100 protein-coding genes and 1 tRNA gene (2 of these 101 only partly in view) are annotated in these 115,027 nt (G+C 71.5%); 44 read left to right on the forward strand and 57 right to left on the reverse strand.

Annotated features, from left to right (window positions below; genetic code table 11):
• The 7 genes from RM812_RS02830 to RM812_RS02860 form a co-directional block, all read right to left on the reverse strand.
• Positions 1-4,622, reverse strand: the 5' portion of a protein-coding gene (locus RM812_RS02830) for a non-ribosomal peptide synthetase (protein ID WP_311570759.1). It extends 6,376 nt beyond the left edge of the window; the window shows 4,622 of its 10,998 coding nt (coding positions 1-4,622); its start codon is at positions 4,620-4,622; the stop codon falls past the left edge of the window.
• A gap of 57 nt (positions 4,623-4,679) precedes the next feature.
• Positions 4,680-6,467, reverse strand: coding sequence for an ABC transporter ATP-binding protein (locus RM812_RS02835; protein WP_311570760.1), 1,788 nt, complete (start codon positions 6,465-6,467; stop codon positions 4,680-4,682).
• Positions 6,468-6,469: 2 nt separating this feature from the next.
• Positions 6,470-7,528, reverse strand: coding sequence for an iron-siderophore ABC transporter substrate-binding protein (locus RM812_RS02840; RefSeq protein WP_311570761.1), 1,059 nt, complete (start codon positions 7,526-7,528; stop codon positions 6,470-6,472).
• Between the two features lie 94 nt (positions 7,529-7,622).
• Positions 7,623-8,480, reverse strand: a complete 858-nt coding sequence (locus RM812_RS02845) for an ABC transporter ATP-binding protein (protein ID WP_311570762.1) — start codon at positions 8,478-8,480, stop codon at positions 7,623-7,625.
• Positions 8,481-8,519: 39 nt separating this feature from the next.
• Complete coding sequence (locus RM812_RS02850; protein WP_311570763.1) at positions 8,520-9,602, reverse strand: FecCD family ABC transporter permease; 1,083 nt, start codon at positions 9,600-9,602, stop codon at positions 8,520-8,522.
• Entirely contained in the window at positions 9,599-10,657 is a 1,059-nt protein-coding gene (locus tag RM812_RS02855) for a FecCD family ABC transporter permease (protein ID WP_311570764.1), read from the reverse strand. Before RM812_RS02855 ends, RM812_RS02850 begins: the two co-directional genes overlap by 4 nt.
• Before the next feature lie 11 nt (positions 10,658-10,668).
• Complete coding sequence (locus RM812_RS02860; protein WP_311570765.1) at positions 10,669-12,027, reverse strand: lysine N(6)-hydroxylase/L-ornithine N(5)-oxygenase family protein; 1,359 nt, start codon at positions 12,025-12,027, stop codon at positions 10,669-10,671.
• A gap of 247 nt (positions 12,028-12,274) precedes the next feature.
• Between RM812_RS02860 and RM812_RS02865 the strand changes: the two genes are divergently transcribed.
• Positions 12,275-13,222, forward strand: a complete 948-nt coding sequence (locus RM812_RS02865; RefSeq protein WP_311570766.1) for a methionyl-tRNA formyltransferase — start codon at positions 12,275-12,277, stop codon at positions 13,220-13,222.
• 193 nt (positions 13,223-13,415) lie between these two features.
• Here the strand turns inward: RM812_RS02865 and RM812_RS02870 are convergent, their stop codons facing one another.
• The 8 genes from RM812_RS02870 to RM812_RS02905 form a co-directional block, all read right to left on the reverse strand.
• Positions 13,416-16,415 carry a carbohydrate binding domain-containing protein gene (locus tag RM812_RS02870; RefSeq protein ID WP_311570767.1) on the reverse strand — a complete coding sequence of 1,000 codons (3,000 nt, stop codon included), beginning with the start codon at positions 16,413-16,415 and terminating at the stop codon, positions 13,416-13,418.
• Between the two features lie 316 nt (positions 16,416-16,731).
• Positions 16,732-17,349, reverse strand: coding sequence for a GNAT family N-acetyltransferase (locus tag RM812_RS02875; protein ID WP_311570768.1), 618 nt, complete (start codon positions 17,347-17,349; stop codon positions 16,732-16,734).
• 91 nt (positions 17,350-17,440) lie between these two features.
• Entirely contained in the window at positions 17,441-18,406 is a 966-nt protein-coding gene (locus RM812_RS02880) for a formylglycine-generating enzyme family protein (RefSeq protein WP_311570769.1), read from the reverse strand.
• A 16-nt stretch (positions 18,407-18,422) separates the two neighbouring features.
• Positions 18,423-19,916 (reverse strand): sulfatase-like hydrolase/transferase, encoded by a 1,494-nt coding sequence (locus tag RM812_RS02885; RefSeq protein ID WP_311570938.1) that lies wholly within the window; start codon positions 19,914-19,916, stop codon positions 18,423-18,425.
• A 26-nt stretch (positions 19,917-19,942) separates the two neighbouring features.
• Positions 19,943-20,944, reverse strand: coding sequence for an aliphatic sulfonate ABC transporter substrate-binding protein (locus tag RM812_RS02890; RefSeq protein WP_311570770.1), 1,002 nt, complete (start codon positions 20,942-20,944; stop codon positions 19,943-19,945).
• Positions 20,945-20,964: 20 nt separating this feature from the next.
• The gene (locus tag RM812_RS02895; RefSeq protein WP_311570771.1) at positions 20,965-21,777 is read right to left on the reverse strand and encodes an ABC transporter ATP-binding protein; all 813 of its coding nucleotides are present in this window, start codon (positions 21,775-21,777) and stop codon (positions 20,965-20,967) included.
• A complete protein-coding gene (locus RM812_RS02900) occupies positions 21,774-22,640 on the reverse strand; it encodes an ABC transporter permease (protein WP_311570772.1) in 867 nt (288 codons plus the stop codon). The genes RM812_RS02895 and RM812_RS02900 overlap by 4 nt, the downstream gene beginning before the upstream one ends.
• Positions 22,627-23,892, reverse strand: coding sequence for an ROK family transcriptional regulator (locus tag RM812_RS02905; RefSeq protein ID WP_311570773.1), 1,266 nt, complete (start codon positions 23,890-23,892; stop codon positions 22,627-22,629). Before RM812_RS02905 ends, RM812_RS02900 begins: the two co-directional genes overlap by 14 nt.
• Positions 23,893-24,127: 235 nt before the next feature.
• On the opposite strand from RM812_RS02905, the gene RM812_RS02910 reads away from it, so the two are divergent.
• The 3 genes from RM812_RS02910 (at position 24,128) to RM812_RS02920 (ending at position 28,506) form a co-directional block, all read left to right on the forward strand.
• The gene (locus RM812_RS02910; RefSeq protein ID WP_311570774.1) at positions 24,128-25,462 is read left to right on the forward strand and encodes a family 43 glycosylhydrolase; all 1,335 of its coding nucleotides are present in this window, start codon (positions 24,128-24,130) and stop codon (positions 25,460-25,462) included.
• Between the two features lie 201 nt (positions 25,463-25,663).
• Positions 25,664-27,727 carry a SpoIIE family protein phosphatase gene (locus RM812_RS02915; RefSeq protein ID WP_311570775.1) on the forward strand — a complete coding sequence of 688 codons (2,064 nt, stop codon included), beginning with the start codon at positions 25,664-25,666 and terminating at the stop codon, positions 27,725-27,727.
• Between the two features lie 110 nt (positions 27,728-27,837).
• A complete protein-coding gene (locus RM812_RS02920; RefSeq protein ID WP_311570776.1) occupies positions 27,838-28,506 on the forward strand; it encodes a CBS domain-containing protein in 669 nt (222 codons plus the stop codon).
• Between the two features lie 96 nt (positions 28,507-28,602).
• Here RM812_RS02920 and RM812_RS02925 read toward each other — a convergent pair whose 3' ends face one another.
• The 3 genes from RM812_RS02925 to RM812_RS02935 form a co-directional block, all read right to left on the reverse strand.
• The gene (locus RM812_RS02925; RefSeq protein ID WP_311570777.1) at positions 28,603-30,822 is read right to left on the reverse strand and encodes an MMPL family transporter; all 2,220 of its coding nucleotides are present in this window, start codon (positions 30,820-30,822) and stop codon (positions 28,603-28,605) included.
• Positions 30,823-31,068: 246 nt separating this feature from the next.
• Positions 31,069-32,169, reverse strand: a complete 1,101-nt coding sequence (locus RM812_RS02930; RefSeq protein ID WP_311570778.1) for a winged helix DNA-binding domain-containing protein — start codon at positions 32,167-32,169, stop codon at positions 31,069-31,071.
• Positions 32,170-32,336: 167 nt separating this feature from the next.
• Positions 32,337-32,762, reverse strand: coding sequence for a VOC family protein (locus RM812_RS02935; RefSeq protein ID WP_311570779.1), 426 nt, complete (start codon positions 32,760-32,762; stop codon positions 32,337-32,339).
• Positions 32,763-32,899: 137 nt separating this feature from the next.
• On the opposite strand from RM812_RS02935, the gene RM812_RS02940 reads away from it, so the two are divergent.
• Positions 32,900-33,922 carry a helix-turn-helix transcriptional regulator gene (locus RM812_RS02940; RefSeq protein WP_311570780.1) on the forward strand — a complete coding sequence of 341 codons (1,023 nt, stop codon included), beginning with the start codon at positions 32,900-32,902 and terminating at the stop codon, positions 33,920-33,922.
• Between the two features lie 35 nt (positions 33,923-33,957).
• On the opposite strand, the gene RM812_RS02945 is transcribed toward RM812_RS02940, so the two are convergent.
• Positions 33,958-34,032: transfer RNA gene (locus RM812_RS02945), tRNA-Leu, on the reverse strand.
• Between the two features lie 43 nt (positions 34,033-34,075).
• Positions 34,076-35,284, reverse strand: a complete 1,209-nt coding sequence (locus RM812_RS02950; protein ID WP_311570939.1) for a Cmx/CmrA family chloramphenicol efflux MFS transporter — start codon at positions 35,282-35,284, stop codon at positions 34,076-34,078.
• A gap of 286 nt (positions 35,285-35,570) precedes the next feature.
• Between RM812_RS02950 and RM812_RS02955 the strand changes: the two genes are divergently transcribed.
• The 3 genes from RM812_RS02955 to RM812_RS02965 all read left to right on the forward strand — a co-directional run bounded on the left by RM812_RS02955 (position 35,571) and on the right by RM812_RS02965 (position 38,135).
• Positions 35,571-36,671 carry a serine hydrolase domain-containing protein gene (locus tag RM812_RS02955; protein ID WP_311570781.1) on the forward strand — a complete coding sequence of 367 codons (1,101 nt, stop codon included), beginning with the start codon at positions 35,571-35,573 and terminating at the stop codon, positions 36,669-36,671.
• Positions 36,672-36,985: 314 nt separating this feature from the next.
• Positions 36,986-37,567 (forward strand): sugar O-acetyltransferase, encoded by a 582-nt coding sequence (locus RM812_RS02960; RefSeq protein ID WP_311570782.1) that lies wholly within the window; start codon positions 36,986-36,988, stop codon positions 37,565-37,567.
• Between the two features lie 10 nt (positions 37,568-37,577).
• Positions 37,578-38,135 (forward strand): TetR/AcrR family transcriptional regulator, encoded by a 558-nt coding sequence (locus RM812_RS02965; protein ID WP_311570783.1) that lies wholly within the window; start codon positions 37,578-37,580, stop codon positions 38,133-38,135.
• A 109-nt stretch (positions 38,136-38,244) separates the two neighbouring features.
• On the opposite strand, the gene htpG is transcribed toward RM812_RS02965, so the two are convergent.
• Both htpG and RM812_RS02975 read right to left on the reverse strand, forming a co-directional pair.
• Positions 38,245-40,167, reverse strand: coding sequence for a molecular chaperone HtpG (gene htpG / locus RM812_RS02970; RefSeq protein WP_311570784.1), 1,923 nt, complete (start codon positions 40,165-40,167; stop codon positions 38,245-38,247).
• A 165-nt stretch (positions 40,168-40,332) separates the two neighbouring features.
• Positions 40,333-40,830 (reverse strand): DUF2975 domain-containing protein, encoded by a 498-nt coding sequence (locus RM812_RS02975; protein WP_311570785.1) that lies wholly within the window; start codon positions 40,828-40,830, stop codon positions 40,333-40,335.
• Between the two features lie 212 nt (positions 40,831-41,042).
• On the opposite strand from RM812_RS02975, the gene RM812_RS02980 reads away from it, so the two are divergent.
• From RM812_RS02980 to RM812_RS03005, 6 genes are all read left to right on the forward strand, one after another.
• Positions 41,043-41,918: an SGNH/GDSL hydrolase family protein gene (locus RM812_RS02980; RefSeq protein ID WP_311570786.1), complete on the forward strand. Its 876-nt coding sequence runs from the start codon at positions 41,043-41,045 to the stop codon at positions 41,916-41,918.
• A gap of 27 nt (positions 41,919-41,945) precedes the next feature.
• Positions 41,946-42,902 (forward strand): GlxA family transcriptional regulator, encoded by a 957-nt coding sequence (locus tag RM812_RS02985; RefSeq protein ID WP_311570787.1) that lies wholly within the window; start codon positions 41,946-41,948, stop codon positions 42,900-42,902.
• A 210-nt stretch (positions 42,903-43,112) separates the two neighbouring features.
• Positions 43,113-44,111: a type I glyceraldehyde-3-phosphate dehydrogenase gene (gene gap, locus RM812_RS02990; RefSeq protein WP_311570788.1), complete on the forward strand. Its 999-nt coding sequence runs from the start codon at positions 43,113-43,115 to the stop codon at positions 44,109-44,111.
• Between the two features lie 49 nt (positions 44,112-44,160).
• A complete protein-coding gene (locus tag RM812_RS02995; protein WP_311570789.1) occupies positions 44,161-44,658 on the forward strand; it encodes a peptidylprolyl isomerase in 498 nt (165 codons plus the stop codon).
• Positions 44,659-44,804: 146 nt separating this feature from the next.
• Positions 44,805-46,283, forward strand: a complete 1,479-nt coding sequence (locus RM812_RS03000) for a glutamate-cysteine ligase family protein (protein ID WP_311570790.1) — start codon at positions 44,805-44,807, stop codon at positions 46,281-46,283.
• Between the two features lie 50 nt (positions 46,284-46,333).
• Complete coding sequence (locus RM812_RS03005; protein ID WP_311570791.1) at positions 46,334-47,167, forward strand: class II glutamine amidotransferase; 834 nt, start codon at positions 46,334-46,336, stop codon at positions 47,165-47,167.
• Here the strand turns inward: RM812_RS03005 and RM812_RS03010 are convergent.
• The gene (locus tag RM812_RS03010) at positions 47,148-47,792 is read right to left on the reverse strand and encodes a type III effector protein (protein WP_311570792.1); all 645 of its coding nucleotides are present in this window, start codon (positions 47,790-47,792) and stop codon (positions 47,148-47,150) included. The genes RM812_RS03005 and RM812_RS03010 overlap by 20 nt on opposite strands.
• Positions 47,793-47,930: 138 nt before the next feature.
• Here RM812_RS03010 and RM812_RS03015 point away from each other — a divergent pair, with 138 nt between their 5' ends.
• The 4 genes from RM812_RS03015 to RM812_RS03030 all read left to right on the forward strand — a co-directional run bounded on the left by RM812_RS03015 (position 47,931) and on the right by RM812_RS03030 (position 50,695).
• A complete protein-coding gene (locus RM812_RS03015) occupies positions 47,931-48,368 on the forward strand; it encodes an Hsp20/alpha crystallin family protein (RefSeq protein ID WP_311570793.1) in 438 nt (145 codons plus the stop codon).
• Between the two features lie 106 nt (positions 48,369-48,474).
• On the forward strand, positions 48,475-48,894 hold the full coding sequence (locus tag RM812_RS03020) for a DUF2267 domain-containing protein (RefSeq protein WP_311570794.1): 420 nt from the start codon (positions 48,475-48,477) through the stop codon (positions 48,892-48,894).
• A gap of 76 nt (positions 48,895-48,970) precedes the next feature.
• Positions 48,971-49,411 carry a DUF2267 domain-containing protein gene (locus RM812_RS03025; protein ID WP_311570795.1) on the forward strand — a complete coding sequence of 147 codons (441 nt, stop codon included), beginning with the start codon at positions 48,971-48,973 and terminating at the stop codon, positions 49,409-49,411.
• Positions 49,412-49,756: 345 nt separating this feature from the next.
• A complete protein-coding gene (locus RM812_RS03030; RefSeq protein ID WP_311570796.1) occupies positions 49,757-50,695 on the forward strand; it encodes a TauD/TfdA dioxygenase family protein in 939 nt (312 codons plus the stop codon).
• Positions 50,696-50,744: 49 nt separating this feature from the next.
• On the opposite strand, the gene RM812_RS03035 is transcribed toward RM812_RS03030, so the two are convergent.
• The gene (locus tag RM812_RS03035; RefSeq protein ID WP_311570797.1) at positions 50,745-52,568 is read right to left on the reverse strand and encodes a glycoside hydrolase family 2 protein; all 1,824 of its coding nucleotides are present in this window, start codon (positions 52,566-52,568) and stop codon (positions 50,745-50,747) included.
• 240 nt (positions 52,569-52,808) lie between these two features.
• On the opposite strand from RM812_RS03035, the gene RM812_RS03040 reads away from it, so the two are divergent.
• Complete coding sequence (locus tag RM812_RS03040) at positions 52,809-53,864, forward strand: LacI family DNA-binding transcriptional regulator (RefSeq protein WP_311570798.1); 1,056 nt, start codon at positions 52,809-52,811, stop codon at positions 53,862-53,864.
• 149 nt (positions 53,865-54,013) lie between these two features.
• On the opposite strand, the gene RM812_RS03045 is transcribed toward RM812_RS03040, so the two are convergent.
• Positions 54,014-54,796, reverse strand: coding sequence for an AraC family transcriptional regulator (locus tag RM812_RS03045; RefSeq protein ID WP_311570799.1), 783 nt, complete (start codon positions 54,794-54,796; stop codon positions 54,014-54,016).
• Between the two features lie 84 nt (positions 54,797-54,880).
• On the opposite strand from RM812_RS03045, the gene RM812_RS03050 reads away from it, so the two are divergent.
• The gene (locus RM812_RS03050) at positions 54,881-55,681 is read left to right on the forward strand and encodes a sulfite exporter TauE/SafE family protein (protein ID WP_311570800.1); all 801 of its coding nucleotides are present in this window, start codon (positions 54,881-54,883) and stop codon (positions 55,679-55,681) included.
• 80 nt (positions 55,682-55,761) lie between these two features.
• On the opposite strand, the gene RM812_RS03055 is transcribed toward RM812_RS03050, so the two are convergent.
• Both RM812_RS03055 and RM812_RS03060 read right to left on the reverse strand, forming a co-directional pair.
• Entirely contained in the window at positions 55,762-57,588 is a 1,827-nt protein-coding gene (locus tag RM812_RS03055) for an RICIN domain-containing protein (protein WP_311570801.1), read from the reverse strand.
• Between the two features lie 77 nt (positions 57,589-57,665).
• The gene (locus RM812_RS03060; protein ID WP_311570802.1) at positions 57,666-59,495 is read right to left on the reverse strand and encodes a glycoside hydrolase family 35 protein; all 1,830 of its coding nucleotides are present in this window, start codon (positions 59,493-59,495) and stop codon (positions 57,666-57,668) included.
• 204 nt (positions 59,496-59,699) lie between these two features.
• On the opposite strand from RM812_RS03060, the gene RM812_RS03065 reads away from it, so the two are divergent.
• Positions 59,700-60,755, forward strand: a complete 1,056-nt coding sequence (locus RM812_RS03065; RefSeq protein WP_311570803.1) for a LacI family DNA-binding transcriptional regulator — start codon at positions 59,700-59,702, stop codon at positions 60,753-60,755.
• 315 nt (positions 60,756-61,070) lie between these two features.
• Entirely contained in the window at positions 61,071-64,277 is a 3,207-nt protein-coding gene (locus tag RM812_RS03070) for a M64 family metallopeptidase (RefSeq protein WP_311570804.1), read from the forward strand.
• A 52-nt stretch (positions 64,278-64,329) separates the two neighbouring features.
• Here the strand turns inward: RM812_RS03070 and RM812_RS03075 are convergent, their stop codons facing one another.
• Together RM812_RS03075 and RM812_RS03080 are read right to left on the reverse strand one after the other, a co-directional pair.
• The gene (locus RM812_RS03075; RefSeq protein ID WP_311570805.1) at positions 64,330-64,737 is read right to left on the reverse strand and encodes a RidA family protein; all 408 of its coding nucleotides are present in this window, start codon (positions 64,735-64,737) and stop codon (positions 64,330-64,332) included.
• Between the two features lie 116 nt (positions 64,738-64,853).
• A complete protein-coding gene (locus RM812_RS03080) occupies positions 64,854-65,345 on the reverse strand; it encodes a GtrA family protein (RefSeq protein WP_311570806.1) in 492 nt (163 codons plus the stop codon).
• A 198-nt stretch (positions 65,346-65,543) separates the two neighbouring features.
• Between RM812_RS03080 and RM812_RS03085 the strand changes: the two genes are divergently transcribed.
• Complete coding sequence (locus RM812_RS03085; protein ID WP_311570940.1) at positions 65,544-66,128, forward strand: tellurite resistance TerB family protein; 585 nt, start codon at positions 65,544-65,546, stop codon at positions 66,126-66,128.
• A gap of 40 nt (positions 66,129-66,168) precedes the next feature.
• Here RM812_RS03085 and paaE read toward each other — a convergent pair whose 3' ends face one another.
• From paaE to paaA, 5 genes are read right to left on the reverse strand one after another with little or no spacing between them, the layout of a single operon-like run.
• Entirely contained in the window at positions 66,169-67,275 is a 1,107-nt protein-coding gene (paaE, locus tag RM812_RS03090) for a 1,2-phenylacetyl-CoA epoxidase subunit PaaE (protein ID WP_311570807.1), read from the reverse strand.
• Positions 67,275-67,781 carry a 1,2-phenylacetyl-CoA epoxidase subunit PaaD gene (gene paaD, locus RM812_RS03095; protein ID WP_311570808.1) on the reverse strand — a complete coding sequence of 169 codons (507 nt, stop codon included), beginning with the start codon at positions 67,779-67,781 and terminating at the stop codon, positions 67,275-67,277. Before paaD ends, paaE begins: the two co-directional genes overlap by 1 nt.
• Positions 67,775-68,602 carry a 1,2-phenylacetyl-CoA epoxidase subunit PaaC gene (gene paaC / locus RM812_RS03100; protein ID WP_311570809.1) on the reverse strand — a complete coding sequence of 276 codons (828 nt, stop codon included), beginning with the start codon at positions 68,600-68,602 and terminating at the stop codon, positions 67,775-67,777. The genes paaD and paaC overlap by 7 nt, the downstream gene beginning before the upstream one ends.
• Positions 68,603-68,611: 9 nt before the next feature.
• Positions 68,612-68,905 carry a 1,2-phenylacetyl-CoA epoxidase subunit PaaB gene (paaB, locus tag RM812_RS03105; RefSeq protein WP_217139819.1) on the reverse strand — a complete coding sequence of 98 codons (294 nt, stop codon included), beginning with the start codon at positions 68,903-68,905 and terminating at the stop codon, positions 68,612-68,614.
• Complete coding sequence (gene paaA / locus RM812_RS03110) at positions 68,902-69,879, reverse strand: 1,2-phenylacetyl-CoA epoxidase subunit PaaA (RefSeq protein ID WP_311570810.1); 978 nt, start codon at positions 69,877-69,879, stop codon at positions 68,902-68,904. The genes paaB and paaA overlap by 4 nt, the downstream gene beginning before the upstream one ends.
• A 175-nt stretch (positions 69,880-70,054) precedes the next feature.
• Between paaA and paaI the strand changes: the two genes are divergently transcribed.
• The 3 genes from paaI to RM812_RS03125 all read left to right on the forward strand — a co-directional run bounded on the left by paaI (position 70,055) and on the right by RM812_RS03125 (position 73,257).
• On the forward strand, positions 70,055-70,504 hold the full coding sequence (gene paaI / locus RM812_RS03115; RefSeq protein WP_311570811.1) for a hydroxyphenylacetyl-CoA thioesterase PaaI: 450 nt from the start codon (positions 70,055-70,057) through the stop codon (positions 70,502-70,504).
• A complete protein-coding gene (gene paaK / locus RM812_RS03120) occupies positions 70,501-71,847 on the forward strand; it encodes a phenylacetate--CoA ligase PaaK (protein ID WP_311570812.1) in 1,347 nt (448 codons plus the stop codon). The genes paaI and paaK overlap by 4 nt, the downstream gene beginning before the upstream one ends.
• 111 nt (positions 71,848-71,958) lie before the next feature.
• On the forward strand, positions 71,959-73,257 hold the full coding sequence (locus RM812_RS03125; RefSeq protein WP_311570813.1) for a flavin-containing monooxygenase: 1,299 nt from the start codon (positions 71,959-71,961) through the stop codon (positions 73,255-73,257).
• Between the two features lie 91 nt (positions 73,258-73,348).
• On the opposite strand, the gene RM812_RS03130 is transcribed toward RM812_RS03125, so the two are convergent.
• From RM812_RS03130 to RM812_RS03155, 6 genes are all read right to left on the reverse strand, one after another.
• Positions 73,349-74,476: a tryptophan dimethylallyltransferase family protein gene (locus tag RM812_RS03130; RefSeq protein WP_311570814.1), complete on the reverse strand. Its 1,128-nt coding sequence runs from the start codon at positions 74,474-74,476 to the stop codon at positions 73,349-73,351.
• A 203-nt stretch (positions 74,477-74,679) separates the two neighbouring features.
• Positions 74,680-76,029: a cytochrome P450 gene (locus RM812_RS03135; RefSeq protein WP_311570815.1), complete on the reverse strand. Its 1,350-nt coding sequence runs from the start codon at positions 76,027-76,029 to the stop codon at positions 74,680-74,682.
• 16 nt (positions 76,030-76,045) lie between these two features.
• On the reverse strand, positions 76,046-76,639 hold the full coding sequence (locus tag RM812_RS03140; protein ID WP_311570816.1) for a GTP-binding protein: 594 nt from the start codon (positions 76,637-76,639) through the stop codon (positions 76,046-76,048).
• On the reverse strand, positions 76,614-76,991 hold the full coding sequence (locus RM812_RS03145; protein WP_311570817.1) for a DUF742 domain-containing protein: 378 nt from the start codon (positions 76,989-76,991) through the stop codon (positions 76,614-76,616). Before RM812_RS03145 ends, RM812_RS03140 begins: the two co-directional genes overlap by 26 nt.
• The gene (locus tag RM812_RS03150) at positions 76,988-77,389 is read right to left on the reverse strand and encodes a roadblock/LC7 domain-containing protein (protein WP_217139810.1); all 402 of its coding nucleotides are present in this window, start codon (positions 77,387-77,389) and stop codon (positions 76,988-76,990) included. Before RM812_RS03150 ends, RM812_RS03145 begins: the two co-directional genes overlap by 4 nt.
• Positions 77,386-78,558 carry an ATP-binding protein gene (locus RM812_RS03155; RefSeq protein WP_311570818.1) on the reverse strand — a complete coding sequence of 391 codons (1,173 nt, stop codon included), beginning with the start codon at positions 78,556-78,558 and terminating at the stop codon, positions 77,386-77,388. The genes RM812_RS03150 and RM812_RS03155 overlap by 4 nt, the downstream gene beginning before the upstream one ends.
• Positions 78,559-78,906: 348 nt before the next feature.
• Between RM812_RS03155 and RM812_RS03160 the strand changes: the two genes are divergently transcribed.
• From RM812_RS03160 to RM812_RS03190, 7 genes are all read left to right on the forward strand, one after another.
• Positions 78,907-79,659 carry a sulfite exporter TauE/SafE family protein gene (locus tag RM812_RS03160; RefSeq protein WP_311570941.1) on the forward strand — a complete coding sequence of 251 codons (753 nt, stop codon included), beginning with the start codon at positions 78,907-78,909 and terminating at the stop codon, positions 79,657-79,659.
• Positions 79,660-80,090: 431 nt separating this feature from the next.
• Positions 80,091-80,807 carry a S1 family peptidase gene (locus RM812_RS03165; protein ID WP_311570819.1) on the forward strand — a complete coding sequence of 239 codons (717 nt, stop codon included), beginning with the start codon at positions 80,091-80,093 and terminating at the stop codon, positions 80,805-80,807.
• Positions 80,808-81,025: 218 nt separating this feature from the next.
• A complete protein-coding gene (locus RM812_RS03170; RefSeq protein ID WP_311570820.1) occupies positions 81,026-81,862 on the forward strand; it encodes an ABC transporter ATP-binding protein in 837 nt (278 codons plus the stop codon).
• A 270-nt stretch (positions 81,863-82,132) separates the two neighbouring features.
• Positions 82,133-83,209, forward strand: coding sequence for an ABC transporter substrate-binding protein (locus RM812_RS03175; protein ID WP_311570821.1), 1,077 nt, complete (start codon positions 82,133-82,135; stop codon positions 83,207-83,209).
• Positions 83,206-84,063 carry an ABC transporter permease gene (locus tag RM812_RS03180; protein WP_311570822.1) on the forward strand — a complete coding sequence of 286 codons (858 nt, stop codon included), beginning with the start codon at positions 83,206-83,208 and terminating at the stop codon, positions 84,061-84,063. The genes RM812_RS03175 and RM812_RS03180 overlap by 4 nt, the downstream gene beginning before the upstream one ends.
• Positions 84,039-84,878: an ABC transporter ATP-binding protein gene (locus RM812_RS03185; protein ID WP_311570823.1), complete on the forward strand. Its 840-nt coding sequence runs from the start codon at positions 84,039-84,041 to the stop codon at positions 84,876-84,878. Before RM812_RS03180 ends, RM812_RS03185 begins: the two co-directional genes overlap by 25 nt.
• A complete protein-coding gene (locus tag RM812_RS03190; RefSeq protein WP_311570824.1) occupies positions 84,875-86,212 on the forward strand; it encodes an LLM class flavin-dependent oxidoreductase in 1,338 nt (445 codons plus the stop codon). The genes RM812_RS03185 and RM812_RS03190 overlap by 4 nt, the downstream gene beginning before the upstream one ends.
• 238 nt (positions 86,213-86,450) lie before the next feature.
• Here the strand turns inward: RM812_RS03190 and RM812_RS03195 are convergent, their stop codons facing one another.
• Together RM812_RS03195 and RM812_RS03200 are read right to left on the reverse strand one after the other, a co-directional pair.
• Positions 86,451-86,813, reverse strand: a complete 363-nt coding sequence (locus tag RM812_RS03195; protein WP_394816414.1) for a transglycosylase family protein — start codon at positions 86,811-86,813, stop codon at positions 86,451-86,453.
• 109 nt (positions 86,814-86,922) lie between these two features.
• Positions 86,923-87,459, reverse strand: coding sequence for an isochorismatase family cysteine hydrolase (locus tag RM812_RS03200; protein ID WP_311570826.1), 537 nt, complete (start codon positions 87,457-87,459; stop codon positions 86,923-86,925).
• Between the two features lie 151 nt (positions 87,460-87,610).
• On the opposite strand from RM812_RS03200, the gene RM812_RS03205 reads away from it, so the two are divergent.
• Positions 87,611-88,672, forward strand: a complete 1,062-nt coding sequence (locus tag RM812_RS03205) for a right-handed parallel beta-helix repeat-containing protein (protein WP_311570827.1) — start codon at positions 87,611-87,613, stop codon at positions 88,670-88,672.
• 49 nt (positions 88,673-88,721) lie between these two features.
• Complete coding sequence (locus RM812_RS03210; protein ID WP_311570828.1) at positions 88,722-89,750, forward strand: methyltransferase; 1,029 nt, start codon at positions 88,722-88,724, stop codon at positions 89,748-89,750.
• Positions 89,751-89,840: 90 nt separating this feature from the next.
• On the opposite strand, the gene RM812_RS03215 is transcribed toward RM812_RS03210, so the two are convergent.
• From RM812_RS03215 to RM812_RS03230, 4 genes are all read right to left on the reverse strand, one after another.
• Positions 89,841-90,992, reverse strand: a complete 1,152-nt coding sequence (locus RM812_RS03215; protein ID WP_311570829.1) for a SchA/CurD-like domain-containing protein — start codon at positions 90,990-90,992, stop codon at positions 89,841-89,843.
• A 147-nt stretch (positions 90,993-91,139) separates the two neighbouring features.
• Entirely contained in the window at positions 91,140-91,850 is a 711-nt protein-coding gene (locus tag RM812_RS03220) for a class F sortase (protein WP_394816415.1), read from the reverse strand.
• 106 nt (positions 91,851-91,956) lie between these two features.
• On the reverse strand, positions 91,957-92,610 hold the full coding sequence (locus tag RM812_RS03225) for a hypothetical protein (RefSeq protein WP_311570830.1): 654 nt from the start codon (positions 92,608-92,610) through the stop codon (positions 91,957-91,959).
• 433 nt (positions 92,611-93,043) lie between these two features.
• Positions 93,044-94,939, reverse strand: coding sequence for a SpoIIE family protein phosphatase (locus tag RM812_RS03230; protein ID WP_311570831.1), 1,896 nt, complete (start codon positions 94,937-94,939; stop codon positions 93,044-93,046).
• Between the two features lie 295 nt (positions 94,940-95,234).
• Between RM812_RS03230 and RM812_RS03235 the strand changes: the two genes are divergently transcribed.
• Positions 95,235-95,786, forward strand: coding sequence for a GNAT family N-acetyltransferase (locus RM812_RS03235; RefSeq protein WP_311570832.1), 552 nt, complete (start codon positions 95,235-95,237; stop codon positions 95,784-95,786).
• Between the two features lie 58 nt (positions 95,787-95,844).
• Here the strand turns inward: RM812_RS03235 and RM812_RS03240 are convergent, their stop codons facing one another.
• Positions 95,845-96,315: an ATP-binding protein gene (locus RM812_RS03240; protein ID WP_311570833.1), complete on the reverse strand. Its 471-nt coding sequence runs from the start codon at positions 96,313-96,315 to the stop codon at positions 95,845-95,847.
• 105 nt (positions 96,316-96,420) lie between these two features.
• Positions 96,421-97,158: an SAM-dependent methyltransferase gene (locus RM812_RS03245; RefSeq protein WP_311570834.1), complete on the reverse strand. Its 738-nt coding sequence runs from the start codon at positions 97,156-97,158 to the stop codon at positions 96,421-96,423.
• Between the two features lie 213 nt (positions 97,159-97,371).
• Here RM812_RS03245 and RM812_RS03250 point away from each other — a divergent pair, with 213 nt between their 5' ends.
• Positions 97,372-98,568, forward strand: coding sequence for a cytochrome P450 (locus tag RM812_RS03250; RefSeq protein ID WP_311570835.1), 1,197 nt, complete (start codon positions 97,372-97,374; stop codon positions 98,566-98,568).
• Positions 98,569-98,600: 32 nt separating this feature from the next.
• Here RM812_RS03250 and pgm read toward each other — a convergent pair whose 3' ends face one another.
• From pgm to RM812_RS03270, 4 genes are all read right to left on the reverse strand, one after another.
• Complete coding sequence (pgm, locus tag RM812_RS03255) at positions 98,601-100,241, reverse strand: phosphoglucomutase (alpha-D-glucose-1,6-bisphosphate-dependent) (RefSeq protein WP_311570836.1); 1,641 nt, start codon at positions 100,239-100,241, stop codon at positions 98,601-98,603.
• Between the two features lie 160 nt (positions 100,242-100,401).
• Positions 100,402-100,875, reverse strand: a complete 474-nt coding sequence (locus RM812_RS03260; RefSeq protein ID WP_311570837.1) for a hypothetical protein — start codon at positions 100,873-100,875, stop codon at positions 100,402-100,404.
• 75 nt (positions 100,876-100,950) lie between these two features.
• Complete coding sequence (locus RM812_RS03265) at positions 100,951-101,688, reverse strand: Type 1 glutamine amidotransferase-like domain-containing protein (RefSeq protein WP_311570838.1); 738 nt, start codon at positions 101,686-101,688, stop codon at positions 100,951-100,953.
• A gap of 49 nt (positions 101,689-101,737) precedes the next feature.
• Positions 101,738-102,679, reverse strand: coding sequence for a LysR family transcriptional regulator (locus RM812_RS03270; protein ID WP_311570839.1), 942 nt, complete (start codon positions 102,677-102,679; stop codon positions 101,738-101,740).
• Positions 102,680-102,773: 94 nt separating this feature from the next.
• On the opposite strand from RM812_RS03270, the gene mdlC reads away from it, so the two are divergent.
• The 3 genes from mdlC to RM812_RS03285 all read left to right on the forward strand — a co-directional run bounded on the left by mdlC (position 102,774) and on the right by RM812_RS03285 (position 107,211).
• Positions 102,774-104,354: a benzoylformate decarboxylase gene (mdlC, locus tag RM812_RS03275; protein WP_311570840.1), complete on the forward strand. Its 1,581-nt coding sequence runs from the start codon at positions 102,774-102,776 to the stop codon at positions 104,352-104,354.
• 74 nt (positions 104,355-104,428) lie between these two features.
• Positions 104,429-105,883: a benzaldehyde dehydrogenase gene (locus RM812_RS03280; RefSeq protein ID WP_311570841.1), complete on the forward strand. Its 1,455-nt coding sequence runs from the start codon at positions 104,429-104,431 to the stop codon at positions 105,881-105,883.
• A gap of 74 nt (positions 105,884-105,957) precedes the next feature.
• Positions 105,958-107,211, forward strand: coding sequence for an MFS transporter (locus RM812_RS03285; protein WP_311570842.1), 1,254 nt, complete (start codon positions 105,958-105,960; stop codon positions 107,209-107,211).
• Positions 107,212-107,394: 183 nt separating this feature from the next.
• Here RM812_RS03285 and RM812_RS03290 read toward each other — a convergent pair whose 3' ends face one another.
• Both RM812_RS03290 and RM812_RS03295 read right to left on the reverse strand, forming a co-directional pair.
• Positions 107,395-108,138 carry a PepSY domain-containing protein gene (locus RM812_RS03290; protein WP_311570843.1) on the reverse strand — a complete coding sequence of 248 codons (744 nt, stop codon included), beginning with the start codon at positions 108,136-108,138 and terminating at the stop codon, positions 107,395-107,397.
• Positions 108,139-108,211: 73 nt separating this feature from the next.
• The gene (locus tag RM812_RS03295; protein ID WP_311570844.1) at positions 108,212-109,201 is read right to left on the reverse strand and encodes a LysR family transcriptional regulator; all 990 of its coding nucleotides are present in this window, start codon (positions 109,199-109,201) and stop codon (positions 108,212-108,214) included.
• Positions 109,202-109,419: 218 nt separating this feature from the next.
• Between RM812_RS03295 and snpA the strand changes: the two genes are divergently transcribed.
• Entirely contained in the window at positions 109,420-110,103 is a 684-nt protein-coding gene (gene snpA, locus RM812_RS03300; RefSeq protein WP_311570845.1) for a snapalysin, read from the forward strand.
• A 28-nt stretch (positions 110,104-110,131) separates the two neighbouring features.
• Here the strand turns inward: snpA and RM812_RS03305 are convergent, their stop codons facing one another.
• Positions 110,132-110,845 carry an adenosylcobinamide amidohydrolase gene (locus RM812_RS03305; RefSeq protein WP_311570846.1) on the reverse strand — a complete coding sequence of 238 codons (714 nt, stop codon included), beginning with the start codon at positions 110,843-110,845 and terminating at the stop codon, positions 110,132-110,134.
• A gap of 181 nt (positions 110,846-111,026) precedes the next feature.
• On the opposite strand from RM812_RS03305, the gene RM812_RS03310 reads away from it, so the two are divergent.
• On the forward strand, positions 111,027-111,377 hold the full coding sequence (locus RM812_RS03310; protein WP_311570847.1) for a hypothetical protein: 351 nt from the start codon (positions 111,027-111,029) through the stop codon (positions 111,375-111,377).
• Positions 111,378-111,437: 60 nt separating this feature from the next.
• On the opposite strand, the gene RM812_RS03315 is transcribed toward RM812_RS03310, so the two are convergent.
• Positions 111,438-112,634: a globin domain-containing protein gene (locus tag RM812_RS03315; protein ID WP_311570848.1), complete on the reverse strand. Its 1,197-nt coding sequence runs from the start codon at positions 112,632-112,634 to the stop codon at positions 111,438-111,440.
• 71 nt (positions 112,635-112,705) lie between these two features.
• Positions 112,706-113,152 carry a nitric oxide-sensing transcriptional repressor NsrR gene (gene nsrR / locus RM812_RS03320; RefSeq protein WP_311570849.1) on the reverse strand — a complete coding sequence of 149 codons (447 nt, stop codon included), beginning with the start codon at positions 113,150-113,152 and terminating at the stop codon, positions 112,706-112,708.
• Positions 113,153-113,299: 147 nt separating this feature from the next.
• Here nsrR and RM812_RS03325 point away from each other — a divergent pair, with 147 nt between their 5' ends.
• Positions 113,300-113,731 carry a hypothetical protein gene (locus tag RM812_RS03325; RefSeq protein WP_311570850.1) on the forward strand — a complete coding sequence of 144 codons (432 nt, stop codon included), beginning with the start codon at positions 113,300-113,302 and terminating at the stop codon, positions 113,729-113,731.
• Positions 113,732-113,968: 237 nt separating this feature from the next.
• Positions 113,969-115,027: the 5' portion of a sensor histidine kinase gene (locus RM812_RS03330; RefSeq protein ID WP_311570851.1), read on the forward strand. Its footprint extends 564 nt past the window's final position; the window shows 1,059 of its 1,623 coding nt (coding positions 1-1,059); it begins with the start codon at positions 113,969-113,971; its stop codon lies off the right edge, out of view.

Raw genomic sequence — 115,027 nt, forward strand, 5'->3', positions numbered from 1 at the left:
GTGATGGCCAGCGTGTCGTCGGGCCCGTGCAGACCGTCCACGTCGGTCGCCACGTCGAACACCACCAGGGTGTCGAACAGGGAGCCGACGCCGGACTGGCGGCCGATCCTCGCCAGCGAGACGTGCTGGTGCGCCAGCACCGCGCTCTGGTGTTCCCGTACCGAGGCGAGCAGGTCGGCCCCGGTGGTGGTGGGGGACCAGCGGGCGCGCACGGGGACGGTGTTGATGAACAGACCGACCATGTCCTCGATGCCGGGCACATCGGCGTCGCGGCCGGACACCGTCGATCCGAACACCACGTCCTTCCCGTGCAGGATGCCGCCCAGCGTCACCGCCCAGGCGCTGTGCACGGCCACGCTCAGCGGCACGCCGGCCGATCGGGCAGCCGCGTCGATGTCGTCCCCCGGCTCCGCGGCGGTGTCGGCGAACCGGTCGGACGGCGTGTGCCCCTCGGCGACCAGTGAGGGGCCGGGAAGCTCGGCGAGCTGGTCGCGCCACACCCGGTCGCTCAGCTCGTCGTCGCGTCCGGCGAGCCAGTGTACGTAGTCGCGGAAGCGACCGAGTGGGTGGACCGTCCCCGGTGCGTGGTACTCCGCCAGCAGGGCGCGGAGCATCGACGGCACCGACCAGCCGTCGGCGACGATGTGGTGGACGGTCTGCACCAGGACGTGGCGGCCGGAGCCCGCGCGGACGAGCGTGTAGCGCATCAGCGGGCCGGTGGCCAGGTCGAAGCCGGCGCGGCGGTCCCGTTCGGCGTGGTCGCGGATCTCGTCGTCGGTGATGCCGGGGCGGTCCAGCGTGGTGAAGGGCGCCCGCGCACCGCTGTCGAGGACGGAGACCACACGGCCGTCGTAGAGGGCCACGAACCGCGCGGCCAGGTTGGGGTACAGCGTGAGCAGGCGGGTGGCCGCGGCGGCGAGCCGGTCGGCGTCCACCTCTCCCGCCAGTGTCAGAAGTTGCTGCTCGACGTAGCGGCCCGTGGAGTCGTCGTCGTAGACCGAGTGGAAGTACAGGCCCTCCTGCAGCGGGGTCAGCGGCAGGACGTCCCGCAGTCCGGGGCCGTCGAGAAAGTCGACGTCGGCCTGGGTGAGCGGCACCAGGGGGAAGTCGCTGGGCGAGTGGCCGCCCCCGTCGAGCGCGGCCAGCCCGGTCAGGGCCTGGCGGTAGTAGGCGCCGAGGGTGGTGATGTCCTCGTCGGTGAACATCCCGTCGGGCCACGAGATGGTGGTGACCAGCTCGTACTCACCGGTCGGGGTGGGCTCGGCGATGGCGTTGAACTCCAGGGCGCGCGGCAGGCGCATGCGCGGGTCACGCCGCTCGCCCAACTGGCCCGTGGGGCCGGCCAGTCGCCAGTCCCCGGGGGCGCCCGCCTCGAATCGGCCGAGGTAGTTGAAGAGCACCTGGGGCGTGGGCGCGTCGAACGCGGTGTGGGTCAGGTAGCGCAGGGCGCCGTAGGAGACGCCGTTGTCCGGTACCCGGGAGAGGTCCTCCTTGACGGCCTTGAGCGCGGCGGCCAGGTAGTCGGGTGCGGTCGGGTCGGCGGCCGTGCCGGGATCGACGGTCACCGGGAACAGGGTGGTGAACCAGCCCACGGTCCGCGACAGTTCCGGTTCGAAGCCGGCCGACCCCGCGACGAACTGTGCCTCACGGCCGTGGCCTTCGAGTTCGATGTGGGCGAACGTCTGGTCCTGGCCGAGGTCGCGGCGCCACCGGGTGAGCGTGACGGCGAGCGCGGTCAGCAGCACGTCGTTGACACCCGCGTGGAACCTGGCGGGTATGTCGCCCAGCAGTGCGGCCGTGGCCTCGGGACCGACCGAGACGGTCCGTACCCGCTCCCGTGCGACGGTGTCGGCCTCGGACAGCGCGCGCCTGCCCACCGGCAGGTCCGCTCCCGGCAGGGGACGCCGGAAGTAGGCGCTGTCCGCGTCGAACGCCGCGCGTTCCAGCAGTTGTGTCCAGCGCCGGAACGACGTGCCCGACCGGGGCAGTTCGGCCGGTTCGCCCGAGGTGAGCTGCCGCCACGCCGTGGCCAGGTCCTCCATCAGGACCCGCCAGGACACGCCGTCGATCACCACGTGGTGGACGACCACGACCAGCTGCCGTGCCGCACGGCGCCAGACGGCGCGCAGCATCACGCCGCGCACCGGGTCGAGCCCGTCGGTGGCGTGCGCGACGCATTCGTCGAGCGGACCGTCGCGGTGCTCCCACAGCGCGACGGCGTGGTCCGCCTCGGGGATGTCGAAGCCCCAGCGGTCGCCGCGCACCAGCCTGGCACGCAGCATGTCGTGCCGGCGGACCACGGCGCTCAGTATCTCGTCCAGGGCGTCGGCGGTCAGGTCCGCCGGGGTGTTCAGCACCACCGACTGCACGAAGCCGTCGATGGCGTCGGTGGTCTCGCCGAGCCACTGCACGATGGGCGCCCCCGCCACGGGGCCCGTCGCGACATCGCGGTGGTCCACCGTGGAGACGTCCTCCCGGCTCGCCACCGCCGCCAGCGCTCCCACGGTGCTGTGGGTGAAGATCTGCCGTGCGGTGACGTGGAGCCCCGCGTCCCGCAGCGCGCTCAGTAGCGAGATCGCCAGGATGCTGTCGCCGCCGAGCCGGAAGAAGTCCTGGTCGACACCGACCTCGTCCAGGTGCAGCAGCGTCGCGACCGCCGAGCACACGGTGCGCTCGTTGTCGGTGGCCGGCGGTACGAACGAGCCCGTCCCGACCACGGGCTCCGGAAGCGCGCGCCGGTCGAGCTTGCCGTTGGCGGTGAGCGGGAACCGGGTCAGCACGACGACGTGGGCGGGCACCATGTACTCCACCATGTGCTCGTCGGCCCAGGCCTTGACCTCCTCCGCCCGCAGGTCCTCGTGCCCGGCGGCCGGGATCACGTACCCGACCAGGTAGGTGCCGCCCGCGGCGTTCTTCTTGGCGACGACGCAGGTGTGCCGTACCGCGGGGTGCTCGGCGAGACCGACCTCGACGTCCTCGGTCTCCAGCCGCATGCCGCGGATCTTGATCTGGTTGTCGGCGCGGCCGAGGAAGTCGAGCGAGCCGTCCGGGGTGTACCGCGCGAGGTCACCGGTCCGGTACAGCCGGGACCCGTCCCCGGCGAACGGGTTGGCCACGAACCGGGACGCCGTCAGGCCGGGCGCGCCCACGTACCCGCGTCCCAGGAGGAAGCCCCCCACGTACAGCTCGCCGCCGACGCCGACCGGGACCGGGCGCAGCTCGTCGTCCAGCACGTACAGCTGGGTGTTGGGGTTGGCCTTGCCGATCGACGTCGACAGGCGTTCCGCCGCGCCCCGGTAGATGACGTGCGAGACCCCGATCGTCGTCTCGGCGGGGCCGTAGCCGTGGTACATCGGGATGTCGAGCCGGGTGCGGAACCGCTCGTACAGCTCCGGGGTCAGTACCTCGCCGCCGCACCACACGTGCCGCAGGCTGTCCAGCCGACCCGAGTCGCCCGCGATCTCCAGCAGCACGTCCAGCATGGACGACACCAGGTAGGTGAAGGTGACGCGCTGCTCGGCGATCACGCTCAGCAGGTGGTGCGGGTCGCGTTCGCCGCCGGGCCGCAGGACCACGAGCCGCGCACCGGACACCAGTGGCAGGAAGATCTCGTTGACGGAGATGTCGAAGGACAGCGGCGCCTTGAACAGGGACGCGTCGTCGTGGCCGAAGCCCAGGATCTCGTGGACCTGCCACAGCAGGCGTTCGCTGATCGCCTCGTGCCGGATCATCGCGCCCTTGGGCCGTCCGGTGGAGCCGGAGGTGAAGATCACGTATGCCAGGGCGTCGCCGGGGACGGTGACGCCCGTGTCCTCGGTGGGGTGGGTACCGAGCCGCCAGTCACCGAGGTCGACGGCCACGGATTCCGGTTCGCCCGCGGGGTGTTCGCCCGACGCGTTGAGCTGGACCACGACCCGGGCGTCCTCGATGACGACGGCCCTGCGCTCGGCGGGCCAGTGCGGATCGAGCGGCACGAACGCGCATCCGGCCTGGAGGACGCCGAGCAGCCCGATCACCATGTCGGCGGAGCGCTCCAGGGAGATGCCGACGACGCGTTCGGCGGTGAGCCCGCGGTCGAGCAGATGGTGAGCCAACTGGCTGGAGTAGGACGCGACTTGGCGGTAGGTCAGTGTGCGGAGCTCGTCGACGACGGCGATGGCGTCCGGCCTGGTCCGCGCCTGCTCGCGGAACATCTCCACCAGGGTCGGGCGGACCCGTTCGGCCCCGGTGTCGTTCCACCCGGCCAGCTCTTCCCGCCGCGCCGCCGCACTGGACGGTTCGATGGTGCCGACGGGCCGGTCCGGGAAGTCGGCGAGGTCGTCCAAGGCGAGCTGCGCGTCGTCCAGCGGGACGCCTTCCGGTACGGAGATGCTCCGGCCGTCCGCGCCGACCTGCCAACCTCCGCTGTCGCTGCCTCCGTTGTCGACCCACCCGAGGAGGTCGGCGAACAGGGTGCCGGGGGCGAGGTCGATGCCGTCGGGACTCCGGCCCGTCGCCCAGTACGACAGCCCGAGGGCGCATGCTTCGGCGATGGCCCGGTCGGGGAAGTCGCCGATGCGCCGGCGTATGTCGGTCAGGTGCCTGGGAGAAAGCAGTACGTGACGAGCGCTCGGTTGCATCATCGAAGACTCAACGCCCCTTCCAAGGAATGAAGGCAGGCTAACCTGACTTAGGCTTACCTAACTACCCTCTCGCCAGGCCTGCCACAGCCGCGCGTACCGCCCGCCCAGAGCCACCAACTCCTCGTGGGTTCCCTGCTCGACGACGCGACCCGCCTCCAGCACCGCGATCCGGTCCGCCGCCATCGCCTGGGTCAGCCGGTGCGCCACGAACAAGGTGGTCCGGCCCGAGCACGCGGCCAGCACGGCCCGCTCCAGCTCGGCGGCGCCCTCGCTGCCGGCCTCGGCGGTCGACTCGTCGAGCACCACCACCGGGGAGCGGGCCAACACCAGCCGGGCCAGGGCGATCTGGGTGACCTTGGTGGCGTCGAGGCGCTCGCCCCCTTCGCCCACCATGGTGTTCAGCCCCTCGGGCAGCCCGTCGACCCATCCGTCGGCGCCGACCGCGCGCAAAGCGTCCAGGAGTTCGGCGTCGGTCGCCTCCGGCGCGGCCAGCCGCAGGTCGTCGGCGAGGGCACCGGAGAACACGTGCGTCTCCTGCGTCAGGATGCTCACCAGGGCCCGCGCCCCGGCCTCGTCCACCGTGGCGAGATCGGTCGACCCGACGCGTACCGACCCGGACTGCGGGGTCCCGATGCCCGCGATCAGCGCGGCCAGGGTCGACTTGCCCGCCCCCGTCGCCCCCACCAGCGCGAGCGAACCACCGGCCGGGATGGCCAGGTCGACGTCCCGCAGGACCGGCTCCCCGGCGCCCGGGTAACGGAACGTCAGCCCCTCCACCGCCACCGGGTACGGCGCGGCACGGGCCGGGCTGACGGACGCGTCGCCCACCAGCCGGTCCTCCGCGTCCTCACCCAGCACCCCGACCAGCCGGGTCAGGCTCGCACCCGACTTCTGGGCCTCGTCGAAGGTGAACATGATGGCGCCCAGCGGGGTGAACAGCCGGTGGAACAGCAGCGGGGCCGCCGACACCTCGCCCAGGCCGGCGGCGCCGGTCTCCAGGAGGGCGTACCCCACCACGATGATCAGGGTCAGCCCGATGAACTCGGCGCGGTTCTCCCGGCCGACGAACCGGCCGAAGAACCGGAACACCTCGATGCCGAGGTCGCGCACCCGCCTCGACTCATGGGTGACCTTCTCGCGGAAGGCGTCCTCGAGTCGGTACGCCCGGACCGTGTCGATCCCGTTCAGACCGCTGATCAGGGCCTGCGCGCGGTCGGCCTGGGCCACCCGCTGCCGCTGGTAGAGCGGGGCGGACCGGGGGAGGTACCAGCGCAGGGCCAGCTCGTACGCCGGCAGCGCGCCGGCGCCCGCCAGACCGAGCCGCCAGTCCAGTCCGAACATGCCGATCGTGGCGATGGCGACCAGTACTCCCGCCGAGAACACGGTGGGGACGGCGGTCCGGATGCCCTTGGACAGCACGGCCACGTCGTCACCGACCCGGGACAGCACGTCCCCCCGGCCGACCTGCTCGACGCGCGCGCTCGGCATCCCGAGCACCGCCCGGACGGCGCTTTCCCTCAGCCGCGCCAGCAGATCCGCGCCGAGCCGTCCGATCAGGTAGGCCGACGCCGCGGTGGCCGCCGCGCCGAGCAGCGCGGCGGCCACCATCAGGGCACCGATCGTGACCAGGACCGACGGCGACTCGCCCACGAGCACCGCGTCGACCACCCGGCCCAGCAGGAGCACCGGGAGTACCTGGAGCGCCGCGCCGGCCACCGTGGTGAGCGCGGTGGCCGCCGTCAGCCACGGCACCTCACGGCAGTGCGCCGCGACCCATCGCACGGCCTCGCGTCCGGTCGCCGTGCGCAGGGTCGCGGGCGCGACGCGCGTGTCGGTGCCGCTCACCCCTACTCGACCGACTTGACGAGCTCGTCGATCGCGTACGGCATGGACAGCAGGGTGCCCTGGGAGATGGCCGCGCCGACCGCCGGTCCCTCGCTGTCCAACAGGTAGGACACCGCGCCGTTCTTGACGGCATCCAGGTTGGTGAACAGCTTGAACTTCTTCAGGGCGTCCTGGTCCGCCTTGTCGTTGATGACGAAGATGCGGTCGACGTCGACCAGGTCGAGGCGCTCGGGAGAGAGCGTGGTGTAGAAGTTGCCGTCCGCGACCTTGTCGATCTCGGTCTGGTAGGTGAAGCCGATGCCCGTCACCAGCCGTCCGCGCACGTCGGTGGAGGTGAACGGTGCCACCGAGTCCTTGTACCAGGACAGCACGACGGCGGTCCGCCCCCCGAGCTCGGGGTGTCCCTTCTTGGCGGCGTCGAGCTTGCCCTGGATGTCCGCCACCATCTTCTCGCCCTCCTCGGCCTTGCCGAGTGCCTTGGCGATGTGGAGCGCGTTGTCCTGCCACGGAGCGCTGAACGGCTCCTTCTCCGCCTTGGTGCGACCCACCGTCGGGGCGATCCTGGAGAGCTTGTCGTAGGCGGCCCGGTCGATCTCGGAGTAGACCGCGATGATCAGGTCGGGCCGCAGAGCGGCGATCTTCTCGTAGTTGGGGCCGGAGTCACCGTTCTTCATGATGACCTCGGGCCGGGTGTCGCCCCACTTCTCCTTCACCCAGGGCCACTGGGTGTTGACGTCGGGGGTCTTTCCCGCCGGATTCGGGTACTGGTCGACCATGCCGACCGGCTTGATGCCGAACGCCAGGATGGTCTGGTCGTCGGTGTAGCCGACGGAGACGACCCGCTGGGGAGCCTCGGCGACCTTCGTCGTCCCGAACGCGTGCTCCACGGTGACCGGGAAGGCGCCGGAGCCGGCGGTCGAGGTGCCGTCGCTCGACTTGTCCGCCGAGTCGGACGAGTCGGAACCGCATCCTGCGAGGAGGCCGAGGCCGAGTGCCGCGGCGGACAGTGCGGCCGCCAGCCGCCGCCAGGGCTTCGTACGCGTCGTTCTTGGGAGGAGCATCCGGCAATCCCTTGCTGTCGCGCTGTCGACTGCGCCCCCGTATCAAGGGCGGCAAACCTTAACTCGATCGAATGAGGTAAGCCTAGCCTAACTCTCACAACTCGGCGTGGTTCCAGTCGAGTTGGGCGTGTGTGCGTCCGATCGGCACGATGAGCGGGCGCCGGCCCACCGGGTCTTCGATCACCCGTGCGCGCAGTCCGAACGCCTCGTCCAGCAACTCGGCGGTGATCACGTCACGCGGGTGCCCCTGCGCCAGGACCGCCCCCTGCCGCATCACGACGAGGTGGTCGCTGTAGCGCGTGGCCAGGTTGAGGTCGTGCAGCACCATGACCACGGTGCACCCCGACTCGTGCAGGTCGTCGACCAGGTCGAGCACGTCGATCGCGTGCGCCAGGTCCAGGTAGGTGGTCGGTTCGTCCAGCAGCAGCAGGTCGGTGCCCTGGGCGAGGGTCATCGAGATCCAGACGCGCTGACGCTGGCCGCCGGACAGCGCGTCGACCGGGCGGTCGGCCAGGTCGGACACGCCGGTCATGGCCAGGGCGCGTTCCACGACGGCGGCGTCGTCCGACGACCACTGCCGCAGCCAGCTCTGGTGCGGATGGCGGCCCCTGGCGACCAGGTCGGACACCGTCAGGCCTTCCGGCGCCACCGGCGCCTGGGGCAGCAGACCGAGCTTCTTCGCCACGTCCCTGGTCCTGAGCCCGGCGATGTCCTCGCCGTCCAGGACCACCGTCCCCTTGTTCGGCTTCAGCAGCCGCGACAGCGTGCGCAGCAGGGTCGACTTCCCGCAGCCGTTGGGGCCGATGATCGTCGTGATCAACCCGGGTGGGATCGCCACGTCGAGATCGTCGATGACGGTCCGGGCGCCGTACCCGACCGTGACGCCCTCGGCTGCCAGCCGTGAGGGGACGTCAACTCCCCGCTCCGCGGCGGTGACGGACTGAACGCTCACAAGGCCCCCTTGGTTAGGCATGCGTTGCTTTTGTACCAGTTATCTACGGTTCGCCCGCACCAGCAGATGGATGAGGAACGGGCCGCCGATCGCGGCGGTGACCACACCGACCGGGAGAGAGACCGGCAGAGCCGTGCGCGCGATCAGGTCCGCGCCGATCAGCAGCAGCGCTCCCACCAGGCCCGAGGCCGGCAACGGCGGCGTCGGGCACCTGGCCAGTCGCATCGCCACCTGCGGCGCCACCAGCGCGACGAAGGGGACCGGACCCGCCGCGCTCACCGCCACGCCGGCCAGCAGGACCGCGCACAGCAGCAGGACCGCCCGCACCATCGCGTACCGCACGCCCAGGCCCGCGGCGATCTCGTCGCCGAAGTGCAACGGCCGGAACTGGAACGCGAGGCACGACACGACGACCAGGAGGACGAGCGTGCCCCAGAACGCCACCCAGACCTCGTCCCACGAGCGGTTGTCCAGGGAGCCCACCAACCACGCCTGGGCCCGGGCCACGTCCCTGATGTCGGCCCTGACCAGCAGCCAGGTCGTGATCGCCTCCATCACGGCGCTCACCGAGATGCCGATGAGGATGAGCCGGAATCCGTCGATCCCGCGCCGCCACGCCAGGAAGTACACCAGCAGCCCGGTGCCGAGACCGCCCGCGAGCGCGGCCGCGGACAGGCCCACGGTGTCCATGACGGCCGCGGCGGTGCCGCCCGTCACCGTCACCAGGAACACCGCGACCGTACCGGCGCCGCTGGTGATCCCCAGAATGTCCGGGCTGGCCAGCGGATTGCGCGCGACGGACTGCGTGATCGCCCCGGACACCCCGAGCGCGAGGCCCACGACGAGCCCGGCGAGAGCACGCGGCATCCGCAGATCCATGATCACGAACTCGTCGACCCGCTCGCCCCGGCCGAGGATCGTGGCGACCACCCGGGGCAGGCCGATGGGGAAGTCCCCGACGCCGATGGAGAGGCAGAACACCAGGAAGGTCGCCGCCGCCAGCAGCAGCGTGACGGACACGAGCCAGGGCCGCCAGACGAACGACACGCGCCCCATCCGCACGCCCGGCGCCACCGATGGCTTCGTCGCCGCCCCGTCCGACGTCACGCGCACCCCGTTCATGCGTTCCTGAACTTTCCGCGCCACACCAGCGCCGCGAAGAACGGGGCGCCGAGGAGCGCGACGACGACACCCGCGTCCAACTCGCCCGGCCGCACCACCAGACGCCCCACGATGTCGCAGACCAGCAGCACGACAGCGCCGAGCAGACCCGCGTACGGCACCAGCCAGCGGTAGTCCGGCCCGGTGAGATACCGGGCCACGTGGGCCACCATGAGCCCGAGGAAGGCGATGGGACCGCACGCCGCCGTCGCCGCGCCCGCCAGCAACGTGATGGCCAGGACGCCGACGGTCCGGCTCAGCGCGATGTTCACGCCCAGCCCCCGCGCCACATCGTCGCCCAGGTTGAGCAGGTTGACGGCGGGCAGCGTGGTCAGTGCCAGCACCAACCCGACGGCGACGAACACGGCCACCGGCCGGATGACGTCGAAGCCGACGCCGGCCACGGAGCCCGCGTTCCAGAACCGCAGCGCGTCCATGGACGCCTGGTCCGACAGCGCGACCGCCGTGGTCATCGCCGCGAGGAACACGGTGACCCCCTGCCCGGCCAGTGCGAGCGTCAAGGGGTTGCCGGCCCCCCGGCCGATGCTCGCCAGTCCGAAGACCACGACACCCGCGACCGCCGCACCCAGGAAGGCGAACCAGACGTACTGGAAGGGGTCCGCGAAGCCGAACAGGGCGATCGCCGACACCATGGCGAAGGAGGCGCCGGAGTTCACCCCCAGCAGGCCCGTGTCGGCGATCGGGTTGCGCGTGTGCCCCTGGATCAGTGCCCCGCCGACCCCGAGGGCGACACCCGCCACGATCGCGAGCACCGTCCGGGGCACCCGCACGGTCCGCACGATGAGCCTGATCTCGGTGAGCCGCTGGTCGGTGTCCGGCGCCGCGAACAACCCGTGCCACACCTCGGCGGGACTCAGGGCGCGCGCACCGACGGCCAGCGACGCCGCCGCCGCGGTCACGAGAATCGCCACCAGCACGCCCAGCCCCACAACCCGCCGACGGCGGGCCTGAGTTGTGCTCCTGAGCGCGGGGTGCTCCACCGCAGTCGTGGCCATGGCGACCTACACTAACGGGTGGTGCTGCCGGTTCCGTCGGCAACCGTCCGGACCTCGTCGGAAGCGGACTTGAGGCCCCGGTCGACCAGCGACTCCAGGATCTCGCCGACCCTGACGGCGGTGTTGGACAGCAGCGACGACGTGATGCCGTGCGTGTGCTCCGTGCCGCCCTGCAGATAGATGCCGCAGCGCAGGTCCGGGTCCGTCACGATGCGGTAGTCACGCTCGACGCGGACCCGGCCCTCGTCGTCACGCGGGCAGCGGTCCGCGACCTCGCCGAGCAGGCCGAGGGGGTCGGCCGGGCTGTAACCGGTGGCGAAGACCACGACGTCCGCGTCCAGGAGAGTCTCCTCGCCGGTGACGAGGGACGTGACGGTGGTGCGGACCTTGTCCGGCATCACCTCGACACCGGTGAGCCGGGACACGTTGAGGAAGCGCAGCCGCTCGGTGCCGAGGACCTTCTCCCGGTACGTCTGCCGGTACAGGTCGTCGATCAGGTCGATGTCCACCACGGAGTAGTTGGTGTTGCCGTGGTAGTCCATCAGCCGGCGTTTGACGTTGCCGGGCGCGGCGAAGTACTCGTCGACCGCCGCGGGGTCGAAGATCCGGTTGGCGAAGCCGCTGTCGTCGGCGGGGCTGTACCCGTAGCGGGCGAAGACCGCGCAGACCTCGGCCTCGGGGAAGCGTCGGTGCAGGTAGGCGACGTTCTCGGCAGCGCTCTGACCGGCGCCGACGACGACGAACCGAGAGGGCGATGCGCCTTCCAACCCGTCGACCTTCGCGAGGAGTTCGGAGTTGTGCCAGACGCGGTCGCCGCGCTCGACACCCTGCGGCACGAGGGGGCGCAGTCCGGTGCCGATGACGAGGTTGCGGGCCCGGTGGACCTCCAGTCCCTCCCCCGAACGGACCGTCACTTCCAGGTACTCGACGACTCCGCCCTCGTCGAGGACGGGCGCGACGCCGACGACCTCGTGACCGTAGGAGACCATGTCGTCGACCTGGGCCGCGGCCCACTCGAAGTAGTCGTGGAACTCCACCCGCAGCGGGAAGAGGTTCTTGTGGTTGATGAAGTCGATCAGCCGCCCCTTGCTCTTCAGGTAGCAGAGAAAGCTGAACTCGCTGGCCGGGTTCCGGAGCGTCACCAGGTCCTTGAGGAAGGAGACCTGCATGGTCGCGTCGTCGATCAGCATGCCGCGGTGCCAGCCGAAGCGGGGCTGCTGCTCGAAGAAGTGAGCGGTGACCGCTTCCTGCCTGCCGGCGCGTGCGTTGTGCTCACTGAGCGCGATCGCCATGGCCACGTTGGACGGTCCGAAGCCGATGCCAATGAGATCGTGGACCAGCGTTGCGTCACCAGGAAGAACCTGTGACATGTCACTCCCATCGTGCGGAACAGTTGCCTGTCGGCGTGGGGGAACGCGTGATCGGGCATGCCGACGAAGCGGCCTACCGAAACTTAGGTGAGCCTAAGCTAAGGCCCCCGGGCTGTCGATAGGGCGAACCGGACGGGCGAGTATCGGACGTTCCCCAACTGATCTGTCCTGCAAGGGCGTTGCGAACTAAGGTAAGGCTTGCTTTACTTCCCGGGTCGGTCGGTCCCCTGCCCCGAGGAGGAACCCCATGCGGGTCGTCATGTTCGGTTACCAGACCTGGGGGCACCGCACCCTGCAAGCCCTCCTGGACTCCGAACACGACGTGGTCCTGGTCGTGACGCACCCCAGGAGCGAGCACGCGTACGAGAAGATCTGGAGCGAGTCCGTCGCCGACCTCGCCGAAGAGCACGGCGTCCCGGTGCTGATCCGCAACCGCCCGGACGACGACGAGCTGTTCCAGCGCCTGGTGGACGCCGACCCGGACATCATCGTGGCCAACAACTGGCGGACGTGGATCCCCCCGCGGATCTTCGGCCTCCCCCGTCGCGGCACGCTCAACGTGCACGACTCGCTGCTGCCGAAGTACGCCGGCTTCTCCCCGCTGATCTGGGCCCTGATCAACGGGGAGTCCGAAGTGGGCGTCACCGCGCACATGATGAACGACGAGCTCGACGCCGGCGACATCGTGCGTCAGGAGGCGGTGCCGGTCGGACCGACGGACACCGCCACCGACCTCTTCCACAAGACCGTCGACCTCATCGCCCCGGTCACCATCGGCGCGCTGGCCCTCATCGCCGCCGGGCAGACGGAGTTCACCAAGCAGGACCGGTCCCGGGCGAGCTTCTTCCACAAACGGTCCGTCGAGGACATCCGCATCGACTGGAGCTGGCCGGCCGAGGATCTGGAGCGTCTGGTCCGGGCCCAGTCCGAGCCGTACCCCAGCGCCTTCACCTTCCACAAGGGCAGGCGCCTCGAGGTCCTCGCCGCCGTGGTGTCCCGCGGCCGCTACGGTGGTACGCCCGGCCGTGTCTTCTACCGCGAGGGCGAGGGCGTGGTGATCGTCGCCGGGGCCGACGCGCGCACCGGCCGCAACCACGGGCTGGCCCTCACACGCGTACGGACCGAGGACGGGCGTGAGCTGTCCGCCACGGAGTACTTCACCTCCATGGGCGGCTATCTGACCAGCCACCCCTGACGGACTGCGGATCAGCCCGCGTCGGGCAGCGCCCCCGGGTAGCCGTCCTGGTCCGCCTTGCTCCGCGCCCGGCTCACCGGGAAGAGGCTCCGGCTCGTGTGTATCCCCCGTGGTTGCGAGCGTGCGGAGTCCCGGCGGGCAGTTGGTCCTGCCCGCCGGGGTTCTCACGTCGCGGTAGCGATGGCCGCGGGCGTCACTTCAGGTAGGCGCCCGCGGTACCGATCCTGCCGGGTCCGTCGAGGACGTAGACGCGCATGTTGCCCTTGCCGGGTGCGGCGACGGTGAGCCTGCCGTCGGTGACGGTCCGGATGTCGCCCGTCACGGCATCCTTGTAGGTGCCGTTCGGGATGCCGGTGTAGGTGGCACCGTCGGTGACCGTGACCAGGGCGAAGCTGTCCGTGCCGGCACTGGTGTAGCGGCGCTTGAACGCCATGCCGCCGCTGATGCCCTCGGTGGAGTACTGGCCCATCTGGAGAGCCGGGACCGCGCGGCGGATCTCGTTGAGTCGCTGGACGTGCTTGACCAGCGGCTGGGAGAGGGTGTTGGCGACCTCGCCCGTGGCGGAGTCGACCTTGCCGAACTCCGATGCCCTGACATCGCCCTGGAGGTGGTCGCCGTAGTAGGCGCGACCGGTGGTCGCCAGCGGGCAGGTGGGGCCGCAGTCGATCTTCTTGCCCTTCTGGAACTCGATCTCGGAGCCGTAGTAGAGCGTGGGGATGCCGCGGAAGGTCCACATCAGCGACATGTTCTCCGCCCAGGCGTCGGTTCCGCCCGAGTAGCGTTCACTGGACTTGTTGGGGCCGTAGTCGTGACTGTCGACGTAGACGACGTTGTACGTGGCGTCGTTGTAGCTGTCGTCGGAGTCCTTGCCGTTGGAGAACGCGTTGTGCGCGTCACCGAAGTTCATGTGCATGCGCATGTCGATGACGTTCATGCCGGAGAACCTGCTGTGATCCGGGGCGTGGTAGCTGTTCCCGTTCAGGAAGGCGTTGGTCGAGGTGGGCTGGTTGCCGGTGCCCTGCTGCTGCTCGTAGTCGTACATCTCCAGGGCGGCCTTGGCGTCGTCGGCGGCGTACTCCTTGCGTTCCTTCCAGGTGAAGAACTGCGCGGAGTGGTTGACCGAGCCGCGGTTCCACTTGTCGTTGACGAAGGCGGCGACCTCGCCGAAGACGAAGAAGTTCTTCGCGGCCTCGGCACCGTGCTGCTGCGTGACGCGCTCCTGGACGGCGGGGAGGAAACGCCGGTTCCACGTGGTCCGCGGGACGTGCACGGCCGTGTCGACGCGGAAGCCGTCGACGCCCATGTCGATGTACTTGTTGTACGCGCCGATCAGGTAGTTCTGGACGGGCGCGCTCTCGGTGTCGAAGTCGGCGAGGTCGTCGTGCAGCCAGCAGGAGCGGGAGTCCTCGCCCTCCCAGTTCCCGATCCAGCACTGGTGGTAGAACGCCTTGGGGAACATGCCGGAGGTGGGGGACGGCCACTGGCAGTTGTAGATCCTGTAGCCCTCGGGCGAGGTGTACTGGGTGGGTTTGCCCCAGTCGACGCAGGTGTTGCCGGTCGGTTCGGCCGTCGACCACAGGTCGCCGTTGTAGTACGACTTCCCGGACTTGGGCTCCACGGTCAGTCCGTCGTACTCGAAGGAGGAGTTCGGCTCGTCGTAGAACCAGCTCCACTGGCTGTCGCGGACGCCGTACGTCTTCGGGGTGAACAGGCCCTTGGCGCCCCAGCGGGAGGAATGGTTGTAGACGACGTCCTGGTAGATCTTCATGCCCTTGGCGTGGGCCGCGTTGATCAGGTCCTGGTACGAGGCGCCGGCCGACTCGAGGCGGGCGTCGACCTTGTAGAAGTCGTACCCGTGGTAGCCGTGGTAGTCGTAGTCCGAGCGGTTCAGCACCACCGGGGTGACCCAGACGGCGGAGAAGCCGAGGCCCTTGATGTAGTCCAGTTTCTGGATCAGTCCCTTGAAGTCGCCGCGGAACATCGGATCGTTGTTGGCGGCGTTGCCGGACTTCACGTGCTGGCTGCCGCCGCGGTTGTTGGAACTGTCGCCGTCGTGGAAGCGGGCGGTCAGGACGAAGTAGATCGGGTCCTTGCGCGGGTCGGTGCCCAGCGGCTTCCCGGGCGCGGGAGCCGGGGGCTTCTCGCCCGTGGTGGCGGTCGCGGCTGCGGAGGCGGCGGAGACGTTCCCGGCCGCGTCCACGGCCTTCACCGTGTAGGTGTACGTGGTCCTCTCCTCCAGGTTCGCGTCGGAGAGGACGGTGGAGCCGACGTCGGTCACGAGCGTGCCCCTGGTGCCGCCGGTACGGGTCACCTGGTACTTGGCCACCCCCTTGTCGTCGGTGGACGGCTCCCAGGTCAGCACGACGGACACGCCATCGACCTTCGCGGTGACCTGTGACGGGACGCTCGGCGCCTGTGTGTCGGGCACCTCGCCGGCACACGGATCGCCGGCGTTGCCGGTGACGGTGTTGTTCTTGACGGTGGACAGACCGGTGCCGATCGTGTAATCGGCTCCCCGGTTGTTGTCCCAGACGCCGTTGCCGTTGTTGAAGGCCGCCTTCAGCGTGGTGGCCGCCCCGAGGTCGACCTCACGCTTCCACCAGCCCGCGCACGCCGGCCGCATGCCGACGCCCGGCACGGCCGTCCAGGAACCGCCCGCGGGCTGGTAGTGGATGTTGGCCGTCGTCCAGCCCAGGGCTTCGGTGGAGTAGTAGACCGTTGCCTTGCCGCCGTCCCCCGGCGTGGGGCTGGGAGTCGGGTCCGGATCGCCGCCACCCGCGCAGGGGTCGGAGTGGGCGACGACGCCGTCCTTGACGGTGATGTCGCCCGTGCCGAGGTCGTAGTTCTTGCCGGCGTTGTTGTCCCACGTGCCGGATCCGTTGTTGAACGTCGCCTGCAGGCCCTCGGCCGTGCCCAGATCGACGGTCTTCCTGACCCAGTCGGTACAGGCGGCCTCCATCTGCACGCCGGGCACGCTGGTCCAGGAACCACCGTCCGGCGCGTAGTGCAGGTTGTACGCCGCCCAGTTCTTCGTCTTCGTGTAGTAGAAGACGGTCGCGGTGGTTGCGGAGGCAGCCGCGGGCTCCGGCGTGATGCCGGTACTGCCGGGAAGTGCCGTGAGCAGGCCGAGTACGCCTGTCGCGGCCGTGAAGGCCGCCAGTGGTCTCAGCAGCCGGCGTGGGGTGGGTTTCATTCGGGTCTCCAGAGAGGGCCACGGCCGCGAAGCCATGGCGTTCAGCGGCGATGACGGTCAAGGGAGCAGGTGCGAGGCACCGGTGGCGTCCCGCCGACAACGTGACGCGCCTCGAGGTCCAGCGCACGGGGAGCTGTCCGACCGAAAGAACAGCCGGTATCTTTCTGCAAGTCCTTGCGGTGGGGAAGTTACCGGGACATGACAGGTCCGTAAAGGGGGTGGGCCGGAAACCGCACGGATCGGTGACCGCGCAGGTTCGGAAGGGTGTGCCGGGCCTGGCGTCGACACCGCGAGGCCCGGCGAGTGCGTCGGGGCGTCAGACGCCGGCCGCGGAGCGGGGCTCGCGCCGCATGGCCCACAGCGCGGGTCCGCCGCCCGGCAGTCGGAACTCCTCGCGCACGGTGAAGCCGAAGTGCTCGTACAGGGGGACGTTGGACGGTTTGGACGACTCCAGACAGACGGGCAGTCCCGCCGCGTCGGCCTTGGCCAGCCCCGAGCGCAGTAGGGCGGCACCGTGTCCCCCGCCCTGTGCGGCCGGGTCGGCGCCGATCACGGCGAGGTACCAGTGGGGTTCCCGCGGTGTGTGCTCTGCCGCCGCCTCGACGGCGTCGCGGAACAGCGGAGCCCGGTCGCCGAGGATGTCCTGAAGCTCCCGGATGGTCTCCGCGTCGGGAACCGCCTGGGCCTGCCCCTCCGGCGCCACCCAGAAGGCCGCCGCCGCGTCGGTGCGTTCGCACACCCCGTGGTGGGCGTACTGCCGGGTGAAGAGCGTGGTGAAGTACCGGCCCAACGCGGCCTGGCGAGAGGAGTCGTGGGGGAAGAACCAGCGCATCATCGGGTCATCGCCGAAGGCCCGGGCGAGGGCGCGGCTGACCGGCGCCGCGTCGTCGACCGTTGCCGCCTTCGGGGTGTTGTTCATCGACATACGGGCCATTGTGGATCATTGATGATCTTCGATTCCCGGACGGTCGGCCCCCCGCCTCCTCCCCCACCCGCATGACCTCCTTCCAGGCCCTCGTCCAGCGCTAAGGCGTCGGCCCGGCCGCGTCGTTGGCGCAGCGGAAGCCGAGGTTGCCGGAGGAGGACTCCGGCGTGTTGGAGGAGCGGGCGGCGACCCGGTAGCGGTTGCAGTAGGAGTCGTGGCACAGGTAGGAACCGCCGCGCACGACCCGCGCGGTCCCGGTGTCCGGGCCCTGCGGGTCCGCCGGCGGGGCCTCGGCGTAGTACGAGGGCGAGAACCAGTCGGAACACCACTCCCACACGTTGCCGGCGGTGTTCCACAGGCCGAAGCCGTTGGGGCGGTAGGACTTGACCGGGGCGGTGGTCAGGTGGCCGTCCTCGGCCGTGTTGTCGTGCGGAAAGCGTCCCTGCCAGATGTTGCAGCGCCACCGGCCGCCGGGGGTGAGGTCGTCGCCCCAGGCGTAGCGGCGGCCGGCCAGGCCACCGCGTGCGGCGTACTCCCACTCGGCCTCGGTGGGCAGCCGCTTGCCGGCCCACCGGCCGTAGGCGGTGGCGTCGTTCCAGGAGACGTGGACGACGGGATGGTTCTGCCGACCGGTGATGTCGGACAGGGCGCCCTCGGGGCGGCGCCAGTGGGCCCCCCGGACGTTGATCCACCAGGGAGCTCCGGCGGCGGCGCCGAGGAGGTCGGCGGACGGGGCGGCGACCGCGAGGTGGAAGACCGCCGACGAACCGTGGCGTTCGGCGTCGGTCACATGGCCGGTGGCCTTGACGAAGGCGGCGAACTGGGCGTTGGTGACGGCGGTCTCGTCGATGTGGAAGGGCGCCAGGCGTACCGTGTGGACGGGTGTCTCGCCGTCGGCGCGGTACCCCTCGTCGAAGGCGTCCCCCATCGCGAACTCACCGCCCGGCAGGCGCACCTGTCCCCGCAGCGAACGGGTGCGCCCGGAGCGACCGGGCACGGGTGGTGCCGCGGGAGGGGACACCGCGACGTGGGCCGGGATGCAGCAGGGGCGGTGAGCGCGGGTCATGGGTCCTCGGAATCGGTCACTGGGCCTGGTAGGTGGACTCGTCGAGCCCGCTCAGGGTCGGGTCGTGTCCCACCTCGCCGACGTCGTACATCGACGTCATCCAGTGGTAGAAGTTGTCGCCGCGCTCGCGCAGCACGTCGTACAGGCGGCGCATCATCCGGGTGCGGACCTCCGCCCGCTCCGGATGGGCGTAGACGTTCTGCAGTTCGTCCGGGTCGGTGTGCAGGTCGTAGAGCTCGTTGACGGAGTCGGGGTTGACGACGAGTTTGTACCGGTCCTCGCGCAGCATGCGTTGCGGGTACGGGAAGTGGTGGCCGTGGAACTCGCAGACGATGTCGTCGTCCCAGTCCACCGTCTCGCCGCGCACCAGGGGCAGGAGGCTGCGCGAGTCGACCGCGGGCTTCGGGTCGATGCCCGCCAGTTCCAGGATGGTCGCGGTGCAGTCGAGCAGGCTGACGAACTCGCGGCGCACGACGCCGGGAGGCGCGTTCGGGACGCGGAGCAGGCCGGGCGTGCGGTAGATGTCCTCGTACATCGCCGGGCCCTTGTCGTGCAGCCGGTGGGAACCGGTGAACTCCCCGTGGTCGCAGGTGAAGAACACCGCGGTGTCGTCCACCAGTCCGAGCCGCTGCATGGCCTCCATGACCCGGCCGATCTGCAGGTCGATCAGGGCCACATAGCCCCAGTAGACGGCGATGAGCTTGCGGGTCGTCTCGATCGGCATGGTGTCGAAGGTCCAGTGCGCGCTGTAGTTGCGCTGGACCGGGGGCTTGCCCTCGAAGGTCTCGGCCACGGACCGCGGCAGCTCCACGTCCGCAGGGTCGACCAGGTCGAAGTACTCGTCGGGCAGGATGTACGGCAGGTGCGGCCCGAAGAAGTGCAGCGCGAGGAAGAAGGGTTGCCCTCGCTCGCGGGAGTCCGCCGCGTACCGTTCGAGCTGCTCTATGGCGCGGGTGGCCAGATAGTGCTCGAAGGTGGCCTCGACCGGTTGGTGCAGCCGGGCGGCGAGCAGGTTGCCGGGGCCGCCGTTGGGCAGGATACCCCGGACGCGGTCGCTGATCGCGTACGGCGGCAGATCGCGCTCGGCGAGGTAGGCGAGGTAGTCCGGGTGGTCCACGGGGTTGTGCCAGCCGGGCAGTTCGGGTCCGTCGAAGCCGTAGTCGGCCGCCGTGCGGCGGTTGCCGGCGTGCCACTTGCCGATGAGGCCGCAGTTGTAGCCGTTGTCCCGCAGCGCCCGGGAGAAGGTGAACCGGTCCTCGGACAGGTCCTCGAGGTAGCCGACGTTGCGTTCGTGGTTGGCGAGCAGCTTGTGCCGGAAGGGCGCCTGGCCGGTGAGCAGGCTGGCGCGGGCCGGGGTGCAGATCGCGGTGGGTGTGTACCAGCGGTCGAAGCGGGTGCCCGTGGCGGCCAGTTCGTCGAGGACGGGGGTGTGCGCCAGCCGGTTGCCGTAGGCGCCGAGCGTGTCCGTCCGGTGCTGGTCGGTCATGAGGAAGAGGATGTTCTTCCTCATGTCGGTCGTGGAGGTGCCGGACGAGGTCACTTGCCCGCTCCCATGAAGAGGTCGCCGGTGTAGTAGGACTTCGGGTCGACGGGCTTCTTCAGCTTCCCCGTCTTGACGAAGTAGTCGTTCATGCCCGTCAGCCACTTGGCGACGGTGCCGTCCCGGGTCAGCGCGTCGAGCTCGTCGACGCCGAGCAGCTTGTTGTTGGCGGCGTCGGCCTCGACCTGGTCGACGGGGACGCGCAGCTTGTCGGCGGTGAGTTCGACGGCCTCGTCGGTGTGTGCGGACCGGAACGCGATGGCCTCGCGCAGAACGGCGAGGACCTTCTTCACCTTCTCCGGCCGGTCGGCCACCAGCTTGTTGCCGGCCACGAAGGCGGTGGGGAAGGAGATGTCGTCCTCGAAGTCGGTGTTCCTGGCGAGTTCGACCAGGTCGGGCACCTGCTTCTTGATGGTGGCCGTGGCGGGGTACCAGAAGCCCGCCGCGTCGACCTGCTGGGAGGAGAAGGCGGAGACGATGGTCGACGGGTCCATGGGGACGACCTTCAGGTCGTCCTTGGTCATCCCCGCCTTCTCCAGGGCGAGGGAGAGGATCATGTCGCCGGAGGTTCCTTCCGGAACGGCCACGGTCTTGCCCTCGAGCTGCCGCATCGAGTCGATGCCCGGCTGGGCGATGACCCGGTCGGAGTTGCCGAGCGTGTTGATGGCGACGACCTTGGCCTGGCCCGAGGCGGGGAGCCACATCGCGCCCGGGCCTATGTAGCCGAAGTCGAGGTTGTCCGTGCCGAGGGCCTGGATCTGGAGCGGGCCGTTGGTGAAGACCGTGCTCTCGGCTGTCAGGCCGTGCTTCTTCCACAGGCCCTTGGCGTCGGCGATGGCGATCAGGCTGGCACCGTTGAAGTCACCGATGTAGCCGAAACGGACCTTGTCGCCCGAGTCGCCCGAGTCGCTTCCGCTGCCGCAGGCGGCCAGCAGGGCCATCGCGGACAATGCGGCGAGCGATGTGGTGAGGTGTCTGCGGGTGAGGGTGGGTGGCATGACTGCGAGTCCCTTCCGGGTCATGTCGTCGGGGCGCCGGCGACGGAGGGCGCGACGGTGCGGCCTTCCTGGTGGTAGACGGAGTGCCACACACGGTTGCGCAGTGCGGCGAACTCGGGGCTGAGGCGGAATTCCTCGTTGCGCTCGACGGCGGGGGCGACCTCGATGACGTCGTAGACGCGCCCGGGACGGGCTGCCATGACGATCACCCGGTTGGCCAGGAACACGGCCTCGTCGACGTCATGGGTGATGAACAGCACCGTGCGCTTGTCCTGGCTCCAGGTCTTCAGCAGCTGTTCCTGCAGTTTGACCCGGGTCAGCGCGTCGAGGGCGCCGAACGGTTCGTCCATCAGGAGGATCGAGGGGTCGACGGCGTAGGCACGGGCGATGGCGCACCGCTGGCGCATGCCTCCGGAGAGTGTCTTGGGAAGCGCGTCGGCGAAGCGTTCCAGGCCGACCAGCTCGATGAAGTGCTCGGCGCGGCGGCGGCGTTCGCGCTTCGGGACGCCCGTGGTCCGCAGGCCGAACTCGACGTTCTGACGCACGGTCAGCCACGGGAAGAGGGCGTACTGCTGGAAGATCACCCCTCGCTCGGGTCCCGGACCGGACACGGGCGTGCCGTCCACCAGGGCTCGGCCCGCCGTGGGTGTCTCCAGCCCGGCGAGGATGTTCATGAGGGTGCTCTTGCCGCAGCCCGAGGGGCCGACGACGGTGACGAACTCGTGGTCCGCGATGTCGATCGAGACGTCGTCGAGGGCGGTGAAGGTCTCACGGCCCAGGGCGAAGGTCTTGGTGACGCCCTGGACGGATATCTTGGGCGGCTTGCTGGTCATCGGCGTTCCTGCCATCCGGTGAGCTTGCGTTCCGCGAGAAGGAGGACCCGGTCCATGAGGAGGCCGAGGATCCCGATCGAGATGAGTCCGACGAAGATGGTCGGAAGGTCGTAGTAGAGCTGGGCGTTCTGCATCCGGTAGCCGAGCCCCTGCTGGGCGGCGATGAGCTCCGCGGCGACCAGGGTGGCCCAGGCCGAACCGAGACCGACCCGCATGCCGACGAGGATGAACGGGGTCGAGGCCGGCACCACCACCCGGGCGAAGATCGTCGCGTCCTTGGCGCCCAGGACACGGGCGGCGTCGATCAGCGTGCGATCGACGTTCACCACGCCCTGGAAGGTCGAGATCACACACGCCAGGAACGCGGCGAGGAAGATGACGAAGATCTTCGGGGTCTCGTCGATCCCCATGACGACCACGGCCAGCGGGATGATCGCCAGGGGCGGGACGGTGCGGAAGAACTGGATCCAGGGCTCGATCAGGCCGCGCAGGATGCCGTACCAGCCCATGAGGAAACCGACCGGGACGGCCACGGCCGTGCCGAGTGCGAAGCCGATGAGCACACGCGTCAGGCTGGCCAGGGCGTCCTCGGCGAGCGTGCCGTCGCCGATCAGTGTCCCGGCCCGCGAGACGACGTCCGGCGGTGGCGGCAGCTTGAAGCCCGCGGACGCCAGGGCCCACCAGAGCGCGATGCCCAGGGCGACGGACACGGCGTTGAGGACCAGGGGCAGTCCGCGCCGGCCCGGCCGCGCACGCTCCGGCGCGCTCTTCGTGGTGCCCGGGGCGGCGTCGGGCGGGCCTTCGGGCCGCTTCCCCGGCAAGGGCTTTCGCGGGTCGGCACCCCGCTGGTCAAGGACGGACATGGGCGGCTCCTTCGGTGGCGGAGTCGGGTGCATCGCAACGGCCCTTCACGTCGGCGGTTTCGGGATACCTCGCCAGGAGGGGGGAGCTGTGGAAGACCGCGGCGAGCGCGCCGATGGCACCGTCGTCGTCCGAGAGCCGCGCGGCGGCGACGACGGGACCGGCCGAGGCGGTCGGGAAGATCTCGGCGGCGAGCGTGGCGGCGACCTGCTCGACGATGACGGGCGCCAGCCGGGTGATCTCGCCGCCGATGACCACCTTCGCCGGGTTCAGGGTCATCGTCGCCGCCCCCACGACCCGTCCCACGGCCGCCGCGGCCTCCCTCAGCACCCGGTCCACGACGGGGTGCCCACGGCTCACGGCGGCCGCCAGGTCCTCGAGGTTCTCCAGGCGCAGTCCGAACTCCCAGCAGGCGGCGAGGATGCCGGGGACCGACGCCACGGTCTCCAGACAGCCGCACTTGCCGCACCGGCACGGCCGGCCCGCCGGCTCGACGGTCACGTGACCCAGCTCGCCGGCCAGCCCCCTCGAGCCGGTCACCAGCTGGCCGCCGACGACGAGTCCGCCGCCGACGCCGTCCGACAGGCGCACGTACACCAGGTCGGCGACGCTGTCGGCACCGCTGATCGCCTCGGCGAGGGCGGCCAGGCGGGTGTTGTTGTCGACGATCACGGGCGCGTCGAAGCGTTCGGCGAAGGCGACGTCGACGCCTTCCGGGGCCGGGCGGAGCACCGTGGTCCCCGAGCCTGCACGGGGCCAGGCCGCTCCCTCCGGGGCCGGGTAGGGCCCCGGCACGCCGATGCCGACGCCCTGCAGCGCACCGTAGTGGACACCGGCCTCGGTACTCAGCCGCTCCACCAGCCCGAGGGCCAGCTCGGTGCGCGTCCGCCAGGACGTGGTGTCCTCGTACCGCACGGAGCCGGAGACCATGATCTCGTGCGAGGCGTCGGCGACGACGACATGGACGCGCCGGTGACCGAAGTCCACCCCCATGAACTGGGCCGACGCCGGGTCGAGCGCCAGTCGCTCGGCCGGCCGCCCGCTGCCCTCGCGCCGGGACGCGTCGGTGTCCACGACGACGATGGCGCCTCGTTGCAGGAGGCTTCCGGTGATTTCGGACAAGGTGGTGCGGGACAGGCCCACGACCCGGGCGATCTCACCGCGGCTCATGGCGCCGTTCTCCTGCAGCGCACGCAACACGCGTTCTTCATGGGTCCGCCTGACCAGTGCGTGCACTCCGCTGGGCATCTGCATGCCGGTCAAGGTAGGGAGGTCCGAATATTCCGTCAACACTCCGACAGAAAGACGAAACGAAGCGTTCACAGTGCCTGGTGGGTGGGCCTGCGCGCCGGTCGGTTTCCCGGGATTATTCGTCCGCCGTGTTGACGTAAATGTGTGGGCGTTCGCATGCTGTGCGGCATGCCCCCGTCCCCGGCTTGTGAGCCGCCCCTCGGTTCCCGGGCGGGGAGGACGAAGGAGAACGCGACTGATGACCGATGCCGTGAACCGACTGCCCCGACGCTCCCTGCTGGCCGGTGCCGCCGGCCTGGGAGCGGCGGCCGCCCTGCCCGCGTCCACCGCCCAGGCGGCCGGCTCCGTGCCGGCACAGGCCTCGTCGCAGCGGCGTCACCCCTCGAACTGGCCCGATCCCGCGGAGTACGGCCTCGCGGACACCCGACCGGACCTGTGGCCGCGGGAGGACAACTCCTTCGTCCTCCCGCTCGAACTGCGCCCGCGTGACGAGGAGCGCGGCACGGTCTGGATGCGGGACACCTACGTCAACTGCTTCGTCGTCGACGGCCGCCCGCTCTACGTCGCCACCGGCACCACCCGGGTGCCCGGGCTCGAAGCGGCCGGCCCGTGGAACGACGGCATCTTCGTGTGGCTGGCCCCCTCTCTCGACGGGCCGTGGAGACTTGCCGACACGACCGGCATCCGGCCGGACGCCGAGAAGGGCAAGGTGTGGTCGCCCGAGTTCGTCGGGGAGAACCGGCCCGGGCGCACGGTCGTCGCCGACTGGCAGGAGTACTGGTACGACGACCGGTTCGGCAAGCGCGGCCAGGCCTGGGCCCCTGAGCTGCACTACTTCCGCGACACCTGGTACATCGTCGCGTGCATGGGCGACCACTCCCGCAAGGTCGGCTCCTTCATGCTGGTGAGCGAGGGCGGGGTCGAGGGCCCGTACCGGCTGATCGAGGGGAACCTGGACAAGCCCTTCGGCGAGTCGTTCGTCGGAGGGCCGGCCTTCATCGAGCCCGGCGCCTACCACCACATCGACGGCGGCCTCTACAGCGAGGGCGACGACGCGTGGCTCGTGCTGCACAACGACCTGTACGCCAAGTTCCGGGACGACATGGAGGACATCGTCACCACGACGAACCTCCCGAAGTTCCGTCAGACGCCCTACTCCCCCGAGCCGTATCTCGAAGGCGCGTACGTGTTCAAGTACAAGGGCAAGTACTACCTGGTCCACGCCGCGTGGGACCGCACGTCGGTCGACGCGTACGGAAGCACGCGCAACGCCTACGACCCGCCCGCGACAGGCCGTGTGCAGTACCAGTACGACGCGGTCGTCGCCGTCTCCGACAACTTCGAGGGGCCGTACTCCGAGCGGTGGACCGCGGGTGTCGGCGCCGGACACAACAACTTCTTCGAGGATCACGCCGGTCGGTTGTGGGCGACGTTCTTCCGCAATCCGGCCGCCGGCCACTGGAAGGATCCGTCGCGCATAGCCGACGCCGCCGTGCCCGGTGTCGTCCGGCTGGAGTGGACCGGCCCGAGGGGCGACCGCCTGTACGTCGAGCGACGCGACGGCCGGGGGTGAGCGAGGGGGGTGGTCGAGGAGGAGGCGCGCCACGGCTTCGCATGCTGTCGCGACAAGACGGGCGTAGTGTCCTCGTATGGGTGACGTTCGGTATGGCTGGTGTCGTGCGGCCCTGCCGGAACCTGCGGAACACGGCGGCCGGCACGGCCCTGTGGTGCACCGACCGATGGGCTCGGCGGGGCCGCCCGCGACGGGCGTCTGATGGACACCGCGATGGCCGACGTGGTGCGGGAGACCGGTGCGTTCGGTGGGCTGCTGTACGTGCGGCCGCCGGGCGAGGACGGCCTGTGGCTGGCGACGATGACCGGGGTGCCTTACGAGATCGCCGCTCCGTGGCGACGTGTCGCGCCGACCGATCCGATGCCGGTGGCGGACGCCGTCCGCGAGCGACGCCTGGTGTGGGTCGGCGGCCAGGAGGCGATGGCGCGCCGGTACCCTCGGGTGGCACTCGTGCTGCCGTACGACTTCGCGTTGTCGGCCGCGCCGGTCGTTTCGCGCACCGCCGTCCTGGGTGGGCTGGTGCTGCTGTGGTCCGGGCCCCGTTCGGCGTACCTCGGCCCCGATGAACGCGACGTCATCGAAGCGGGCTGCCGTCGCTTGGGACGCCTGGTGCAGCAGGCGGCGGACCGCGGGGATCCCTTGCTGCGCGACCGGCCCCGCACCCTGCGGCCACCGGCCGGGCGCACCCCCTCCCCCGCCGAGGCGGCGGCGCTCTCGGCCTTCGTCGACCGCCTCCCCGGCGGCTCCTGCGCGCTGGACCTGAGTGGCCGCATCACCTTCATCACCCCGGCGGCGGCCGAACTCGTCGGTGCCGACGCGTCCGACCTGGTGGGCGCCCTGCCCTGGGAGGCGCTGCCGTGGATGGACGTCCCCCAGGTCGAGGACCGCTACCGGGCCGCGCTGGTCAGCCGTCGGCCGGAGTCCTTCACGGTCCTGCGTCCGCCGGAGAGCTGGCTGGCCTTCGAGCTGTATCCGGACCCTTCCGGCATCAGCGTCCGCATCACCCGGGCCGACTCATCCGGGGGTGCTCCCGCCGGGCGGTCCGCACCGCCCGCAGGTCCCAGCCGCGCCAGCGTGCTGTACCACCTGATGCACCTGGCCGCCACCCTGACGGAGGCCGTCGGTGTGCAGGACGTGGTCGAGCAGACCGCCGACCAGTTGCTTCCGGCGCTGGGCGCGCAGGCCATGGTGCTGATGGCCGCCGCGGACGGTCGTCTGAAGATCCTCGGGTACCGCGGCTACCGCACCGAGGTGATCAGCCGCTTCGACGACGTCCCCCTGAGCTCGGACATCCCCGGCGTCGACGTCCTGACCACCGGTGTCCCGGGATTCTTCGCGAACTTCGCCGAACTCGAGCGCGACTACCCGGCCACCGCGTACAAGGACGGGATGGCCGCGTGGACGATCCTGCCGCTGATCGCGTCCGGTCGCCCCATCGGTTCCCTCCTCCTCGCCTACGAACAGCCGCACGCCTTCCCGCCCGGTGAACGCGCCGTTCTCACCTCACTGGCCGGCCTGGTCGGGCAGGCCCTGGACCGGGCCCGGCTCTACGACGCCAAGCACCACCTCGCCCACCGCCTGCAGTCCGCCCTGCTGCCCCACACCCTCCCCGAAGTCGCGGGCCTGAAGGTCGCCGCCCGCTACCTTCCGGCTGCCCGCGGCATGGACGGCGTCGGCGGCGACTTCTACGACCTCATCCGCCTGGACGAGCACACGGTCGGCGCCACCATCGGAGACGTGCAGGGCCACAACGTGGACGCCGCGGCCCTGATGGGGCAGGTCCGCACCGCCGTCCACGCCCACGCCACCGGGGGCGCTTCCCCCGACGACGTCCTGGCCCGCACCAACCGCCTGCTCACCGACCTCGACCCCGGCCTGTTCACCAGCTGTGTCTACGTCCACCTGAACCTCGCCACGCACCGCGCCCGCGTGGCGACCGCCGGCCACCCGCCGCCCTTGCTACGCCATGCCGACGGGCGCACGGAACTCCTCCGGGTGCCGCCCGGCCTGCTGCTCGGCATCGAGCCGGACACGTTCTACCCGGCGCTGGACTTCCGTCTGCCTCCCGGCAGCGTGCTCGCCCTCTACACCGACGGACTCGTGGAGGCCCCGGGAGTCGACCTGGACGACGCCATCGCGGCCCTCGCCGGGCTCCTGGAGCACGGCGATCCCACCGACCTCGACGCCTTGGCCGACAGCCTCGTGCGGCACGCGCCCACTCCCGGCGACGACATCGCCCTGCTCCTCATCAGCCCCGGTGGGTGATGCGACGGGTCCGGGTCGGCATGCGGCACTCCTGCGGCCGACGGATCGTTTTCACATCGCCAGAAGGACGGATGTCCGGCACAGGCCGGCAGCGGAGGAGAAGAACGTCGATGAAGCACCAGAAGGTGTGCGATCTGATGAGCGACGCCGTGGTCCGCGTCCAGCGCGGAACACCGTTCAAGGAGATCGCCCACCTGCTGCAGGAGTACGACATCACCGCGGTGCCCGTCGTGGACGAGGAGAACCGGCCCGTGGGAGTGGTGTCGGAGGCGGACCTCCTGCAGAAGATGTGGGGCGGAGACGGCGACGAGTCCCCGGGGCCCGGTGAGGCGTCCCGGCCGGGGGCCAAGGCGTCGGCGACGGACGCGGCGGGACTGATGACCTCCCCCGCCGTCTGCGCGCGCGAGAGCTGGAGCGTGGTCGACGCCGCCCGTGTGATGGCCCGGCACGGCATCAAACGGCTCCTGGTCGTCGACGAAGCGGGGCGGTTGATCGGGGTGGTCAGCAGAAGTGACCTGCTGCGGGTCTTCCTCCGCACGGACCGGGCGATCCGGACCGAGATCATCGAAGAGGCCCTGGTCAAGTCCCTCGGGCTGGCTCCCTCGTCGGTACAGGTGGACGTGACCCACGGACACGTCGTCCTCAGCGGGCACCTCCCGAGCCACGTGTCCGTCGCGGTGCTGGAAGAACTCTGCCGACGTGTCGACGGTGTCGTCGCCGTGGAGTTCAGACGGGCGGGAGAGACGGACGCCGAGGACTCGGCACCCGTCGGCCGCTGACCGGACACGGTTCCTCGCCGTCGGAAGACCCCGGCGTGCGAAGGCCCCGGTGGCCTGGAAGGTCCAGGTCACCGGGGCACGGGGCGCGGGCGGGGGTCAGACTCCGGCCGGCTCCGGCTCGCGCACGGGCTCGGTGGGCCCGGGGGTGTCACCGAGCTGCTTGTGGAGCTTCTCGCCCTCGACGTCGACGTTCGGCAGGATCCGGTCGAGCCACTTGGGCAGCCACCACGCCTTGGTGCCGAGCAGGGCGAGCACCGCGGGCACGATGGCCATGCGGACCACGAAGGCGTCGAAGAGGACGGCGATCGCGAGGCCGAAGCCCATCATCTTGATCATGTCGTCGTTCTCCATGATGAAGCCGGAGAAGACACTGATCATGATGATCGCGGCCGCCGCGACGACCCGGCCGCCGTGGGTGAAGCCCGTGGTGACGGACTCGGCGGCGGACGATCCGTGGACGTAGGCCTCACGCATGCGCGTCACGAGGAAGACCTCGTAGTCCATGGCCAGTCCGAAGACCACGCCGATCATGAAGATGGGCATCATCGACATGATCGGGCCCGGCTGCTCCACACCGACGACGTCCGCGAGCCATCCCCACTGGAACACCGCGACCACCGCGCCGAGCGCCGCGGCCACCGAGAGCAGGAAGCCGAGGGCCGCCTTCAGCGGGACGAGGATCGAGCGGAACACCAGCATCAGGAGCAGGAAGGCCAGGCCGACGACCAGGCCCAGGTACGGGATGAGCGCGTCGTCCAGGGTCTGCGAGAAGTCGATGGTCATCGCGGTCGCGCCGGTGACCAGCATGGTCGCGCCCGTGTCGGACTCGATGTCGCCGGACAGCGAGCGGATGTCCCGCACCAGCGACTCGGTGGCGGCGTCGCTCGGACCGGTCTTGGGCATCACCGTGAGGACGGCGGTGTCGCCCTCCTCGTTGAAGTTCGCCGGGGTGACGGCCGCGGCCTCGCCCAGACCGGTGATCTCCTTGCCGACGGTCTCGGCGGCGGCCTTCGCGTCGTCCGCGCCCCGGGCGTCGACGGTGACCATCAGCGGGCCGTTGAACCCTGCGCCGAAGGACTCGGACAGCATGTCGTAGGCCTTGCGCTGCGTGGAGTCGGGCGCCGCGCTGCCCTCGTCAGGCAGACCCAGCTCCAGGCTCATGGCCGGCACGGCGACGACACCGAGGCCGAGCACCGCGGTGAGCAGCACGGTCACCGGGCGACGCAGCACGAAGCGGGCCCAACGGGTGCCGAGCTTGGGCTTGTCAAACGCCTTGCGTTCTCCGGCCGCCGCCTTGCGGTCCTTGCGGCTGAGCGCCTTCCTGCCCGCGAAGGCCAGCAGCGCCGGGGTCAGGGTGAGCGCGATCAGCACGGCGATGCCGACGGTGGCCGCGGCGGCCAGACCCATCTTGGTGAGGATCGGGATGTTGACCACCGCGAGGCCCGCCAGGGCCACGATGACGGTGAGTCCGGCGAAGACGACCGCGGAACCGGCGGTGCCGACCGCGCGTCCCGCGGCCTCCTCGGGGGTGCGGCCCTCGGCGATCTCCGCCCGGTAGCGGGAGACGATGAACAGGGCGTAGTCGATGGCGACCGCGAGGCCGATCATCATGGCGAGGGTGGAGGTCGTCGCGGAGAGTTCGAGCGTGCTGCCGAGCGCCCCGATGGCGGAGATGCCGATGCCGACACCGATGATCGCCGAGAGCAGCGGCATGCCCGCCGCGACGAGTGAGCCGAAGGTCAGCAGGAGGACGACCGCGGCGACACCGATGCCGATCAGCTCGGCGGTGCCGCCCATCTCCTGCTCGGCCACGACCGCGTCGCCGCCGGTCTCGACGGTGAATCCCTCGCCGCGCGCGTCGTCGGTGGCCGCGGTGAGGGACTCGCGGGCCTGGTCGGTCAGCTCCATGGCGTTGACCTTGTACGTCACGGAGGCGTACGCGGTCGTGCCGTCCCTGCTGACGGCGTTCGCCTCGAAGGGGTCGTCCACCGAGGCGACCTGCGGACCGTCGCCGAGCGCGGTGACCAGCTTGTCGACCCTGGCCTTGCCGGCCGGGCCGGAGATCTTCTCGCCCTCGGGGGCGCGGATCACCACACGGGCCGTGGCGCCCTCGGCACTGGCGGCCGGGAAACGCTCGTCGAGCAGGTCGAACGCCTTCTGCGACTCGGTGCCGGGCATGGAGAAGGAGTCTTCGGGCGGGGCGGGCGCCGCGGACGCGGCAACGCCGGCGCCCACGAGTATGGCCACCCACAGCAGGGCGACGAGGCCGCGACGCCGGAACGCGCGTCGGCCGAGTCGATAGAGGAACGTAGCCACCTGGGACCAATCCGTCGGGTTGGGACAGGACGAAGACCCGGCACATGGGGGGAGGCAAAAGGCGCTGACCGGGAGTACTCATCCATGCTCACCCGGGCACTTCGGCATTTGATCCGTCCCTGGGTCTGGACTGGCGTACTGCATGGGGTGTAGTGCGCCCTCGCGGCCCTCACCCCCTGGTGTACAACGCGGCGATGGATGTACGCCGCATCCGCTCCGGCGGGCTGCCGGAGCGGATGCGTCCACTCAGCAGGGCGGCGGGGCGACCCGCACGCGGTCGCTGTCGTGGTCGGAGAGGAAGGACGCCAGTGCCCGACCCTCCTCGGTGACGGCGTCGCGGTCGGCGCGGGAGAGGCGGCGCAGCGGGGTGACGGTCACGGTGCCGGCCTCGACGCTCCAGGTGGCGGCCACCCGCCCGTCGACCAGGACGACTCGGGCCCCGGCGACCGACAGGCCCCGGTGGGCGTCGTCGATGATCCGGCCGCGGTCGTGGTAGCCGAGGATCGCGTTGTCGAACGCCGGCAGGAACCGTACCGGGGCGGGGGTCTCCGGGTCGGGGCGCGGTGCGTCGGGGAGGTCCAGTAGTTCCCGGCCCCGCTCGTCGCGGAAGGCCACCAGCTCCTCGCGCACCGCCGCGACGGCGGCGGGGAGGCCGGCGAGGCCGCACCAGGCGCGCAGGTCCGCCGACGCGGCGGGGCCGTACGCGGCCAGGTAGCGCCGGACCAGCGTCTCGCCGACCGGATCGGAGCCGTGGGGGGCCGGCGGGTCGATCTCGCGGCCCAGCCAGGTGGAGAGCGGTGCGTTGCGCACGCCCGCCCTGGTGCGCCACAGGCCGCGTGGTGGCAGCTGCGCCATCGGGATCAGCGCGGCGACCAGCATCTCGCCCAGTGCCCGCGGTCCCGGCGCCGGCCAGCGGTCGGCGACGGCCCGTGCCAGCTCGCTCATCGAGCGGGGCTCGCCGTCGGCCATCACCGCCCGGCCCGCCGCGGCGAGTTCGTCCAGGTCCACGCCGTCGAGCTCACGGCGATACGTGCCGAGGACCCGCCCGCGCAGCATGGCGTCGTGGCGGGCCCGCCAGGCCAGGACGTCGTCGGCGGTGACGAGGTGGACGGTACGGCGCATGAGGTGGGTTCGCACCACACGCCTGCCGGTCAGGAGTTCGGAGAGCGCCGTCGGCTCGAAGGCGCGCAGCCGCGACCAGAGTCCGACGAACGGCTCCTGCGGCTCCTGCGCCTGCATGCCGCCCAGGTGTGCGACGGCGTCGTGGACGGGGATGTCGGCGCGGTCGAGCAGCAGTTGCCGGGCCAGCGTCGCGCGGCCGAGCGCCCGGGTGTCGAGAACGGTCATCGGACCACGGCCTCGGGACGGGTCCGCGGGGCGGGACGGTGGGTCCGGTACAGGTGGGTGTGGCCGCTCACGGTCGTGTCCTGCCTTCGTTCACATGATGGTCTCGGTGGGCCCGCACCGCCGTCGGCCGGGTGGCGGGCGCCCGGCACCCGGCCTTCGGCGCGCGGTCAGGACGCGCCGTACTCGCTCACGACGTCCAGGACCCAGGTGACGCCGAACCGGTCCCTCAGCATCCCGTAGAGCGGCGCCCACTGCGCGGCCGCCAGCGACCGCAGGACGGTCGCCCCCTCGGACAGCTTCTCCCAGTACTCGGTGATCTCGTCGGTCGTGTCACCGCGCAGGGACACGAAGAAGGCGTTCTCGCCCTGGTTCCACGGCATGTTCGAGGGCACGTCGTAGGCCATCACGCACAGACCGCTGTCGGTGGACACCTGACCCCACATCACCTGGTCCGCCTCGGCGGGGTCCTGGACGTTTCCGGCGTCCTCGTACGTCACCACGGCGACGTCCCCACCGAACACGGACCGGTAGAACGCGAGGGCCTCGCCGGCGTCACCGCGGAAGTTCAGATGGGTCACAGCTTTGACGGACACGATGGGCTCCTCGCCTCTGGATACGTCGGACGGCCCGCCTGAGAGGGGCCGCCGCGAGGCCCGCTCGGCCCCGCGGTTCCCACGCTGCCCCAGGTAGCGGTCAGGTTGTGGCCGCTACTCGAGGGAACATGGGAGGCATGCAGAAGACCTCCGCACGGCTGCTGTCGCTGCTCTCCCTGCTCCAGGCGCGCCGGGACTGGCCCGGAGCGCTGCTGGCCGAGCGGCTGGCCATCAGCCCGCGCACCCTGCGCCGTGACATCGACCGGCTGCGTGAACTCGGCTACCCGGTCGTGGCCTTCAAGGGTCCCGACGGCGGATACCGGCTCGACGCCGGCACACAGCTGCCCCCGCTGCTGTTCGACGACGAACAGGCCGTCGCCCTGGCCGTGGCGCTGCGGACCGCCACCACCACCGGCGCCGGTATCGAGGACGGCGCGGCACGCGCGCTGACCACCCTCCGGCAGGTCATGCCCACCCGGCTGCGCCACCGGATCGACGCCCTCCAGGTCACCGCCGTCGAACGGTCCGCGCCCCGTCCGCAGTCCCAGGCCGACAGCGGCGTCCTCATGGCTCTCAGCGCCGCCGTCCACGCCCGCGAGGTCCTGCGCTTCGACTACGCCTCCCCGCGTGCGGCGCAGGCCGGCGACGACGCCGAGGTGCCACCGCGCCGGGTGCAGCCCCACCACCTCGTCACCCACGGTGGGCGCTGGTATCTCGTCGCCTGGGACCTCGACCGCGACGACTGGCGCGTCTTCCGTGCCGACCGGATCACCCCGCGCACACCCACGGGGCCCCGCTTCACGCCCCGGGAACTGCCCGGCGAAGACGTGGCCGCTTTCGTGACCGGCAGGTTCCGCGGCTCCGGGCACTCCCCCGACTGGCCCTGCCTCGGCGAGGTCGTCCTGCGCCTGCCCGCCTCGGCCGTCCTGCCCCACGCCCCCGCGGGGACCGTCGAGGAACTCGGCCCGGACCGCTGCCGGCTGACCCTCGGCTCCTGGTCGTGGCCCGCTCTCGCCGCCGCCGTCGGTGTCTTCGACAGCGACATCGAGGTCATCGGCCCGCCCGCGCTCAAGGATGCCTTCGCCCGCCTCGCCCACCGCTATGCCAGAGCCGCGGGGCAGAAGGCGGTGGCGGACGCCGAGCGCGACGGTGTGGCGTGAGCATGAAAAAGCGGCCAGGGAAGGGCTGGAGAAGGGGCGGGGCGGCCGGATTCGAACCGGCGTCCTCCGAGATGCTGTCGCGGCGCACTACCTCTGTGCTACGACCCCGCCTTGCGGATGATCATATGTAATGCTTCCGCGTCCCGGTAGGGGTCACACCCGCTGGGTGCGCTCCGCGCTCGCGGGCCTCGCGGCCATGCTCCCCGTCACGATGCGTGACCGGCTGTGCAACCGCAGCGAGACGGCGACGAGGGCGATCGCGACCAGGGTCATCGCGGCGCCCGCCCAGGCCGTGGCGGCGTAGCCGAAGCCCGCGTCGATCACGGTGCCGCCGAGCCAGGGGCCGCCGGTGTTGCCCAGGTTGAACGCGGCGGTCGTCGTCGCGCCCGCGAGGGTGGGCGCGGCGCCGGCGACGTTGAACATGCGGGCGTTGAGCGCCGGGGCCGTGTAGAACGCGGAGACGCCGAGCAGCAACGACAGGGCGATCACGACGGCGGGGCTCGACGCGAACAGCGCGAGAGCCGCCAGCAGCACGGTCGAGCCGGTGATGCCGGAGAGCAGCACGCCGAACAGGTGCGCGTCGGCGACCCGGCCGCCGATGGTCGTGCCGATCAGCGCGCCGATGCCGAACAGCGCCAGCACGGCGGGCACCCAGCCGTCCTCGAGTCCGGCCACGTCGGTGAGCAGCGGCGCGAGGTACGAGAAGGCGCAGAACACACCGCCGGCCGCGAGCGCGGTCGCCACGATGGACAGCCAGACCTGGCGGTCGCCGTAGATGGCCAGCTCGCCCTTCAGCCGGGGCCGGCGCTCGGGCAGCGGGATGCGCGGGATCAGGGTCACCACGCCCACCAGCGCGATGGCCGACGCCGCGCCCACCGCCCAGAACGCGGACCGCCAGCCCAGGTGCTCGCCGAGGAACGCGCCCAGCGGTACACCGAGGACGTTGGCGATCGACAGTCCGCCGATCATCACCGCCATCGCGCGGGCCCGTGCGGTCTGCGGCACCATCGCGATGGCGACGGCCGCTCCCACCGCCCAGAAGCCGGCACAGGCCAGGGCACTCACGACCCGCGAGACGAAGAGCACCTCGTACGAGGTGGCCAGCGCGCCGGCCACCTGACCGAGTCCGAACACCGAGATCAACGCGACCAGCGTGATCTTCCGCGGCAGCCGCAGGGTCGCGACCGCGAGCAGGGGCGCGCCGACCACCATGCCGATGGCGAACGCCGATATCAGCAACCCGGCTCGCGGGATCGACACGTCCATGTCGTCGGCGATGGGCGGCAGCAGTCCGGAGAGCATGAACTCGCTCGTGCCGAGCGCGAACACGGAGAGGCCGAGGATGTAGACGGCGAGCGGCATGCGGGTCGCCGCGGGCCGTACGGAAGAGTCGGGCATGCCAGGCGTCAACCAAGATCGCCTTCCCGCCATTCCCGCACGTCCGGATGAGGAACCGCACGCCATTCCCGAGGGGGCACGCCGCTGCGAGGGGGGGGTGAGTACACCCCCACGCCCCGGCGAGGGGTTGAGTACACCCCCACCCCGGGGGCTGATCCCAATGATCTTCTGCCGGGGTCCTGCCAAGGTCGTCGGTGAGCGAACCGATCCGCCCGCACCCGTCGGGCGAACGTCACCAGGGGGAAGACCCATGTACCGCAAGCGCCTCGCCGCCGCCGTCCTGCTCGCCGCGACACTGACCGGGGCGTTCGCCCCCGTGGCGGCGGCCCACCAGACCGACCCGGTGCAACGCCGGTTGGACCTGCTCGTCGAACGCGACGGCGTGCCGGGCGCGCTCGCGTACGACGGCAGGGTGACACGTACCTCCGGTGTCGCGGACGTGGATGCGGGTCGGCCGATGGTCGACGAGCGCGGTCGGTTCCGGCTCGCCAGCAACACCAAGGCGTTCACCGCCGCCGCGGTGATGCGCCTGGTGGCCGACGGCCGGCTGGACCTCGGCGACCGCGCGGGAGCCCACGTGCCCCAGCTGGCCCACAGCGGCATCACCGTACGGCAGTTGCTGAAGCAGACCAGCGGGCTGCCGGAGTACACCGCGCTGGTCGACTGGAGCCGGCCGGGAACGCCCGAGGACTACCTGGCCCTCGCGCTCGACGAGAAGCCCGTCTTCGCGCCCGGTACCGACTGGGGCTACTCCAACACCAACTACCTGGTGCTCGGCATGGTGATCGACGAGGTGTCGGGCGTCGGCTTCCGCACGTACGTCGAGCGCACGATCCTGCGTCCGCTGCGCCTGGACGACACCTACTGGCCCGCGCCCGGCGAGCTGACCCTGCGTGGACCGCACGCCCGGAACTACGGTGTCCACCCGGCGTATCCGGAGGCCGGAAGGGTGGACGTGACCGAGCTTCCGGCGTACGAGTTCGGGGCGTCCGGCGGGCTCGTCTCCACTCCCGGTGACCTCAACGCCTTCTGGGACGGTCTGTTCGGCGGCCGGCTCCTGCCCGGTTGGGCGGTGCGCCTGATGACGGGGGACACCACCGACGTCGGGGGCCGCGACGTCTACCCGGCGGGCAGCCGCTACGGATACGGCGTCGCCTCGGTCCCGCTCAGCTGCGGCGGGGTCTACTGGGGCCACGGCGGCGATCTGCCCGGCGGCTCGGTGGGCGGCGGCCGGGCCACGGGCGGGCGGGGCACCGTGACCGTCTACACCACCACCTGGGCGGCCGAGGGTGACAGCCTGCGCCATCTCCAGGGGGCGGTGGACGCGGCCCTGTGCGCCAGGAGCCGCTGAGACCCACCGGCCGGCCGCGCGGCCGAGGCGTGGACGCACGCACCGCCCACGGAGGCGTACGTCCGTACGCTCGCGCCGGTGGGTTCCCGCGCTTGACTGTCATGCCCTCCCCGCCGATCGTGGGGCTGGCCGCCGACACGACGAGCCTTCGGGTGGGGCTGCTGGTGGTGCCGCTCGCGGGGCTTCTCGTCCTCCTGTGCGCGGGAGTGCTCCAGCCCCGGCGACGCCGGGCGGTACGCGGGGCGGACAGGTCTCCGGGCGGCACACCGAACGGGAGTGTACGTTCGTACGCTCCAGCGGGTACGATCGTGCGCATGCCGACGGACTACTTCGCTGACGACCCCCGCACCAACCTCGAGCGCATGCTGGCGGGCGACCTCTACATCGCCGACGATCCCGAGATCGCCCGCAGGCAGCAGCGGGCCGTGCGACTGGCCGCCCGCTACCTGGCCGCGTACGGGGAGGACGCGCAGGCCGCGCAGCCGATCCTCACGGAGCTGCTCGGCTCCCTGGGCGCCGACGCGCACGTGCGGCCACCGCTGTACGTCGACTACGGCAGCAACATCACGATCGGCGCGCGCACCTTCGTCAACTACAACCTGACCGCGCTCGACGTCGCCGCGATCACCATCGGCGAGGACTGCCAGATCGGACCCAACGTCCAGCTGCTCACGCCCACGCATCCCCTGGAAGCCGAACCCCGGCGCGACAAACTGGAGGCCGCCCGGCCCATCACCATCGGCGACAACGTCTGGCTGGGCGGGGGCGCCATCGTCCTGCCCGGGGTGACCATCGGCGACAACGCCGTCGTCGGAGCCGGAGCCGTCGTGACGAAGGACGTGCCGGCGAACGTCGTCGCCGTCGGCAACCCCGCCCGGCCGGTCCGGACCGTGTAAACCTGCTGCCATGGCAACCGGACACACGGATCCGCAGCGGCGTGAACGCATCATCGCCGCCACCCTCGACCTCATCGCCGAGGAGGGCATCGCACGCGTCTCGCACCGGAAGATCGCCACGCGCGCCGGTGTCCCCCTGGGGTCGATGACGTACCACTTCAGCGGCATGGACCAGCTTCTGCGGGAGGCGTTCGGCCGTTTCACCGACCACATCGTCGCCGTGTTCGACGCCCACCTCGGCGCCGCGGCCGACCGCGACCAGGCCCGGGCGGCAGTGGCCGACCTCGTGCACGCACTGTCGGAGGGAAGCCGGCGCGATCTGGTGCTCACGCAGGAGCTGTACACCCTCGCCGCGCGCCAGCCGGTCTACCGGGAACTCACCCACGAGTGGATGCGCCGCAGCCGCGTCCACCTGGAGAAGCACTTCGACCCGGAAACGGCCCGCCAGCTCGACGCCCTCATCGAGGGCCTGATCCTGCATCGCGCCCTGGCCCGTGAGCCCCACGGGCGGGCGCTCACCCTGGATGCCATCGCCCGCGTCACCACCACGGACCGGCGCGTCCCCTAGCCGCCCGTGCGGCACAGGCCTGACCACTGGCCGCACGGGCATCCCCTGTTCAGCAGATGCCGCCGCCCGGCCCGGGGACGGCCCCGGGCCGGGCGGCGGCCTGCGTTGGCTAGAGCGTGCGCTCCAGGCGGTCCGCCACCAGCTTCACGAACCGGGCCGGCTCCTTCGGCCGGCCTCCCTCGGCGAGGACCGCCAGGGCGTGGAGCAGGTCGGCGGTCTCGGTGAGCTCCGTCCGGTCCTCCTGCTCCGTGTAGGCCCGGTTCAGGGACTTCACCAGCTGGTGCTCCGGGTTGAGTTCGAGGATCCGCTTGGCGTGGGGAACCTCCTGGCCCATGGCCCGGTACATGTTCTCCAGCGCGGGCGTGAGCTCGTTCGCGTCGGAGACGACACACGCCGGTGAGACCGTGAGGCGGGAGGAGAGGCGGACCTCCTTGACGTCCTCGTCCAGGTGCTCCGTCATCCAGCCGAGCAGTCCGGCGTACTCCTCGCCCTGCGCGTCCTTCTCGGCGTCGCTCTTCTCGTCCTGCGCACCGCCCAGGTCGATCTCGCCCTTGGCCACCGAGCGCAGCTGCTTGCCCTCGTACTCCCCCACCGCGTCGGCCCACACCTCGTCCACGGCGTCGGTGAGCAGCAAGACCTCGACGCCCTTGGCGCGGAACGCCTCCATGTGCGGGGAGCTCTCCATGGCCTGCCGGGACTCGCCCGTCATGAAGTAGATGTGCTCCTGGCCGTCCTTCATCCGCTCCACGTAGTCCTTCAGCGTGGTCGGCTCGTCGGCGTCGTGCGTGGTCGCGAAGGAGGAGGCGGCGAGGATCGCGTCGCGGTTCTCGGCGTCGGTGACCAGTCCTTCCTTGAGGACCGCGCCGAACTCCCGCCAGAACGTGGCGTAGCGCTCCGGAGCGCCGGACATCAGGTCCTTGACCGTCGACAGCACCTTCTTCGTCAGGCGGCGCTGGATCATGCGGATGTGGCGGTCCTGCTGGAGGATCTCACGGGAGACGTTGAGCGAGAGGTCCTGCGCGTCGACGACGCCCTTGACGAAACGGAGGTACGGCGGCAGCAGTTCCTCGCAGTCGTCCATGATGAAGACGCGCTTCACGTAGAGCTGTACGCCGCGCTGGTAGCCCTGGGTGAACAGGTCGTGCGGGGCGTGGGAGGGCACGAAGAGCAGGGCCTGGTACTCGAAGGTGCCCTCCGCCTGCAGCCGGATCGTCTCCAGCGGGTCGCGCCAGTCGTGGCTGATGTGCTTGTACAGCTCGTGGTACTCGTCGTCGGACACCTCGGTGCGCGGACGCGCCCACAGGGCCTTCATCGAGTTGAGCGTCTCGGCCTCGCGAGCGTCGGTGCCGCCCTCGTCGCCCTCGGCGCCGTCGTCGCCCGCCTCCGGCAGCAGGCGGATCGGCCAGGTGATGAAGTCCGAGTAGCGCTTGACGATCTCCTTGATCTTCCAGGTGGAGGTGTAGTCGTGCAGCTGGTTCTCGGAGTCCGCGGGCTTGAGGTGCAGGGTGACCGTGGTTCCCTGCGGTGCCTCGTCGACCCGCTCCAGGGTGTAGGTGCCCTCGCCGCGCGACGTCCAGCGGGTGCCCTGGGTCTCGCCGGCGCGCCGGGTCACCAGGGTGACTTCGTCCGCCACCATGAAGGCCGAGTAGAAGCCGACACCGAACTGTCCGATGAGTCCGTCCGCCCCGGCGGCGTCCTTGGCCTCGCGCAGCTCCTGCAGGAACTTCGCCGTGCCCGAGTTGGCGATGGTGCCGATGAGGTGGGTGACCTCCTCGTACGACATCCCGATGCCGTTGTCCCGCACGGCGAGGGTACGGGCCTCCTTGTCGACGTCGAGCTCGATGTGCAGGTCGCTCACGTCGACGTCGGGCGTGTCGTCCCGCAGGGCGGCGAGGCGCAGCTTGTCCAGGGCGTCGGAGGCGTTGGAGACGAGCTCGCGCAGGAAGACATCCTTGTTCGAGTAGACGGAGTGAATCATCAGCTGCAGAAGCTGACGCGCCTCTACCTGGAACTCAAACGTTTCGGTCGGCATGGCTGGTGAGTACCTCACAGGTCAGCGGTCGTCTGTACGGCGTGTACTGCCGAATCTCTGGCGGAAGTCACTCTAGGACAGCCCGGATTCCCATGAGAGCGCGTCTTCCCGTCAGGTCCCTCGAACGTCCTCCGGGGCGGTGGCTTCCACCGGTCGGCACGGCCTTCAGACCACCTCGGCCATCTCGCTCTTCAGCTCGGTCGCCTTGTGCAGGAGGCTTCGCATGAGGACGACGAGCATCGCGAACGCGGCTCCCGTACCGGCGGCCACGACCGCGGCGCCCAGCGCGCCGACGATGTCCATGCCGTCGTCGGGAGAGGGGATCTCGGCCAGGGCCAGGTGCCCGGTGACCCCGGTCGCCAGCAGGGTCGCCACGACCGAGGACCCGATGATGGTGTCGACCCAGCGGAAGGCCCGTGGCGTGAAGATCGCGTCGCGCCGGACCATGCCGAGCAGCATCCACACGGCGACGAGCGCGACTTGGACACAGGCCACGCCGACGATGGCGACCGTCACGTAGGGCGCGGCGAACGGGGCGTACGGCGGGAAGCGGTCGACCTCGTCGGACGCCGTCGTCGGGATGACCACGATCTGGCCGAAGAGACCGATCAGCATCGTTGCGACGATGCCGACCCTGAGTATGGCGATGAAGAGACGGTGCATGCATCGATTATCAATGGGAATCGATCGAGAATCAATCGGTCCCTCTCAGTCCACCAGGGCTCGGACATACGCCGGGGCGTGGAGCAACTCACCGGACGTCGCGGCCGCAAGAAGACCCGTCAGGGGCGTTGACTGGAAGTCAGGAGGCGTGCACATTACTTGAGAGTAAAACCGCCCGGTAACCCTCGGTCGCACTCGAGAAGAGAGAGCCCATGCCGAAGCATGCCGTACGTCGTGTCATGGCCGCGACAATAGCCGCCATCGGCACACTGGCCCTCGGCCTGACCGACACCACCGCACACGCCGCCACCGCCTCCCTGGACTACGTCGCCCTCGGCGACAGCTACAGCGCCGGCTCCGGCGTCCTGCCCCTGGACCCCACCAACCTGCTCTGCCTGCGCTCCACCGCGAACTATCCGCACGTCATCGCCGCCACGACGGGCGCCCGCCTCAAGGACGTCACCTGCGGTGCCGCCCAGACCGCACACTTCACGCAGGCCCAGTACCCGGGCGTCGCCCCTCAGGCGGACGCGCTCGGCGCCGACACGGACCTGGTCACACTGACCATCGGCGGCAACGACAACAGCACGTTCATCAGCGCCGTGACGGCCTGCGGTTCCGCGGGCCTCCTCAGCGGCGGCAAGGGCAGCCCCTGCAAGGACCGGCACGGCACGTCCTTCGACGACCAGATCGACGCCCACACCTATCCCGCACTGAAGGCCGCGCTGCGCGACGTCCGCGCCAAGGCGCCCAACGCCCGTGTGGCGGCGCTGGGTTACCCGTGGATCACTCCGGCCACGGCCGACCCCTCCTGCTTCGCGAAGCTGCCGATCGCCTCCGGCGACATCCCGTATCTGCGGGGCCTTCAGGCGCACCTCAATGCCGTCGTCCGGCGCGCCGCCGAGGAGACCGGTGTCACCTACGTGGACTTCTCACGGGCGTCCGACGGCCACGACGCCTGTGCGCCCCACGGCACCCGCTGGATCGAACCGCTCCTGTTCGGCCGGAGCCTCGTCCCCGTCCACCCCAACGCCCTCGGCGAGCGGCGCATGGCCGAGCACACCATGAGCACCCTCGGCCTGAGCTGAGGCCCGCGCGCCCCGTAACCTGTCCCCGTGCCGCCCTCCCGCCTTCGTCGCGTCGCCGTCCTTGTGCTCGAGGGGGCGAAACCGCTCGACGTGGGCATTCCCGCGCAGGTCTTCACGACGCGCGCCAGCATGCCGTACGAAGTGCGGGTGTGCGGCGCGGCGCCCGGCCTGGTGACCGGCGGTGACGGCCTGTCGTACCACGTCGCCCACGGCCTCGACGCGCTCGCGTGGGCCGACGTCGTCTTCCTGCCCGGTTATCGGTCCCCGGACCTCGACGACCCGCCCGGGGCCGTCGTCGACGCGCTGACGGCGGCGCACGGACGCGGAGCACGGCTCGCCGCCATCTCCACGGGCGCCTTCGCGCTCGCCGCGACGGGCCTGCTCGACGGCAGGCGCGCCACCACGCACTGGCACTACACGCGGGCGCTCGCCGCGAAGCATCCTCTCGTGCGGGTCGACGAGAACGTGCTGTTCGTCGACGAGGGCAGCGTGCTGACGTCCGCGGGCGCCGCCTCGGGCATCGACCTGTGCCTGCACATCCTGCGCGGCGACCTCGGGGTGGCCGCGTCGAACCACGCGGCCCGGCGCCTGGTCGCGGCCCCCTACCGCAGCGGCGGCCAGGCACAGTACGTGCCGCGCAGCGTGCCCGAGCCGCTGGGCGAGCGGTTCGCCGCCACCCGCGAGTGGGCGCTGCGCCGGCTCGGCGAGCCCCTCACGCTGGAGGCACTCGCCCGGCACGCGGCGGTGTCGGCGCGCACGTTCTCGCGGCGCTTCGTCGAGGACACGGGGTACACGCCGATGCAGTGGGTCATGCGCGCCCGTATCGACATGGCCCGTGAACTGCTCGAACGCTCTCAGCGGAGCGTCGAGCAGATCGCCGCCGACGTCGGTCTGGGCACCGGCTCCAACCTGCGGCTGCACTTCCAGCGCATCCTCGGCACCACCCCGAGCGAGTACCGGCGCACCTTCGCCCAGGGCGAGTAGCCCGCCGCCGGCCTCCGGGTGCCGCTCGGCGCTCCGTGCTCGGCGCTCCGTGCTCGGCGCTCGGCGCTCGGCGCTCCGTGCTTGGCGCCTGGCGCCTGGCGCCTGGCGCGATCCTTGCGAACCGTGGCACTCACGCCGCTGCCCCGCGCGGGCGGCGCGCGCGAGCCTGGTGGCGAAGGACATGGTGGCGAACGAAGGGACACACCACTCATGACTCGCATCGGCATCAACGGATTCGGCCGCATCGGACGCAACGTGCTGCGCGCGCTGCTCGAACGCGACAGCAAGCTCGAGGTCGTCGCCGTCAACGACCTCACGGAACCCGCCACCCTGGCCCGCCTGCTCGCCTTCGACTCGACGGCCGGACGGCTCGGCCGCCCGGTGACCGTCGACGGCGACACCCTCGTCGTCGACGGGCACCGCATCAAGGTGCTCGCCGAACGCGAGCCGGCACGGCTGCCGTGGGCGGAGCTCGGCGTCGACATCGTGCTGGAGGCGACCGGCCGCTTCACCTCGGCCGACGCCGCCCGTGCCCACCTCACCGCGGGCGCGAGGAAGGTCCTGGTCAGCGCGCCGTCGAGCGGTGCCGACGTCACGCTCGCGTTCGGCGTCAACACCGACGCGTACGACCCGGCGGCGCACACGATCGTCTCCAACGCGTCCTGCACCACCAACGCGCTCGCGCCGCTGGCCGCGGTGCTCGACGAGCTGGCCGGCATCGAGCACGGCTTCATGACCACGGTGCACGCCTACACGCAGGAGCAGAACCTGCAGGACGGCCCGCACCGCGACCCCCGCCGGGCCCGTGCCGCCGGCGTCAACATCGTGCCGACCACGACGGGCGCCGCCAAGGCGATCGGCCTCGTACTGCCGAACCTGGACGGCAGGCTGTCCGGCGACTCGATCCGCGTCCCGGTTCCGGTGGGTTCGATCGTCGAGCTCAACACCACCGTCGCCCGTGACGTGACGCGCGACGACGTGCTGGCCGCCTACCGCGCTGCCGCCGAGGGGCCGCTCGCCGGCGTCCTCGAGTACTCGGACGACCCTCTGGTGTCGTCGGACATCACGGGCAACCCGGCCTCGTCGATCTTCGACTCGGCCCTGACCCGGGTCGACGGCCGCCACATCAAGGTGGTCGCCTGGTACGACAACGAGTGGGGCTTCTCCAACCGCGTGATCGACACGCTCGGGCTGCTCGCCGCACGCTGAAGGGGCAGCCGGTTCGGCATCACGGGGGCTCGCAGGTCACAATGGTGCGATGAGCAATTCCAAGGTTTACTTCGACATCGACATCGACGGCAAGGACGCGGGCCGCATCGTCTTCGAACTCTTCGAGGACGTCACCCCGAGGACCGCCAAGAACTTCATCGAGCTGGCCACCGGCGAGCACGGCTTCGGCTACGCCGGTTCCCCGTTCCACCGCGTGATCCCGCAGTTCATGCTCCAGGGCGGTGACTTCACCGAGGGCAACGGCACCGGGGGCAAGAGCATCTACGGCGCGAAGTTCGACGACGAGAACTTCAAGCTGAAGCACACCGGCCCGTACCTGCTCTCCATGGCGAACGCGGGTCCGAACTCCAACGGCTCGCAGTTCTTCATCACCACCGTCCCCACCCCCTGGCTGGACGGCAAGCACGTCGTCTTCGGCAAGGTCGTCGAGGGCACGGACGTGGTGGACCGGATCGAGGGCTTCGGTTCCTCCCCGTCGGGCCGCACCTCCGCCAAGATCACGGTGCGGGAGTCCGGCCGCCTGTAGGACTGGTCGTCCGCACCAGGACTCGAAGGACGGGGCCCACCGCGCCGTGCGCGGTGGGCCCCGTCCTGTCCCGTCTGGTGGGGGTCGCCGGGTGGTGCGACGCTGGGGTGGAGGAGCGTCCGACGAAGGCAACCCCGGGAGGGCCCATGGGACGGGACGTCCCGGCGGTGGTCTTCACCCGCGAGGACCGGCGCCGGTACCGGATCAAGATGCAGGAGTGCCTCGACGCCTTCGCGCAGATGCTGCGCGAGTCGCGGTTCGAGACCGAGCGTCCCCAGGTGGGGCTGGAGATCGAGCTGAACCTCGTCGATGACAGGGCCGAGCCGGCGATGCGCAACAGCGACGCGCTCGAAGCGATCGCGGACCCCGCCTGGTCGACCGAGCTGGGCCGGTTCAACCTGGAGATCAACATCCCGCCCCGACGGCTGACGGCGGGCGGCCCCGACGCCTGGGAGAACGAGATCCGCGCCGCCCTGAACCACGCCGAGGACCGCGCCAGGTCGGTCGGCGCCCATCTCATCATGATCGGCATCCTGCCCACGCTGCGCCAGTCGGACGTGGGCGAGGCGGCCCTCTCGGAGAACCCGCGCTACCGGCTGCTCAACGACCAGGTGTTCGCGGCCCGGGGCGAGGACCTGCACATCGAGGTGGACGGCGTCGACCGGTTGCGGACCTACGCGGACACGATCACGCCGGAGGCCGCCTGCACCAGCACGCAGTTCCACCTCCAGGTGGCCCCCGAGGAGTTCGCCGACTACTGGAACGCGGCCCAGGCGATCGCCGGCGTCCAGGTCGCCCTCGCGGCCAACTCGCCCTTCCTGCTCGGCAAGGAGCTCTGGCACGAGAGCCGCATCCCCCTGTTCGAGCAGGCCACCGACACCCGGCCGCAGGAGATCAAGGCGCAGGGAGTGCGGCCCCGGGTGTGGTTCGGGGAGCGGTGGATCAACAGCGTCTTCGACCTCTTCGAGGAGAACCTGCGCTACTTCCCCGCGCTGCTGCCGCTGTGCGACGAACAGGACCCCGCTCAGACGCTGGACCGCGGCGACACCCCCGAACTGGGCGAACTCACCCTCCACAACGGCACCATCTACCGCTGGAACCGGCCCGTCTACGCCGTCGCCGACGACAAACCGCACGTCCGGGTGGAGAACCGGGTCCTGCCCGCCGGTCCGACCGTCGCCGACACCCTCGCCAACGGCGCCTTCTACTACGGGCTCACTCGCGCCCTGGTGGAGGTGGAGCGACCGGTGTGGTCGCAGATGTCCTTCTCGGTCGCCGAGGACAACCTGCACACGGCGGCCCGGCACGGCATCGAGGCCCGGCTGTACTGGCCCGGGACGGGCGAGGTGCCCGTGCCCGAACTCGTCCTGCGACGGCTGCTGCCGCTGGCCCACCGGGGGCTGGAGCTCTCCGGCATGGACGCGGCCTGGCGGGAGCCGCTGCTCGGCATCATCGAGCAGCGGTGCGTCACCGGCCGCAACGGCGCGGTCTGGCAGAAGGAGATGTTCCACCACTTCGACGCCACCGTCCGTCCGGGCCGCCACGAGGCCCTGCGGCGGATGACCCAGCAGTACATGGACTACATGCATCTCAACGCCCCGGTCCACACCTGGCCGGTCGACTGACGTCCGGCGCCGCGCGCGGCACGCGCCCACGACCAGAGAGGCGGCAGACGATGTGCCGATGGCTTGCCTACTCCGGTACGCCCGTGCTGCTCGAGACCATCCTGTACAAGCCGGAGCACTCGCTGATCGACCAGAGCCTGCATTCCCGGATGGGCGTCGAGACGACCAACGGGGACGGGTTCGGCGTCGGATGGTTCGGCCCGGAGATGCGGACGCCCGCGATCGTCCGGGAGATCGGACCGGCGTGGAGCAACCGCAACCTGCGGGAGATCGCGGGCCACGTCCGCTCGCACCTGTTCTTCGCGCACATCCGGGCCTCCACGGGCAGCGCGGTGCAGCAGACCAACTGCCACCCGTTCCGCCACGGCCGCTGGATGTGGATGCACAACGGCGCGATCGCCGAGTTCCCCCGGGTCCGACGCGACCTCGCCCTGGCCGTCGACCCACGGCTCTTCCGCCAGATCGAGGGATCGACGGACTCGGAGATGATGTTCTTCCTGGCCCTCACCCTGGGTCTTGAAGAGGATCCTCCGGGGGCCGTGGCACGGATGGCGGGGCTGGTGGAGGAGGTCGGCCACGAGCACGGCGTGGAGTACCCCTTGCAGATGACGGTCGCCGTGACCGACGGCCGCCGGCTGTGGGCCTTCCGCTACTCCAGCCAGGGAGACTCACGATCCCTCTACTACAGCACCCGCGTGGAGACCCTGCGCTCGCTCCATCCCGGGATGTCCTTCCTGCAGGAGGTTTCCGACGACACCCGCCTGATCGTGTCGGAACCCCTGGGCGACCTGCCCGGCGTCTGGAACAAGGTCCCCGAGAGCAGCTACGGCGTCGTCCAGCCCGAGGGAGACGCCCTGATGCCCTTCACTCCGCAGGCGGCCTGACCCGGCGAAGCCGGTCCGTGTGGTGGGTGAGGGTGTCGATGCGGGCTGCCAGCTCGGGATGGTGGGCGGTGAGGTGGTGGCGGGCGCTGGTCAGCGGGCCGATGAGCCCTGCGGCGTCGTCGTGGCCCAGTGCCCGTACGAGGGGGGTGCGGGCCTCGGCCGGGAGACCGGCGAGTGCGGTGATCTGGCCGGCGAGCTGACGGAGGTCGGCGGCGTTGCCGCGGGCCCAGGTGGTGACGGCGCGGTCGGCGGCCCGGCGGTCCCGGGTGGCCTGGACGCGTTGTTCCCCGGTGGTGCCGGGAGCTCCCGGGCGCAGGCGCAGATAGCGGCGCTCGGCGGCCTGCCGGCTGGCGACACCGAGGGGTTGGGCGAGGTCGGCCCAGCTCGCGCCCGCCTCGCGGGCGGTCTCGATCAGTCCCGTCTCCCACCCCGCGAGCCGGTCGCGCACCTCGCGCAGGAGCAGCAGCGCGGCCAGTGCCTGGTCGGAGCCGACCTGGGAGCCGGGCTGCTCCGCGGCCTGCGGTGTCTGGGCGGTGCGCACGGCCTCGTCGATCGCCGCCAGCGCTGCCTCGGCGGCGAGGAAGGACGCGGGCCGGGAACCGAATTCCTGCGGGTCTGCGGTCATGGGTCACCTCCGCTCGATCACGTCACCCGATGGGTGACACCATCACTTGTCATCCTTTCGATGACATGCTACAAGAAAAGCAGGAAGCAGCGCATGAGCGGTTCTGCTCGAAGTGGAGTGAACTGGAGGTGTTTCACGATGCTGATGCGCACCGATCCTTTCCGTGAGTTCGACCGGCTCACCCAGCAACTGTTCGGCAACGCGTCCGGCACCTGGTCGCGTCCTACGGCGATGCCGATGGACGCCTACCGGGAGGGTGACGCGTACGTGATCGCACTCGATCTGCCCGGTGTCGACCCGGACGCGATCGACATCGACGTCGAGCGGAACATGCTGACCGTCCGGGCCGAGCGCCGGCCCGTCACCAAGGGTGACGACGTCCAGATGGAACTCTCGGAGCGTCCGCTGGGCGTGTTCTCCCGCCAGGTGATGCTGGCCGACACCCTCGACACCGAGCACATCAGTGCCGACTACGACGCGGGCGTGCTCACTGTGCGCGTACCGATCGCCGAGCGGGCCAAGCCGCGCAAGATCTCCATCAGCGCCGGCGGGGACCGCAAGGAGATCTCCGGCTGAGCAGAGCCCCACCCCCGGTGCCGGAGGGCGGACGGCCTCCCCGCGCCTCCCGCCCTCCGCCGCTGCCCGCGCGCCGGCCCGGAACGCCCAGGGAAGGAGTAGCCCGATGGCCATGCAGTGGGACGTGTTCCTCGACCGGGTGCAGGAACGCGGCGAGTACCCGACCCGCGTCGAGGCGGACCGCGCCGCGCGCACCGTGCTGGCGCTGCTCGGCGCACACCTGGTCGGTGAGGTACGGGCCGAGCTGGCCGCCCGGCTCCCGGAGACCTTCGCCCTGATCCTGCTCAACCCGCTCCAGGCCGCCGAACCCCTCTCCGCCGAGCGGTTCGTGCGGGCCACCGCGGCGTGGATCGAGGGAGCCACCGAACGGACCGCGGCCTGGGACATCGGTGCCGTGCTCAGCGTGACCGCCGACGCGGCGGGCGAGGAACTGATCCGCCGCGTCCTGCTGCAGCTCCCACCCGGATACGACCTGCTCTTCGGCCGGCCGCAGGACACCGCGGCCCCCGGCCCGCGCACCCGGTGACCGACGCGCCCGCGTCCGCCGGTCACCGGCCGACCCCGTCAGACAACCCCACGAGCGAGAAAGGCGTCCTTCACCGATGCAGTCCAAGACGGCCCCGGCGACCCCCATCACCGAACCGGCCATGTCGTTCGGCCAGTTGCTGGAGCAGGTCCGCTACAACGGCGCCTACCCCACCCGCGAGCGCGCCGAAGAAGTCGTCACCGCCGTCCTGGCCGCCCTCGGCCGCCGCATCACCGGCGAGGAACGCGTCGAACTGGCGGCCCGCCTTCCCCGCGAGGCCGGCCGGATCTTCGCCTCCCAGATCCCCGGAACCGACTCGATGACCGGCTGGGCCTTCGTCAGGGACCTCGCCGCCCGCACCGGCGGCACCCTCGCGACCACGCGCTGGGACGTCGGCTCCGTCCTGGGCGTCCTCGCCCGCCTCGCCGGTCCCGCCCTGCTCGACCGCATCCTCGCTCAACTCCCCTCCGGCTACGCGATCCTCTTCGGCCGCGCGGAACTCACCCAGGCGGCCTGACGTCCGTGCCCCGTTGACAGAACCACGGGAAGATCACACAATCGCTGCCATGACCCCATACTGGTTCGAGATGACGGCGGAGCCTGTGCGCGTGCCCGATCGAACCGGGTGTGAGCGCTCCGGTCGATAACCGGCTGTCTCCGGGCCGAGGGCTCGACGCACGCCGCGTGCAGAGCGCATCGGTTCACTTTCCGGCAGCAGTCCGGAGCACGTCCACCGACCAGGCCGTCCGGCACGGCCGCGCGCATCCCACTCCACGACGGTCGAGAGGCGCGCCTCGCCCCGTCGTCGATGCGCTGCCGAGCCGCCGGGGCCTGGTCGGACCGCCGTTGAAGGGGAGGCCCCATGACCGTCACGACCGCCGGCCCGACCGTTACTCTGCGCGAGGCGCGCATTCCGGGGGACGGGATGTACGAGGGAGGGCGCGTGTTGCGCCGGCTGCCCGAGGGGTGGGAGGAGCGGCCCTACGAGCTGTTCGACGTGGTTCCGCTGGCTCGCACGATCGGCGCGGAGATCCGGGGCCTCGACCTCTCGCGTCCGCTCGGCCCCACGCTGCGCGAGGAGTTGAACCGCGCTCTGCTGGAGTGGAAGGTGCTGTTCTTCCGCTCCCAGCACCTCACCTCCGACCAGCAGCGCGACTTAGCGCTCAACTGGGGCCAGTTGGAGACCAACCCGCTGCTCGCCACCGGCTCGAGCGAGGACGTCGTCCGGTTCGACAAGGCCGCCGGGGCGGCACCGACGTACGAGAACGTCTGGCACACCGACGTCACCTTCCGGGAGCGGCCCGCGCTCGGCGCCGTCCTCCAGTTGCGCGAGGTACCGCCGTTCGGCGGTGACACGATGTGGGCGGACATGGCCGCCGCCTACGACAATCTCCCGCAGGAGGTGAAGGACCGCATCGACGGTGCCCGCGCCGTGCACGACTTCATCCCCGGCTTCGCCAGGTTCTACGGCCCCGAGCGGCTGATCCCCCACCAGGACCTCTTCCCGCCCGTGGAACACCCCGTCGTGCGTACCCACCCCGAGACCGGGCGGCGCACGCTGTTCGTCAACACGTCCTTCACCACGCACATCACCGGCATGGACCGGGACGAGAGCGACCGGCTGCTGCGCTTCCTGTTCCAGCAGGCGCACGTGCCCGAGTACCAGGTGCGTTTCCGCTGGCAGCCCGGCGACATCGCCTTCTGGGACAACCGGGCCACCCAGCACTACGCGGTGGGCGACTACGGATCCGATCGCCGCGTCGCCGAACGCGTCGCCATCGAGGGCGACCGTCCCTTCTGACCCCGCACGCGGGCCGGAGGCGGCGGTCCACCTCCGGCCCGGGGGTTCGCTACGCCGGGTCCTGCTCCTCGATCGCGGCTGGGCGCAGCTGCGCGGCACGGATGCGTTCGACGTCGAGTTTGCGGCCCCGGTCGAACCGGTAGATGCCGTTCAGCTCCTGGAAGACGTCGGTGAGCTGGGTGTAGCAGTAGCCGAACATGTCCCGGTCCCGCAGCAGCACTTCGGTGAGGCCGCTGAACCGCTCGTGGAACTCCTCCTCGTCGCGCACCCGTTCGCCGTACCCCCAGGAGACGGTGCGGTCCTCACCCGACCGGTCGGCTGCCGCCTCGGGGTCCCACCAGATGCCGCCGAACTCGCTGACGAAGTACGGCTGGCCTCGGTAGGGCCGCGAGTACGGGGCGCCGTTCTCGTAGGTGTTGACGAAGGGGGTGTCCTTGGCGAGGCCGGACATCAGCCGGCGGAAGGCCGCCGGGTCCTGCTCGTAGTTGTGGGCGTCGTAGACGTCGGTCTCGGCGACCCGGTGGGCGTAGCCGGAGGCGTCTATGACCGGCCGGGTGGTGTCCATGGCCTTGGTGGCCAGGAACATCGCACGGGTCACGTCGTCGAGCTGCGTGATCCGGTCGTGCAGCTTCTGGTAGGTCTCGTTGAGCGGGCACCAGCCGATGATCGAGGGGTGCGAGTAGTCGCGTTCCAGCGCTTCCAGCCACTGCGCGACGTAGGAGGCGTCGGGGCGCTGGTTGTCGCCCGAGGAGCCGCCCGTCTCGCAGCCCCAGTCGCCGAACTCGCCCCAGACCAGGTAGCCGAGGCGGTCCGCGTGGTGGAGGAAGCGCTCCTCGAAGACCTTCTGGTGCAGCCGGGCCCCGTTGAAGCCGGCTTCCATGGCCAGCTCGATGTCCCGGACCAGCGCCTCGTCGGTCGGGGCGGTCATCAGCCCGTCCGGGTACCAGCCCTGGTCGAGGACGAGACGCTGGAAGAGCGGTCGCCCGTTGAGGAGGACGGTCTTGCCGCGCAGGCCCACAGCGCGCAGACCCGCGTAGCTCTCCGCGCTGTCGACGACCTGCCCGGTGGCGTCGAGGAGTTCGAGGCGCAGGTCGTACAGGTGCGGGTCGTCGGGGCTCCACTCGCGTCGCCGGTCGTCCGGCACCGGCAGGTGCAGGCGCGGGGCGAGGTCCAGGTCGGCGCGGGCCTCGGCGCGGCACACCTCGCCGTCGGCGTCGCCGAGGATGGCGCGCACCCGGTGGCCGGGCCGGTTGCCGGACAGGGGCAGTTCGAGGTGGAAGGCGGAGCCGGCCAGGTCCGGGGTGATCCGGGGACGGCGCAGGTGCACGTGGGGCACGGGCTCGAGCCAGACGGTCTGCCAGATGCCGGTCACCCGGGTGTAGTTGCAGTCGTGGTTGGCGTACTGCACGGCCTGCTTGCCGCGCGCCTGCGGGCCGGACCTGGGGTCGCGGGCCCGCACCGTGACGACGACCTCCTCCCCCGCCCCGGCGATGTCCCCGAGGTCGGCGGTGAAGGGCGTGAAGCCGCCGCGGTGCCGGGCGACCTCCTCGCCGTTCACCCACACGGTGGTGTCGTGGTCGACGGCGCCGAAGTGCAGCAGCACCCGGCGCCCGGCCCACGCCACCGGCAGGGTGAGGGTGCGCCGGTACCAGACGGCCTCCAGGAAGTCGGTGTCACCGATGCCGGACAGCTCGGACTCGGGCGGGAAGGGCACGAGGATCTCGTCGCGCAGTTCGCGGTCGAGCAGACCCCGCTCGAGTCCGCTGTCACCTCGGTCCGTCTCGAACTGCCAGGCGCCGTTCAGGTTGAGCCAGTCGCGGCGCACGAACTGCGGTCGCGGGTACTCCGGGCGCGGTGCGGAGTGAGTGGGCACACATGCTCCAGTCGATCGGTGGGCCGACGTGGTGTGCCGGGCCCGTGCGTACAGCGAGGGGGACGAGGTGGCTAGTTTTTACATCGATGTACATCGGCTGTAAAGAGAGGGACTGGTAAGAGACCGGGGTCAGGGATCGGGAGTGAGGGCCCCAAGATCGACGTCACGCCGGCCTGCGCTCGGGGCGGCGCGATGCCGGGACATAGACTCTGGCAGCGCGCAAGAGGCAGGGAGGTCTCGGTGGCTCGGCCCAGGATCAAGGACGTCGCACGTCATGCGGGCGTTTCGGAGAAGACGGTGTCCAATGTCATCAACGACTACGCCCATGTCTCCGACCGGACCAGACGCGTGGTGCGCGAGGCCATCGATCAGCTCGGCTACCGGGTCAACCTGGCCGGCCGCCATCTGCGCCGGGGCCGTACCGGCATCATCGCCCTGGTCGTTCCGGAACTCGACATCCCGTACTTCGCCGAGCTGGCCCGGCATGTCATCCGGGAGGCCGAACAGCGTTCCCTGACCGTTCTGATCCATCAGTCCGGGGCGGACCGGGCCCATGAGCTGGCGGCACTGGCCGGTTTCGGGTCCGCCTTCGTCGACGGAATCATCCTCAGCCCGCTCGCCCTGACGGCGGACGACCTGCGCGACCGCGTGGGTGCGCCGCCGACCGTGCTGCTCGGGGAGCTGCTGGAGGAGGGCGCCGACCACGTCGCCATCGACAACGAGGGGGCCGCGCGCGAGGCGACCGGCCACCTGATCGGGCTGGGGCGCCGCGCCATCCTCGCCGTCGGTGGTCGTGACGACTCGGGCCTGGGGACGGCCGAGGCCCGCACCCGCGGCTTCCGTGCCGCCCTGTCCGAGGCGGGCATCGCCTACGATCCGGCCGCCCTGCTGCCGGTCGACTCGTTCCGGATGCCCGACGGGGCGGAGGCCGTGGCGCGGGCGCTGCGGGAGGGCGCGCGGCCCGACGCGCTGCTCTGCCTCAACGACCAGCTGGCCCTGGGCGCGTTGCGCGCCCTGCACGAGCACGGGGTCCGGGTGCCCGAGGACGTCGCGGTCATCGGCTTCGACGACGTGGAGGGCGGGCGGTTCAGCGTCCCGACGCTCAGCACGGTGGCTCCCGACAAGGCGGCGGTGGCCAAGGTCGCCGTGCAACTGCTCCAGGACCGCATCGAAGAGGCGACAGGACCGGAGGGCCGCGGTGACGGTGCCGTGTCGGTCTCGCTGTCGCCGCAGGACCGCATCGTGGCCCACCGGCTCGTCCTGCGGGAGAGCACGGAGGGCCGCGAGCGGCGGTGACGGGTCGGTCGATCCGGTGCGTCAGTTCACGTAGACCTCGGCGCGGTCGACGCTCACGAAGGACGCCCCGGACCGGGAGTTGTGCTCTCCCGTCACCCGGATCCGCAGGGTGTGGCTGCCGTACGCGAGCCACATCCGCAGGCTCGGGGTCAGCCCTGGAGCGGGTTGCGGTGGCTCGTGGCGAAACGGGACGGTGGTGTGCCGAAGGCCCGGCTGAAAGCGGCGGTGAACGCGGCGGGCGAGGCGTAACCGAGGCGGCCGGAGACCTCACTGACCGACGCGGTGCGCAGCAGGGGGACGGCCGCGAGCAGGCGCGCGCGGGCCCGCCAGACGGCGGGGCTGTCGCCCGTCTCCGAGCGGAAACGCCTGGTGAAGGCCCGTTCACTCGTGGCCGTCCGCGCGGCCCATGCCGTGTTGGTGACGCCGGCGTCCGGGTCGGCCAGGTACTCCCGGCAGAGCGTCACGAGGTCGGCGGAGGCGGGAATCCCGACGTGGAACGGGAGTGGGGTGCGGGCGGCGATCTCGTAAAGGAGGAGGGCGACCACGCTCGCCTCCCGTCCGGCCAGGCTGTAGTCCGCCTCGAACTCGACCGCCGCCAGCAGCAGTTCGCGCAGCAGCGGCGGAACGTCCACGACCGTGCAGGTGCCGGGCCACCAGGGGACGGCGTCCGGTTCGATGTACAGACTGCGCGTGCTGACGCCCAGCATGCGGACCCGGTGGCGGGTGGCGGCCGGAATCAGGACGGCACGCTCGGGCGGGACGGTCCAGGTGCCGTCGGCGGTGTCGACGACCATGACACCGGTGGCGCCGTAGAGGAACTGCGCGCGGCGGTGTTCGTGCCAGTCCAGTACGTGGCCGGGCGGGTAGTCGGTGCCGATGGGCAGGACGGCCCGGCCCACGGCGTCGACATCGGCCAGGGGGACGTTCTTCACCCCGGCCACTCTACGGCCGAGTCGCGAAGGAATCGTGCCGAGCATCGAATGCGTGCGTCACTCCCGAGCTGGTGGAGTGGCCCTGTGAATGATCTGGCCTTGCTCGGCATCGGGCTTCTCACCGGCGTGACGACCGTCCTGTTCGGGTTCGGGGGCGGATTCGTCGCCGTCCCGGTCGTGGTGTGGGCGGACGCCGTCCTCGGCGCGGACGCGATGCGGGTGGCGACGGCCACCTCGGCCCTGGTCATGGTGGTGAACGCGGGGTTCGCGACGGCCGTCACACCGCGACGGGTGCTCGCCGCCCTCCGTGGCAACGGCCCCCTGCTCCTGCTGCTGGCGGCCGGCGGCGGGGCCGGCGCGCTCGCCACGCGCCACGCCCCGCCCGGCCTGGTCCGCTGGGCGTTCGTCGCGTACGTCGCGCTCACTATCGTCGACCTGCTGCTCCGCCCCGGATTCCTGCGCCCGCGCGCCCCGGAGACGACCCGGGACGCACCGCGCCCGCTGCCGGCCGTCGTCGGCGCTCCGGTCGGCGCGGTGGCGGCCTTCCTCGGTGTGGGGGGCAGCGTCATGACCGTCCCCGCGATGCGGCGGGCCGGGCACACGATGCACGTGGCGACCGCGCTGGCCAACCCGCTGACCCTCGCCGTCGCGCTCCCCGCCGCCGTGGTCCTCCTGGGCGGCGCCGAGGCCCCCGCCCCCGCGCACACGCACGTCCACCTGGTGGGTCTCGTCGACCTCCGTGCCGCCGCGGCGCTGCTCCTGGGCGCCCTGCCCGTGATCACGGTGCTGCGGCGCCGCCCACCGCGCATCCCCGACCGCATCTACGCGTGGACGTACATCGCGCTGCTCGGTGCGGTGACGGTCGCGATGGTGCTCTCGCACTGAGCACGTCCCGAAGCGCGGCCCGGTGTGGGGGCGGGACGCGCGGCCGGGCCGGGGCACCTCTCGTGTCCCGGCCCGGCGCGTCACCGTCGGCCCGGCGTCCCGGTCGGGGTGAGGGTCAGGGCCTGCTCGCCGGCGCCGCGGGTGCCGCCGACGGGGTCGCCGGTGGTGTTGGTCCACGAGCGGGCGGGGGTGGTCTCGACGCGGCGGCGAGGATCGCCGGAGATGCCGATCACCAGACCGCTGTAGCGGTTGACCAGGCGGTACGTGCCGGTGGCGGTGCCGTCGGCGGACGTACCGGGGATGACGAACCACTGCTGCCCGACGGAGGGACCGCCGCTGCCTGAGCGGGTGACGGTGGGCCTGGTGCCCCAGGCGCGGCCCGCGGTGGACGAGGAGTCGACGCCGAGCAGTCGGCCGGTCGCGGCGTTGGCGATCCGGTAGGAGCCGTCGCCGTTCGCGGTGAAGACCCACTCCGCCAGTCCGGTTCCGGCCGGCTCGCTCACCGATGTCGTCGCGGAACCTCCCGCCCGTGCCTGGGCGAGGGCACGTCCCCCGGCACCGGCGATCCGGTAGGTCCTGCCCGCGTCGACCGGCGCGGCGGGGGCGGAGGTGTCGATCGTGACGTTGACGTACTCGCTCGCCCTGCCGCCCGAGCAGCCGAAGGAGCAGTACGAGCGGAACGTCCTGCCGACGACTCCGGAGCCGGTCTTGTTCACGCCGTCGAGGAACCAGCGGTACCAGGAGGCATTGGTGTGGCCGCCGGTGTCACCGATCGGGAACCACTTCTGGGTGGCGAGGTTCTTGGTGGCGTAGAACTGCTGCGGGGCGTTGCCGCTCTGGTCGACGGCCTGGGGTTCCCCGATGTACAGCCCCAGGTGGGCGTTGTAGGTGATGTCCATGACGAACAGGGGCGAGGTCGGGGGCATCCAGCCGGCGGCGACCTGTTCGCTCACCGTGCCGGTGTTGGCCGGGTCGTACTCGTCCGACACGGGGGTGTAGCCGCTCCCGCCGGAGGCACCGACCGGCACCATGTTGCTCTCGCGGCCCCCGACGCCGGGTTCGGACCAGGCCCCGTCGTACCACTTCTGCCAGGAGCCGGGGGCCATCTTCCCGGACATCGGGGCCCGGGCCACGTGGGCGTGGAAGGCCTTCCAGCCGCCGCCCTTCTCCACGATCCGGGAGCCGTAGTAGACGTAGAAGTATCCGGAGGCGGTGTCGACGAACAGGCGGGGGTCGCCGTCGCCGTAGTGGTAGGTCTGGTGCGGGAACGCGCGGGTGTCGCCGCGCTTCGTGCTGTACGGCGAGGTGATGACGTGGTCCTCGATGGTCCACGTCCGGCCCTGGTCCCGCGAGACCGCGTAGTCGATCCCGTCGTAGTGGAGACCGTCGGCGAAGGGCTGCGGGGTGAACTCGTTGTGCACCAGGCCGTACCAGTCGCCGGTGTCCGGGTCGACCCACACGCCGGCCAGGTCGCAGTAGTTCTTCTGCGCGTAGCCCGAACCGGCGGGCGGGAAGGTGGACTCCCTGCCGGTCGGGCTGTTGTTGCACCGCCAGGTGGTGTCGTTGTTGCGGTCCCTGGGCTCCTCGGGGTCGACCGCGTCGCTGACCGCGGCGGACCGGTTCGCCGTGTCGAAGTCCCCGCCGGTGTAGAAGCTCCACGCCCGGCTGTCGTCCGCGCCGTAGAGCGCATGGGCCTGCTGGTAGTAGAAGGTGCCGTCCTTGTCGATGTAGGTGCCGGCCGGGGTGTCGTCGGGTCGGGTCCATGGCCCCTTGGCACCGACGGTGACGGAGTAGGTGGCGTCGGGATCGGCCGCCGACGCGGGCGGCGTGCCCAGGGAGGCGGTGCCGGCAAGGGCGAGTGCCGTGGCGACGGCCACGAGGGCGAGTCTGTTTGCGGGAGCTGTCATCCGTGACACGGGTACTCCTCAACTCGTGGTGGTGCTTCCAGTGGTGTCGGTGGTCGATGTGCGGACGGCCCCGCCCGTCAGTCGAACGTCTCGACGTACTCCTCGGCCGGTCCGAGACCGGGCCGGTCCAGGAGGGCGACGTGCGCGCCGAACCGTTCGAGTTCCAGGACGGTGAGCGTGTTGGCGCCGGCGCGCAGGAAGGGCCGGGGCAGATACAGCGTGGACTGGGGGCCCACCTCCCAGTAGCGCCCGAGCAGGGCGTCGTTGACCCAGACGAAACCCTTGGCGAAGCCGGGCAGGGCCAGGAAGGTGTCGGCGGGTTCGGTGGTGTCCAGGCGCGCGCTCGCGAAGCCGGCCGCACCGCCGGGCGCGGCGGCCGACGCGGCGCGGGCGGTGTCGTGCGGCGTCCACTCGTCCAGCGGGAGCCGGCGCATGGTCCAGCCGTGCACGAGCCGGCGCTCCACCCGTACCCCGCCGAGGATGCCCTTGCCCTGACCGAGCAGCGGCCCGTAGTTGATCCGCCCCTGGTTCTCCACCAACAGCTCCAGCCGGATCCGCGCTCCCGTGCCGACCACGGTGAACGAGGACGTCTCGCGGTCGAGTACGGCGACGGGCACGCCGTCGACGAACACCTGGGCGCGGTCGTGCAGGCCCGTCACGGTCAGCTCCTGCTCGCCGGGGGGCAGCAGCGGACGGGCCGCGTAGAGCACCAGCCCTGCGGACTGCCCGAGTTCCTCGAAGCTGAGCGGCACGGCGGCGTGCACCGGCTCGGCCACCGCGCGCAGGGCGTCCAGCAGGGCCGCCCGCCGGGTCACCGGCAGTGTCCGGGGCCGCAGGAGGGGCGGGTCGGCGGGCAGGGGCCGTCGTGGCGCCGTCTCACCGAGAGCGGCGGCGAACCTCGCCCGCAGTGCGTGGAACTTCGGGGTGAGCGCGCCGTGTTCGGCCACCGGGGCGTCCGAGTCGTAACTGGTGACGGTCGGCCGGAGGGTGTCCCCGTCGTGGTTGGCGCCGGCCCACAGTCCGAAGTTGGTGCCGCCGTGCGCCATGTAGAGGCTGACCGAGCCGCCCGCGTCGAGGATGTCGCCCACGTCCCGGGCGGCGCTGTCCGGGGACCGGACGTGGTGCTTCTCGCCCCAGTGGTCGAACCAGCCGTTCCAGAACTCCGCGCAGAAGAAGGGTTCCTCGGGCCGGCGTGAGCGCAGCAGTGCCGCGGCGTCGGCGGGCCGCGAGCCGAATGTCGCGGCCGCCAACTCGCCGGGCACGGTGCCGCCGTCGAGCATCAGCGGGGTGGGACCGTCGGCGGTGTAGAGCAGTTCGGTGATGCCCCGGTCGACGAGGGCGTCCCGGACCCAGCGGACGTAGGCGTGGTCGTCGCCGTAGCTGCCGTACTCGTTCTCGATCTGCACGGCCACGACCGGGCCGCCGTGTACGGCCTGCAGATCGGCCACCCGCGGGACGAGTTCGTCGAACCAGCGGCCGACGGCGTCCAGGTACGGCTGGTGACTGGTGCGCGGTCGCATGCCGGGAGTGCCGGTGAGCCAGGACGGCAGTCCGCCGTTGTCCCACTCGGCGCAGATGTAGGGGCCGGGACGCACCACCACGTCGAGACCGGTCCGCTGGGCCAGCCGGGCGAAGCGGGCCAGGTCGCGCCAGCCGTCGAAGCGGACTTCCCCGGGGCGGCGTTCGTGGAAGTTCCACGGGACGTAGGTGTCCACGGTGTTGAGCCCGAGGGCCGCCAGGCGCTCCAGGCGGTCGGCCCACTGCTCCGGATGGACACGGAAGTAGTGCAGCGAACCGGACAGGACGCGGTGCGGCCGGCCGTCGCGCAGGAACGTGCCGTGGGCATGGGTCAGGGTGGCCGGGGGGTGCGCAGCGCGGGTGGTGGGCGGGGTGCTGGCCAGGGTCACTCGACGGCTCCGGTGGTCGTGCCCGGTACCCGGCCCCGGATGTTATCGATCTCTTGACCAAGGCCGGTGCTTTCGCGGTCGACTATGGCAGACGATGTTATCGATGCCAACAGGCTCCGCCCGACTGACCGGGAACCCTGCGGAAGACCGGGTGACGGCCCATGTCAGCGATACCATCGCGGGAGGGCGTCGAGGAAGGGACCCATGGCGAAGCAGGGTGACGGCGGGCAGCGTCCGCCGGGGATGACGGACGTGGCCCGTGCCGCCGGGGTGTCCGCGCAGACGGTGTCGCGGGTGCTCTCCGGGCATCCGAACGTGCGGGAGGAGACACGCGCCAAGGTCGTGGCCGCGGTGGCGCGGCTCGGCTACCGCCGCAACAACGCGGCCCGCATGCTCTCCTCCGGACGCAGCCGCACGATCGGCGTGGTGACCCTCCGGACCACCTTCTACTCGCGTGCCGCGGTCACCTCGGGCATCGAGCGTGCCGCCCGGGCCGCCGGGTACGCGGTGAGCACCGCGACCACCGCCTCGCTCGACACCTTCGCCCTGGAGACCGCCCTGTCCCGGCTCACCGACCAGGGCGTGGAGGGCATCATCCTGTCGGTGCCGCTGATCCACGGCAGTACGCGGCTGGAGGAGCTCACCCGCGCCACGCCCACCATCACGATCGACGGTTCACGCACCGACGCCACCGAGGTCGTGGCCGTCGACCAGGCCCTGGCGGCCCGCCTGGCCACGCGGCATCTGCTGGATCTGGGCCATGAGACGGTCTGGCACCTCGCCGGCCCCGCGCAGTGGCTGGAGGCCGCCAGCCGGCGCGACGGGTGGCGTGCGACGCTCGAGGCGGCGGGACGGCCGGTGCCACCGCCCCTGGAGGGCGACTGGTCACCCGCCTCGGGGTACCGCAACGGCCTCGTCCTGGGACGGATCCCGGAGGTGACCGCGGTCTTCGTGGCCAGTGACGAGATGGCGTTCGGAGTCGTCAAAGCGCTGCGTGAACTGGGCCGTCGAGTCCCCGAGGACGTCTCCGTGGTCGGCGTCGACGACATCGAGCTGGCGGAGTACTGCGCGCCGCCCCTCACCACCGTCGCCCAACCGTTCGCGCAGATGGGCGAACTCGCCGTCGCGCACCTGCTGCGCCACATCACCGCCCCGGAGACCGTGCCCGTACCGGCGTCGGCGTCGGTGGAACCGCGCCTGGTCGTCCGGGGGAGCACCGCCGCGGCGGCGGGGACGGCACCGGCACCGAGGCGCCGCTGAGTCACCTGTCATTTCCGCGGCGGCGTCGGGAGAACCGGGCTCACCTGGTCGGGAGAACCGGGCTCACCTGGAGGACAACGGCGAAACGCGCGCCCCCGGTGCCGGATTTGCACGTCGGCACGACCAGTCACATTCTGGAATACGGGGGAATGTGCGCCCTGTCATGGTTTCCGACCGGTCCCACCGGGTCTTCGGCCGGTGGTGTGCGACTGGTCGCCGCCTCTCTCTGCACGCTCGGTTCCAGGCACGGCCTCCCTCGCCTGTCTCGCCCGAGGTTCTCCGATCCAACGACACTCTGCAGCCGGGGAGGCCACGGTGACGACCCAGCAGCGCGACGGCACCATGCCGTCCGGACGGACGACCGCCGTCCGGTTGATCTTCGAGTACGAGGGGACGGACATCCGTCCGTTCTCCAGCCAGCGGATCGAGAAGACGCCTCCTCCCGGTGATCCACCGGGAGAACTCCGGGACACCGGGGGCCCGGGATTGTGGGTCGAGGTCCGGGACGCGGAGCGGCGACCGCTGTACCGGCACGGACTGCGTGATCCCGTGCCTCAGGACGTGGAGGTGCCCTCCGGCGACCCGGAACGTCCCGTCCACCGGGTTCCGGTGGAGCGCCCGCGGGGAGCCTTCGCCGTGGTGGTCCCCGACCTCGAAGAGGCCGATCACGCCGCGCTGCTGAGCAGCACACCGGGTTCCGAGCAGCAGGCCGCCGCGGCCTCAGTGACGGAGGTGGCTCGCTTTCCACTCCGTACGGAGACCGGCCGGGTGATGGCCGAGCTCGGGACCAGGGACGGAGCGGTCGTCGGCACGACAAAGATCGTCGACAGCGGCCCCTCGTCGTCCCGCTGGAATCTGGTGATCATGGGGGACGGCTACCAGGCCACCCAGCTCGGACAGTTCGCCCAGGACGCCCAGACGGTCGTCACCGCCCTGTTCGCCACGCCACCGTTCGACGGCCAGCTGCGGAACGCGGTCAACGTGTACCGGGTCGACGTCAGTTCGACGGACAGCGGCGCCGACGACCCGGCGGTGTGTGGCGGCTCCGGGGCGGCCCCGCGGACCTACTTCGACGCCACCTTCTGCGTCAACGGTATTCCGCGGGCCCTTTCGGTCGACGAGGGCACCGCCCTCACCGTGGCCGGGCAACAGGTTCCCTCGTGGGACGTGGTGCTGATGGCTGTCAACGACACCAAGACAGGGGGCGCCGCCGGCTCCGTCGCGACCTTTTCACTCCCGCGGGATTTCACCGACATAGCGCTGCACGAGATGGGCCACATGGGGTTCGGACTCGCGGACGAATACGAGTACGCGAAGGGGTGCAACAGCGACACGGACCGCGACAGGCACCCCGGACCCGAGCCGCTCCCGCCCAACGTGACCCTCGACGCCGGGCGTGACACCAACAAGTGGCGGGACCTGATCGCGCCGGACACCCCCCTGCCGACGACGGTGAACCCCGACTGCACCAAGTGCGACACCCAGGCCAATCCGGTCGGCGCGGACACCGTCGGTGCCTTCATGGGCGCCGACACCTACCACTGCGGGGCGTACCGCCCGCAGTGGACCTGCAAGATGCGCACGCGCAGCGAGCCCTTCTGCGCGGTCTGCCAACGCCGCATCCGGCACACTCTGGAGCCCTACCTCCGCATCGACGTCAACCGGGTGGCAACGGTGTCCCGCGCCTCCGGGCACCTGGATCTCTTCTGGGCCAACACCGACGGGCGGATCTGGACCCAATGGTGGGACCACGGGTCCGGTGGGGGGTGGTACGAGCACCAGAGGTTCCCCACCGTCCAGACCCGTCGGGAATCGGCGGCCCACGACACCGCCGTCGCCGCCGTGGCCCGTACCTCGGGTCACCTGGACCTCTTCTGGGCGGGTTCCGACGGCAAGATCTGGACCCACTGGTGGGACCACGGGTCGGGCAAGGGCTGGTACAACCACGAGCCCTTCCCCATCGCCCGGGAGTTCGCCACGCCGCCCGTGCCCAGGAGCGACATCACGCCCATGCCGGGAAGCGGCATCGCCGCGGTGGCGCGTACCTCGGGTCACCTGGACGTGTTCTGGGTGGGCACGGACGGCAGGATCTGGAGCAACTGGTGGGACGAGCAGTCGGGCGAGGGCTGGTACGACCACAGGGCCTTTCGTCTGGTGCAGGGGTTCCCGGGCGTGGCCGCGCAGCGGAGCGGTCTTGCCGCGGTGGCCCGCACCTCCGGCCACCTGGACGTGTTCTGGGTCGGGGCGGACGGCAGGATCTGGAGCAACTGGTGGGGCCAGGAGTCGGGCAACGGCTGGTACGACCACGACGCCTTCCCGATCGCCCGTGGAACCCCGGCCCCTGCCGTTCCCGGCAGCCAGATCGCCGCGGTGGCCCGCACCTCCGGCCACCTGGACGTGTTCTGGGTCGGCACGGACGGCAAGATCTGGTCCAACTGGTACGACCGGATCGACGGTATGGGCTGGCACGATCACGACGCCTACCCCATCGCCCGTGAGTTCCCCGCTCCACCGGCCGCGGACACGGGAATCGCCGTGGTGGCGCAGAACCCGCGTCACCTGGACGCCTTCTGGGTGGGCGACGACGGAGCGGTCTGGACCAACTGGTGGGACCAGGAGTCGGACAACTGGTACGACCACGACGCCTTCCCCCTGTGGGGACTGGACCAACGGGCCAACGCCCACCGGGTCCGGGCGGCGGAGCTGTCGGCCGCCGGTCGGCACGCCGAGGCGGCCGAGGAGCAGCAGCAGGCCCGCGTCGACTACGAGCACCTCACCCTGCTGTCCGAGTCGTTCCGCCGCAGCCTCGCCCAGACGCTGGTGGTGCTGGGTGTGTACCTGGCGAAAGCCAGGCGGTTCGACGAGGCAGTCGAAGCCGGCCGGCGGGGCGTGGCCGAGTACCGCACGGCGCAGGACGCCGAGCACGTGGCCTGGGCCCTGGGCAACCTGGCGTGGGTCCACGACCAGGCGGGCCGGTTCGCGGACGCGGTGGGAGCACAGCAGGAGGCGGTCGATGCCTATCGGGTCCTGGCCGCCGAGAGGCCCCTCTTCCGCGGCATGCTGGCGAAGATGCTGGTGTTCCTGGGCCACTACCTGCTCCACGCGCAACGGCCCGCCGACGCGGTGTCGGCCGTGAGCGAGGCGGTGGCCGGCTGTCGCGAACTCGCCGACCGCCCCGACCTGGCGTGGTCGCTCGGCAACCTCGCCGTCTGCCTCCAGAGCGCCGGCCGGGCGGGCGAGAGTGCCGACGCCTGGGGCGAGGCACGCGGCATCTACCAGGAGCTGGCCGGGACCAACCCGGCATACCGGCCACTGCTCGCGCAGAGTGCCTACCGGTATGCCGCGCAACTGGTCGCGGCCGGCCGTCGCGCCGAGGCCGGGGAACCGGCCGAGCAGGCGGTGGCGCTGTACCAGGAACTGGCCGATGCCAACCCGGGCCGGTACGTCGAGGAACTGAAGGCCGCTGTGAGGCTCCGCGATTCCCTGACGCCGAAGGGCCGGGCGCACCACGTCGGGGCTTGAGAGCTCCGGGACGAGGGACCGGGGACGACGGCCGAACAGGCGGAGCCGCTGTTCAGTCGACGACCGCGGTGGCCTCGACCTCGATCAGGTGCTCGGGCACGTCCAGCGCCGCGACGCCCAGCAGGGTGGCCGGTGCCGCCGGGGTCACTCCCAGCTTGGCCGATGCCCGGGCGATGCCGTCCAGCAGCAGGGGCATCTTGTCGGGGGTCCAGTCGACGACATGGACGTTCAGTTTCGCCACGTCGTCGAAGGAGGCACCGGCCTCGGCCAGTGCGGTGGCGACGTTCAGGTAGCACTGCTCGGCCTGCGCGGCCAGATCACCTTCTCCGACCGTGACCCCGTCGGCATCCCAGGCGACCTGCCCGGCGACGAAGACCAGCTTCGATCCGGAGGCGATCGACACCTGCCGGTACACGTCGATCTGCGGCAGTCCGCCGGGGTTCACCAGGGTGATGGCCATGATCTCTCCTTGCCCGTTCTGTCTCTCTTGGTTGCTCGGGAACCGTAGGAGAGTCCTCGCTGACGTGGAAGAACGCACTTTTCGGTGACTGGGGGACCTGTCGGTGACCAAGCAGGTCAGCGGGGAGTGCCACGAGATCGCCGGCGATGTGCGGGGCGGCGGAAGACGGCCGGCCGCAGGACCACGAAGCGCACCGCGGTGACGACGACCGACATGGCGGCGAGGACCGCGGTCCCGGCGGCGGGCGAGGCGTCGCGCCGCGCGTGCTCGAACCACAGCACCGCACCGGACGTGACCAGGTAACCGAGCAGGAAGAGGCCACCGGCTCCCAGGTGGGCGCGGGCGGGTTCCGCCGCGGCGTGCCGGAACGTCAAACGCCGGTTCGCTTCGGTGTTGAGCACGGTCAGCACCAGCAGGAAGACCGGGTTGGCGGCGGCAGGGGGCCACCACAGGCGCAGCAGCCAGTACAGCAGGACCTGTCCGACGGTCGACACGACGCCGATCACGGCGAACCAGCCGACCTCCCGCGACCACACCGCCCGCCGCGCGGCGGGAGCGCGGAGCGGTTCGCGGGGCGCGGCGGCCGGCCTCCCCTCGGGTCGAGCCACGCGACACGCCCCCACCCGGCCGGTCGGGTCGACGAATCCGGGTCGCGCAGCCTGCTACGCCGCCGCCAGGCCCTGTGCTTTTACGTTGTCTTTGCCATTCGGGAACCCCGTGGCCCCCGGACGCGTTCATCCTGGTGACCGCGAGACATCGCGGAAGACACAGACGCGTACGCAGCAACAGAAGCCGAGGTGGCACGAGTGGCGATGTGGGACAAGATCAAGGACCAGGCCAAGACCTTCCAGCAGTCCCAGGGCACTCGGGGAGCGACCGGATCCGGGCACGGAGCGCAGGGAACGCAGGGGCACCAGGGATCCGGCCGGTCCGGCTCGTCCTCAGGCGGCTCCAAGGCCCAGCTGATCGGGATGTTCAAGTCCCAGCTCGCATCGGTCAAGACCGAACTCAAGAGCGGCGCCTACCGGGACGCCAGCATGGCCATGTGCGCGCTGGTCGCCGCCGCCGACGGACAGGTGGAACCGGCGGAGCGGCAGCGCGTGGAGGAGCTGATCGTGTCCAACGAGGTGCTGCAGAACTTCCCGGCGGACCAGCTCCGCCAGCGGTTCAACCAGCATGTGGACCGGCTCCTCACCAACTTCGAGCTGGGCCGGAGCGAAGCCCTGCAGGTGATCGCCAAGGCCGCCAAGAAGCCCGCGGAGGCCCGGGCGGTCATCCAGACCGGCATGGTCATCGCCGGGGCCGACGGGATCTTCGAGCCGTCCGAGCAGCAGGCGATCCGTGAGGCCTGCACCGCGCTCGGCATCTCGCCCTCGGAGTTCGGCGTCTGACCGCCCGCCGGCCGCGGCGCCGGTGCGCGGTGACCTGCCCTCAGCTGTCGTAGTCCACGGTCAGCTTCTCGGAGACCGGGTACGACTGGCAGGTCAGTACGTAGCCGGCGTCGACCTCGGCCGCTTCGAGGGCGAAGTTGCGCCGCATGTCGGCCCTGCCGTCCGTGACCAGTGCGCGGCAGGTGCCGCAGACGCCGCCCTTGCAGGCGAAGGGCAGGTCCGGCCGGCTCTTCTGGGCACCGTCGAGGATGGTCCGCTCCCGGGAGAGGGAGGAGGTCGTGGAACGGCCGTCCAGGGTGATGACGACCTCGCTGACGGGGCCCCGCGGGCCGGCCTCCTCGTGGCGCACCTCCCGTACGGGCTCGTCGTCGGCGTGGAACAGCTCCCGGTGGACGCGGTCCGCCGGGACGCCGAGGCCGGACAGGACCCGCTGGGCGTCGCCGACCATGCCCTGCGGGCCGCACAGCCACCAGTGGTCGGCGGCCGTCACGTCCACCAGTGAGTCGATGAGCGCCGCGAGCCGTTGCGCGTCCAGGCGGCCGGAGAGCACCTCGGCCTCGCGGGGCTCGCGGGAGAGTACGTGGGCGAGCTGGAAGCGGGCCGGATGGAGGTCCTTCAGGTCCGCCAGCTCGTCGGCGAACATCACCGTGTCGGTGCGGCGGTTGCCGTAGAAGAGGGTGACGGTGGAGCGGTCGTCGGCGGCCAGGACCGACTCGGCGATGGACATCATGGGGGTGATGCCCGAGCCGGCCGCGATCAGCACGTGGTGGCCGGGCCGGGTGAGGTCGGGCGTGAAGAAGCCGGTGGGGCCCATCACCTCGATGGTGTCGCCCTGACGCACCTCGTCCACGAGCCAGGCCGAGAACAGCCCGCCCGGCACCACCCGGACCCCGATGCGCGGTGCCGAACCGGCCGGTGAGCAGATCGAGTAGGAGCGGCGCTCGTCCCGCCCGTCGACCTCGCGCCGCAGCGTGAGCGACTGGCCGGGCGTGAAGGCGAACTCCTCGGCCAGGTCGTCCGGTATCTCGAAGCTCACGGCCGCCGCGTCCGCGCACAGCCGCTGGATCGCGGCGACGCGGAGGCGGTGGAAGGCGGGACGGCGGCGGGTGCGCACCGGCGCTGCCGAGGCGGGGACGGTCGGGGCCATCAGATCTCCTTGACGTACTCGAACGGCTCGCGGCAGGCCCGGCAGCGCCACAACGCCTTGCAGGACGTGGCGGCGAAGCGGGAGGTCTCCTCGGTGTCCGCCGAGCCGCACCGGGGACAGGGCACCGTGCGCCGGGTCGGCGACAGCACCAGGGAGACCGGGCCGCGGGGTGCCGCCCCGGGCGGGGCGATGCCGTGCTCGGCGAGCTTGCGGCGGCCGGACTCGGTGATCCAGTCGCTCGACCAGGGCGGGTCGAGCACCGTACGGATCTCCACGTGCGCGTACCCCGCGTCCCGCAGCCGCGCGGCGACGTCCGCCCGCATCTCGGCCATCGCCGGGCATCCCGAATAGGTGGGGGTCAGGCTCGCGACCACGGTGCCGTCCCCGGTCACCTCCACCCCGCGCAGGACACCGAGCTCGGCCAGGGTCAGCATGGGCAGCTCGGGGTCGGGCACCTGCTCGGCGACGTGCCGGGCGCGCCGGGTGTCCGTCGTCGCGGTCACCATGTCGCCTCCGGGTGGGCGCGGGCCACGCTCTGCAACTCGGCCAGCAGCGGTACCAGATGCTCGGTGTGCTCGCCGGCGCGGCCGGAGCCGGGCAGCGGCGGGTGGACGGGCAGGGGCAGTCCGGCCGCGTCGGTGACCTGGCGCAGGACCTCGGCGAGGTCGTCCCGTACGTCGTACGCCGTGTGCAGTTCGCCCAGGTAGGGCGCGACCCGCTCCAGCGCCGCGCGCATCCTGCGGTGCGACTGAGCGGTGCCGTCGCCCAGGCGCACGGCCCATTCGGCGGCGTACTGACGGTGGTACGTCAGTTCCTTGACGCCCTTGGCGGCGACCGCCGCGAGCACCGGGTCGGGGTGGGACGCGAGCCGCTCGAAGTGCGCGAGGCGCCAGCTGGAGAGCACCAGCAGCCGCACGACGGCGAAGGCGAAGTCGCCGCCCGGCAGTTCGGCCAGGCGTACGTTGCGGAAGTCCTCGGCGTCCCTGAAGTAGGCGTAGGCGTCCTCGTCGCGGCCGGTGCCGTCGACCTGCCCGGCGCGCGCGTACAGCAGGCGGGCCTGGCCGAGGAGGTCGAGGCCGATGTTGGCCAGCGCCACCTCCTCCTCCAGCTCGGGTGCGCGGGTGACCCACTCGGCGAGTCGCTGGGCCGAGACCAGGGCGTCGTCGGCGAGCGCCACGCAGTCCGCTGCCAGGTCTCCGGCGTCGACACCCCGGGGCACGGTGGTGTCGACGCCGTGCAGCGGGTCCTCGAAGCCGGTGCCGTAGGCCCAGCGGGCGTCGTCCTCGTGCCCCTCGGCCAGGGACAGGTAGACGTGGTCGTCACTCATGCCCTGCTCCTAGATGTGGGGGACGTCGTCGGGGATGTCGTAGAAGGTCGGGTGGCGGTAGACCTTGTCGGCGCTGGGGGCGAAGAAGGGGTCCTTCTCGTCGCGGGTGGAGGCGGCGATGTGCTCGGAGCGCACCACCCAGATGCTCACGCCCTCGTTGCGCCGGGTGTAGAGGTCGCGGGCGTGGGTGAGCGCCATCGCGTCGTCGGCGGCGTGCAGCGAGCCGACGTGGACGTGGTTGAGGCCGCGCTTGCCGCGCACGAACACCTCGTACAGCGGCCAGCCCTGCTTCGCCGAGGTCATGCCGCCGCTCCCTTCTGCGCGCGGGCGGCCTGCTTGGCAGCGTGGGCGGAGGCCGCCTCGCGCACCCAGGCACCCTCCTCGTGGGCGGTACGCCGCCGCTGGATCCGCTCGTCGTTGCACGGGCCGTCGCCCTTGATGACGCGCATCAGCTCGTCCCAGTCCGGGGTGCCGAAGTCGTGGTGCCCGGTCCTCTCGTTCCAGCGCAGGTCGGGGTCGGGCAGGGTGACGCCGAGCTTCTCGGCCTGGGGGACGGTCATGTCGACGAACCGGCGGCGCAGTTCGTCGTTGCTGTGCCGCTTGATCTTCCAGGCCATCGACTGCGCCGAGTTGGGCGAGGCGTCGTCGGGCGGGCCGAACATCATCAGGGACGGCCACCACCAGCGGTTCACCGCGTCCTGGACCATCTCGCGCTGGGCGTCGGTGCCGCGCATCATCGTCATCAGCAGCTCGTAGCCCTGGCGCTGGTGGAACGACTCCTCCTTGCAGATCCGCACCATCGCGCGCGCGTAGGGCCCGTACGAGCTGCGGCACAGCGGCACCTGGTTGCAGATCGCGGCGCCGTCCACGAACCAGCCGATCACCCCGACGTCGGCGAAGCTCAGCGTCGGGTAGTTGAAGATCGACGAGTACTTCTGGCGCCCTTCGATCAGCCGCTCGGTGAGATCCGTACGGTCCGCACCCAGGGTTTCCGCCGCCGAGTACAGGTACAGCCCGTGGCCTGCCTCGTCCTGGACCTTGGCGAACAGGATCGCCTTGCGGCGCAGCGAGGGCGCCCGGGTGATCCACTCGCCCTCCGGCTGCATGCCGATGATCTCCGAGTGCGCGTGCTGGGCGATCTGCCGGATCAGCGTCCTGCGGTAGCCCTCGGGCATCCAGTCGCGCGGCTCGATGCGCTGGTCGTGCGCGATCGTCGCGTCGAAGTGCTGCTGCAGCCGCTCCGGGGGCGGCGCCTCGGCTGCGTGTGTCGTGGTCATCGTCACCAGCTTCCCAACCGACCATTCGTTCGGTATCAGTGTGACCTGTTTTCCCGCACCCGGCAAGACCCGGGACCTCGCCACCCATCCCTTGACAGGGCAACCGCCCAGCTGGATTACTGGGCCGTGCCGTGCGCTACCGAATGGTCGGTCGGGATACGAGGTGGTGGGAGAGGTGTCGCAGGCCACTGGGCCGACGCCCACGGAGGTGATGTTCCGCGCGGACGAGGCGTCCCGGCGGCTGGGCATCGAGCTGGTCGAGCACGGCGAGGGGACCGCCGTGCTCCGTATGACCGTGACCCCGGCGATGGTGAACGGACACGGGATCGCCCACGGCGGCTGTCTCTTCCTGCTCGCCGACACCGCCTTCGCCTGCGCCTGCAACAGCCACGGACCCGTGACCGTGGCGGCGGGTGCCGACATCGTGTTCGTCGCTCCGGCCCGCGAGGGCGACGTGCTCGTGGCGAGCGCCGAGGAGCGGACCCGGTTCGGCCGCAGCGGCGTCTACGACGTGACCGTGCGGCGAGACGGGGACGTGGTCGCCGAGTTCCGCGGGCGCAGCCGCAGCGTGCGGGAGACCACGGCGCGCGAGACGCCGGGCACGACGACGAAGGAGTCGCGATGAGCAGCCGGCCGACGACCGGGGCCGCCCCGGCACCCCGCAAGGGAGAGCCCCTCCCCCACGACCTGCTGGACGACGCGGAGCGTCTGTCCCGGGAGCAGCTCCGGGAGCTGCAGCTCGACCGGCTGCGCGCGACCCTTCGGCACGCCTACGAGAACGTGGAGCTGTACCGGAAGAAGTTCGACGCCGCCGGGGTGGAGCCCGACGACTGCCGCAGCCTGGCGGACCTGTCCAGGTTCCCCTTCACCACCAAGGCCGATCTGCGGGACACCTACCCCTTCGGCATGTTCGCCGTCCCGATGGCCGACGTGCGGCGCGTCCACGCCTCCAGCGGCACCACCGGCCGTGCCACCGTCGTCGGTTACACGGACAACGACCTGTCCATGTGGGCGGACGTCATCGCCCGTTCCATCCGGGCCGCGGGCGGCCGGCCCGGCGACAAGGTGCACATCTCCTACGGCTACGGCCTGTTCACCGGCGGCCTCGGCGCCCACTACGGCGCCGAACGCGCCGGGTGCACGGTGATCCCCGCCTCCGGCGGCATGACGGCACGCCAGGTGCAGATCATCCAGGACTTCCGGCCCGAGATCATCATGGTCACCCCGTCCTACATGCTCACCCTGCTCGACGAGTTCGAGCGGCAGGGCGTCGATCCGCGCACCACCTCCCTGCGGATCGGCATCTTCGGCGCCGAGCCGTGGACCGAGGAGATGCGCCGCGAGATCGAGGAGCGGACGGACATCCACGCCGTCGACATATACGGCCTGTCCGAGGTGATCGGCCCCGGTGTGGCACAGGAGTGCGTCGAGACCAAGGACGGGCTGCACGTGTGGGAGGACTACTTCTACCCCGAGGTGGTCGACCCGCTCACGGACGCCGTGCTGGCCGAGGGCGAGGAGGGCGAGGTCGTCTTCACCTCGCTCACCAAGGAGGCGCTTCCGGTCGTCCGCTACCGCACGCGCGACCTGTCGCGGCTGCTGCCGGGCACCGCGCGTCCCGCCTTCCGCCGGATGCAGAAGGTCACCGGCCGCTGCGACGACATGATCATCCTGCGCGGGGTGAACGTCTTCCCCACCCAGATCGAGGAGATCGTGCTGCGCACCCCCGGTGTCGCCCCGCACTTCCAGATCCAGCTCACCGAGCGCGGTCGCATGGACCACATGGCCGTGCGGGTCGAGGCCCGCCCCGACGCCGGCCCCGAGCAGCGCGAGGCGGCCGCCAGGGCGATCGGACGGGGCGTCAAGGACGGGGTGGGCGTCACCGTGGAGGTGGAGATCGTCGAGCCCGGGACCCTGGAGCGCTCGCTCGGCAAGCTTCGCCGGGTCAGGGACCTGCGGGGCGCGTGAAACGTGAGGACGGACACACCCGTTCACCGCTGGTACTGGTGTGCGAAGTGATGCGGATGGGCAGGCAGTGCATGATCGGGGGAGGTTGAGTTCGTCCAGGGGGGAAATCCCGTGCGTGTGTGTGTGATCGGTGCAGGTCTGTCCGGGTTGGCGGTGGCCCACGCTCTCGAGGCGCGGGGCATCGGGTTCGTCTGCCTGGAGAAGGCCCCCGACGTCGGCGGGATCTGGCGTCAGCCGCAGGCCGGCGAGCGGGGCCCCGGGTACCTGTCACTGCATCTCAACACGGCCAAGCAGCTGACCGGGTACACCGACTTCCCGATGCCGTCCTCGTACCCGCTCTACCCCCGGCACAGCGAGGTCGCCTCGTATCTGCGGTCCTTCGCCGAGTGGGCCGGCATCCTGGACCGGGTCGAACTGCGCACCGAGGTCGTGTCCGTAGGCCGGGACGCGGACGGCATGTGGTCGGTCGAGAGCCGTGGCGCGGACGGCTCGGTGACGACGCGTCGGTTCGAGCACGTGGTCGTCGCCTCGGGGCACCACACCGACCCCGCTCTGCCCGACCCTCTCCCGACAGGCTCCGAGGCCTTCGCCGGAACGATTCTTCACTCCCTCGACTACCACACCGGCGCCGACTTCGCCGGCAAGCGCGTCGTCGTGGTCGGCCTCGGCGCGTCGGCGGTGGACATCGCGGCGGACCTCTCCCGGCACGCCGCCGAGACGGTGCTCTCGGTGCGCCGGGGCCTGCACATCGTGCCCAAGCAGCTCTTCGGGATGTCGGTCGACGAGATCGCCGAGGCGCCCTGGTGGAGCGAGATGTCCTTCGCCGAGCAGCGCCGCTGGGTGGAGCAGGCCCTGCTCGTCGCGCGGGGCAGGCTGTCGGACTACGGGCTGCCCGAGCCCGACCACCCGGTCTTCTCCTCGGCGGTGACCCTGTCGGACGAGATCCTCAGCCGGATCCGGCACGGCGCCGTGACCCCGAAGCCGGCGATCGAGTCGTTCGACCGCGACCGGGTCGTCTTCACCGACGGCACCTCCGTGGCGGCGGACGCGGTCGTCTACTGCACCGGCTTCCACATGACCTTCCCGTTCCTGCCCGCCGGTTGCCCGGTGGCGGCGGACGGCTCGGTCGAGCTGTACCGGCGGGTCGTCCCGGCCGACCGGCCGGGCCTGTACTTCGTCGGCCTGGTCCGGCCCGTGGGTGCGATCACCCGGCTGGTGGAGGCCCAGGCGCGGTGGGTGACTCGGATCATCGACCAGGAGGTCACGCTGCCCCCTGCGGGCGAGATGCGCGAGGAGATCGGCACGTACCTCGCCGCCATCGCCCAGCGTTACGGCCGCACCCAGGGCGCGTCGATCCAGGTCGACGTGGGCCCGTACCTGGCGGAGTTCCGGGAGTCCCTGCCCGTGTAGCCGCCCCGCCGGGCGTCGTGGGCGGCACCCGGCCGCACCCCGGGCTCCCGGTGCGATCCACCGGGAGCCCTCTCGTGTCCGGACGGTCCGCTCAGCTCACCGCCACCGCGTGGCGGGAGGCCTCCACGACCGGCGGCCTGACCGCGTACGCCTCCGAGGAGAGGTACACCGTCACCCGCGGTGCCCGGCCCCGCTGGTGGGCCAGTGCCAGGTAGGCGATCAGCCCCACGCCGTCCTCGGGCCGCCGCTCGGTGACGGCGGCCAGGGCCCGGACGAGCACGGAGGCGTCCATGCCGTGGTGGCGCAGCACGCTCGTCGCACGCGCCAGCGCCTCCCCGTCGTGCCGGGCGTAGTCCCTGACCGGGATGTGGAGGGTGAAGCCGCTCGGCCGCGCGCTGCCGGTGTCGGTGAAGGAGTGGCAGGACAGGCCGGGCCGCCTGCTGAGCCCCGTCACGTCGGGACCGACGCCCGCGGCCGTGCGGAAGAAGCCCTCGACCGCCGCGGGACCGGGACCGCGGTCCATGCGGGACAGCCGCCCGGCCTGGCCGGCCGTGAGGTTGTCGTGGCGCACGTAGACCTTGGCCCGGGGCTGTTCCCAGTCCCCGAGGTCCAGGGCCAGGAACGGGTATCCGCTGCCCTGGGGCAGGCCGGCGAAGGCCCGCCGGTGGCCCAGCCGGTGCAGAGCCTCGCGCACCGTTGCGGCGGAACGTTCCGCCCCGTTCGCGGCCGGGTTCAGATAGACCTTGACCGCGGGCACGCCGCCGGGTCTCAGCTCCAGTGCGCACCACAGGGCGAGGGGGCCGTGCGGAGCGGTGGGCAGGAACAGGTCCTGGAGTCGCTCGAGCGGGCCGGTGGTGAAGTGCCAGCGCCGCGCCATCGCCCGGATCACCTCGAGCCCCGCACGGCCGTTGTGGGCCAGGCTGTCTGCGCCGCAGCCCGGTTCCAGGAGCACCCGCAGGGCGGGCGCCGCGTCCGGCTGGAAGGAGAGCGAGAACTCCACGGGGGTGTGGTCGTCCGAGAGGAACGTGCGGGTGGGCGGCGGCAGGTGCAGCGAACGTCCGGCCACCGCGCCCAGGGAGTCGGTCAAGACGTCGGCGTAGGTCTCGACGTCGGCCTCGGACAGGCCGGCGACCGTGCCGAGTCTTCGCAGTTGACCGCTGGTCAGGGCGCCGAGCGTCGCCGCGTCCCGCAGGCCCGCTGCCGTCGGTGCGGGGGTCACCGGCCCCTCCCCCGCCGGAGCCGGACAAAGAGATACCCGCCTGGCGAGGCGGGTATCGGGGGGTTCAGCGGCGGGGAAGCGGCCTTCGTGGATATGTGGTCCACGAAACCTCCTTTTACTCGTGAGCGACTTGCCGCGTTGCTCACTACCCGTGCCGTTGAACCTTCATGCGAAAGAGGCAGGTTGGGCGGGTGTTACGCATGTCACCGTGTGAGCCAGTTGAGGAACTGGCTCCACATGCCGCCGCGTTCGGCCGGGCGGGCCGGACCGCTCGCCTGCTGGGGCCCGGGTGCCGCGGTGCTCGGCTGCGGATCGGCGCGCCGCGTGGACCGCACCGGCGTGAAGCGGGCCGGCAGCGTGGCCAGGGCCCGGTTGAACGGGCCCGGACGCCAGGTCAGGCTTTCCTCGGGGACGGCGAGTTCGACATCCGGCAGTTCGTTGAACAGGTGCTCGATGGCGGTGACCGTGATGTGCCGGGCCGGTTCCTTCGACGGGCAGGCATGCGGGCCCGCGCTCCAGGCCAGGTGCGCGCGGTTGCTGCCGGCCTGGCGCGAGGCCTTGAGTGCCGGACCGGTGTTGGCCGCGGCGAAGCTGACCAGGACCAGGTCGCCCGCCTGCAGGTGCTGTCCCGCGAGTTCCGTGTCGGCGGCCGGGTAGTGCGGCGCGTAGTTCGACATGGGCGGGTTCTCCCACAGGGTGTCGTCCAGGGCCTCGTCGATCAGGCCGCCCTCACGGGCGTACCGGTCGTGAGTGAGGAGACGGTGGAGGGTGTTGCCGATGAGGTTGCGCAGCGGCTCCGCCCCCGCGCCCAGCAGCAGCGCCAGCTGGTGGACCATCTCCTCGTCGCTGAGCTGCGCCTCGTGCCGCATCAGCCAGGAGGTGACGTCGTCCCCGGGCTTGCCCCGCTTGAGCGCGACGAGCTCCCCCACCGCCTGGAACAGCACCTCGGTGGCCTTGTCGGCGTTGATCCCGTCGAACATCCCGGAGATGCCGAACAGCACCCGGTCGCCGATCTCGGCGGGGCAGCCGAAGAGTTCGTTGAACACGAACAGCGGCAGCTGCCGGGCGTAGTCGCCGAGCAGGTCGGCCGAGCCGCGGCCGCCGAACTGGGAGATGAGGTAACCGGAGATCTGCTCGGTGCTGCGGCTCAGCCGGCGGGTGTCCACCCGGGCCATGCTGTCGGTGACCGCCTGCCGCAGCCTGAGGTGGTCGGCGCCGTCGGCGAACATGCAGTTGGGCCGGTAGGCCAGCAGCGGCGCGACCGGGCTGTCCGGGCCCACCTTGCCCTCGTTGAAGGCCCGCCAGCGACGCGCGTCCTTGCGGAACGAACCGGAGTCCTGCAGCAGTTGGAGCGCCGCCGTGTAGTCCGTGACCAGCGTCGCCTCCACCCCGGGGGCCAGCTCGACGGGCGCGGTGGCCCCGTAGTGGCGCAGGTACGCGTAGTACGCCTGCGGGTCGGCGGCGAACTCCGGCCCGTGCAGCGGCACACGGGCACCCGAGCCGTGGGCCGGGCACCCGGGTGGTGGCACCGGGGCGGTGTCGTGAGCGTCCATGTTCTGCTCCCAGCTCCTAGCGGGTGTGGTCCAGCAAGTAGCGGACGAGGGTGGTCAGTGCGGCGGCCGAGGACTTCTCGTCGCGGGCGTCGCAGGTGACGACGGGGGTGTCGTCGAGCAGGTCCAGGGCCTCCCGCAGCGCTCGCTCGTCGCGCAGCGGCGCGCCGTCGAAGTGGTTGACGGCGATGGCGTATTCGAGCCCGTACTGCTCGATCAGGTCGATCACCGGGAAGGAGTCCGCCAGCCGCTCGGGGTCGACCAGCACCAGGGCGCCGAGCGCGCCGCGGGCCATGTCCTCCCACATCTGCACGAAGCGCTGCTGGCCGGGAGTGCCGAACAGGTAGAGCACGACGCGGTCGCTGATCGTCAGACGGCCGAAGTCCATGGCGACCGTGGTGGTGGTCTTGCCCTGGACCCCCTTGAGGTCGTCGACCGACTCGGCGGCCTGCGTCATCGTCTCCTCGGTGGACAGCGGCTCGATCTCCGAGATGGAGCCGATGAGCGTGGTCTTTCCCACCGCGAAGTGCCCGACGACGAGGATCTTCACCGCGGTCTGGGTTGCTCCGCCGCGTACGTAGTCCTGCTCACCCAAACTTGGCGCGGAGACCATTGAGCACCTCCTCCAGGATCTCCTTGTCCGCGAGGCGGGCGCGGGCCACCGGCGGGCGGGTCATGAGGTAGCCGCCTTCCATGAGGGATGCCAGCAGGATCCGCACCACGCCCAGCGGATAGTGGGTGTGGCCGGCGATCTCGGCGACCGAGAGGTAGCCGGCGGAACAGAGGTCGAGCAGGTTCAGTTCCTCGGGCGACAGCCGGGTGGGCCGCTGCGCGTGGTCGGCGGACGCGGTCACCAGGGTGATGAGGGAGAGCTGCTCGTCGTCGGGCAGCCCGCGGCCCTTGGTGATGACGTACGGACGTACTAATGCGGCGGTTTCCGGCTCCCAGCCGTCGTGGCCGGTCACGAGCGGCTGCCGAGGTTCTCGCGCGGCGGTGTCGTCAGCCGCTTGCCGAGCTGGGCGACGAGCTGCTGCATCCGGAAGGTGATGTCGGCCATGTCGACCTCCGGGGAGGCGGAGACGCCGAGGTAGGCTCCCTCGCCGGCGGATATCAGGAACACCCAGCCGCCGTCGAACTCCACCAGGGTCTGCCGCCAGGCCTGGTGCGGGTCCTCACAGAAGAACGCGAGGGTGCGGCTGAGTGACTGCACACCGCTCATCGCGGCGGCGACCCGGTCCGCGTCGTCCTTGTCGAAGTCCTGCGTCCGGGCCATCAGCAGTCCGTCGGCCGATATCAGGACCGCGTGCAGGGCCCCGGGAATCTCCAGGGCGCTGTCGAGCATCCATGACAGATCGTCGTTCACGAGTCCTCATGTCCTTCGCTGCTTGCACCAGGTGTTCTGCTCGTCCGGTCCGTGTCCCCCGGCCGGGTGACACGGCCGGTCTGCGTGCCCCGCTGGAAGGCCGCCATGACCTGCGCCTGCTCGGAGTCGGAGCGGCCGGCGGAGCGCGGGGTGGAGGGGTTGCCGGGCACGATGGCCATCGGGCGCTTGCGGCGCCGCCGGGGAAGTCCGTCGCTGGTCTGGGACGGGGCGAGCGCGGCCTCCGGGCCACCCTCCGGGCCCGGCCGGGCCGTGCCGCGGGCGGCCGGGGCGGGTGCCGTCTTGTCCGGCATGCCGGTGAGCAGCTCGTGCGGCAGCAGGACGACCGCGCGCACACCTCCGTAGGGGGAGGAGGAGTCCACCGACACCTCGAAGCCGAAGCGTTCGCACAGCAGGCCGATGACCGCGAAGCCGAACTGCGGTGGATTCCCGAGCCCCGCCACGCCCGAGGCACGCTCGGTGGCGAGCAGCTTGTCGGCGCGGGTGCGCTCCTCGTCGCTCATGCCGACGCCCGCGTCGTCGACGACGACGCAGATGCCCTTGGGCACGGTCCGGATGTTGATCTCGACGACGGTGTCCGGGCTGGAGTAGCTGGTGGCGTTGTCGAGCAGCTCGGCGAGGGCCAGGGCGACGGGTTCGACGGCCCGGCTGGTGATGCCGAAGTCGACCTGGGAGAGGATCTCCACCCGGCGGAAGTGCCGGATCCGGCCCTGGGCGCTGCGGACCACGTCGTACACCGAGGCGGTGTCACGCCGGCCGCCCAGCCAGCCGTCGCACAGAACCGCGATGGACTGGGCGCGCCGGCCGAACTGCGAGTTGGTGTGGTCGATCTCCAGGAGGTCCTGGAGGAGCGCCGAGTCCCCGTACTTGGTCTGCAGCCGGGAGAGGACCAACTGCTGTTCGGCGGCGAGGCCCTGCAGGGTCCGCATGGCCGATTTCAGGACGGTCTTCGTCTCGTCCTCAGCCCGCTCCTGAGCCGCCTGAACGGACCTTCCGTAATCGTTCTCCAGCTGCGTGTAATGATCCCTGAGGCCCTGGACCTCCTGCCGCAGAGCCCGGGCCGCCTTGCGCTGGCGGCTGACGAGCACGGCGGCGGCGGCGAGGGCGACGAGGAGGACCCAGAGCAAGGGGTTCCCCATGTATTCCGTCATAAGACTCTCTTCAGGCGACTGACGGCCGGCTTGCTGAATTCCCGTCTACGCGGGCGGCCCGGTGGACTGCCCGTACCGGGGTTGGGTTGCTGCCCGGGCCGTCCCTGAAGTCGGGGATGCCGTCTTTCACCCATCCGCCCGCTCCGCAAACGCGGTGATCGTATCACCGTGTGATCAGGTGAATTGACGTCAAGATCTGTTCAGCCAGGACCGGTTGGGGGCCGGTGGGAGACCGCCCCATGCTGCGATTTCTTCGGTGGGTACAGTCGGCCCCGTGAAAGATGCCCAGGACACGTTCCGTCGGAGTGCGGGGCCGGCACGGGACGGCACGGCGTGACGCCGGAAGCCATGGCCGCGGTGTTCGCGGCGGGCGTCGGAGCCGGCGCCATCAACAGCGTCGTCGGCTCCGGGACACTGATCACCTTTCCGGTGCTGCTGGCCACGGGACTGTCGCCCGTCACCGCCACGGTCTCCAACGCGCTCGGCCTCATCCCCGGTTCCGTCAGCGGGGCCATCGGCTACCGCAGGGAACTGGCCGGGCAGCGTCGGCGCGTCCTGAAGCTGAGCGTCGGCGCGCTGCTGGGCGGCCTCACGGGGGCCACGCTGCTGCTCGCCCTGCCCGCCCGTGCCTTCGAGACCATCGTGCCCGTCCTGGTGGGCCTCGCCCTGGTGCTGGTCGCGTTCCAGCCCCGGCTCAGCAGTCTGGTGCGGCGCCGCCGCGAGCGCACCGGTTCCGCCGCCCGCCGCGACGGCGGTCCCCTGCTGTTCGGCGGCCTGACCCTCGCCAGTGTCTACGGCGGCTACTTCTCCGCCGCGCAGGGAATCATCTACCTGTCCCTGATGGGCATGCTCCTGGACGAGTCCCTGCAACGCCTCAACGCCGTCAAGAACGTGCTCTCGGCCGTCGTCAACACCGTCGCGGCGCTCTTCTTCCTCTTCGCCGCGGACTTCGACTGGACGGCCGTCCTCCTCATCGCGGTCGGCTCCGGTCTCGGCGGTTACGGCGGAGCGAAGGTGGGCCGCCGTTTCAGTCCCTTGGTCCTGCGGGTACTCGTCGTGACGGTCGGCACCGTGGCCCTTGTGCAGCTGCTGCTCCGCTGAGCCGGGCGTCCGGTGTGCAGGGCGGGCGGCCTGCCCACCCGGTCGCACGGATCGCCTCCGGGAGTCACCGCGCCCGGGGCCGCGGGCTCGCCGCCGCGAACGGCGCCGGCTCCGACCGGCCATCACCGCGCGGCGATCGCCCGCCACGTCGACAGGCGGCGCGGCAGGACCGGCACCGCCGTCGAGGGCCGGCGCCCTGGGAACTCGCCTCGCGGCCACGTCGTACGCCCCGTCGCCGCGGCCACCGTGCGGCCCCGGGCCGCGCTGCTGAGCGTGTACGGCAGAACGGACTCGCCGGCCCGGGCCGGCCCACCGGCATAACGGCGCGTTATGAGAAGTCGGGATTGGTGGCCCCGGATCCGGGCCGGACATGCTGGGCGCCCCCACACACCCACACGCGCCCCGACGCGTGTCGTCGGAATCGAGGAGCCTTGCGCATAACCAGACTCGTCCCCGCCCTCATGGCCGCCCTGCTGTCCGCCCTCGCGTTCGCCCCGAGCGCCTCCGCCGCGGAGCCCCGGCCCGGTGACGGCGGCCCCCAGCCCATCATCGGCGGCGGATACGCGCAGAACGCCCCCTGGGCGGCCCGGCTGTTCTCCAACGGCGCCCAGACGTGCAGCTCGACCATCATCTCCCCCACCTGGATCCTGACCGCCAAGCACTGCGTCGGCGGCGGAGGGCTGTCCTTCCGCATCGGCAGCCTCGACCAGGGCTCCGGCGGCACCGTGGCCAACGGCGTGCAGACCACCACCCACCCCTCGGCGGACCTCGCACTGGTGCGGCTCGACCGCTCCGTCTCCGCCTCCTACGCGCGCCTCGGGCAGCCCGGCACCGTACGGGTCGGCCAGACCGTGCAGGTCTACGGCTGGGGAGCCACCTCCAGGTGCGGCTCCGAGATCAACTGCCAGTCCCAGTACCTGAAGGTCGCCAACGTCAGTGTGACCCAGGGCTGCCGTGACGCCTACAACGGTTCGGCGATCTGCGCCCGCCCCGTCGACGGCATCACCGCGGGCGGCGACTCCGGCGGCCCGATGATGGCCGGAGGTGTCCAGGTGGGCGTCGCCTCGACCAGCGACCGGCAGACCACCACGGCGTACACGAACGTGACCGCCTACCGCTCCTGGATCCAGTCGGTCGCGGGCGTCTGAGCGGCTCACCCCCGGGCCCGGCCCCGCACACTCCCGACTGGCCTGCCTCCCTCACCGCGGGGGCAGGCTCGTCGGCGGCCGGTGACGCTCGCAGACCCGACGGCCCCTGGACGCGGGCGCCGACGACCTCGTCCAGGAAACGGACGGTTCGGCAAGCGCGTGGTGAATGCATCTACCGTTTCCCGGGTAGACGGCGTCCCCCGCAAAGGAGCTTCGGTATGACCGGGCAGACAACCCATTCCGTGGTGGCCGAGGACCGGACGGCCGTGCTCCGGCTCCGGGACGTGAGCGTCCGCCGCTACACGACGGACCAGGTCATCCTCGACGGCATCGACTGGACGGTCCGGCCGGGAGAGCACTGGGCCCTGCTGGGCGCCAACGGCGCCGGGAAGACCACCCTGTTGCGGCTGCTCGGCGCGCTCATGCACCCCACGACCGGCACGGTCGAGGTCCTCGGCAGCCGGCTCGGCCGGGTCGACGTCCGTGAGCTCCGGGCGCGCATCGGCCATGTCGCCTCCGCCCAGCGGGTGCCCCAGGACCTCACCGCCCACGCGGTCGTGCTCACCGGCCACAGCGGCACCGTGCAACCCCTGTGGCGGACGTACGACGACGAAGTCCGCCTCCGTGCCCACGATCTCCTGACCGAACTGGGCATCAAGGAGCTGAGCGACCGGCCGTACGGCGTCTGCTCGGGCGGGCAGCGGGCGCGCGTCCTCATCGCCAGGGCACTGATGGCCGATCCGGCCCTGCTGCTCCTGGACGAGCCGTTCAACGCGCTGGACCTGCCGTCCCGCGAGGACCTCGTCGAGGCCATGCACCAACTGGCCGAGGGGCGACCGCGTCTGGCCACCGTGACGGTCACCCATCATCTGGAGGAGTTGTTCCCGGCCGTCAGCCACGCCCTGCTGCTGCGCGAGGGCCGGACCCTGTCCCGGGGGACCGTGGACGGCGTCCTCACCGACGCGCTGCTCACCTCCTGCTTCGGCCGCGACATCACGGTGGCCAGGCGCGACGGCCGCTGGTCGGCCTACTCGGGCCGGCGCGCTCACGGATAATCCCCCCGGGGACCGGCGTGTGTTCTTCGTTTCGGAAACATGACGTGTTTCCGGAACGTGACACACCGGCGAATGCGTCATTGCAGCCACGGCAGAGTCGACCAGCGGGCCTTGACCCCTATTTGCCCCGCGGATAGCGTCCACGGCATGCGGAAATCCCGGCAGTTCCGAAAGAGGCGGGCCATCGATCTGATGCGTGTCGCCACCGCGGTGTGTAGCTGAGTTCCACCGCCCCACTGCCCTGAACTCCCGTATCCCGCGAAGGCCGTCATGACCCCCAGCACACCCATGCCCGGATCCCGGCGCTTTCCCGTCGCTGTCGCATCGGCGCTCCTGCTCGCTCTCACCGGGTGCGTGGCCCCGCCGCAGTCCACCGCGAGCAGCAAGGACGTCTCCGGCGACAAGATCCCGGCCGCGGTCGCCCGCGACACCACGCTCACGGTTGGAGCACCCGACCTCAAGGTCGCCCTGGAACTGTCGGGGCAGATCGACGAACTGCCCTTCAAGGTGAAGTGGGCCAACATCAGCGGCGGTCCCCAGTGCTCCGAGGCCTTCCGGGCCGACGCCCTCGACATCTGCTCGGCCGCGGACATCCCGTCGATCAACGCGCACTGGACGGGGCTCGACACGAAGCTGGTGGCGGTGAAGTTCCGCACGGATCCGATCGAGAACCCCGTCTACGAGCTGGGCACGGCCCCGGGCTCCGGCATCCGCACGACGGCGGACCTGCGGGGAAAGAAGATCGCCTACAGCCCGGGACAGGCCCAGGGGGCACTGGTCCTGCGCATTCTGGAAAAGGCCGGCCTCACACAGGAGGACGTCGAACTCGTCGAACTCGCGAGCACCGGAGACGTCTATCCGACGGCGCTCGGAAACCGGCAGGTGGACGCCGCCCCCATCGCGGACGTCAACATCAAGCGCTATCTGACGAATTACGGCAAGGAAGGCGGCGCAACGGTCAAGCACGGGCTCCGGGACGACCCCGCGCACCTGTGGGCACTGACCGAATCCGTCGCCGACGCGCAGAAATCGGCAGCCGTCCGCGAGCTCGTGAAATTCTGGGCGCGGGCGCAGATATGGATCGACGAACATCCGGAGGAATGGGTCGCGGGATATTACGTCGAGGACCAGGGACTGAGTCCCGAGGACGGTGCGTACCTCGTTCAACGCGCCGGTCATCCGGACCTTCCCGCGGACTGGACCGCCGCCATCCACCGGCAGCAGCAGACCATCGACCTGCTGGCCGAGGCACAGGACCGCGAACCGTTCAAGGCGGACCTGCTCTTCGACCGCCGCTACGAGCCGGTGGCCGCCGAGGCCGTCTTGGGCGAAGGGACGACACCATGAGCACCACGGTCTACGACAAGCAGGCGCCCCCTGCGGCGAAGGCCCCGGCGGGCACGGTCCGCCCGCGCCGCCCGCGCCGCAGGCGCCTGGGCCCCGGCAAGCCCGTGCCGTACGGCTGGGCGATCGGCCCGGTACTGCTGCTCGGGCTCTGGGCGGCGTCCACCGGACTCGGCCTCGTCGACGTGCGCAGCCTGCCCGCACCGTGGACCATCGCGCACACCGCGGGCGACCTGATCGACAACGGCAAGTTGCCGTCCCACCTCACCACCTCCGCCCAACGCGCGTTCTTCGGGCTGCTGTTCGGGGTGGCGGCCGGGCTGCTCCTCGCGCTCGTCTCCGGTCTCAGCCGGCTCGGCGAGGCGGTGATCGACGGTCCGGTGCAGATCAAGCGGGCCATCCCCTCGCTGGCGTTGATACCCCTGCTGATCCTCTGGTTCGGCATCGGCGAGACGATGAAGGTCATCACGATCGCGCTCGGCGTCTTCGTCCCGGTCTACATCCACACGCACAACGGACTGCGCACCATCGACAACCGCTATGCGGAACTCGCCGAGACCGTGGGCCTCGGCCGGCTCGCCTTCGTCCGCCATGTCGTGCTTCCCGGCGCCCTGCCCGGCTTCCTGCTCGGCATGCGCTTCGCGGTGACCGGGGCCTGGCTCGCGCTGGTCGTCGTGGAGCAGGTCAACGCCACCAGTGGCATCGGCTACATGATGGAACTCGCGCGGACGTACGGGCAGACCGACGTCATCATCGTCGGTCTCGTCGTGTACGGCCTGCTCGGCCTCGTCTCCGACGCCCTCGTACGACTCGTGGAGAGGAGGGCCCTGTCGTGGCGGCGCACGCTGGCGGGCTGAACACGGCCGAGGACCGGGCGACGGTCCGCATCGAGAACCTGGTGCGTTCCTTCGGTGAGCGCAGGGTGCTGGACGGGCTCGACCTGTCCATCGCACCGGGCGAGTTCGTGGCACTGCTCGGACGCAGCGGCTCCGGCAAGAGCACGCTGCTGCGGGCCCTGGCCGGGCTCGACCACGAGGTGGCGGGCAGCGGCGAGCTGACCGCCCCCGACCAGGTGTCCGTCGTCTTCCAGGACGCACGGCTGCTGCCCTGGAAGCGGCTGCTCGACAATGTCGTCCTGGGCCTGGGCGGGCCCTTCGCCGAGGAGCGTGGCCGAGCCGCCCTCGCCGAGGTCGGTCTCGCCGGACGCGAGCGGGGCTGGCCCGTGGAACTGTCCGGCGGCGAGCAGCAGCGTGTCTCGCTCGCGCGGTCCCTCGTGCGCGAGCCGCGACTGCTGCTGGCGGACGAGCCGTTCGGGGCCCTGGACGCACTGACCCGGATCAGGATGCACACCCTGCTGCGGCGGCTGTGCGAACGGCACCGCCCCGCCGTGCTCCTCGTCACGCACGACGTCGACGAGGCCATCGCACTCGCGGACCGGGTCGTGGTGCTGGACCGGGGCCGGATCGCGGCCGACCTTCCCGTGGAGCTCCCGGCACCGCGCCGCCACGGCAGCACCGAGTACGCGGCCCTGCGCGGCCGACTGCTGGCCCGGCTGGGAGTGGGCACCACCGACACCACCGACCCCGCCGACACCACCGACGCCACTGACACCACCGACCCGATGGACACCACCGAGACGGCCGAGGTCGTCGGGGAGGAGCGCGCGGCATGAGCGCCCGGAAGCTGCACCTGAACCTGTTCGTCTACCCGGGCGGCCACCACGAGGCCGCTTGGCGCCACCACGGCACCGATCCCGGCCGGCTCCTGGACATCGGCTTGTACAAGGGCCTCGCTCGCCGGGCCGAACAGGCCGCGTTCGACGCCGTGTTCTTCGCCGACGGACCCTCCCTGGCGGACAACGTGCGCTACGCCAGCCGTTTCCGGCTCGAACCGTTCACCTGGCTGTCGGCCGTCGCCGCGGCCACCGAGCGCATCGGCCTGATCGCGACGGCCTCGACCACCTACACCGAGCCCTACAACCTGGCCCGTCTCTTCTCCTCACTGGACCACCTCAGCAAGGGCCGGGCCGGCTGGAACATCGTGACCACCGGTGCCCCGCAGGCCGCCGCCAACTTCGGTCTCGACGCCCACCCGGTGCACGCCGAACGGTACGACCGCGCACGGGAGTTCGTCGACGTGGTGACGAAGCTGTGGGACAGCTGGGAGGACGAGGCGCTGGTCGTCGACCAGAAGACCGGCGTGTTCGCCGACACCGACCGCATCCACGAGATCAACCACACGGGCCGCCACCTGAAGGTGCGCGGACCACTGAACCTCCCCCGCTCCCCGCAGGGCCGGCCGGTCTACGTCCAGGCCGGTTCGTCCGAGGACGGCCGCTCCTTCGCCGCCGCGTACGCCGAGGCCGTGTTCACCGCACACCAGACGCTGCGCAGCGGGCAGGAGTTCTACTCCGACCTCAAGGCGCGGGCGGCGGCGCTCGGCCGTGACCCGGGCCAGGTGATCGTGCTGCCGGGCATCAGCCCCTTCATCGGTTCGACCGAGGCGGAGGCACGCGCGCTGCACGAGGAGTTCGACGAACTCACCCAGCCGGAGTACTCGCTCCAGTTGCTCCAGCGCCTGCTGGGTCTCGAGCTCGGCGCGGACCAGCTGGACGGTCCGGTGCCCCGCCGGCTCATCGAAACCCGGGGCGAGCGCGGCAACGGCAGCCGCTTCCGGCTCGTCCTGGACATCATCGACCGTGAACAGCCCACGGTCCGCGAGCTGCTGCACCGCCTGGCGGGCGCCCGCGGCCACCGTGTCGTGGCCGGCACGCCCGAGCAGGTCGCCGACGAGATCCAGGAGTGGTTCGAGCACGGAGCGGCCGACGGTTTCAACATCATGCCGCCCTGGCTGACCGGCGGCTTCGATCTCTTCGCCGACCACGTGGTGCCGATCCTGCGGACACGGGGGCTGTTCCGCACCGCCTACGACGGCACCACACTGCGCGAGCACTACGGACTGTCGCGGCCCGCCGCCGTACCGGTGCCCGCGCGGAAGACCGGGTGACTCCGTCGGCGCCACGGGGAGGAAGCGGTGCGAGGCGGCCCCGGGCGTATCGGCGGGGCACGTCCGGGCGTCCCTCGGATCCCCCGGGGAAGGGGGTCGCCCGCCCGCCGGCGCGAGAAGACGGAGCGCGGGGGTCGCGGGCACACGTGCACGCCCACGGGTTACCCCGGTCCACACGGCGACCCGGTCGGCCGTGGCCGGCGCGGCACAGGCGGTCGACGTGGCGGTCGACGACGCCTCAGGCGCAGGCCCAGGCCGACATGCCCTGCATGCGGGCCAGGCGTTCGGCGACGGCGATCTGTTCCCGGCGGGTGGCCAGGTCCGCGCGCGGGGCGTACTTGAGGCCACCGGCCGCGACCCAGCTCGAGTGCGCGAACTGCAGGCCGCCGTAGTGGCCGTTGCCGGTGTTCGCCTTCCAGTCGCCGCCCGATTCGCAGGCGGCGATGGCGTCCCAGTCGGTCCGCACGGGGACCGAGGGTGAGGCCGCCGCGGTGGTCGCGCCCAGTGCGGTCGCGGTGACGAGGACCGCCAGAGCGGTCCGGACGCCGAGGCCGTGAGAACTGCGCACGTCGCTCGTACGAGCATGTCGTCTACAGATCATATGGAGACTGTTACACCGGGTGAGAGGTGGCGTCGCGCCGACCGCGGCCTCCTTGCGCCGGACGGAGCACACGGGCCCGCCGGACGCCTCCCCCGCGCTGTCCCCGGCCTCACGGCCACAGTTCACCGCTGTCGCACACGCGGGCGCCCATGTTGCGCTGCATCATGCGCAGCGCCGCGTCCGCGAGGTCGGCGTGGATGTGGGCGACCGCGTCACGCGGAACGATGACCTGCAGGTGACGGATGTGGGCGTCGAGGGCCGAGTAGAGCACGCACTGCTCGGTCACCTGTCCGCACAGCACGAGCCGGTCGATTCCCTGCTGGTGGAGCAGGTAGGTCAGCGGGGTCTCGAAGAAGATCGAGTGGCGTGCCTTGACCACGAAGAGGGAGGACCCGTCGGGCCGCACCGGTTCGACGAGGCGGGACTGCGGTCCCGAGAGGGCCTTGTCGAGGATCTCGCCGTGGTGCGAGCGCCACTCGCCGAAGTTGTCATTGACGTAGATCACGGGGACGCCCTGTCCCCGCGCCCGGTCCAGCAGGCGGGTCAGCGCCGGCAGCACGGACTCCACGGCGGGAATCAGTGACTCGGCGTCCTCGTGATCGTAGGTGTTGATCATGTCGATGACGATCAGCGCGGTCTTGCCCATGCCGCCCAGGTTGCCACCGGGGGACGGGCAAAACGCCCTCGCCACACCCCGGGTCGCGACGACGGACACACCGTTCACCGGCCGTACCTGACACGCCGTCGGATGGCCCATCCGGCCCGCACGCGACAATATCGGGCATAGCGTGCGGAACATGAAGAAATGTCACGCCGTGTACCTGGTGTGCACCGCAGCGATGATCGGAACGGGGCTCGGTGCGGCTCCGGCGTCCGCAGGCCACATGACCCACCTCGTCCTCCCCGGGCAATCGATCCAGAAGGCAGTGGACGCTGCCGAGCCGGGCGACACCGTTCTCCTCGCCCCCGGCACCTATCGCGAGAGCGTCAACGTGAGCACGCCCGGGCTCACCCTGCGCGGCATGGGCCGGGACACGGTCATCAAGCCGAGCACGGAGAAGGACCCCGACAACACGTGCGCCGAGGGCGGCAACGGCATCTGCGTGGTCGGGACGAACAGCGAGAAGCTCAAGGGCGTCACCGTCTCCTCCCTGACCGTGACCGGCTTCACCCGCACCGGCGTCTACTCGACGGCCACCGACGGTCTGACCGTGCGGAACGTGACGGCCGTGCGGAACGGGATCTGGGGCATCGCCCAGGAGCGGTCGGTCCGCGGCGTCTTCCGGGGCAACACCGCCCGGGACAACGGCGACGCGGGCATCTTCGTCGCCAACACGATCACCGCCGAGGAAGGCTCCCAGGACACCCGGGGCACGATCGTCGAGCGCAACCAGCTCGAGGACAACCGGATCGGCCTCACCGTCCGGCGCCTGCGCAACCTCAGCGTCGCGGACAACTACGTCACCGGAAACTGCGCGGGCGTGTTCGTCGTCGGCGACGAGAACAAGCCGAAGGCCGGCGACCTGATGGTGCGCGGCAACCATGTCGTCAGCAACAACAAGTCCTGCCCGAAGACCGAGCGGCTGCCCGCTCTGCAGGGCTCCGGCATCGTCCTGACCGGTACCGAGAAGGTCCGGGTCGTGGACAACACGGTCGAGGACAACTCCGGCGACTCCCCGCTGTCGGGCGGCATCGTCCTGTTCAAGAGCATGGTGGGCGTCACCGGCGAACGCAACGAGGTCATCGGCAACAGGCTGCGCGACAACGCCCCGGCCGACATCGTCAGCACCGAGACCGGCACGACCAACACCTTCAACGGCAACACCTGCTCGGCGTCCCGGCCCGCGGGCCTGTGCTGACCGGCCGGCCCCAGTAATCCGTGGACCGAAGAAGGAAGGAAAGCGGCACATGACGACCGCACAGACCGCCCCACCCCCGCCCATGCGGCTGAGGGAGCTCGTGTTCGGGGCGGCATGTGCCGCCGCCCTCCGCGCGGCGGCCCGGCTCGGCGTCGCCGACGCCCTCGGCGAGACCCCCATGGCCGTGGAGGACCTCGCGGCCGCGGTGAAGACCGAGCCCCGGCCGCTGCGCCGGCTGCTGCGCGCCCTGACCTGCTACGACGTCTTCGCCGAGCTCAAGGACGGGACGTTCGCGCACACCGACATGTCCCGGCTGCTGCGCGAGGACGACCCGCACAGCCTGCGCTACATCACGCTGTGGTGCACCGAGCCGTGGACCTGGGACGCGTGGCCTCATCTGGACGAGGCGGTGCGTACCGGCCGCAACGTCGTCGAGGGCCTGTACGGCAAGGAGTTCTTCACCTATCTCAACGAGGACGCTCCCCAGTCGGCCGAGGTCTTCAACCGCGCCATGACGACGTCCAGCCGGCAGTCGGCCGAGGACGTGGCGGCACTCCTGGACCTGTCCGGGAGTACGTCGGTCGCCGACATCGGCGGCGGACAGGGGCACGTGGTGGCGAGCCTGCTGGAGAAGTACCCGTCGATGCGGGGCATCCTGCTCGATCTGCCGCGGGTGGTGGAGAACGCCGACCCGCGGCTGCGCGAGGGCGGCTCGCTCGCGGACCGGGTGCGGATCGTGCCGGGTGACTGCCGTGAGGCCATCCCCGTGCAGGCCGATGTGTACATCATCAAGAACATCCTGGAGTGGGACGACGACAGCACCGCCCGCGCCCTGCGCAACGTCATCGAGGCGGGCGGGCCGGGCGCGCGGGTCGTGGTCATCGAGAACCTCGTCGACGACACGCCCTCGATGCGGTTCAGCACCGCCATGGACCTGCTGCTGCTGCTCAACGTCGGCGGCGCGAAGCACACCACCGACAGCATGGTCGGCCGGCTGACCGACGCGGGCCTCGTCATCGGCGACATCCGCCCGGTCAACCCCTACCTGCACGCGTTCGACTGCACCGTGCCCGAGTGAGCTGACCGGGCGACACACGGCTCATCGGCCGCCGCACCGCGTACGTCGCGGTCCGGCGGCCGATGTGCGCGCTCACGTCGCGGGGACGGGTCAGGCGTCGGGCGAGCGGCGGTCGGTGACGGGTTCCATGCGGGCGCCCTCGAGGGCACGGGCGAGGACGCCGCCCTCGGCCGCGGAGGTGTCCGCCGGTGCGGGGCCGTCCAGGAGGGTGGTCAGCTCGGCCACCCGGCCGGCGTCCGGGAGACCGAGGGTCACCGCCGGATCGGCGGCGAGGTCGCCTCGTACGTCGATCAGCCGTACGACCACGTCGTCGCGCTGGAAGATCGTGCTGCACAGGACCGCACTGCGCGGGTCGTCCGCCGCCGCCTCGTCGTGCTCGGCGAGCAGTTGGGCCAGCCGCATGCCGCAGCCCGGCCGGGCCGGGTACGACAGTGCGTGCCGCCGCGCCGCCGGGTCCCGCTCCCCCGCCGTGACATGGTGGACGGCGGGCAGTGCGGCCCGCGTGTAGAACACCCGCGCGGACTCCGGGTCGCCGAGGTCCCGGTCCTGCTCCAGATACGGGTTGATGGCCTCCTCGACCGCCCTCACCTCGGGCTGCTCCGCCACATGTCTGAGGGCCGCGAGCAGGTCGCCGCGCACCTCGATGGCCCGCACCACGCGGTTGCCGTGCAGGAACAGGGAGGTGCGGCACAACCGCGTGGTGTCGTCGACCTGCGGCTCGGGCGAGGCGTAGTCGGCGAGGATCTTGGCGACCACGTCCTCGCTCCCCGGCTTGACCGTGAAGGTCAGCGCGTGGCGGATCACTCCGTCACCGATCCGGGGCGTCTGGAGCCCGCCCCGGGCGGGCTCGGCGCCCGCCGTCGGGTGGCTCGTCTCCCGGACGACGTGGAAGCGGAGCGACCTGGTGTCCCGGACGCAGCTGTGCAGCGGCTTCACCATGCGCACGTGCTCTTCGCTGCTCACCCAGCTCAGGAACGGCGGGGCGCTCTCCCACTCGCTGGTGATGAGCCACTGGGAGGGGTTCTCGATGGACTGGCACAGCTGTTCACTGATGTGTCCGGGGACGGACTCGACGTGGCTGCGCAGTTGCTCGTACGTCTCGAGGAACTGCTGCTGAGCTCCGTCGTAGACCTCCACGAGCAGGACGACGCGGAGTCTGGAGCCGTCGAACACGGACTGGGAGACCTGATGCGACACCTGTCGCGTCAGCGGGTCGGAAGCAGGGGTGGACATGGTGGTCATCCTGCGCACATCTCCTTCGCGGGGGCGGAACTGAACGTCGGCCGCGGGATGCGACGCCAGCCTGACTCGATCCTGTGCCCGGGCCCGGTGGCGCGCGACCCGTGTGCACTGGGCGGGTGACCTGCGCGGTACGGACATCGGGCGACCTCAGACGAGGTGGGCGAAGACCACCAGGTTGTCCGTGTAGTCCTTGACCTTGTGGTCGTAGTCACCCGCGCAGGTGATGAGCCGTACCTCGGCCCGGTCCGTGTCGCCGTACACACGCTCGCTGGGGAAGTCGTCCTTGTCGAAGGTCTCCAGGGCGTCGACCACGAAGGTCGCCCTGCGTCCGTCGGCGCGTTCGACGTGGAAGACGTCTCCCTCGTCCAGTTGGTCGAGGTGGACGAAGACGGCCGCGGACGTCTTCGTGTCCACGTGCCCGGCGATGATCGAGGTGCCCGTCTCTCCAGGGGAGGCTCCCTTCGCGTACCAGCCGACGAGGTTGGTGTCGCCCGGCGGCGGAGGCTCGAGCTGCCCGCCCGCGCCGATGGCGAGGTCCGTGAAGGGCGCGTCGACGGAGATCTCCGGGATGCGCAGGCGCACCGGCTTCGACCGTGGCAGGTCGCTCTTCGCCGGTCCGGTGTCGGGCGGGGCGGACGGGGCGGCCGCGCCGGGGTACGCGGCGGACGGGGCCGACGCGCCGGGCTGGGCGATGAGCGGCGGGCGGGAGGAGGAGTCGGCCGATGTGTCGTTGCCGCCGAACAGGCTCACCGCCAGGACCAGAAGGGCCACGGCGAACAGCACCGTCATGCCCGAGTGGGATCCCTGTCCGGTCGGTGCCGGCTTGTCGTCGGAGGGGGAGGAGCGGGGGACTGCCATCGAGGACCACCTCACTGGGGCAGGGCGGACGGGGTGGGCGGGGCGCGAGCCGGGCCGCCACGCGGTGCGCGGGTGGCGGCCCGACTGCTATATCGCCCGGCATGGCTTACGCCACCCCGTGGGCCGACTTCCTGCGGCGGACGGCGTACAGACCGGTCGCGGCGACGGCCAGGACGGCGAGCCCACCGGCGGTCGTGCCGGACGTGGCGAGGGCTCCGCCTCCGGTGTGCATCCCGCCGCGCGGCTTGTCGTGCCCGCCACCCCAGGACTTGTCGCCACCGTCCTGCTTGTAGCCGCCCTCGGAGCCCGAGTCACGACCGCCGCCGGAATCACGGCCGCCACCGTCCCAGTCGCCCTCGGCGACCGCGGTCAGCGCACCGCCACCCGTACGCATCCCACCGCGCGGCTCGTCGTACCCACCGCCCCGGGACTTGTCGCCACCGTCCTCCTTGTAGCCCCCGTCATCCTTCTTGTCGCCCCCGTCGTCCTTCTTGTCGCCCCCGTCCTTGTAGGAGTCGGAGTCCTTGTCGGACCCACGGTCGCCACCGTCCCAGTCGCCCTCGGCGACCGCGGTCAGCGCACCGCCACCCGTGTGCATTCCGCCACGCGGCTTGTCCTGCTTGTCTCCTTTGTCGTGCTCCTTGCTGTAGGAAGAGTCGTCGTTGTTCCAGTCTCCCCCGGCCGCGTAGGCGCCAGGAGCGCCGAGGACGAGGACGGCCGACGCGGCCGTTGTGACCAGGACCGTGCGAGCTGAACGCATCTGAGATTCCTTCCGTCACGACCGGGCAGCTGGTGCTTCGTCAGCTGAAGTGACCCGGTCCCGACGTGAATCACCGTCAGCCAACCGCCCGTCTCGCACCACTCAAGGCGCTCAGCCGGGTGAACGCCCGCCGGTCCGACGGCCCGGATGGGGGTACTGCCCGGGGGGGGGTCGCGGAGGTGGCCCACCGGGCCGGCCCGTCGCCAACCGGCGTGCTGGTGCGACCGGTTGGGCAGTGGTCCGGTCGTGGAGTCGCGTCTACCCCCCGGAAACTCCGGGAGGACCGCGTGGAACCAACCGCGAGCGTTCATCGAGGATGCCGGACTCGAAAGCCCCCGCAGCATCAGCGGCGTGTCGCGGAGAGTAGGAGAGCAGGAGAGCAGGAGTGCAGGTGAGGGCATGCGCCGCCCGCGCCGTCGTGCGGCCCGGTCCGCTACTCCTCGGGGTCGACGTGGGTCGGGTCCGTCACCTCGGGCTGCTGACGCCGCGAGCCGGGGGCGGCCCGGTCGGGAGTGGCCTGGCTGTGCGCGGACTGGGGCGGCGGGGGCGGCGAGGTGTCGCCGGGGGCGCCGACGCCGGCCGGGGGCAGGCGCAGGGCGAGCAGGGCGATGTCGTCGCCGCGGGGCGCGATACGCGCGAGCAGCTCGTCGCAGAAACCGTCGACGCTCCACCCGTCCAGTCGGCCGGCCAGGACACCTGCGTGGTGGCGCAGCCGGGCCATGCCGAGGTCGATCGGACAGTCGCGGCTCTCCACCAGTCCGTCGGTGTAGAGCAGGAGGATGCTCTCGGGCGGGAGATCCTCGCGCGTGTCGGGCCAGCCCAGACCGAGGCGCAGGGTGGCGCTCATGCCGATCAGCGGGCCGTGGCCGCCCTCCAGGAAGCGGGTGTCTCCGTCCCGGGCGATCAGCAGGGGAGGCGGATGGCCCGCGTTGACCCAGTGGAGTCGCCAGGGACCGCCCTCGCGCCCTTCGACGCGTGCGAAGACGAGGGTGGCCATGGGCGCGTCGCTGGTGTGGGTCACGGCCTCGTCGAGGCGCCGCATGATCACGCTGGGTGGCTCCTGGTGGTCCCAGGCCAGGGCGCGCAGCATGTTGCGGACCTCGGCCATGTGGGCGGCGGCCTGCAGATCGTGTCCGACCACGTCCCCGATGACCAGCGCCATCACGCCGTCGGCGAGCAGGAAGGCGTCGTACCAGTCGCCGCCGACCTCCATGGCGCTCTCGGCGGGCCAGTAGCGGGCGGCCATGCGGACGTGGTCGACCTGCGGGAGGGGGGTGAGCAACTGGCGTTGCATGGTCTCGGCGACGTTCTGCTGCTCGTGGTAGAGCCGGGCGTTGTCAAGGACCAGCCCGACGCGGCGGCCGATGTCGGCCAGCAGGGCGACCTCGGCCTCGGTGTGGGCGGGGTGGTCACCGGTACGGGCCACGGTCAGCATTCCGTAGGACCGTTGCCGGGTGCGGAGCGGGACGACGACGGCCGTGTGCCCACCGAGCCGTTCGAACAGTGCCCGGTGGGTGACGGTGAGCGGGTTCTCCGGGGCGTGGAGGACCTGGTCCACGTTCAGCGGGACGGGCCGGTCGCCGTTGACCAGCCGGGTCAGCGCGGCGCGGGCCGGGTCCGGCAGCGAGGTCACCGGCCCCCGCAGCCGTCCCGCCCGGTGCGGGTGTGTGCTGCTGCGGACCTCCACCCGCTCCAGTCTGTCCGACTGCCCCGGGTAGACGTCGACCGCCGCCCACTGGCCCAGTTCCGGCACCAGCAACCGCAGGAGGCGGCGGAGTGTGGTGGAGGTGCGCTCCGTGGGGATCAGCACCGTGGAGATCTCGGCGACCAGGTGCAGCTGGGTGGTCAGGGCCTCCAGGGCGCTGGTCCGCGCCGCGTGCTCCTCGGCGACGCCGCGGTGCAGGCTGAAGTCGTGGAAGACGAGGACCAGCCCCTGCTGCCGACCCTGGCCGAGGAGCGGGGTGGCCGCCCAGATGATGGGTACCGTGGTGCCGTCGGCCCGCCGGAAGTGCTCCTCGCTTCCCTCCTCGGCGGGTGATCCGCGCAGGGCGTTGCGCAGGGCGCACCGTTCGCTCGGCACGGGAGTGCAGTCGGCGTGCCGGTGCAGGAGGTCGTGCGCGTCGTGTCCGATCATGTCCCGCGCGGAGCGTCCCAGCATCTGCTCGGCCCAGGGGTTCACCGAGGTGATCCGGGCGGCGAGGTCGAGGGTGAGCACGCCCGCGCCGAGATCACGCAGGACGGCGCGGGCGAAGTCGGGCTCCGGGACACTGTCCGTTCGTCCGTGCCCTGGTTCGTCGTCCTCCCGGTGGCCCGACCAGCGTGATGCCACGACCCTCACAGCCTTCCGATGCCGTCCATCCCGCCAGGTTCCCTCAGGTGGCGGGGATGAACCGCTCCGAAGGGCCGAAGGTGGGAGGTCGTCGGTTCCCAGGTCGGGCCGTGCCTCCTCGGTCCGGTCCACGAGGGCGCCGAGCGCGGCACCGGCACGGCCTTCGCCGATGTCGGCGAGCCGTCGGCGTCCGGCCCCGGAGCCGTCCGAGACGACCGATGCGGAGGACGAGCCCGGGCGGGGGCGGTGGCGTAATCCGGTGGCGCGGCGGGTTCGCACCCCATAGGTTGGCGTGATGTCCGAACTCAGAACCCATCGTCTCGTGCTCCGCCAGTGGCGGGAGTCCGACCTGGCGCCGTGGGCCGCCATGAACGCCGACCCGGTGGTCCGCGAGTACTTCCCCGAGGTGCTCACCCGGGAGCAGAGCGACGCGTCCGTGGCCCGTTTCCGGGCCGACCTCGACGGGCGGGGCTGGGGGTGGTGGGCGGTCGAGGTCGCCGCGACCGGCGAGTTCGTCGGGTTCACCGGGCTCGATCCCGTGGAGGACGGCATGCCGTTCACCGGAGTGGAGGCCGGCTGGCGTCTGGCCCGTCCGGCCTGGGGGCACGGTTATGCGACCGAAGCCGCGCGGGCCGCGGTGGACTTCGCCTTCGAGGAGCTGGGCCTCGCGGAGGTCCTCGCGGTGACGACGGCCACCAATCTGCGCTCGCGAGCGGTGATGCGCCGTCTCGGCATGACCCGCGACCCGGCCGACGACTTCGACGACCCCGACGTACCCGAGGGGCCGCTGCGCCGCGGCGTGGTGTACCGGCTCCCCGCGCAGGACCGACGGCCCGTCGAACGGTAGGAGCGGCGGGACGGGTCCGACCGCCTGGGGCGGCGGTGGACGCGTCGTCCCGGACAGATCACGACGGGTGGCCGACGACCGTGCCGTTCAGGTCGTCGGCGAGGCACACCGCGGCCCTCATGCGCTTGCCGACCGGCTCCCGGTGCACCTCGAAGCTCTGGCAGAGGGCCATGACGATCTCCAGCCCGTGCCGGCCGACCCGGCCCGGATCCGCTCTCTCGGCCATCGGCAGCACGGGGGCGCTGTCCCACACCGTCACTTCCACCCGGTCCCCGGCCAGCTCGAGATCGACCAGTGACGGGCCGGGGGCGTACTTGCAGGAGTTGGTCAGCAGCTCACTGACCACCAGTTGCAGCACGTCGACCGCGCGGTCGGGCACCGGGAGGGCCCCGGCCGCCCGCACCCGGGCCAGGAAGCACCGGGCCAGTTCCCTGCCCCGGGCGATGTCGCCGGGGAGGCCCTCGTACTCCGCCGAAACCCTGACCAGCGCTTCTCTCAGCCGGTCCCCCTGGTGGGCAGCCCCGTCCATCCGATCCGCCCTCTTCCTGAGCCTTGACCGTTACGGCAGCCCGTCTACCCCCGAAAACCCGGAAACATCACAGACGGGTGCGTCCGATCACGGCGGGCGCCGGATTCAGTCGTCCGTCGGGCGCAGGACGAGGCAGAGGAAGCCCAGTACGTCCCGGTAGACGCGCAGCCACTGATCGCGGTGGGTGGTGGCCGCCCCGAGCGCCTGCGCGCTGTCCGGATCGTCGGGGTGGTCCAGGGCCCACGAGGCCAGCGAGCCGGTCCAGGCCCACTCGTAGTCGTCGAGCTCCCGGCGGCTGCTGACGTGCCCGCCGACGGGGGTCCAACCGTCCGCCACGACCCGGTCCAGCGTGGTCGGCAGGTCGGCGAAGTCCCCGAGCATCTCGACGGCATCGGCGGACGGCTCGCGTTCCCAGAAGCCGTCACCGACCAGGACGCGCCCGCCGGGCGCCAGGTGCTCGCGGGCGGCCTCGAGGGTGGCGAGCAGGCCGCCGAACGCGTGCGTGGAGCCCACGCACAGCACCAGGTCGAACCGGTGCGGGGCGGCGAACCGCGCGGCGTCCTGACGGTGGAGCACCAGGCGGTCCCGCACGCCGAGCCGGTCCGCCTCCTCGTGGGCGCGCGCGAGGGAGGTCCCGGAGATGTCGACGCCCTCGGCGGTCAGCCGCGGATGCCCGGCGAGGGCCCGCAGGAGCCACTCCCCGCCACCGCAGCCGAGGTCGAGTACGCGCGCGTCACCCCGGGGGACACCGCGGGCCAGCAGTCGGCGTACCGCCTCGTCGTCGAGCGGGGCGGCGATCGGGTGATCGGCGTGGGCGAGCCTGGAGATCTGTTGACGGTCCACCGGCGGAGCCTGACACAGGCTCCGCCTCGGTGCATCCGCTTTTGCGGTGCGCGGCCGGGCGTCGGTGCCGGGCCGACGTACGCGGGTGCCGTACCGGCGGACTCGGCGGCCTCCGGGACTGGTCAGCGGTCGTCGGGTGGCTGATCCTGTGACCACGTCGTCGAGGCCGGGCGGTCAACGGGGCGGCCCGGTAGCGGACTTGGGGGTGCCCACGTGGTACGCGAAGGACAGGAATCCGCGCGCAAGGCCGACCGGGGCCGGGCCCGGCCGGCGTGCCCGGTGGGTCGTGCGGCGGACGGGACGTGGCAGGTGCACGATTACGCCGTCGCGCGTGAGCTGCTGCGCGGTCCGGGCACCGTGCAGGCAGGGCTCGGCATCGAGACGGTGGAGAAGCTCCCGCCGCGCGTCCGCCGACCGGTGCTCTACCGGGACGGCCCCGAGCACCGGGAACACCGCCGGCAGACCGCTCGCTTCTTCACTCCCCGCCGGGTGGACGAGCACTACCGCGCCCTGATGGTGCGCATCGCGGAGGAACAGCTGGCGGCCCTGCGCGCGGCGGGCGAGGCGCACCTCAGCGACCTCGCCTTCGACCTGGCCATCGGCGTGGTGAGCGACGTGATCGGCCTGCGGTACAGCAGGCCGGGACTGCGCCGCAGGCTGGAGCGCTTCTTCCCGGAGGAGTTCGGACAGCCCGGCCTGACCAGTGTGCGCGGTCTGTACTGGTTGGTGCGGCAGAACACCAACTGGCTCCGCATCCACCTGGCCGACGTCCGCCCCGCCATCCGCGCGCACCGGCGCCGACCGCACGACGACCTGATCTCCCACCTCGTCGCGGAGGGCTGCTCGGACGCGGAGATCCTCGGTGAGTGCCTGACGTTCGCCGCGGCCGGCATGGTCACCACGCGCGAGTTCATCTCGCTGGCCGCCTGGCACCTGTTCTCGGACACCGAGCTGCTCGCCCACTACCGCTCGGCGGACGAGGCCGGTCGCCTCGCCACCCTCCAGGAGCTGCTGCGTCTGGAACCCGTGATCGGGCAGTTGCGCCGACGGGCCACCCGGTCCGTCGAACTGGCGGGCCCCGACGGACCGGTGACCGTGCGCCCCGGCGAGTACGTCGAGCTCCTCCTGGACGATGCCAACACCGACCCGAAGGCCGTGGGCGAGGACCCGCTGCTGGTCCGGCCCGGCCGCGCCGCCGATGTCGGTGCGGGGCTCTCCTTCGGTGACGGACCGCACCGGTGCCCGGGGGCGCACATCGCTCTGCTGGAGACCGACGTGTTCCTCAGCCGTCTGTTCGCGCTCGACGGCATCCGTATGAACGGGGAGCCGCGCGTCGCCTTCCAGAAGGCGATCGGCGGTTACGAGATCCGCGGGCTGACCGTGGCGCTCCCCCGGGCCGGTCGTCGCTGACCGGCCCGGGGGTCCGGGGGTCCGGTACGGCGTCAGCCGCCCAGGGCTCCGAGGACGACGAGCTTGGCCTCGTCCTGCACCTGCCTCAGGTGATCCGCCCCGAGGAACGACTCCCCGTAGATCTTGTAGACGTCCTCGGTACCGGAGGGCCGGGCGGCGAACCACGCGTTCTCGGTGGTCACTTTGATGCCGCCGATGGGCGCGCCGTTGCCCGGTGCCTCGGTGAGCACGGAGGTGACCGGCTCCCCGGCGAGGGTGTCCGCGGTGACCTGGGCCGGGGACAGCTTGGCCAGGCGGGCCTTCTCCTCGCGGGTCGCCGGCGCGTCGATACGGGCGTAGGCGGGCTCGCCGAAGCGGGCGGTGAGGGCGGCGTAGTGCTGGGAGGGTGTCTCGCCGGTGACCGCGGTGATCTCGGAGGCGAGCAGGGCGAGGATGATGCCGTCCTTGTCCGTGGTCCACACGGAACCGTCCCGGCGCAGGAACGACGCCCCGGCCGACTCCTCCCCTCCGAAGCCGAGCGTGCCGTCGACCAGTCCGTCCACGAACCACTTGAAACCGACGGGCACCTCGACGAGCCGTCGACCGAGGTCCGCGGCGACCCGGTCGATCATGCCGGAGGACACCAGCGTCTTGCCCACGCCGGCGTCGGCGGGCCAGTCGGCGCGGTGGGCGTACAGGTAGGCGATGGCGGTGGCGAGGTAGTGGTTGGGGTTCATCAGCCCGGCGTCCGGGGTGACGATGCCGTGCCGGTCGGCGTCGGCGTCGTTGCCGGTCGCGATGTCGAAGCGGTCGCGCCGCTCGATGAGGGAAGCCATCGCGTGCGGCGACGAGCAGTCCATGCGGATCCTGCCGTCCCAGTCCAGCGTCATGAACCGCCAGGTCGGGTCGGTGAGCGGGTTGACCACCGTCAGGTCGAGCCGGTGCTGCTCGGCGATGCGGCCCCAGTACGCGACGGAGGCGCCGCCCAGCGGGTCGGCGCCGATCCGCACACCGGCCGCACGGATCGCGTCGAGGTCCAGGACGCTCGGCAGGTCGCGGACGTAGGCGTCGAGGAAGTCGTGGCGGCCGGTGCCGGGCGCGGCGAGCGCCTTGGCGTAGGGGATGCGTCGTACGTCCTTCAGGCCGGCCGCGATGATCTCGTTGGCCCGGTCCTGGATCCAGGAGGTGGCGTCCGAGCCCGCGGGGCCGCCGTTCGGCGGGTTGTACTTGAAGCCGCCGTCGGCGGGCGGGTTGTGCGAGGGGGTGACGACCACGCCGTCCGCGAGGCCGGAGGCGCGGCCCCGGTTGTGGGCGAGGATGGCGTGCGAGACCGCCGGGGTGGGGGTGTAGCCGTCCGCGGTGTCGATGAGGACGGTCACGTCGTTGGCCGCGAACACCTCCAGGGCGGTGATCCTCGCCGGCTCGGACAGGGCGTGCGTGTCGGCGCCCAGGAAGAGCGGGCCGTCGGTGCCCTGCGCTTCGCGGTACTCGCAGATGGCCTGGCTGGTCGCCGCGATGTGGTCCTCGTTGAACGCCGCCGCCAGGGACGAACCGCGGTGCCCGGACGTGCCGAAGGCCACGCGTTGCCCGGGCTCGGCCGGGTCCGGGTGCAGGGCGTAGTACGCCGTCACCAGCCGGGCTACGTCGATCAGGTCCTCGGGGCCGGCCGGCTTGCCGGCTCGGTCGTGTTGCATGCGCCCACTCCTCCGCATCGGTCGGGCATTCGCTCGCGGTCCCATCTTCCCCTGTCCGGGGACCGGTGCCGTGCGTTGCGGCCGAGGTCATGGCGGACGCCAGGTCCGAGGCGGAGGTGCCGGGAAGGTTCGTCCGGCCGGCGCACCGGCCGACCGGGCGTCAGATCCGGCCGCCGGTGAGCCGGGTGAGGGGACCGTGCGGGTGACGTCCCGCGCGGCGGCCCACCGCGTACGACGCGGCGCTCAGCGCGGTGAGACCGGCTCCCACGCCGGCGGCGACGAGCTTGCGGTGGGCGATGACCGTCCACGCCGTCTTCGCGGTGGCCGCGACCTGACCCGAGGTGGTGACGACCGCCCGGCGGCCGGCTTCGGCGCCCTTGGCGGCCGTCCGCACGGCGCCGTTCGCGGCCTCGGCCGAACGCCGGGTGCCGGCCTTGGCCGCCGACGCCGCGTCAGCGGCCTTGTCCGCGGCGGCCTGCCCGGCTCGCGAGGCGGGCGCGGTCGCCTTGTCCGCGGCGGCCTGCCCGGCTCGCGAGGCGGGCGCGGTCGCCTTGTCCGCGGCACCGCGGGCCTTGGACTCCGCGGCCCGTGTGGTGGTGGGCTTCTGCTTCGCGTCCTTGTTCGTATCGCTCATGGACACCGCCTTGCCTCTCCCCGCGACGGCAAACACCCACGGCGCCGCCGGGGAGGCGCCCGAGGTGTCACCGGGTCAGGTCACGCCGGGCAGCGTCCGCGGCTCGATGCGCTCCTCCACTGCCGTGTCGCCCTCGCGTACGACCACGTAGGCGCCTTTTCCCGGGACCTCCGTCACCGCCTCGACCAGCTCGGTGCCTCGGTAGACGAGGCCGACGCCGTCGTCCGTGCAGTGTGCTGCGGGCAGGGTGCCGTCGGCGACGAGCCGGTGGACCAGCGGGCGGCGGCCCTGGTCGACGTCGTAGTGCACGCCGTTGCCGTAGGGCAGGAAGCCCAGGGCGTCGGTGATCGGGCGCAGCTCGGGCCCGAAGGAGTCGGTCGCACCGCCCCTGAACCAGCACAGGGATCCCGCGCTCACCCCGCTGAGCACGACGCCGGCCTCCCAGGCCCGGCGCATGACGCGGTCCAGGCCGTGCACGCGCCACACGGCCAGCAGGTTGGCCACCGAGCCTCCCATGACCCAGACGACGTCCTGGGCGAGCACGGTCTCCTCGACGTCCTCCACGTTGGGCATGGGGAACAGGTGCAGCGGCGTCAGGTCGAAGCCGGCGACACGGGCGGCCTCGGTCATGCGGGCGGTGAAGTGTTCGGCGTCCCCGATGGCCGTGCCGACGTACAGGACACGGGGACGCCGGCCGTGCGCGCCCGAGAGATCCACCGCGTGGTGCACCAGGGCGTCGAACGCCACCATGGTCCGGCCACCCGTGCGGTGCCCGCCGGAGGTGGCGAGAATGGTGGGTTCGGGTGTCGTCATGAACCTGATCCTAGCCAGCGCCCAACCACCGTGTTCTCGGCCGTCGTTGTCACCGCCACCCGGTGGCGGTGGGCGGCAGCTGAGCCGGGCTCACCTGCTCGCCCAGCACCTCCGCCATGAACTGCACCAGCCACCGCTGCGCGGGGCTGCGCGAGGACTCGTGCCGTGCGTACAGGGCGATCTCGATCGGCTCGGTCTCGAACGGCAGCCGCACCAGGCGCACTCGGTGCGAAGCGGTGAAGACCTCCCCCACGTACTCGGGGACGATGGCGATCAGGTCGGTCTGCTCCAGCAGGTAGGGCAGCATCGAGAAGCGGGTGGCGTCCACCGCCACCCGCTCCAGGAGCCCGTGCGCGGCCAGTGCGGCCCTCGGCGCGACGTGCCCGCTCGGGCCGAAGACCGTCGCGTGGTGCTCGGCCGCGAGGTCCGCCGGCGTGACCTCGTCGCCCCGGATGCGCGGATGGTCGGCGGCGACCATGAGGACGTAGCGCTCCCGGAAGAGCGGGATGCGCACGGTCAGGTGCGAGGTGATCACCGGAGTGGCCACGAAGGCGTCGAGGTCACCGCGGCGCAGCTGGCTCTCGGCGTCCTCCACGTCGAAGGGACGGACGGTGAACGACACCCCCGGCGCATGCTCGCGCGCCGCCGCGAGAAGCCTGGGCAGGAGGGTGGCCTCGCCGAGGTCGGAGAGGGCGATCGTGAAGCGGCCGGACATGGTCCCGGCGTCGAAGGCGTCGCCCTGCCGGACCGTGCCGTCGATCTCCGCCAGGGCGCGCTGCAGCGGCTCGTACAGCCGCCGGGCGCCGGCCGTGGGCGTCAGGCCGCGTCCGTTGCGGCGGAACAGCTCGTCGTCGAAGTGCCGGCGGAGCTTGCCCAGGCTGTAGCTGACGGTGGGCTGCGTGACGTGGAGCGTCTCGGCGGTGGCCGTGACGCTGCCGGTCTCGTACAGGAGGACGAAGACGCGGGCCAGGTTGAGATCGAAGGTGCCCATATCGATGGACTCTATATCGGGATGCCGAAACATCTATTGGTGCACATGTCGCGGGGTGCCTAGCGTGTCGGACGTCACTTCGAAAGGAATGTCCGTGCCATCCGTGCGTCGTGTCTCCCACGATTTCCTGGAGCGCCAGGGACTCACCACCGTCTTCGGCAACCCGGGCTCGAACGAGCTGCCCTTCCTCGCCGATCTGCCCGACGGCTTCCGCTACGTCCTCGGTCTGCACGAGGGCGCCGTCGTCGGCATGGCCGACGGCTACGCCCAGGCGACCGGCCGTCCGGTCCTGGTCAACCTGCACGCCGCCTCCGGTTCGGGCAACGCGATGGGCGCGCTGACGAACGCCGTGGCCTCCCGCACCCCGCTCGTGGTGGTGGCCGGACAGCAGGTCCGCCCCGCCATCGGCCCGGAGGCCAACCTGGCCAACGTCGACGCTCCGGCGCTGATGAAGCCGCTGGTCGGCTGGGCGGCGGAGCCGGCGTGCGCCGAGGACGTGCCGCGCGCCCTCGCCCAGGCCGTGTTCGAGGCGCGGCTGCAACGGCGGCCGACCTACCTCTCCGTCCCCTACGACGACTGGTCGGCCGAGGCGGACGACAACGGCCTGGCCGTGCTCGACCGGCAGGTGCGGCGGGCCTCCGTGCCCGACGGCGAGCAGAGCCGCTGGCTCGCCGAACGGGTCACCGCCGCCCGGCGGCCCGCGCTGGTGCTCGGCGGGGACATCGACTCGGCGGGGCTGTTCGACGCCGCGGTCCGCCTGGCGGAGCGCCTGGGTGGCCCGGTGTGGGCGGCGCCCTCGCAGTTCCGGCTGCCCTTCCCCAACCGGCACCCGCTGTTCCGGGGCGTGCTGCCCGCGGGGATCGCGCCGGTCTCGCGGGCCTTCGAGGGTCACGACCTGGTGCTCGTGCTGGGCGCGCCGGTCTTCCGCTACCACGAGTACCTCCCCGGCCGGTACCTGCCGGAGGGCACCCGGCTCATCCAGGTGACCGAGGACGCCTCGGCCGCCGCGCGGGCGCCGATGGGCGAGGCGCTGGTCGCCGACCCGGGGGCCGTCATCGACCTGCTCCTGGCGTCGCTGGACCCGCCCGCAACGCCCGCGGGACCGTACCGGTCCGCGCCCGAGCCGCTCACCGCCGAAGGACCGGGCCTCCACCCCGAGCAGGTCTTCGCCGCACTGCGCGACGAACTGCCCGAGGACACGGCGTACGTCGTGGAGTCCACGTCGACCAACTCCGCGTGGTGGCGCCAGATGGACCTGCGCCGCCAGGGCTCCTACTACTTCCCGGCCGCCGGCGGACTCGGTTTCGGTCTGCCCGGCGCCGTGGGGGTGGCCCTGGGCCGGCCGGACCGCCCGGTCGTCGGTGTGATCGGCGACGGCTCGGCCAACTACGGCATCACCGCCCTGTGGACCGCCGCCCAGCACCGGGTTCCGCTGACCGTCGTGCTGCTGCGCAACGGCACGTACGGGGCGCTGCGCTGGTTCGGCGGCCTGCTCGGCGTGCCGGACGCCCCCGGGCTCGACATCCCGGGGCTGGACTTCACCCGCATCGCGGAAGGCTACGGCGTCCCCGCCCGGCACGTCGGCGGCGCCGAGGAGCTGCGCGCCGCGCTCGCCGAACGACCGGACCACCCGCGTCTCATCCAGGTGGACACGGCACTGACCACACCCTCCTGACCCGCCCGAACCGGCCGAGCGCCCGGAGCCGCTGACGCGCTCGGCACCCGAAGATCCCGAAGAAGGGGAAGAAGATGACACTCCTGGACAGCGACGTCTGGGGCCGGAAGTTCTTCAGCGACGGCTGGCGGGACGCCGCCTCGCGGCACCCGGTCGTCGAACCGGCGACCGGCGACCGGCTCGGCGAGGTCGGCCTGGCCACGGCCGCCGACGTGGCCGGTGCCGCCGCCCGGGCGGCCGAGGCGCAGAGGGCGTGGGCGGCGACCCCGCCGCAGCAGCGGGCCGCCGTGCTGCGCCGCGCGGGCGAGCTGTTCACCGAGCACGCCGCCGAGGTCGAGGACTGGCTGGTGCGCGAGGCCGGCTCGGTGCGGTCCAAGGCCGGCTTCGAGGTGGGGCTCGCGATCGGCGAGTGCTTCGAGTGCGCGGGGCTGCCGACGCACCCGCAGGGCGAGGTGCTCACCACCGAGGAGGCCCGCTGGTCGTTCGCCCGCCGCCGCCCGGCGGGTGTGGTGAGCGTGATCGCGCCGTTCAACTTCCCACTCATCCTCGGCCTGCGCTCGGTGGCCCCGGCGCTCGCCCTGGGCAACGCCGTCCTGCTCAAGCCGGACCCGCGTACCGCGGTGAGCGGCGGTGTCGTCATCGCCCGGATCTTCGAGGAGGCCGGGCTCCCCACCGGCGTCCTCCATCTGCTGCCGGGCGACGGCTCGGTCGGCCGGGCGGTCGTCGAGGCCCCCGAGGTCCGGGTCGTCTCCTTCACCGGCTCCACGCCGGTCGGGCGGGCGATCGGCGAGCAGGCCGGCCGGCTCCTGAAGCGGGCCCATCTGGAGCTGGGCGGGAACAACGCGCTGGTCGTGCTGCCGGGCGCGGACGTGCCGAAGGCGGCCTCGGCGGGTGCGTTCGGCTCGTATCTGCACCAGGGCCAGATCTGCATGACGACCGGCAGGCACATCGTGCACGAGTCGCTGCTGGAGGAGTACACGGCCGCGCTGGCCGCGAAGGCCGAGGCCCTGCCGGTCGGTGACCCGGCCCGGGAGGACGTGGCGCTCGGCCCGATCATCGACCGCCGCCAGCTCGAGCGGGTGCACGGCATCGTCACGGACAGCGTCGCGGCGGGCGCGAAGGTCGCGGCGGGCGGCGAGATCGCCGGCGCCGGTTACCGCGCCACCGTCCTGTCCGGCCTGACGACCGACATGCCGGCGTGGCGCGAGGAGATCTTCGGCCCGGTCGCCCCCGTGATCGGCTTCTCCACCCTCGAAGAGGCGGCCCGGATCGTCAACGACTGCGAGTACGGGCTGTCCGTCGGCATCCTCGGGGACGTCGGGACGGCGATGAAGCTCGCCGACCGGATCGACTCCGGCAAGGTCCACATCAACGAGCAGACGGTGAACGACGAGCCCAACGCCCCCTTCGGCGGGGTCAAGGCATCCGGCACCGGGTCCCGTTTCGGCGGGGCCGCGGCCAACGTGGAGGCGTTCACCGAGACCCAGTGGGTCACGGTCCGCCCGGACATCGCCGACTACCCGTTCTGACCCTTCCGGTCACCCCGGCCACCCCGGCCGCTCCGGCTCCGCTCACTCACACCCGTCCCCGGGGGGAGAGTCACATGACGTCCGCCACCACGTCCGGCGCACCCGCTCAGGCAGGCCACACCGGCAACAGCACCTGGACGGTGATCCTCTGCTGGATCACCGTCCTGCTCGAGGGCTACGACCTCGTCGTCCTCGGCGCCATCATCCCCACCCTGCTCAAGACCCACCACCTCGGCATGACCGCGGGTGACGCGACCTCCATCGCGACGCTCTCGCTCGTGGGCGTCGCCATCGGCGCGGTCTGCGTCGGTCCACTGGCCGACCGGCTGGGCCGCCGCCGCCTGCTCATCGGGTCGGTCGTGCTGTTCTCGCTCTTCACCATCGCGGTGCCGCTGGCGAACTCCGTCGCCATGTTCGCCGCGCTGCGTCTCGTCGCCGGTCTGGGCCTCGGCGCCTGCATGCCGGTCTCGCTCACGATGATGGCCGAGCACATGCCGGCCGGCCGCCGGGCACGGGCCAGCACGCTGACGATGACCGGCTACCACACCGGTGCGGTCATCACCTCGCTGCTGGCCCTGCAGGTGACCGACGACTGGGAGGTCCTCTTCCACCTGCTCGGCGTCGTCGGCCTCGTGGTCGCCGTCATCCAGTGGTTCAAGCTGCCGGAGTCGGAGGCCTTCGTGCGGGCCAAGCAGGACGGGGCCCGACGGGTGCCGTTCACCGAGCTGCTCAAGCCGGCGTACCTGCGTGCGGGCATCGGCATCTGGGTCGCGTCGTTCATGGGTCTTCTGCTGGTCTACGGCCTCAACACCTGGCTGCCCAAGCTGATGAACGACGCCGGCTACCCCGTCCCCACGGCCGTCACCCAGCTCCTCGTGCTCAACATCGGCGGCGTCGCCGGCCTGGTCCTCGGCGGGTTCGTCGCCGACCGGCGGGGCATCAAGGGCACCACCATGGGCTGGTTCGCGGTCTCGGTGCTCATGCTGGCGTGTCTGAGCGTCAAGATGGAGAGCGATCTGCTGCTCAACGTCGTCGTCTTCTTCACCGGCGTGTTCGTCTTCTCGGCCCAGGTCCTCGTCTACGCCTACGTGACGAACTTCTACCCGGCCTCCGTGCGCGGCACGGCGCTCGGCTCGGCGTCCGGGATCGGCCGGATCGGCTCGATCGTCGGCCCGTCGATCACCGGCGCGCTGGTCTCCTCGGGGATCGGACATCCGTGGGGCTTCTACTTCTTCGCCGCGGTGGCGGTCCTCGGCTTCCTGGCCGTGCTCACCCTGCCGCGCACGACGGCCGGCGGCCGGGCGGAGTCCGTGGAGCCGGCCCTCTGACGCCTGCGGGAACACAAAGGGAGCAGCGGGGTCACTCCACCCGCTGCTCCCTTTGTGCTTGTCGCGGTGTTGCGCTTGTCGCGGTGTTCGCCGAGTCCTGCCGGCCGTGCCGGTCGCGGTGCCTCGCGTCCCGGGGCCGTGTCTCGGAACCGTGTCTCGGGGCCGTGTCTCGCGCGTCGGGGCTCAGTCGCGGTCCACGTGCTCGCGCAGGATCTTGCCGTTCGTCGCGTCGACGTCCACGGTCGTCTTGTTCCAGTTGTCGGTCGACACCACGTCGACGGACCACAGGAGCTGCTGGTCGTCGTTGTCGTCCAGTCCGACGCCGGTGACGGTGCCCTTGGTCTTGTCGGTGGCCACCTTCACGGCCTGCTCCGGCTTCTGGGTCGCCTTGCCGAGCCGGTCGGAGACCTTCTGCTTGTCGTCCGCGTCCTGGTCCTCGGCCTGGATGCGGAAGACCTTTCCGGAGACGGCGTCGATGTCGACGCGGTGGACGGTGCCGTCGGAGGTGGCGACCTTGGCCTCCCACTCCGGGGAGCCCTGGCTGGGGGCCGGGTTCGGCATGCTGGGGCTGGGCGAGCCGGTCGACGCGGTGGCCTCGTCCGAGGTGCGCTTGAGTTCGAGGTCGACGAGCTTGCTCTGGGGCACCTCCTTGACGGCGGTGTCGGCCGCCTTGTCCCAGGAGACCTTCGCCATCGGGACCAGGGCCTTGCGCTCGGCCTGGTCCTCGGTCAGGGAAGCCGAAGGAGAGGGGGAGGTGGTGTCGGTGGCGGATGTCGTGTCGGTGGGGGGAGTGGTCTGAGCCGCCTCGGCGACGCTGGAACGTGCCGTGTCGGCGTTCGTGCAGCCGGTCATCAGAAGAACGGAGCTGCCCAGGGCGCAGATGACGGCCATCGAACGAAGGGGCGGGAGACGTCGTACAGAGCTCATGCCTCTCTCCGTAACCGTATGACCGATTTGTCATACCGGCTCGGGTGGGAAACCACCCCAATGGCCGACCTGCTCAGCGGACCGGTACGAACGCCGCCCGGTCGGGCGCCGTGACGGTTCCGGGCGGGCACGGGCCCACGGGGAGGGCCCCGGCGCGTTCCAGCCACTCCCGGTACGCGGTGGACTGGCGGGCCACCTCCCAGTACGCCTCCTCCAGTGCCGGGTAGACGGCGTCCAGCTCCGCCCGGGTGCGCGCGGCCAGCAGGAGGCGGACGCCGAGGGGGTCGCCGTACAGACGGCGCACCGCCATGTCGGGGCGCGACTGGGAGCTGGGCTGGCAGACGGTCACGACCTCGCCGGTGGCGACGAGGGACGCGGCGGTGTGGTAGTCGCCGTGCAGGACACGGGGGTTGAGGCCCACGGCGCGCAGCATGCGGTGCACCCCGTCCCACTCGCCGTCGACGGTGGGGTCGACCATCCAGCGGTCGTCGGCCAGGTCTGCCAGGCGGACGACGGGCCGGGTGGCCGCCGGGTGGTCCGCGGGCAGCATCACGAACTGCGGCTCCCGCTCGACGAGGACCCGCAGCCGCAGGCCCTCGGGGACGTGCAGCGGGCACCCCTCGACCTCGTGCACGAAGGCGACGTCGAGCTGTCCGTCGGTGACGCGGCGCAGCAGCGCGTTGGCGGAGACGTCCATCTGGAGCGTCGGTTCCAGGCCGGGCCGTCTGAGTCTGCGCAGCCAGCCGGCCAGGGCGCGGCTGGCCGTGGAGCCGACGCGCAGCCTGCTGTCGCCGCCGGCCGCGGCGGCGCGGGCCTCGCGGACCAGGGTGCCCATGTCGGCCAGCAGCGGACGGGCCCGGCCGAGGACCGTGCGGCCGAGCGGGGTGGGGCGACAGCCGGTGCGCTCACGGACGAACAGGGGCCCGCCCAGGGTCTGTTCGATGCGGGCCAGCTGGGTGCTCAAGGTGGGCTGTGCGACGCCGAGTTGGCGTGCCGCCCGGTGCAGGCTGCCGGCATCGGCGATGGCGCACAGTGCGCGTAGGTGCCTCACCTCGAGCTCCATGCGGGGAGCGTAGGGCGGAACAGTTGGTTGCGCCAGGTGAACAAAACGCGGCGGATCGGGGCGAGTTCTGCACTCCGGTCGAACCTGTTCCGGGGTTGGCGCACGGCGGGTGATAGCCCGGTCCTATCGCCTGTTGCCATCATCACAGCGGGCTCATGGGCGCTCCACACTCACCGGTGACGACTTCTCACCCCACTCCCCCACACAAGGAGTCATCGATGCGCATCAGTCTTCCCCTGCTGTCCACCGCGGTCGGACTCGGCCTGACGGCGGCCGTGCTCGGCACCGGACCGGCCGCGACGGCCACCGCGCCGCAGGCTCCGGCCCGGGCGGCCACCGTCGGCTACGAGCCGTCGGCCGGCACCGGTGAAGAGGCCCTGAACAACCGGGCGTTCTTCGAGGCGGTCATCAAGTCCGTCGCCGAGAAGCGCGCCGCCGCCCCGACCTCGACGGCCGCCGTCACCGTCTACTACAGCACCACCAACGCGCCCAGCTTCCGCTCGCAGATATCCCGCAGCACCTCGATCTGGAACAGCTCCGTGGCCAACGTGCGTCTCCAGGAGTCAAGCTCCGGCGCCGACTTCGCGTACTACGAGGGCAACGACTCACGCGGCTCGTACGCCTCCACGGACGGGCACGGCAGCGGCTACATCTTCCTCGACTACCGGCAGAACCAGCAGTACGACTCGACCCGCGTGACCGCCCACGAGACCGGGCACGTGCTCGGTCTGCCCGACCACTACTCCGGCCCGTGCAGCGAGCTGATGTCCGGCGGCGGCCCCGGCCCGTCCTGCACCAACGCCTACCCGAACGCCAACGAGCGCAGCCGGGTGAACCAACTGTGGGCCTACGGCTTCAAGGCCGCCCTCGACAAGGCGCTGCAGAAGTCCTCCCAGCGCTGAGCACCTGAGCGGACGCCTGGGCAGCCGGTCAGGACCGGGGACGCGTGCTCCGGGCCGCCTTCGCGTGCTCGGGCAGAGCGGCGAGTACGGCGCGGTGGACGGCCCGGGCCAGCCGGGCTCCCCACTCGGAACGGGGGCCGGCGAAGGAGTGGGGCTCCGCGCCGGTCCCCGGGGCGCGGACGGCGACGCACACGGCGTCCGTGGGAGTGCCGGAGCAGTCGAGGCCCGACTCCAGCAGGGCCTGCACCTTGGCCTCGGTCGCCGTCATCACCGCGTTGACCAGGGCGGCGTCGTCCAGGGTGACCGGCAGCGCGGCGACGATGTTGATCGTGCCCGGTGCGGCGGCCCCCGGGGCGCCTTCCCCGGGTGAGGCCGCCCACCCGCGTACCGAGACACCGGCGGTCACCACGGCTTCCGCGCCGCCGTCCCGCGCACGGCCGGGGACGGAGACGTCCGCGGCCGTCATCAGGCCGACGCCCGGACCCCGGGCACCGGCGGCGAGGGCCAGGTCGGCCAGGTGCCGCGCGGGGTCGGTGCGGCGGTAACCGTGGGCCACCTGGGCGTTGAGCACCCAGGCGCGCTCGGCGATCCCGCCGCCCAGCACGGCGCTGCTGGCCATCCGCCAGCCCGGGCCCGGGCGCCACAGCAGGGCGTGCAGCCGTTCGCCGTCCTCCCTCCGCGTCAGGCGCTCCGGGTTCAGCAAGCCGGACCCGGTACGGGGCGGTGGCAGGAGGGCGGGCACCGGTCGGGCTCCTCGCGGGGGTCAGGGACGGACCGGATGATCGTACTCAGTGCCGGTGCTCTGCGGATCCGTCCCGGACTTCCCCGGACTTCCCCGGAACGACACCGGCGCATTGCGGTCCCGACCCAGGAGCCTTTCACTGAACACAACTTCGCCACCAGGCGTCGGATCGGAGGCCGCAATGCTGTCCCACACCCTGGAGCATGGGGTCCTGGTCATCACCGTGGACCAGGACCCGGGAATCGACGGGCGGGCCACACTGACCACGCGCATCACCAACCTGGTCGACGCCCATCAGCCGACCCCCGTCGTCATCGTCCTCACCGAGCGGGCCGGCGGCCATGCCGCGGTCAGCGCCGTGCTCCGGGCCCACCAGTGGTGCGGTCGGCTCGGCGTCCTGATGTCCGTGGTCACCCACAGCGCGCCCGTCCGGCGGCTGCTGCAGAACAACGCCGACACCTCCGGGCCGCGCCTGGTCGTACACGCCCGCGTCGACACCGCCATCACCACGGCGTTCACCGCGGCGGTCTAACGTCCGTACGGAAACCCGGCGGTCACGCGCTCGTGTCACACGGCGCGTGACCGTCGACCGCTACCGCTGTCCGAGCCAGAGGTCGGGGCCGAAGACCTCGTAGTGGATGGCTTCCGCGGGCACGCCGCGGCGCAGCAGGTCGCCGCGGACGGCGCGCATGAAGGGCACCGGGCCGCACAGGTAGACCGTGAGCCCCTCGGGCAGTTCGAGGCCGCCGATGTCGGCGCGGCCGGTCGACGCCTCCGGTGCGCCGTCGCCGGGCTCCTCGTACCACAGGTGGAGCCGGGCGTCGGGGAGCGCGCCTATCAGGTCGAGCTGCTCCTGCCGGTGGGCGTGGTCGGCGGGGGTGCGGTCGGCGTGCACGACGGTCACGGGGCGGGTGGCGCCGGTGGCGGCCAGGTGATCCAGCATGGCCAGCATGGGGGTGACGCCGATTCCGGCGGAGGCCAGCAGCAGGGGGCCGTCGTCCTGCGCCAGTGCCAGGTCGCCGAACGGGGCGGACACGGTGAGCACGTCGCCCACGCGTGTGTGCGCGTGGATCCAGGACGAGACCTCGCCGTCCGGCTGCCCCTCGCCCTGGACCCGCTTGACGGTGATGCGCCAGTCGGACCGGCCGGGCGCGGCGGACAGGCTGTACTGGCGGATCTGCCGGGAGCCGTCCGGCAGCCGGGACTGGACGCTGACGTACTGGCCCGGACGGAACGGCCTCGCGGGGCGGTCGTCGGCCGGCCGGAGGACGAGGGAGACGGCGTCGCGGCTCTCCTCGCGCCGCTCGACGACCTCCATGCGGCGCCAGACCTCTCCCTCGGCGACCTCCGCCTCCTGGTAGAGGCGGGTCTCGACGGCCACGAGCGCGTTGGCCATCAGCCAGTAGACCTCGTCCCAGGCCTCGGCGACCTCGGGGGTGACGGCGTCGCCGAGCACCTCCGCGATCGCGGCGAACAGATGACGGTGGACGATCTTGTACTGGTCGGACGTGACGCCGAGGGAGGCGTGCTTGTGGGCGATCCTGGACAGCATCGCGTCCGGACGGGCGTCGGGCCGCTCCAGCAGCATGCCGGCGAACGCGGCGATGGAGCCCGCCAGGGCCCGCTGCTGCTCCCCGTTGGCCTGGTTTCCCCGGTTGAACAGGTCCCGCAGCAGTTCGGGATGGGCGTCGAACAGCTTCCGGTAGAAGAGCTCGGTGATGTCACCGATGGCCGCTCCTACCGCCGGAAGGGTGGCCCGGACCACGGGGACGGACTGTTCGGAGAGCACAGCGACTCCTTAATTGGTAGATGATATTCGTGTTTTGTGTCACAGGTCGGCGTCGGGCGGCCGCCCGTCCGTCACACGGAGGGGCGGTCGGACAGACCGATCAGGACCGGGCCGGTCGGCGAGGCGACGAGGTCGGCCACGGTCAGCGGGTCGAGCGCGGCGTAGAACGCCTCCTGGGCGTCACGCAGCGCGCCGCGCAGCCGGCAGGCCCCGCGCAGCGGGCACGGCGACTCACCCTCGCAGGCGACCACCTCGCCGTCACCCTCGAGCTCGCGCACCAGCCAGCCCACCGAGGCGCGCCTGCCCAGGTCGGTCAGCGTCAGCCCGCCACCGCGGCCGCGCCGCGCCTCCACCACGCCGAGGTGCTGCAGGCGTGTGATGGCCTTCGCCGCGTGCGTGTACGGCACCCCCACGACCTCGGCCACCTCGCGGGTGGCCGGCGGGTCGTCACCTTCCCTCAGGACCGCCAGGCGCATGACGGAACGCAGTGCCAGGTCGGTGAACTTCGTCAGCCTCACGAACAGGACGCTATCAAATACGCATGTTAGATTCGCCTTTACTTACGGCGGTGCCCCTGTGGAGTACGTCACGACGGGCCAGGCCGGGTCGGCCGCCCACCAGGGGGTACGCCGGCACAGGATGAGCAGTGCGGAGGGTGACACCGGATGGCAGCGGAAGACAGCGGCTCCCCCTTTCCGGCGGCGGGCCCCGCCCTCCCCCGGGTCCTGTGCGACACCGCGGAGCTCCTGTCGTACGGGCCCGACGCGCCGGCCGGCGCCCTGTGGAAGCTCGCGGAACCGGGGCGGCAGCTCGACGCCAACGTCGTCCGCATCCCCCCGGCGGGGCGGGTCGACACCCATACCGAACCGGACCTCGACGTCCTGCTGCTCGTCCTCGACGGAGGGGCCGCCCTCCTGTGCACCGACGGCGAGCGCCCCCTGCGGGCCGGCGTCCTGACCTGGCTGCCCCACGGTTCGACGCGCGGTGTGCTGGCCGGCCCGGACGGGGTGACGTATCTGACCGTGCACCGGCGCCGCCCCGGGATGCGGATCCAGCCGCCCGCAGCCGCCGACCGGCTCCGGCCGGACGTCGGCTGACACCACGGCCCTCGGGCCGGCGCGGGCGGCCGCAGACGTCCCCGCGAGGGGGCGGGCGGCGGGCGGCGGGGAACTGGCGGAACAGGCCCGGAGATTGATCGAGATCCTTCTCCTTTGGACCGTGAACTCTCGTATAGTGATCGCCAGTTGCGTGCCGTGTGAAGGCTGCTCCCCGCCCACACGCGCCCCGAAGGACGACACGAGGGCTGCTCCGGCGGCCTGGCGAGGACCCGATTGATGACCGCGCCCGCCCGCCCCCGCGACCGCACCGCTCCCCGCGCTCTCACCGTCGTGGCCCTGCCCTGCGCGACGGTGTCCGCGCTCGTCGTCGGCGGTGCCGTCGCCGCGGCGCCGTCCTCGGTACGCCTTCCGCTCGCCCTGGGCGCGAGCGCCGCGGCGCTCCTGCTCTGCGTGGCCGTGACCGTGGCCGTGCACGCCGTCCGCGGGGAACGGGCCACCCGCCGACTGCTGGACGCCGCCCGCGCGGACGCCGCGGGACTCGCTCAGGAACGGGTGCGGGTGGCCGAGCAGGCGCGTCAGGAGCAGGAGCGCCTGCGGGCGGAGGCCGATCGCGAACGGGCCCGCCTCGCGGCGGAGTTCGGCCGCGAGCGGGAGCAGCTCACGGACGGCTTCGAGCAGGAGCGGGTACGTCTCGCCGAGCAGCGGGCCCAGGAGGTCGCCCGGCTCACCGAGGAGGCCGGCCTGCTGCGGGAACGGCTCGACCGGGCGACCGGTGAACGTGCCGCCGCGGTCTCCGCGACCGCCAACGCGGCCGGCCGGATGCAGGCGCTGGCCACCGGGATGCTCGCCGACCTGCGTGCGATGGAGGAACGGCACAGCGACGAGGACGTCCTGTCCGACCTGCTCCACCTCGACCACCGCACCGCGCAGGCGGGCCGGCTCGCCGACTCCGTCGCCGTCCTCACGGGGGCCCGCTCCGGACGACGCTGGGCGCGGCCCATCGCCATGGAGTCCATTCTGCGCGGCGCCATGGGCCGCATCGCCGGCTATCAGCGGGTGCGCGTGCACTCGACCAGCGACGCCGCGGTCGCGGGGCACGCCGCCGAGGGCGTCATGCACGCGCTGGCCGAACTCCTCGACAACGCCGCGAACTTCTCCCCGCCGACCGCCGAAGTGCATGTGTACGTCGAGGAGGTCCCCGCCGGCGTCATCGTGTCCGTGGAGGACAGCGGGCTGGTGATGGGCGAGGTGCAGTTGCGCCGGGCCCAGCAGGCGGTGTCCGGCGAGTTGGCCGGGCTCGGCGGACTGACGGGGACCCGGCTGGGGCTCGCCGTG

It is taken from the genome of Streptomyces lancefieldiae (assembly GCF_031845825.1).
Classification (GTDB): domain Bacteria; phylum Actinomycetota; class Actinomycetes; order Streptomycetales; family Streptomycetaceae; genus Streptomyces; species Streptomyces lancefieldiae.

Bases quoted from the DNA above. Each gene is read 5' to 3' on its own strand.
- RM812_RS02840 (WP_311570761.1), bottom strand. From the start codon at position 7,528: ATGCTCCTCCCAAGAACGACGCGTACGAAGCCCTGGCGGCGGCTGGCG.
- RM812_RS02850 (WP_311570763.1), bottom strand. From the start codon at position 9,602: ATGAACGGGGTGCGCGTGACGTCGGACGGGGCGGCGACGAAGCCATCG.
- RM812_RS02855 (WP_311570764.1), bottom strand. From the start codon at position 10,657: ATGGCCACGACTGCGGTGGAGCACCCCGCGCTCAGGAGCACAACTCAG.
- RM812_RS02860 (WP_311570765.1), bottom strand. From the start codon at position 12,027: ATGTCACAGGTTCTTCCTGGTGACGCAACGCTGGTCCACGATCTCATT.
- RM812_RS02865 (WP_311570766.1), top strand. From the start codon at position 12,275: ATGCGGGTCGTCATGTTCGGTTACCAGACCTGGGGGCACCGCACCCTG.
- RM812_RS02870 (WP_311570767.1), bottom strand. From the start codon at position 16,415: ATGAAACCCACCCCACGCCGGCTGCTGAGACCACTGGCGGCCTTCACG.
- RM812_RS02875 (WP_311570768.1), bottom strand. From the start codon at position 17,349: ATGGCCCGTATGTCGATGAACAACACCCCGAAGGCGGCAACGGTCGAC.
- RM812_RS02880 (WP_311570769.1), bottom strand. From the start codon at position 18,406: ATGACCCGCGCTCACCGCCCCTGCTGCATCCCGGCCCACGTCGCGGTG.
- RM812_RS02885 (WP_311570938.1), bottom strand. From the start codon at position 19,916: ATGAGGAAGAACATCCTCTTCCTCATGACCGACCAGCACCGGACGGAC.
- RM812_RS02890 (WP_311570770.1), bottom strand. From the start codon at position 20,944: ATGCCACCCACCCTCACCCGCAGACACCTCACCACATCGCTCGCCGCA.
- RM812_RS02895 (WP_311570771.1), bottom strand. From the start codon at position 21,777: ATGACCAGCAAGCCGCCCAAGATATCCGTCCAGGGCGTCACCAAGACC.
- RM812_RS02900 (WP_311570772.1), bottom strand. From the start codon at position 22,640: ATGTCCGTCCTTGACCAGCGGGGTGCCGACCCGCGAAAGCCCTTGCCG.
- RM812_RS02905 (WP_311570773.1), bottom strand. From the start codon at position 23,892: ATGCAGATGCCCAGCGGAGTGCACGCACTGGTCAGGCGGACCCATGAA.
- RM812_RS02910 (WP_311570774.1), top strand. From the start codon at position 24,128: ATGACCGATGCCGTGAACCGACTGCCCCGACGCTCCCTGCTGGCCGGT.
- RM812_RS02915 (WP_311570775.1), top strand. From the start codon at position 25,664: ATGGACACCGCGATGGCCGACGTGGTGCGGGAGACCGGTGCGTTCGGT.
- RM812_RS02920 (WP_311570776.1), top strand. From the start codon at position 27,838: ATGAAGCACCAGAAGGTGTGCGATCTGATGAGCGACGCCGTGGTCCGC.
- RM812_RS02930 (WP_311570778.1), bottom strand. From the start codon at position 32,169: ATGACCGTTCTCGACACCCGGGCGCTCGGCCGCGCGACGCTGGCCCGG.
- RM812_RS02940 (WP_311570780.1), top strand. From the start codon at position 32,900: ATGCAGAAGACCTCCGCACGGCTGCTGTCGCTGCTCTCCCTGCTCCAG.
- RM812_RS02950 (WP_311570939.1), bottom strand. From the start codon at position 35,284: ATGCCGCTCGCCGTCTACATCCTCGGCCTCTCCGTGTTCGCGCTCGGC.
- RM812_RS02955 (WP_311570781.1), top strand. From the start codon at position 35,571: ATGTACCGCAAGCGCCTCGCCGCCGCCGTCCTGCTCGCCGCGACACTG.
- RM812_RS02960 (WP_311570782.1), top strand. From the start codon at position 36,986: ATGCCGACGGACTACTTCGCTGACGACCCCCGCACCAACCTCGAGCGC.
- RM812_RS02965 (WP_311570783.1), top strand. From the start codon at position 37,578: ATGGCAACCGGACACACGGATCCGCAGCGGCGTGAACGCATCATCGCC.
- htpG (WP_311570784.1), bottom strand. From the start codon at position 40,167: ATGCCGACCGAAACGTTTGAGTTCCAGGTAGAGGCGCGTCAGCTTCTG.
- RM812_RS02975 (WP_311570785.1), bottom strand. From the start codon at position 40,830: ATGCACCGTCTCTTCATCGCCATACTCAGGGTCGGCATCGTCGCAACG.
- RM812_RS02980 (WP_311570786.1), top strand. From the start codon at position 41,043: ATGCCGAAGCATGCCGTACGTCGTGTCATGGCCGCGACAATAGCCGCC.
- gap (WP_311570788.1), top strand. From the start codon at position 43,113: ATGACTCGCATCGGCATCAACGGATTCGGCCGCATCGGACGCAACGTG.
- RM812_RS02995 (WP_311570789.1), top strand. From the start codon at position 44,161: ATGAGCAATTCCAAGGTTTACTTCGACATCGACATCGACGGCAAGGAC.
- RM812_RS03000 (WP_311570790.1), top strand. From the start codon at position 44,805: ATGGGACGGGACGTCCCGGCGGTGGTCTTCACCCGCGAGGACCGGCGC.
- RM812_RS03005 (WP_311570791.1), top strand. From the start codon at position 46,334: ATGTGCCGATGGCTTGCCTACTCCGGTACGCCCGTGCTGCTCGAGACC.
- RM812_RS03010 (WP_311570792.1), bottom strand. From the start codon at position 47,792: ATGACCGCAGACCCGCAGGAATTCGGTTCCCGGCCCGCGTCCTTCCTC.
- RM812_RS03015 (WP_311570793.1), top strand. From the start codon at position 47,931: ATGCTGATGCGCACCGATCCTTTCCGTGAGTTCGACCGGCTCACCCAG.
- RM812_RS03020 (WP_311570794.1), top strand. From the start codon at position 48,475: ATGGCCATGCAGTGGGACGTGTTCCTCGACCGGGTGCAGGAACGCGGC.
- RM812_RS03025 (WP_311570795.1), top strand. From the start codon at position 48,971: ATGCAGTCCAAGACGGCCCCGGCGACCCCCATCACCGAACCGGCCATG.
- RM812_RS03030 (WP_311570796.1), top strand. From the start codon at position 49,757: ATGACCGTCACGACCGCCGGCCCGACCGTTACTCTGCGCGAGGCGCGC.
- RM812_RS03055 (WP_311570801.1), bottom strand. From the start codon at position 57,588: ATGACAGCTCCCGCAAACAGACTCGCCCTCGTGGCCGTCGCCACGGCA.
- RM812_RS03065 (WP_311570803.1), top strand. From the start codon at position 59,700: ATGGCGAAGCAGGGTGACGGCGGGCAGCGTCCGCCGGGGATGACGGAC.
- RM812_RS03075 (WP_311570805.1), bottom strand. From the start codon at position 64,737: ATGGCCATCACCCTGGTGAACCCCGGCGGACTGCCGCAGATCGACGTG.
- paaE (WP_311570807.1), bottom strand. From the start codon at position 67,275: ATGGCCCCGACCGTCCCCGCCTCGGCAGCGCCGGTGCGCACCCGCCGC.
- paaD (WP_311570808.1), bottom strand. From the start codon at position 67,781: ATGGTGACCGCGACGACGGACACCCGGCGCGCCCGGCACGTCGCCGAG.
- paaC (WP_311570809.1), bottom strand. From the start codon at position 68,602: ATGAGTGACGACCACGTCTACCTGTCCCTGGCCGAGGGGCACGAGGAC.
- paaB (WP_217139819.1), bottom strand. From the start codon at position 68,905: ATGACCTCGGCGAAGCAGGGCTGGCCGCTGTACGAGGTGTTCGTGCGC.
- paaA (WP_311570810.1), bottom strand. From the start codon at position 69,879: ATGACCACGACACACGCAGCCGAGGCGCCGCCCCCGGAGCGGCTGCAG.
- paaK (WP_311570812.1), top strand. From the start codon at position 70,501: ATGAGCAGCCGGCCGACGACCGGGGCCGCCCCGGCACCCCGCAAGGGA.
- RM812_RS03135 (WP_311570815.1), bottom strand. From the start codon at position 76,029: ATGGACGCTCACGACACCGCCCCGGTGCCACCACCCGGGTGCCCGGCC.
- RM812_RS03140 (WP_311570816.1), bottom strand. From the start codon at position 76,639: ATGGTCTCCGCGCCAAGTTTGGGTGAGCAGGACTACGTACGCGGCGGA.
- RM812_RS03155 (WP_311570818.1), bottom strand. From the start codon at position 78,558: ATGACGGAATACATGGGGAACCCCTTGCTCTGGGTCCTCCTCGTCGCC.
- RM812_RS03160 (WP_311570941.1), top strand. From the start codon at position 78,907: ATGGCCGCGGTGTTCGCGGCGGGCGTCGGAGCCGGCGCCATCAACAGC.
- RM812_RS03170 (WP_311570820.1), top strand. From the start codon at position 81,026: ATGACCGGGCAGACAACCCATTCCGTGGTGGCCGAGGACCGGACGGCC.
- RM812_RS03175 (WP_311570821.1), top strand. From the start codon at position 82,133: ATGACCCCCAGCACACCCATGCCCGGATCCCGGCGCTTTCCCGTCGCT.
- RM812_RS03180 (WP_311570822.1), top strand. From the start codon at position 83,206: ATGAGCACCACGGTCTACGACAAGCAGGCGCCCCCTGCGGCGAAGGCC.
- RM812_RS03190 (WP_311570824.1), top strand. From the start codon at position 84,875: ATGAGCGCCCGGAAGCTGCACCTGAACCTGTTCGTCTACCCGGGCGGC.
- RM812_RS03195 (WP_394816414.1), bottom strand. From the start codon at position 86,813: ATGATCTGTAGACGACATGCTCGTACGAGCGACGTGCGCAGTTCTCAC.
- RM812_RS03200 (WP_311570826.1), bottom strand. From the start codon at position 87,459: ATGGGCAAGACCGCGCTGATCGTCATCGACATGATCAACACCTACGAT.
- RM812_RS03205 (WP_311570827.1), top strand. From the start codon at position 87,611: ATGAAGAAATGTCACGCCGTGTACCTGGTGTGCACCGCAGCGATGATC.
- RM812_RS03210 (WP_311570828.1), top strand. From the start codon at position 88,722: ATGACGACCGCACAGACCGCCCCACCCCCGCCCATGCGGCTGAGGGAG.
- RM812_RS03215 (WP_311570829.1), bottom strand. From the start codon at position 90,992: ATGACCACCATGTCCACCCCTGCTTCCGACCCGCTGACGCGACAGGTG.
- RM812_RS03220 (WP_394816415.1), bottom strand. From the start codon at position 91,850: ATGGCAGTCCCCCGCTCCTCCCCCTCCGACGACAAGCCGGCACCGACC.
- RM812_RS03225 (WP_311570830.1), bottom strand. From the start codon at position 92,610: ATGCGTTCAGCTCGCACGGTCCTGGTCACAACGGCCGCGTCGGCCGTC.
- RM812_RS03235 (WP_311570832.1), top strand. From the start codon at position 95,235: ATGTCCGAACTCAGAACCCATCGTCTCGTGCTCCGCCAGTGGCGGGAG.
- RM812_RS03240 (WP_311570833.1), bottom strand. From the start codon at position 96,315: ATGGACGGGGCTGCCCACCAGGGGGACCGGCTGAGAGAAGCGCTGGTC.
- pgm (WP_311570836.1), bottom strand. From the start codon at position 100,241: ATGCAACACGACCGAGCCGGCAAGCCGGCCGGCCCCGAGGACCTGATC.
- RM812_RS03260 (WP_311570837.1), bottom strand. From the start codon at position 100,875: ATGAGCGATACGAACAAGGACGCGAAGCAGAAGCCCACCACCACACGG.
- RM812_RS03265 (WP_311570838.1), bottom strand. From the start codon at position 101,688: ATGACGACACCCGAACCCACCATTCTCGCCACCTCCGGCGGGCACCGC.
- RM812_RS03270 (WP_311570839.1), bottom strand. From the start codon at position 102,679: ATGGGCACCTTCGATCTCAACCTGGCCCGCGTCTTCGTCCTCCTGTAC.
- RM812_RS03280 (WP_311570841.1), top strand. From the start codon at position 104,429: ATGACACTCCTGGACAGCGACGTCTGGGGCCGGAAGTTCTTCAGCGAC.
- RM812_RS03285 (WP_311570842.1), top strand. From the start codon at position 105,958: ATGACGTCCGCCACCACGTCCGGCGCACCCGCTCAGGCAGGCCACACC.
- RM812_RS03290 (WP_311570843.1), bottom strand. From the start codon at position 108,138: ATGAGCTCTGTACGACGTCTCCCGCCCCTTCGTTCGATGGCCGTCATC.
- RM812_RS03295 (WP_311570844.1), bottom strand. From the start codon at position 109,201: ATGGAGCTCGAGGTGAGGCACCTACGCGCACTGTGCGCCATCGCCGAT.
- snpA (WP_311570845.1), top strand. From the start codon at position 109,420: ATGCGCATCAGTCTTCCCCTGCTGTCCACCGCGGTCGGACTCGGCCTG.
- RM812_RS03310 (WP_311570847.1), top strand. From the start codon at position 111,027: ATGCTGTCCCACACCCTGGAGCATGGGGTCCTGGTCATCACCGTGGAC.
- RM812_RS03325 (WP_311570850.1), top strand. From the start codon at position 113,300: ATGGCAGCGGAAGACAGCGGCTCCCCCTTTCCGGCGGCGGGCCCCGCC.